We start from the raw sequence: 115,343 nt of genomic DNA, 5'->3' as shown, positions 1-115,343 counted from the left end.
TTTTTTTCGCGCTGTTGCTATGTGCGTAACTCTTAGGTTTTTTATAGGTCGGTTGGCTTGCCTTGTAAGAAGAGCTGTTGCGGCTTTTAACCTGAGCTTTATGCCTGGTGTTTGTACTTAGCTGCCGCTTAGCCTTGTTACTCTGGTAACTGGCCTTAGTTGATTTTAATGGCTTGACCTCTCTTGCCTGACCGGACTTTAACTGACGGGTGATTTTTTGTTGCCGGGTGGCCTGCTGTGACCGGCTAACAGCCACGGCTTTATTTTTTGCCGTAAGGTGATTGCTTTTATAACCCTGGCTGGCAATTAACTGGCGCTCGTGTTTACGCTCCCTGACAATATACTGCTTGCTGGGGCGGTTGCTGTGATAGCGCTCTTTGACGATATGGCTGCGATAAGCTGCCCCTCTGCGGTGCACCGGATTATGATACCAGCGCTTGCTGCCATGATGGCGGATAATATCCCTTCTGTGGTAGTAACCCCGGGTATAATGACGGCGTTTTAATACCACCAGGTGATTGTGGTGCCAGTTCACCGCGCTGAAGTAATGATGAAAGGAGATATGCACTCCCGGATGCCAGGAGAACAGCCCGTGATGGCCGCCATAATGATAATCATAGTGGCCATGGTGGTAGTGATGACGATGGCGGCTGTGCCAGCTAAAGTCCCAGTAAACCGGGGGATGGTGCGCCCAGTGCCAGTTGCCATAGACCACCCGGGTATCGTAATAGGGCACATACACGACTTCTTTTTCTATCGGTTGTATGATGATATTGTCATCTTCACGGCTTACTTCCATGTTTTCCATGTTATCCAGGTTGCCGGCCTGTTGTGCCTGCTGCCTCAGGGTTTGTATGCTGGCGAGCACTTTGGCTTCGTCTTGTAAAAAGGCATCGCCGAGTTTTTCGGTCCAGTCGAGATCATCGCTTAAACGCTCTAAAATCTGTGGAAAGGGTACCAGGGCTTTAACACTTGGATCCCAGGATTTCTCTTCTACCTGCTCCAGGCTTTTTTCTGCACTAAGATCTGAATGCTCACTGACCCAGCGCTCTGCCTGGATCACTTCTAACGGGTAAGTGGCGGCAATTAAGATATGACTTAAAATCGTATCCGGATATAAGGCGATTGGCGCCAGGATCTGCGCAAGCTCGGCTTCGGTGAAGTGTTTTACTGCTTCTACCTGGATATTGCCGGTCTCCTGGTTTTCGGTATTCTCATCCGAATAAGCCAGCGACAGGGCCGATGGCGCGCTTAAGAGCAGAGATACGCTCATCAGGGTATAGAATAATGGGCTCAGGGTTTTCATAGACTCACCTGTATTGTTATGTAAATGACCAGCCAAATAAAAACTAACTTTGCTGTTATGGCTGATCATAGAAAAAGTAAACTGAACCTAAGCTGAACAAAGGCGGAAAATGCAGAAAATGAGCAAAATATTTAGGTTATCGCTTAGGGGGCGGGGAATCAGGACGCTATTGAGGGTAATAACGTCCTTTGATAAGTGAATATCAGCTCAAAGTCGGAACAGGCGATCAGGCGAAGAAAAACACCGTCAGTGTCCATAATACCGCGGCTAAACCTGCCGCCAGCGTTGCTGGTACCAGCTGGGATTTTACATGGTCCATCAAGTCGCATCCCGTGGTCATGGCACTCAAAATGGTAGTATCAGAAATCGGCGAACACTGATCGCCATAAACACTGCCGTTAAGCACAGTGGCAAAACACACCATCATAAACAGCTCCGGATTGGCTAAACCTTGTGATTGAGCGACGGCCCAGGCCAGCGGCAATGCCAGCGGAAAGGCGATGGCATAAGTGCCCCAGCTGGTGCCGGTGGAAAAGGCTATCAGCATGGTTATGAGCTGTAACAGCACCGGCAGGCACCAAAACGGCAGGCTTTCTCCCAGTTGCGACACCAGATACAAACCGCCGCCGATTTCTTTACTCAGGCTGCCGATAGTCACCGCCAGCATCAGGATCATCGAGGCCAGCACTACACCTTTTAGGCCGTTGCCGAAACCGTCGATAAGATCTGTCAGCGACATGCCTTTACCCAGGGCGATAAAGGCGGATAACAACAAGGCCACCCCGAACGCCCAGTTCACTTTGGGGGAGCCCAGGGTAATAAAAGTGATCACCGCTATGCCTATTAAGGTGGTCAGTGGCAGTACAAATTCCAGCACATGGGGGCGGTAACCTTCGGGTACATCACTGCTTTGCAATTCCTTGGCGCTTAACGGCTGGGCATCGTCGGCGTCGAGTTGTCCCGTGGTTAATGCCCTGTGGCGGGCCTGGCGGATACGTGCGCCGGAAAATCGGGTGATATTTAAACTTAATAATAAGGTGCCGGTGACTGCGAGTATGCCGTAAAAGCTAAAAGGGATACTGGCAAAAAAGAAGGCGATACGGTCTGCTTCGGTGGCTAAAAAAGAGACCCCGGGAATAAAAATCAGCGCCTGGACATAAGCGGGCCAGGCATTAAAGGCCAGCACCGAGGCTATCGGCGAGGCGGTGGAGTCAACGATATAACTCATTTCTTCATGGCTGACCTTGGCTTTGTCTGCCAGTGGCCGCACGGTTGTGCCCACCAGTACGGTGCTCATGGTGCCCCCCTGGAAAAATAACACCCCCAAGAACCAGGACACCAGTTTGGCAGAGCGCTGGCCTTTGACAAAATGTCTGGTCATAAAAAGGGCAAAGGCCTGCGCGGCACCGGTTTTTGACCAGATCCCCAAAAGGCCCCCTAACAGCCAGAGATAGAGTACCAGCAGGGCCGCGGTACCTTCGGTGGCAATGGTCGGGATGATCACCTTATCGATCAGATCATACTGGCCTAAAATCAAAGCCCCGGTGACTATGCCGCTAAACAGGGCGGTTAACGGCTCCCGGGTGAGCAAACACAGGGCGATGGTGATCAATGCCGGCAATAACGACCAGAGGCTGTAATGAAAAGCGGGTTTTAATAATTTAATTTGGTTATTTTCATCCCGGACCCATTGCTGGCTCATCGGGGGGGCTTGATTGCTTTTGTCCAGGTTGGCCTGGTTTAATACCGAGTCCCGATAAGGCACTAGCTCGCCGATCAGGACTTCTTTGCCTTTGTACTTATAGGCCAGCTGTCCGGCATCCGTGGTATAGGTATCATAGACATAGCTCTGCTCCAGCCATACGGGTTTAACACTGTGATGGACATAAACGGCGGCGCACAGGCCGAGGATTAAAATAAACAAGGCAATGCTGTTATTATTTTTTTGCATTTTTTAAGTGGTTCCAATAACTAAGCGCTGATGAGCAGATACGTTAACACTTAATGGCCGCTATTGGCATCCGTGAATAACTTTTTGCCTGTTGGATGTGATGCGCAACTTTTATCAAGAGCTTGGCCAAGATAAAGGATAAACTGGTGTGATTGACTCACTATTAAAGGTTCACACAGGACAATGCACTACCAGCAAAGGTTACAGCAGACATTACATTATATCGGCAGTCATTTGCAGGACGAGCTGACCGTCGATAGCCTCAGCCGTCAGGCCTGCCTGTCAAAATATCATTTCCACCGTCTGTTTTCCCTGACGTTTGGTATCAACCCCGCCGATTATATCAGGCTGTTGAGGTTAAAGCGGGCCTCCTATCAGCTGGCCTATCGCAGTGAAATCCGCATTCTCGATATCGCCCTGGAAAGCGGTTACCAAAGCGCGGAAGCCTTTTCCCGGGCGTTTAAAACCAGTTTCGGCCAAAGCCCGTCAAGTTTTCGCAAGCTGCCACAATGGCAGCCCTGGTTCGACAAATACCGGCCATTAACACAATTAAGGCAGCAAATAATGAAACAGACACCGGGTGAAATAGCCGTTAACATCATCTTTTTTGCCAAAAGGCAAGTGGCGGTATTAGAGCACAGAGGGGCGCCGGAATTGCTCGGTCACTCCATTGCCAAGTTCATCAGCTGGCGCAAGACCAATAACTTATCTCCTAAGGTAAGTGAGACCTTTAATCTGGTTTATGACGACCCCCACAGCTGTGCGAAACAGGATTATCGCTTTGATCTTTGCGCTTCTGTCACTGTTGGAACAGCAAACGGCAAAATCGAAGCAAACGAGACCGGGGTAAAGCTTAAGGAGATCCCCGAAGGGCGCTGCGCGGTATTTCGCCATATCGGTCCCGATGATAGCCTGCGCGCGGGGATCGAATACCTGTACGGCCCCTGGCTGGCGCAAAGCGGCGAGCAGTTAAGGGATTTTCCATTGTTTTTCCAGCGGGTGAGTTTTTTTCCTGAGGTGCCTGAGCAGGAAATGATCACCGATGTGTTTCTGCCGCTGTGCTAACCATGAAAACCGCTTGTAATAGCGGAAAAAATCGGGGAGTATCAGCTATTCTTTTATTGGCGGATTTTAATAAAGCGGGTTAAAAATGAAACACTTACTTATTTCACTGGTCTTGATTTTATCCGGGACAAGCACTCTTGCCGCTGCTGCTCCCTTAAGCTTGAGCGCCACAGAAACTCAGATCGTCAAGCAGGTTAAACAGGATCTTCCGCAGGCCTTAACCGAGCTGGAGCAGGTGGTGAATATTAATAGCGGCACCATGAATTTTCCCGGGGTGGAAAAGGTCGGCCAGGTGTTTTTGCAGCAGCTTAGCGAGCTGGGCTTTCAAAGTCAGTGGGTTGACGGACAAGCCTTTAACCGCGCCGGTCACCTGGTGGCCAGTTACGGTCAACGCGGGCCTAAAATTCTGATGATAGGGCACTTGGATACGGTTTTTGCCAAAGAGGACGACTTTCAGCGCTTTCAAAAAATCTCCGACGGTGAAATTGCCGGTCCCGGGATCACCGATATGAAAGGGGGGGATGTCATTATCGTCTCAGCGCTGAGGGCGCTGAAAAAACTGGGCCTGCTGGAGAATGTCCGCATCCGGGTCGTGATGACGGGGGATGAAGAAAGCAGCGGCCGCCCTTTGTCACTGTCGAAAAAAGTGCTTATTGATGCCGCGAAATGGGCGGACATTGCCCTGGGGTTTGAAGACGGCGACAGTAATATTAAAACCGCCGTGACCACCCGCCGCGGCGCCGGTGGCTGGACCTTAGCTGTCAGCGGACAGGCCGCCCATTCTTCACAAATCTTTACCGAGGAAGTCGGGGACGGTGCCATTTATGAAACGGCGCGTATCCTGGAGGCGTTTCGCCGGCAACTTGGCGGACTGGAAAATTTAACCTTTAACCCCGGCCTGATTATTGGCGGTACCCGGATAGAAGACCAGGCAGAAAAATCCCAGGCCCGGGCGTTTGGTAAAAGTAACGTGGTGGCGCAAACCGTCAAAGTAAAAGGGGATATCCGGGCGGTATCATCAGAGCAGCTTGAGCAGGCCAAAAAAATCATGCAGGCCATCGTTAGCGACAATCTTCACAAAACAGATGCAAAGTTACATTTTGCAGAAGGCTATCCGCCGATGGCGGATACCCACGGCAACCGTAAGCTATTAAACATGTATAGCAAGATCAGTGAGCAGTTAGGTTATGGTCCTGTGGTGGCGGTTAATCCGAGAAAGGCGGGGGCGGCGGATATTTCCTTTGTTGCCGATCATGTCTCTATGGCGCTCGACGGTTTGGGTCTGATGGGCAGGGGCGGTCATACTAAAGATGAAGTGGCGGATATCACCAGTTTTGGCAAAAACATTGAAAAAGCCGCTTTGCTGATTTATCGCCTGGGGCAAATGGAGCATCAGCAGTAACCTCCGGCTTTGGCCAAAGGGCATAAGGGGCGAACCTGCTGATAACTGGGGATTAACCTTCCTTTGAAACGGGCTTTTTTCAATTCGCTGTTATACTTGAGTGAGAAAATCAGATGCACTATGTACCCGGATAGATGAGGATTTTATATGCCTACCTTGCCCCGATTATTGCTAACAGCAGTATTGAGTTTTTCTCTGTGCCTGCCCGGTTTCGCAGCCAAGGAGGTGGAGTTTGTCAAAGGCGAGCGTTCAGCAAGCGATTTGGAGCAGGATGTTGACCGTAAGGGCCAGCAGGTCCTTGAGCTGGTAGATTTAAAGCCCGGTATGGTGGTGGCGGATGTTCTGGGGGGCGGGGGTTATTACAGTGAGTTAATCGCGGAAAAAATTGCCCCTTACGGCCGGGTGTATTTGCACAACAACCGGGCCTATCTGCCCCATGTCGGTAAAGAAGTGGCGGCACGTTTAAAAGATAACCGGCTGGAAAATGTCATTCGCCATGACAGGGAAACCGACGATCTGGCCTTTATCGATCAGAGCCTGGATATGATTTTCTTTATCCTGGGTTATCACGATATCTATCATGTCGATAAAAACTGGAAAATCGATAGGGATGATTTTATCCGCCAGTTGAAAACCGCGTTAAAACCCGGCGGGCACTTGTTGATCATCGACCATTCGGCCCCCGACGGCAGCGGCACTAAATACAGCCAGGATCTGCACCGTATCGATAAGGCTTATGTGATTAGCGAACTCAAGCAAAAAGGCTTTAAATTGATCAAAGAAAGCGATTTATTGGTCAATGATAAAGACAGCCGAGAAATCTCTCCTTTTCATCCGGATATCCGCCGCAAAACCGATCGTTTTATTCTGCTGTTCCAAAAGTAAAAACAAGGTAACTGATTGTCAGTTAAGTTGTTATAGATAATTTTTTGATGTTGCTGCCACTATCGATGCCGTTAATGGCAGCAAATATGTCAAAGTATGTCTGACCATTGCAAAGTCTTTCCCGTCAGCCATTCACCGTATTTTAGTCTCCGTTAGTCGTACAACAAGTTTCGTAATTGCCTCTCCCTGCTATGTTTTATGGCAAATGAAATAAGAATTCCAATTGGGAGCGCCACATGAAACTCACCTCCAGCGCATTAAGGAGTCCGGCAGCCGTTGCCGTTGCGGTTGCGTTAATTTTACTGGTTGGCATACTCAGCCTGTTCAAATTGCCGGTACAGCTTTTTCCCGATATCGAGCGTCCCAGGATCAGTATCCAGACCTTTTGGCGGGCGGCGTCCCCCCAGGAAATAGAATCCCAGGTCATCGAACCCCAGGAGCAGGTTTTGCGCGGCATTCCCGGTTTAAGATCTATGAATGCCTATGCCAACCGCGGCGCTTCTTTTATCAACCTGGAGTTTGGCGTTGAAACTGATATGGACCAGACCCTGATTGAAGTGATCAGCCGCATGACCCGGGTAGAGAACCTGCCGCGGGATGCTACGCCGCCGCGCATTATGTTGGGGGGCTTTGGCGGCGGTACCCCGGCGCTGACCTTTTTCTTTTTACAGGCTTTGCCGGGTAACGAGCAATCCATTTATGAATATGTCGATTTTACCAATGATGTGATCAGGCCACGCCTGGAAGCGGTAGAAGGGGTTTCCAGCGTCCAGACCTTCACCGATCAAAACCGCGAAGAGCTGCAAATTCGTTATAACCCGGTGAAGGCGGCACAATATGGGATAGAGATCCCCGAGCTTATTGCCCTGGTGTCAGAAAGCAACGATGTTTCCGGGGGCTTTATCGATGTTGGCCGGCGCCAGTACACCTTAAGGTTTAACGGTAAATACCAGGTGGATGAGCTGGAAAACCTGTTGCTGGCATCACGCAACGGCAGCAATATCCGTCTCAGTGATATTGCCACTGTGGATGTGCGCAGAAACGATAGGCAAAACCTGGCGATACAAAACGGCAATCCGGCCTTTTCCATGCGCATCGACCGGGTAAGCGGCGCCAATGTCTTGGATACCTTAAACCGGGTTAAAACCGAAGTTGAGCTGATCAATACTGAGCTGCTGGCGGAGAAGAAACTGGTCATGGTGCAATCTTTTGATGCTTCCGTGTTTATTTACCGGGCGATTAACCTGGTGACCAGCAACCTGTTTGCCGGGGTGGTGTTATCTTTGTCGGTATTATGGTTTTTTATCCGCCGCATGCGCGCCACCCTGATCATCGCCACCGCCATTCCTGTGTGTCTGCTGACCACCTTTATTGTCCTGCATATTACCGGGCGCTCCCTGAATGTCATTTCCCTGGCCGGTCTGGCCTTTGCCGTGGGCATGGTGCTTGATGCCGCCATTGTTGTGCTGGAAAATATCTTGCGGCAAAGGGATAAAGGGGAAGATCAGCACAACAGCGCCGAAAAAGGGGCAAAACAGGTGTGGGGAGCGCTGCTGGCGTCCACCGCGACCACAGTGGCTATCTTCCTGCCGGTGTTTTTCCTCAAAGACATTGAAGGCCAGCTCTTTGGCGACCTGGCGTTAACCATTGCCATCGCCGTGTCTGTGTCGCTGATCGTTGCCGTGGTGTTATTGCCTGTGCTGACGAAATATTTTCTTAAACAGCAAAGCATGAACGATCCCAATGAAAAGCTGTGGCAGGGGATCACCGCTAAAGTGATGTGGCTGACCAATTCAGGTAAAAAACGTCTCTTGCTGTCGTTAAGCCTGTTAGCCATTCCTTTGGTGGTGACTTATCTGGCGATGCCGTCTTTAGATTACCTGCCGCCGGTAAAACGTGATGCGGTTGATGCTAATTTACGCTTTCCTCCCGGCGCGAATATCAACACCATAGAAGAGGAAGTTGTCAAACCTATTGTTGAGCGCTTACAGCCTTATATGGACGGTACCAAAGAGCCGGCACTGAAAAACTATTACCTGTTTAGCGGGCCTTTTGGCGGCAACATGGGCATACGGGCCAAAGATCAGAGCCAGGTGAATGAACTTTTGGATTTGGTGCGTAATGAAATTTTAGTGGACCTGCCGGATACCCGTGTTTTTGCCAATCAGGGCAATTTATTTGGCGGTTTTGGCGGCGGACGCCAGGTAGAGGTGAATTTACAATCTAAAGATACCCAGGGGCTGCAACAGGCGGCGCGTCAGGGACTGGATTGGGTGCGGGAAGCGATACCGGGGGCCACGGTACAAGCGAACCCGGGCACGGAAATGAATGAACCGGAGCTGAGGTTAACGCCAAATGATCGCAATATCCTGGAGCAGGACTGGAACCGCCGGGATCTGGGTCGGGTGGTGCGTACTTTAGGGGATGGTCTGTATGTCGGTGAATATTTTAACGGCAGCAAACGCCTGGATATGATCTTAAGGGCCGATGGCTGGGATGACCCCGATAACCTGGCGGATGTGCCTGTGGTCACAGGTACCGGTTCCATTATGCAGTTATCTGAACTTTTGGATATCAGCCGTACCGTAGGCCCGACCCGGTTAACCCGTATCGACGGCAACCGTACCATCACCTTAAACATCAATCCGCCGCAGGGCTGGTCGCTGGAGCAAACTATCGCTGCATTAAAACAGCAGGTTGAGCCTAAGCTCAAAGCCGTGATGCCGGATGACGGCAATATTATCTACGGCGGCAGCGCCGATCAGCTGGAAAAAGCCATCGGCATTATGGCGGAGAATTTTGCCTTTGCTTTAGTGATTTTATTCCTGCTGATGGCGGCGTTATTTAAATCAGTTAAAGACAGTGCCCTGGTGGTGATCACTATACCGCTGGCCACCGTGGGCGGGATATTGGCGCTGCAAACCTTAAACCTGTTTGTGTTCCAGCCGCTGGACTTATTGACCATGATTGGCTTTGTTATCTTGCTTGGCCTGGTGGTCAACAATGCCATTTTGCTGGTGCATCAAACCCGCCAGGCCCAGCTGTCGGGTTTGAGCCGGATTGATGCGGTAGAGCAGGCATTAACCTTACGCTTGCGTCCCATCTTTATGAGTACCGCCACCAGCTTTTTCGGTATGTTGCCATTGCTGTTAACCCCGGGAACCGGCAGTGCTATCTACCGGGGACTGGCGGCGGTAATTGTCGGCGGTCTGGCGGTCAGTACCATTTTTACCATTATTTTATTGCCTTGTTTACTGCGCTTAACAGGCAAAGATTTTGGTTTGAAATCTTTGCCTGCCAGAGCGCACAAGGACGTTTTAAGTCATTAACTTGAGTTTGCCCGGGGCAGATATCCCGGGTGTTGTACTTAAAACAAACGAACAGAAAAACAAATTAACAAACAAGTTGTCAGTAACAACTAAGGTGCATCAGATGAAAAAGTTTATCCCAGCAGTATTATCGACCTGTCTTTTTGCTGCCATGAGTACCTGGCAAGTACAGGCGGCAGAAAGCAATGCCCAGCTGGTCAGTATTGAAACGGCGAAAAATGAACAGGTCAGTCCGACCATGTGGTTGCCCGGCAATGTGGTCAGCCGCACCAATGCCCCGATTTCTGCCGAGCAAACCGGGCAGCTGTTATGGATAGCTGAAGCGGGCACCCAAGTGGAAAAAGGCCAGGTGATCGCCCGGTTGGATAAACGTCATTTAGATTTGCAACTGGCCCGGCAACAGGCCCGGGTAAGACAATATCAGGCAGATGTGACCTACCTGAGCAAGCAAAAAAAGCGCATGTCGGCATTAAACCAGAAAAACAATACCGCCTTAAGCGAATTAGAGCGCATCACCAAAGATTTGGCGGTGGCGGAAAATGAAGTGATTGCCATGGAAATCATGGTAGAACAAACCCGGCTTGATATCGAAAAAAGCACGGTAGTGGCACCTTTTAGCGGCAATATCAGTGAACGTTTTGCCCATTTGGGGGAGTTAATCGAAGTGGGCCGTCCGCTGGTGCAGCTGGTGGATACCCGGCATTTGGATATCCGGGTGGCGGCGCCGTTAAGTATCTCGTCTTATTTAGAAGCCGATGCCAAGGTGCTGGTGAAATGGCAGGATAAATTGGTAGAGCTGCCGATCAGGAGCTGGAGTAAAGCCGGTGCGCAAACATCGCGCACCTTTGATGTGCGCCTGGCGGCGGATAACCTTGACCTGCTGGCGGGCTCTGCGGTGACTGTATCCCTGCCCAAGCAGCAAGCGGGTATGGCGACCTTAGTGCCCAGGGATGCCCTGGTATTGCGGGAAAAAGAAACCTTTGTCCTGACCCTGGAAGATGACAATACCGCCAATAAAGTCAATGTGCTGGTGGGTCAGGGGGTTGGCCGCTGGATTTCGGTTTCCGGCAGTATCAGCTCCGGCGACAATGTGATAGTCCGCGGCGGTGAGACTTTACGCCAGGGACAAAAAGTACGGGTGGAAAATGCATTGATTGCCAAGAATAATTAAGCTATTGCCATCAACAGGAAGTTCATTTGAAAAAGTTATTCAGAATAATATTAGCCGGTATCGCCGTGATTTTATTTACCGGCTTTTTAAGCAGTTGCAGCAGTAATCAAGCGCAAACCCGGGGATCGTTTGCGCCTAAACCTGCCGAGTACTCAGGAGCTGTGATCCAGGTTTATGCGGCGCGTACCTGGGGTGCAAAACAGGCAGTTTCGGTGCATACCTGGATTAGCACCAAGCGCAGCGGCGAGCAGCACTATACCAGTTATGAAATTATTGGCTGGCGCTTAAGGCGCAGTAATTCTGCGTTAGTGGTGCGCGAAAGTTTGCCGGACAGGGACTGGTGGGGGCATCAGCCGCAACTGTTACTCGATTACCGGGCACCGGATGCCGATCAGTTGATTGAAAAGATAGCAGCGGCGGTTGCCGATTATCCTTATAAAAATGAATACCAGGCTTATCCCGGCCCCAACAGCAATACCTTTACCGCCAGCATTGCCCGCGCCGTGCCTGAGTTAGGCTTGGATTTGCCGTCAACGGCAATTGGGAAAGACTACTCCCCGATCACCAAGCTGGTCGGTCCTTCTCCGAGCGGCAGTGGTTATCAGTTTTCTCTGCTGGGGATGTTGGGAGTGACGGTCGGTGTCGAAGAAGGCTTGGAGGTAAACCTGCTCGGGCTTAATTTTGAGTTTGATATCTTTGACTTGGCCATTGAATTACCGGGTATAGGGCGTATCGGTGCTGATCAGGTGAGCAGTGATAGCCTTGAACAGGACAATCACAGCTTAGCGGTCCAAAAAGCAAAAGCCTCAGCAACAGGGACTGGCGAATAACTTTAAGTAAACAAATATCAAAAACGAGAGAAAACAGACTCTTGCTCTTGCTTCATCACCGCTATTTATCTTAGTATGCCGCCAGATATTCTCATGGCGGCGCTTTTATGAAAACACGTTTTGACAGTTTAACCCCCCAGTTGATCCAGCAGCGTCAGCAGGTGCATGAAATCTGCCGCCAGTTTGGCCGCAGTCCGAGTAAAGGCAACTTAAAACGCCTTAAGCAGCTGCTCAAAGCCTGCGGCGAGCAAGTGGTGATCGAGTCGGGGTTTTATTGTGACTATGGCGACCGGATCAGTCTAGGACACAGGGTGTTTATCAATATCAACTGCACCATTTTAGACGGCGGGCAAGTGACCTTAGGGGATGACTGCCTGATTGGCCCCAATGTCCAGCTGCTGGCGGTGAGCCATGACAGCGATCCGACCCTGAGGTTGGAAAAACATAATTATGCTCAGGATATCAGTATCGGCAACAATGTCTGGCTCGGATCCGGGGTGATCATTATCGGCGGCGTGAAAGTTGGCGATAATGCCGTTATTGGCGCGGGCAGTGTGGTCACGAAAGATGTCGCCCCCGGTTATCTGTATGCCGGCAATCCGGCAAGAAAAATCAAAAAACTTTAACGGTCAATAGACAGGGAAACCGGCTTGCTTTCCCTGTCTATTGCTTTTACCGCTTAACGGCAAACAAGCTATAAGCCAATATTCGGATTGGCCGGGCTTTTTAAAGAACCTAAAAACTTCAGTAAATTGCTTTGCTCGGCGGCGCTTAATCCGGTAAAATTCGCCTTGGCGTTTGCTCCTTCACCATCGTGAAATAAGATGGCATCGCGCAGCGTTAATGCCCGGCTGTCGTGCATATAAGGGGCGCTGTCTGAGACACCCCACAGCCTGGCGGTGGTAAAGCGGCTGTTGCCGTTGGCTTCTGCCAGGCCCGGTCCCATGTCATGAATTTTTAAATCCGAAAATAAATCCACCCGGACACCCGAGCCAAAGCCTGCTACGGGAAAGCCATGGTTTTGCAGATTCAAAACCCGATAGATATTTTTCAATGGGTCCGAGTCGACCTGGGGGAAGCTAAAGGGCAGGAAACGGTTACGGGTGGTGAGACTTGGAATATGGCAATCGGCACAACCAATAGCGCTAAAGGTTTCTTTACCGGCACTGGCCTCGTCGCTTAACGGGCTGACTATTTCCGGCGGTTCTATACCTTCTAAAAACAAGGACATGCCGCTGAGTTCGCCGACAAATAGTTCATTTGTAACGCCATCACCGTCAGGGTCGACAAAATAACCGACTTCTTCCACCGGCTGCATACCCATATGGAACTTGGTGGCTTCGAGATCGAAGGCGCGGGTGGTGGTGAAGGAGCCCTTGCGGCTAAAGGGTCTGACGATCAGTACTTCGGTGAGATCCTGTAAGCTTGCTCCGGGATCCGGGCTATCCAGGTTATTGGTCAGGCCTTCAATGTTTTGTCCGTTACAGCTGCCCACACCGGTGCAGGTGATAGTACCGAAGTTAATGCCGTGGGAGTTTAGCGCGATAATATTACCCGGGTTGGCTTCGGCCGTTGCCAACAGGTTCTGCAAATCCAGGGTGATTTCTTTGGCGAGCAAGGAGATTCCGCCGGCCCCGAAGATGCCGGGAGGATTGATCGCCCGGGCACTTTCGTTGAGTTCAAAGGGGGCTTCTACCACCCCGCTATCATCGGGATCTGTGCCGTCATACAGTGTCATCATAGGAAAAGGACTGGCAGATGACGCACCCGAGCCGCCCACGGCAAAGGTTGCCGGGATCACCCGGTTGGATTTAATGCTATGGCACTCTAGGCAAGCCTGGGCATCCAGGCCATGCAAGCGCAGAAACGGCGTTTGCCCGTTTTGCAGCACCGGACGGTTGCCCAGCAAAGTTCTGTCCTGGGTATCGTCGATAGGACCGTCGCCGTAACCGTCGCACAAGGTCATAGGGCTGGCAAAGAGTCTTAATCCCGCCCGGCGGATAACATTGGTACTGGAAAAGATGGCTTCAAATTGCAGCACCCTGTCCTGCAAGACACAATTATCCAGGGGTACAGGTGTGCTTGAGGGCGCCTGGCTGATATTGGCCGTTCTCGGCTGTGGCGGCGGGTTGCCTTCTAAGTCAACGCTACCCGGGTCTTGTCCTTCGAACAGGGCCTTATCCACCTCGGAATAATCATCGGGGGGGATAGGATTTTCCAGGTGCCTGAACTGGTCAAATTCGGCGGGAAATTCATTAACCGGGTCATCAATTGCCAGTTCGTTGTTGGCACTGACGCCATGGCTGTTTAAGGTCAGGAGAACGGCAAAACTGGATGAAAAGAATACGGATGATGCAACTGCTTTTTTTAATAGCGGCATATTGAAATTCCTTTTTTAAAGAGTCAATCCCTACTGCAAAGTACTCGGAAATTACAGAAGTAAAAAGTATAGAAGAACAGCGCCATTGCGCTAATGCCAGGGAGTTTAATTACCGCTTTTTATCGTGGAAAATAGGACAGTTTATTGTTTAAAAAAGTATTTTTTATCGTGAAAAAATAGTGATTATTTGCAGTGGAAAAAGGCATGCATGGACAAGGTGATAAACGGGGGTTCTCCGCGATGGTAAATGCCGGGTAGCCTTCTATAATAAAGGTGAGCCATAAAATGTGTGGAGGCTAATATGACTATTTCTACTCGGCTTGATACCTATTTGACGGAGCACAATATTTCCTATCAAACCGTTCCTCATTATCACAGTAACAGTTCAATTGGCAGTGCGGTGGCAGCGCAGATCCCACTGAACCAAATTGCAAAAGCTGTTGTATTAGTCGACCATGAGGGGCGCAAAATGATGGCGGTATTGCCGGCCAACAATAAGGTCAGTTTATCGGCCTTAAATGATGAACTGCGTGGCAGCTATCAACTGGTGAAGGAAAGCGATATCTACCAGATGTTCAGTGATTGCGACCATGGTGCGGTACCGCCAATCGGTGATGCTTATAATATGCCTGTTGTGTGCGATCAGCAGTTAGACTCCTTGGAGCAGGTCTATATTGAAGCGGGCGATCATCAGACATTGCTGCGCTTGGATCATGATGCTTTTGAGCAGATGATGAGCAAAGGCAAGCATATCCGTTTTAGCAGGGAAGTGATCCATTAAATGATTCAGGTCATGACTTAATTTTGTATCATAAATAAAAAAGCGATGGCAGTGCCGTCGCTTTTTTTTTTGGGCTGAGATGTAGATGCAGAATTAAATGCTCTTGATGGGAGCAAGGTCATTTAACCTGCACAACATCTCAAAACGCTAGACAATACGCTAATTGTAATTACAGTGAGTTGCCGTCCCTGTCGTGGGCAATGACCGGGCTATCGTCCGGGAACTCGGCTTCGTTGCTTTCATCTACAATCCACGGGGCCAGACAGGTACGATTTTCAACACAAGGATCGGTCAGGGCATTTAAGAAGGCCACTACCTGGGCAACTACCTCGGTCGATAAGTTTGGCGAGCCACGCAGCGGGCCGCTGGCTTCCACTTCATCATTTCTTGCCGCTTCTAAATGCTCAACCGCAGCGATGGAGTTAGCATAGGCATCCGGGTAAAGGTTTTCACAGGTTTGGTTGTTTTTCTGCATCAAATCGGCAATTTGCGGCAGCTGACAGAAGGGAGCTTCCCCGTCGGCAAAGGCTTCATTGCCCTGGGCGGCAAACAGGGTGTTGATAGACTCGCGTGGGTTACCGTAATGAGCGACAACTTCTTCCAGGGTCTGGAAAGCACCGGTATGGCCATAAGGACCGGTTACGGCGATGTTAAGCAGCGTCGGCGGTCTGAAATGCATTCTGTCTTCAAGGTCGCCGGTGACATTTTCACGGCCAAAATCATGAGATGTGTCTGTGGTGCTGGCATTGCCTTTACCCGGTCCGAATTGCGGGAAAGCCACCAGGCGGTGTCCGCCCCCGCCTAAGGTATCATTGCGGTGACAACCAGCGCAGCCTGCGCCGCCGTCACGTCTTGAGCGGAAAAATACCAGGGCACCGGCTTTTTGCTGGTCGGTCAGGGCATCGCTGTCGCCGTTTAAGTAGGCTTGCCACGGGTTATTAACAAACACCATAGAGCGTTCATATTCCCCTAAGGCATCGGCGATGCGGTCAAAGGTAACTTCGGTATCGCCATAGGCCTGGGCAAATAGTGCCGGCCAGTTGCTGACATAGTCGCCGTCGCTGTTGTCAAACCTTGTGGTCAGCAAGGCCCTTAACGCCTGGTTGTCGTCTTCTGCGGCAAAATCGCCGCGCATTTCTTCTACCGAGGTAACCGGGAATCGTGCCTGCGCCGCGGCTAAGGTTGCGCCCGCGGGTAAGTTAGGATCTGCCAGGCGGTTACCGTCTTCATCAAGCGGGGAATCCGGGGTCACTATGCCCTGATTGCGACGGCGTTCCACCCGGCTGTCCCAGAACATGCGGCGGTTGTTCAAGCCTAAGTTAAAAACCGTAGGGGCATTTCGGGGCACGGCGGGCAGGTTGTTGGCATCGTTGTCGTTAAATCTGCCCAGACCCAGCAGGTCGTGGCTGCTGATATCAAGTGCATTGACGGCATCAACCCCCACAGATAAGGACAGGTTGTCACCGCCTCCTAACGTGGGGTGATGGCAGGAAACACAGGCGGAGCTGTTTTCACCGCCGAGGTTTTTGGCAAAGAATAACTGTTTGCCTAACTGAGCCCTTTCGTCTGTGATCTCCGGCAAATCCAGGTCTTCAACATCTATCGGGGAGATGTCACGCTCGGCGATCAGTGCCTGCAGGTTTTCTTCAGCGTTGACTAAGTTGGCATCGGCATCGATAGCGCCTCTGCCGCCACGGCCCTGGCCATTGCCACGCCCCTGACCATCACCACGGCCTTGGCCATCATTGCCGCGCTCTCCTCTTTGGCCATCCGCGCCGGGTCCGCCACGTGGTGGGGCTTCCTGTGCCTGGGATGGGAGTATCATTAAACTACTTAGCACTAGCATGCTTATACAAACGGCTTTATTCATTGTAATTACCTCTGACATCTATCTATTGTGTTTAACAGAAAACAAACAGGCTAAATAATGAAACGGGGGCTGATGACAATGTAATGGCGTGTTATCTATGCTTCGGTCTTTTAAGGAGACTCTTGTTGTACACGCCGGGTCACTTTTCGTTATTTAGGTCTTCCTTTACCCTAGAACGCATAAGTTCCGCTCAGGTTGACACTGAATGTAAAGAAAAGTAAAGAAAAGTCAAAAAAGGTCAGGATTGTAACCGGATTGCTTGGTTTGTGGTTAACTTTAGTTGTTGATATTTATGCTGTTTTGTTCGGTGCTGATATCTGGTGTTTAATTACAGTTTTATTTTATAAAAACTTACAAAAGGGATGAAAGGTACGAAACATTGCCCTTAATCAGAGCAAAATTTCTCAGATTTTATACCGGGTATTTGAGTGTAATAACGCTTCAAATTGCTCAACCGTTAAAGGTTTTGCCAGCCAGTAGCCCTGGCCATAGTGGCAGCCCATGTCTTTTAATAACTGCAGCTGCTCTGTGCTTTCTATGCCTTCGGCAATGACCTTAATGCCGAGTTTTTTGGCCATGACCACCATGGCTTCACAGATGATCAGATCATCACTGCCCTGTGACATTTTCTGAACAAAGCTTTTATCGATTTTTAAATAGTCGATATGAAATTTCTTCAGGTAAGAAAGAGAGGAATAGCCGGTGCCGAAATCGTCGATGGAAATTTCCATACCCGAGTGGCGCAGCTGGGCTAAACGTTGATTGACCTGGTCATAGTCATTCATTAACAGGTTTTCGGTAATTTCTAAAGTGACTGCATCGGCATCAAGCCGGTAGTTTGCTAACCAGGCAAGCCAGTTGGCCGAGCTGTCGGTATTATTGCGGTATTGCAGCGGAGAAGTATTAATGCTGATCTGAAAATTCTTTGCATACTGCTGGCGCCACTTGGCTACTTGCAAGCAGGCTTGTTCAAATACCCAGTTACCAATGTCAACGATGAGTCCGCTCTCTTCCGCCAACGGGATAAAATCTGTCGGGCTGATTATGCCGCGGCTGGGGTGATGCCAGCGCAGCAAGGCCTCGGCTTTATAAACCTCTTGACTGTCGATTTCAAAAATAGGCTGATAAAGCAGGCGTAATTCCTGGTTGTCGATTGCGTTTCTTAAATCATTGATCAAGGTGATGCGGTTTTGTATCGAGGCGCGCATACCCGAGGTAAAGTAATGGAAACAGCTGCGTCCGGCAGATTTAGCGCCGTACATGGCCTGGTCGGCATTTTTTAGCAGCTCATCAAGATCTGCGGCGTCATCGGGAAAGATGGCGATGCCCAGGCTGGCGGAAACATACACCAGCTCTTGTTGCAGTTGAAACGGCTGTGACAGGGAGGAAAGAATTTTACCGGCAATGTCCTCAATAAGGGCTTCATCCTTGAGGTCGGGTATTAAGATCAAAAACTCATCGCCGCCGAGGCGGGCAACGGTATCGCTTTCCCGGGTGCAGCTAAGGAGGCGTTTACCGCATTCGATCAGTAACTCATCGCCGATATTATGGCCGAGGGAGTCATTGACCGCTTTAAAATGATCTAAATCCAGACAGATTAACGCCAGTTTCTGCTGGTTTCGCCGACTGTTTTGCAGGGAGGTTTTTAGCAACTCACGCATCAGGTTACGGTTGGTCAAGCCGGTAAGGCCGTCAAAATTTGCCTGCTGCCAGATCAGCTTGTTGGCCTGGGCTCTTTCTATGGAAATACTGGCCAATGCCGCCGATTGCTCTATCAGATGAAAGTCCCTGGTAGAGGGAGCAGACTTTTCTTGATGGTATATGGCAAAGGTGCCGAGCACTTTGCCTTCGGGGTCGGTAATGGGCTCAGACCAGCAGCTGCCCAGTTGTGCCCGGGCGGCAAGTTCGGTATAAGGGGCCCAAAGAGGGTGGCTGGCAATATCTTCTACTACCACCCTTTTCCCGGTATAGGCACTGGTGCCGCAGGAGCCTACATTTTCGCCTATGGCTATGCCATCCACCGCTTGATTATAAAAATCGGGCATGCTCGGGGCCGAGCCTAAGGTGAGTTTAGTGCCGGTGTCGTCCATTAATAAAATGCTGCACATCATCTCGGGATATTCCAGCTCTACCCCGGTTACTATCGCGGTCAATATCGTTGTTAACGGCTCGGAGCGGGCGATTAATTCCAGTACCTGGTTGCGCAGCCGGTTGAGCTGTTCATTTTGTCGTAACCGGCTGACTGCCTGATGCAGCTGTTTTCTGGACTGGATGAGTTTTGCCGTGACCTGGCTTAAATCGGCGGCATTGACTTCCGACTCCGCCACTTTTGCCAGCTCGGTTAAAATGCTGATTTGTCCCGGTGTTAATGTTCTTGGCTGGTGATCTAAAATGCTCAAAGTGCCGATATTAAAGCCCTGGCTGTCTTTGATGGCGATACCGGCATAGAAACGCAAATGAGGCTCCTCTACCACCCAAGGTTTATCTGCTGAGCGGGAGTCGAGTAAGGTATCTTCTACCACCAAGACTTCATCGGTTAAAATGGTATAACCACAAAGACTTTGTGCCCGGGAGGTTTCCGTTAAATAAAATCCGGGGGAGGATTTAAACCACAGGCGTTTGGCATCAACCAAGCTCACCATGGCAAAGGGTACATCAAATACCTGCATGGCAATACGGGTAATACGGTCAAAACGCTCTTCGGGCGGGGTATCTAAAATATTCAGCGCCTGCAATGCCAGCAGTCTTTGGGTTTCATTTTTAAATAATGTTAAGTCAGGCAAGACTACATCCTTTCACTACGGCGCCGGCATCAATAATCTTTCTTTTTCCTTCGTTAAAGAGTAAGGGATAAAGGAAGGGGTATTTGCACACAAGATACATACCTTGAAAATTAAAACTTACTATTAAAGTCATTTTGATACCAGAGAAATCTGTAAAACCTGCTGTTTTGTGTGTTTATTAAACAAAAAAATGACAAGGATTAAAGCGATACGAATCAAAAGGCTAAGCAAAGCACTATGATTTTTAGCCCGCTTTTTCGGCGGCTGCCATGGTCTCATGGCTAGTTATTGCCGCCGGGTTATCGTATAGTGGTTAAGTCTTAAACAGTTTGGAATTCGCCTATAAGTAAATAATCCGGGCCTGATTGGCAGTACAGGTTATTGATTAGGTTAGTAAAGATAAAGTTTTTAGAAGAATAAGCACTTTTAATGGAGAAAATAGCTTGTTGTTTTGAAGTTGACTCCATGGTTTATGGAAATGATTGACGTAAAGGTTTGACGAATAATCTGGCGTGAAACTTGAATAGTCAAAGTAAAGAATCAATCAAAAGTGCTGTATTATGAACTTACATCGATTACTTACTTCAATTTGTCTTATTGTGCTGCTCAGCGGCTGCGCCACCCTGGATGTGCTGATGGTGAGTGCCACAGGGATCAGTTACCTGGTCAGTGGTAAATCCATTTCCGATAATATTGTCTCTGCTGTGATTGATGAAGATTGTGCTGCCCATAGGTTATTGTTAAATAAAGATGTTTGCATACCCACCAATCAACCTGCCGATATATTAGCTAATGATGGAGAAACCCGGATAGCAGCAAACACCTTGCCTGAACAACCCCGGAAAGAAGTTATAGCCGTAGAACAACCTGAGGTTTATCAATCAGGTAGCAACACAGTCATTGCCCGGGCGCTGGATCGCAGTGAACAATTTAAGCAGTTATTGCCTGTTGAAGATACCGGGGAGAATAGGGGACAAGCCCAGTCAGCAACAGCCCGACAAGCTTTGCCGCAAGAAGTCAGCGTAGCCAGTGAAATCGCCAAAAATATGACACCTCCGCACAGCTCAGCTGAGCACAATCATTATATTGAAAACCCGCAAACCTTTGTCGTGATCGGCAGCTTTAATGAACTGGCCTTTGCCCGGGAGCGGCAAATATCCCATCTGGCGTTAAATGCCGAAGTGGTCAGCAATTTACATAATGACAAGACCAAGTTCCGTGTCGTGGTTGGTCCTTATAATGAGCTGGACTCCGAGCAGTCGCTGACGCAATTGCCCGAATTGGAAAAATTCTCTCCCTGGCGCATAAACTTGTGTGCCAGCTCTATGGCGCCGCCGCCGTGTGAAAGTTCGGTTGTCGCCCGGGTGGAGTTTTAATTGCAGCCTGTGGTAAGGGATTTAGCCGGGATGTGCCGCGGCCAATAGTGCGCCGCGGTTATTGGTGGTAATAGCAGAACCGGTTTTCTTTATTCTGCCACCAGCTGTTCAAGTTTATAGCTGGCGTTATCCTGTCCTTTTTTCAGCTGGGTTTGCAGGTAAGGCAATATTGCTGTCAGCTGTTCTTTAAGCTGCCATGGCGGATTGACGATAAACAACCCTGTCCCCGTCATGCCGTACTCTTCGGTGTCCGGGCGTTGGCAAAACTCTACCTGAAGCAGGTTTTTCACCTGGCTGTCGGTGAAGGTTTTCTCCATCTCGTCTACCAAAGCCCGCTTTACCACGGGGTACCAGAGAATATAAGTGCCGGTGGCAAATTTGTCATAGGCCTTGATAATGGTTTTTACCGCTTTCGGATAATCTTCTTTTAATTCATAAGGCGGGTCGATTAATACCACACCGCGCCTGCTTGGCGGCGGCAGTAACGATAGTACCCCCTGGTAACCGTCAGACTGTTTGACATGGGCTTTGCGCCAGCGCTGGCAAAAATCGTTAAGGTAGTCGATATCGGTTGGGTGTAATTCAAATAAGTGGGCGCTGTCCTGGCGTCTTAATATTGCTTTGGCAATGCCGGGAGAGCCGGGATAAAGGCTGATCTCATGATCACTTGAACCCTGGTTCATATCCCGGATCAGCTCCAGATAGGGCAGCAGGGCTTCGGGTGTTGCTTGTTGTGTTTCGGCGGATAACAGCCTGGCGATGCCTTCTTTATATTCGCCGGTTTTCTGGGCATAGCTGTCACTGAGCTGATACATGCCGGCGCCGGAATGGCTGTCGATATAACTAAAGCCTTTTTCCTTGCGGGTCATATAATCGAGTACCAGGGTCAATACCGAGTGTTTTAAGACATCGGCGAAGTTGCCGGCGTGAAAGGCATGGCGATAACTAAGCAAGGTTCACCTCTTTAATGTGTTTGCTTGAATGTGTTGAACTCGCTGGAGTTTGTTGAATAAAATCGGAATTTCTCTCTGCACCCGGGCTTTTAAAGCCGGGGCAGAGGGAAATAAACAGGCGGATTAATTAAGCCTGCGATGCCAGGTATTCTTCGTAAGTACCGGCAAAGTCAACATAACCGTCTTCTTTAAGCTCGATAATACGGGTGGCCAGGCTGGAAACAAATTCCCGGTCGTGGCTGACGAACACCAGGGTGCCTTCGTATTTTTCCAGCGCCATGTTCAAGGATTCGATGGACTCCATATCCATGTGGTTGGTGGGTTCATCCATTACCAGGATGTTGGGCTTTTGCATCATCAGCTTGCCGAATAACATCCGGCCCTGCTCACCACCGGATAATACTTTGACGGACTTTTTGATGTCGTCGGCAGAGAACAATAAACGCCCCAGGTAACCGCGTACCACCTGCTCGTCGTCGCCTTCCTGACGCCACTGGCTCATCCAGTCAAATAATGTCATGTCATTTTCAAATTCATGGGCATGATCCTGGGCGTAATAACCGATATTATGGTTTTCGGACCAGTTGAATTCACCGGTATCTGTCTGGTAACCGGCTTCGCCCATCAGCAAACGCAAGAAGGTGGTTTTACCGATACCGTTTTCCCCGATCACCGCGATACGCTCACCGACTTCTGCCATCAGCGAGATATCTTTAAGCACATGATTATCGTCAAAGCTCTTGTTGATGTTTTCCATTACCAGGGCATTACGGAATAACTTTTTCTCTTGCTCAAAACGGATAAATGGATTGACCCGGCTGGACGCTTTTACTTCATCAAGCTGAATTTTATCGATTTGCTTGGCGCGTGAGGTTGCCTGTTTCGCTTTAGATGCATTGGCAGAGAAACGGGCAACGAACTCTTTTAATTCGCTGATTTGTGCTTTTTTCTTGGCGTTATCTGCCAGCAGCTGGGCACGGGCCTGGGTGGCTGCCAGCATATATTCGTCATAGTTGCCCGGATAAACCCGCAGCTCGCCGTAATCAAGATCAGCCATATGGGTACAAACACTGTTGAGGAAGTGTCTGTCATGGGAAATAATGATCATGGTGGAGTCACGTTCGTTTAAGGTTTCTTCCAGCCATTGGATAGTGTGGATATCCAGGTTGTTGGTTGGTTCGTCGAGCAATAAGATATCCGGATCGGCAAACAAGGCCTGGGCCAGTAATACCCGAAGCTTCCAGCCGGGAGCGACTTCACTCATTTTGCCATAGTGCTGTTCAACCGGAATACCGACACCCATCAACAGTTCACCGGCGCGGCTTTCGGCGCTGTAACCGTCCATTTCGGCATATTCAGATTCTAAATCGCCCACGCGCATGCCGTCTTCTTCGCTCATTTCCGGCAGGGCATAGATGCGGTCACGCTCTTCTTTTACTGCCCACAGTTCGGTATGGCCCATGATCACGGTATCGACCACAGAATATTCTTCGAAGCCGAACTGATCCTGGCGTAGCTTACCTAAACGCTCGTTCGGGTCCAGGCTGACATTACCGGACGTTTGCTCAAGGTCGCCCCCCAAGATTTTCATCAGGGTGGATTTACCACAACCGTTGGCGCCGATCAGGCCGTAACGGTTACCGCCGCCAAATTTCTGGGAAATGTTTTCAAACAGCGGCTTGGCGCCAAACTGCTGGGTAATATTATTTGCTTGTAACAAAGGTTTATCCTTTTGTATTTGATTCACCTTGAACAGGCCGATATAAAGTCGTGCCGAACAAGGTGTGAGTTAATTAAAAATTTGTTTGTGTTAATCCGTTACGCGGGTTTTTGTCCCTTTTTTCGGCCCGGTTTTGAACCCGGACCTTTACGGTCATTAAACTGGTTGCTGCTAAAGCGGGTCAGCCCCGGATTGGCTTTGCCTTTGCCATTTGTCCGGTTCGTGCGCCCAGGTGTTTTTTGTCCCGGCCTGTTTTGGCCCGGAGAGGTTTTATTGCCCTTGGCGTTATTTTTCCCTTTGGTATATTGCATGGTTTTTTCTGCACGGCTCTCTGCCGGTACCAAACAACCTTCTTTTGAGCCGATAAGCTTACGCGCCAGCCCCATTTTGGTGATGGCTTCACGGATGATCGGCCAGTTGGCGGGATCATGGTAGCGTAAAATCGCCTTGTGCAAGCGGCGCTGCCGTCCGCCTTTGGGCACGGTGACGGCGTCGCTGTGCTTTTTCACGTTTTTCAGCGAGTCCAGCTCGGTATGGTACAAGGTAGTGGCATTGGCCAGCGGCGACGGATAAAAGTTCTGCACCTGGTCCAGCTTGAAGTTATTTTCCTTTAACCACAGCGCCATATTGATCATATCCATATCTGTGGTGCCGGGGTGGGCGGAGATAAAGTAGGGGATCAGGTACTGTTTTTTACCGGCTTCTTTGGAATAGAAGTCGAACATTTCCTTGAACTTGTAATAGCTGCCCATACCAGGTTTCATCATCTTACTTAACGGGCCCTGTTCGGTGTGCTCGGGGGCAATTTTTAAATAACCGCCGACATGATGACGGGCCAGCTCTTTAACATAGTTGGGGTCTTCCACCGCGAGATCGTAGCGCACCCCCGAGGCGATCAGGATTTTTTTAATGCCTTTCACCTTACGGGCCTTGCGGTACAGCTCTATGGTCGGGGTATGGTCGGTATCCAAATGGCCGCAAATGGTGGGCCAGACACAGGAAGGCTTACGGCAGGTGGCCTCGGCCTTGGGGCTTTTACAGTTTAACTTGTACATGTTGGCGGTCGGGCCGCCGAGATCGGAAATTACGCCGGTAAAGCCGGGCACTTTTTCCTTGATGTCTTCAATTTCCTCTATGATAGATTCCTGCGAGCGGCTCTGGATAATACGGCCTTCGTGCTCGGTGATGGAGCAGAAGGTACAGCCGCCGAAACAGCCGCGCATGATATTGATAGAGGTTTTGATCATATCATAGGCGGGGATTTTGGCCGAGCCGTAGGCCGGGTGCGGTACCCTCTGGTAGGGCAGGCCGAAGACATCGTCCATTTCCTGGGTGCTTAGCGGGTAGGCCGGCGGATTTAACCAGATAATGCGGTCGCCGTGGCTTTGCACTAAAGGTTTGGCTGAGCCGGGGTTCACTTCCTGATGGAAAATACGCGAAGCATGGGCGTAAAGCACTTTGTTACTCTTTACCTGATCATAGGTAGGTAAATTAATATAGGTGGTTAGCCAGGGTTTGGCTTTGTTATCCCAGTTTTTATTCTGGTATTTGGCACTGATATGCTCGGATATTTCCACCACCTGAGGAGTTTTGGAAACATCTTTGGCGATATCGTCTGCGCTGCTTTGTTCTTTATTGCTGTCGCAGCTTGCTGCACTCATGTCCTGATAAGGACTGGGAATAGGGTCTATCTTGCCGGGCTTGTCGATATTGCGCGAGTCTATGCCTTTCCAGCCGGGCAGGGGCTGTTTGGCCAGAAATGCGCTGCCGCGGACATCGGTAATGGTTTTAACATCTTCGCCTTTGGCGATGCGGTGGGCAATTTCCACCAACGGGCGTTCAGCGTTGCCATAAATAAGCAGGTCGGCCTTGGCATCGAATAAAATCGAGCGGCGTACTTTATCGGACCAGTAATCGTAATGGGCGATGCGGCGCAAGCTCGCTTCTATGCCGCCAATGACCACAGGCACATCTTTGTAGGCTTCTTTACAGCGCTGACTGTACACCAGTACCGCGCGGTCGGGGCGTTTGCCGCCTTCGTTATTTGGGGTATAGGCATCGTCATGACGCAGGCGGCGTTCGGCGGTATAGCGGTTGATCATCGAGTCCATGTTGCCCGCGGTAACGCCATAAAATAAGTTGGGTTTGCCAAGCTCCATAAAGGCGTCTTTGGAATGCCAGTCGGGCTGGGCAATAATGCCGACCCGAAAGCCCTGGGCTTCGAGCATACGGCCGATAATCGCCATACCAAAGCTAGGGTGGTCGACATAGGCATCACCGGTAACCAGGATAATGTCGCAGCTGTCCCACCCCAATTGGTCCATTTCCTGGCGTGACATAGGTAAAAATGGCGCAGAGCCATAACATTCCGCCCAGTATTTGGGATATTCGAATAACTTTACTTGCGGTAATGGGATCATATTTTTTGCTCTGGCCTTGCCTGTGTTTCAGTTCATCTAGCGGCTTTTATGATTTCGCTCATAAAACACCTATAAATACTTACCGTTTTTGCACCTGCCGCTGACTTGATGGAAACGTAAGCGCGAAACGGGCGCGCGATTATAGCAAAATTCGCCGCCGTTAGCATGTTAATTTTAAACGTACAGTTATGCTTACAGGTACGGGGTTTTCTCTACCTTGGTTTGCGACAAGCGGGGGAAATACGGCGGTAATTGCCGTATACATTGACGGCGAATACTTTTATTATTGAGCGCATTGAATTTTTCCCAAACACCGGACGTTATTTTAATAACAATAAGCATCTACATCTTATGAAATTACAATTACTCGCCGCCGCAATCAGCTTTTCTCTGGTTGCTTGTGCCGCTAATCAAAATACCCCGTCATCTGTCAGCCAACCGGAAAAAGCTGACGCAGTGGTTAAAGCCGCGCCTGCAGCCGGTATGGAGAGCAGTGATACTATTACCCTGAAACAGATAATGGCAGATCCCGACTGGTTAGGGCGTGCGCCCGAGTCCTGGTACTGGGGAGATGACAATCAGACGGTATTTTTCAAACAAAAACGTGAAGGCTCTCCGATCAGGGACTTGTACCGCAAAACGACCGGTAGTGAAGGCAATGGCGAGCAGGTGTCATTAGCCAACATGCACGCCGCCTCTGATATGTACGCGGTAACCAATGATAACGGCACCCTGGAAGCTTATGAGTTTGAAGGTAATGTTTTTGTTAAAGACCTTGCCAGCAAGAAAGTTCGCCAGTTAACCTTTACTTCGGCTTATGAATATTCTGTGATGTTCCTTGCCGATGGCAATATCGCCTACCGGGCGGGCAATACCTTTTATCGCCATGACCTTAAAACCAACCAGGTAACCGAGCTGGCCAACTTACTGATTGCCGACGAGCCGGAAGGCATCAAGGAGCCGGATACCTATATCGGCAAAGAGCAGCACAAGTTAATCGACTATGTTGCCCTGCAACACAGGAATGCCAAGTTAGCCAAGCAGCAAAAAGACGCGCTGAAAAAAGGCAACAAGGCCATCACCAAAACAGACTTTTATCTGGGCGAAGGCAATAAAATTGTTCACGCCAGCTTATCGCCTGCCGGGGATAAATTATTTGTCAGCATCGCCGATGACGTGGCGGATCGTTATCCGAACGATATTATGCCCAACTACATTGCCGGTGATGCCCAGATAAAGTCACAGCAGGTGCGCTCGCGGGTATCTGATAACCGCAAATACAGTGAAACCCTGCTGATGTTGGATTTAAACAGCATGGAAAAAGCTGAGCTGAGCTATGAGAGCTTACCCGGTTTTGACCAGGATGTGCTGGCCAAAGTGCGTGAAGAAAACCATCAGCGTGAGGGCAAAGAATATACCTCGGAAAAACAGCCGCGTGATATTCATGTGATTCGCGCCAACTTCCCGATCCAATGGCATAAAAACGGCCAGCAATTGGCGGTAATGCTTGAAGCCTGGGATAACAAAGACCGCTGGATTGCCACGGTAGACTTTAAAGACAACAGCCTGGTTTCTCAGCACAGGTTGCACGACGATGCCTGGATCAACTGGTCGTTTAACGAATTTGGCTGGCTAAATAACAGCGATAAGCTTTATTACCTGTCAGAAGAAAGCGGCTACTCTCATGTTTACGTGAAAGCCTTAGGTGAAAAAGCCAGCCAGCTGACGAGCGGTAAGTATGAAGTACGTGATTTGACCTTATCAAGAGACGAGCAAACCCTGTACTTTAAAGGTAATAAAAAGCACCCGGGCATTTATGAAATCTATTCCTTAGATATTGCCAAAGGTGAAGTTACCGCGCTGACTGACCTGGGCGGAAAAAACGATTACCAGCTGAGCAATGATGAATCTAAGCTGTTAATAGAACACTCTGAAATTACCATGCCGCCGGAGTTATATGTGCAAGATGCCGTTGCCGGGGCAACAGCGGTGCGTTTAACTCATACCGTTTCTGAGAAATTCCTGAGCCTGCCGTGGACGGCACCTTCCGTGGTAGCCATTCCTTCAAGCCATCAGGAACAGCCGATATATACCAAAGTGTATCTGCCGAAGAACTTCGATAAAAGTGCAGAAAAACGCCGCGCGGTGATGTTCACCCATGGCGCCGGTTATCTGCAAAATGCCCATTTGGGCTGGTCGGTTTATTTCCGTGAATTTATGTTTAACAGCATGCTGGCCCAGCAAGGCTACGTGGTGATGGATCCTGATTATCGGGCATCGGAAGGTTATGGCCGTGACTGGCGTACCGCCATTTACCGCCACATGGGTAAACCGGAAGTGCAGGATATGCGTGATGCGGTGAACTGGGTGGTAGAGAATGCCAATGTTGATAAAGACAGGGTAGGGACGTACGGTGGTTCTTATGGCGGTTTCCTGACCTTGATGTCGCTCTTTACCGACCCTGACTTATTCCAGACCGGTGCGGCGATTCGCTTAGTGTCTGACTGGGCACATTATAACCACGGCTATACTTCCAATATTTTGAATACCCCGGAAGACGATGCCATTGCCTATGAGCGCAGTTCGCCGATTTATTTCGCCGAAGGTCTGACCAAGCCATTGCTGATCAATGCCCCTATGGTAGATGACAATGTATTCTTTCAGGATACCGTGCGTTTGGTGCAAAGATTAATTGAGTTGGAAAAACAAGACTTTGAAACAGCAATTTATCCGGTGGAACCGCATGGCTTTGTTCAGCCAAGTTCCTGGTTGGATGAATATCGCCGTATATACAAGTTGTTTGAAACTAAGCTGTAAATAGTTAAGTTTTTTGTGTAAGGCCGGCATTAGATAAATGCCGGCCTTTTTGTTTATAAATCACTTAAAGGGCTGCGCACCCCATTGGCCCCGGCCTGGATGACATGGGCATAAATTTGAGTGGTACGCACATCGATATGACCCAACTGTTCTTGCACAGTACGAATGTCACAGCCACGTTGTAATACTTTTTGCAGCTGCTTATTTGGTGCTTTAGCGCTTCAACCAGCTCTTTGGCTAAGGTGACCCTGCGGTGCTTATTGCCTTTACCAGGCCATATCAACAGGCATAGATAATCAAAATCTATATCTTGAATTCGCATTCTTACTGTTTCCATTAACCACTGCCATATATGAGTTGAGCCTGTAAAGAATATTGTGCTGCTACCGCATTCAATAAGGCTGTTATTTCTTCCTGTGTAAGTACCCTAGGTAGCTTTGCTTGTTGTGATGATTTATTGAAATCCAGATTCAGGGCTATTGCTTGAGTGCCTGGAGCAACATTGTTTTGTGCTGACAGGTAAGTTAAAAAATGCCCAACATCATGCTCACCTAAAGCTGAAGGATGCTTTTTGTTATGAAAAAGGATATATTTCTTCACCCAGTAAAGGTACGTTTCTATGGTTCTTTTGGCATATCTGCGGGTGATCATAAATTCATTGATATAGGCTAAGAATGGAGATTGGGACATTGATACTGTCCTTTTGGGGGGCTGTGTTTTTATACCGTATAGGTGTTCTTTAATTGATGGCTTTATTAGACGGAAAAAAAGGTATTTTCCTTATTTCTTTAATTTTCGAAATAACACCAATGGCTTGATATCATATAGGTAAATGTATATTTTACAATTTGTTAAATTATTTATAGACGGGAAAAAACAGTGTTTAAATACGGTTTTTGCCGACTGTTAAGCTGTTAAGTACCAAGAAAATGAGTTTATATTTTGACCTCACAAAATGAAGAAAATTTAAAGTTAGTTCATGTCCCCGCTTTGGTCGCGGTTTTACTAAATGCTGAAGAAAAAAAGGGGTCTCCTTTAACAGAGCAAGAAGCTATAGGTATAAGGGACTCCTCGCAATGTATGGCTATGCCATTTGATGTTGCTGAGAAAGTAGCCCAAGAAAGAGGGTATGCTGATATAGATCCTGAAAATTGTTGGGCCGAGTGGCAAAGTGTTAGATTGGAACTGGTTTAAGGTACTTAACAAGGGCTTCAAACATCGCGCACTTTGTGCGCTGGACTAGCAACAAGTTGCTCGCCGTTTAGGCCTGTGTTATGTGTCATGAGGGATTGAATTGCAAATTGCCGGAATTGTTATAGTTTTGGTGGGCTTCTTGATAGGGGCACTAAACTGGGTATTGTTTATCAGGCGTAATATTCGAAAGGGAGGCCCATCGGCAGTACCTATTGTTACTTTAGTATTTGTGTTATCGGGCAGTTTTACTATCGGTGAATCTGAAATTAAGCAGTATCTTTGGTTAATACTTTTCATTGATTTCACGGCATTACCTATGTTGTTACTTTTAGCATATAAGTCGTTAAGAGAAAAAAGTGGCCAATCAAGTAACACATAACAAGCAAATTACTCGAAGCTATTTTCCGTTGCTTCGCAACTACAAATCGCCCGGTGTTTAGGGCGTTAGACATTCCTGATGAAACTCTATGTCTAAAAAATCAAAAACATATTTTGAGAGTGAGCTGGATCGTATATATAGCGATAATTCATTACGACCAGAGCAGTATGTACAAGTAAGGCAATCAAAGGCTTTCATGGAGAAATTCTATTCTGAAAGGGTAGAGCTAAATGATCTGGCTAAAGCGGCATTTATGTCTCGATTTCATTACGTCAGAGTGTTTCAGCGCGTGTACGGTTTAACACCCAGAGCCTATTTAAGAGATTTACGTATCTCAAAGGCCAAGACCCTGATAAGAAAAGGTTTATCTGTCACTCAGGTTTGCTTTGATATTGGTTATGAAAGTGTGCCAACCTTCTCATCAGTCTTTAAAAAGTGTACGGGTTATACTCCAAGAGAGTATCGGCGCCTCCATAACAGCAATCTAGAATAAGTATTCCGATCTGATCCTGACTATTCTTAAAGCGTTCTGAGTTTAGTAGAGAGTTTTGAAGATATGATCAAAATATACGTCACGAGTGTTCCTGTTGAGGATCAAGAAAAAGCGTTAGATTTTTACACGCAAGTATTAGGCTTTATCAAGAAAAAAGATGTCCCCCTGGGAGAGTACAAGTGGTTAACGGTAGTATCCCCCGAAGAGCAATCTGGAGTAGAGCTTTTACTAGAGCCTATGGCTTTTGAACCTGCAAGGTTGTACCAACAGTCCCTGAAAGAGGCCGGTATTCCATGGACCTCCTTTGCTGTTGATGACATCGAAAAAGAGTATGAGAGACTCTCCAATCTGGGGGTAGAGTTTTCGATACCCCCCAGGGAAGCAGGAAACGTCATGATTGCCGTGCTTGACGATACGTGCGGAAATTATATTCAGCTGATGCAAGAACTATAGAAGCAACGCGAATTCAGCAGTTAACACAAAACAACTAGATTCATGGGAAGCTTACGGCTCCCATGATTTAGGCGTTGGTATGACTCACTAAGTCGCTCTCGGCTATAAGAGCCACTCCCTTCCCAAATAGTGTCCTTTTATGCCGTGGGCGATTTACGCAGGCCTAGATTTCCCCTCGCATATATTCCAGAAACAGTGTACCCAATATCTTCGCGAGCGTGGCTTGGGTTTCTTCTTTGCCTACAATAGCCGAGACACTTCTTTCATAAACCTCAAGGGCAATTTTCATCGCTTTGTCGTTTGCTATTTCCGCTTTGTTTTTTCCGCGCATGTAATCAACCATTATGGATATTTCAGAGCCGAAATCACGTCTCATAATTTCTGTTAGTTTTTCAATTTTGCTTTCAACAGGATCATCGCCAGGAATAGAAAAATCAGACTCCGCCCTCGTCATCATGAATTCTGTGCAAGCGAGAAATAAAGACTCCTTGTTGGGAAAGTAGTGGTACAGCGCACTTTTTGACACACCTAGATGATCTCCAATTTTCCTCATGCTGGTAGCGGTATAGCCATATTCAGCAAAATAGCTTGCCGCCCGACTGACTAAGTCTTCTCGATATGCTTCGTGATTAACAATTTTAGGCATGGTAACTATCTTTTTTCTTTTATTTAGACCGAGTGTACGAAAAAGATTGACACATCTTAATCGGGATGTCTAGAATATTTATATCGACCAGTTGGTCGAAATAAGATTCAGCAACTATTCACGACAAGGCGGACCAGATGGCTAACTTCTTATCAGCATTTTCAAGAGAGTTTTTAGGCGAAACACCGACACAAAAAGATAAATTGACAATATTTAGTGTAACTACGGTATTGCTCGCGCTAATCGGCTATTACAACTCAGCTGAGTTAACCGATATCGCTCTTTGGCAGTCAATTTTATTTATGCTTATGGCTTTCGATATCATTGCAGGAGCCATAGGAAACTTTACAAAATCCAGTCAGCAGTGGTACAAAAATAAACCGAAGAAAAGAGTGATGTTTTTGTTTGAGCATTTCATTCATATTGGTTTATTGGTTTTAGCCGTAGGGCATGCATGGTATTGCTTCGGCCTGTTAGCATTCACAATTGTTGCCGGGCTATTCGTAAATTATACCGAGACATTGAAGCAACAAGAAATTAATGCTGCATCGGTCATTTTGATTGGCTTAGTCATTTTCTATGTGGTTTTTCCTGCTCCGCCATTATTGGCATGGTTGCCATCGATTTTTCTATTGAAGCTGGTTATGGGGTTCTCTGTCAGAAGGGAGAGATAATCCATTTTAATCAACAAAGTCGGACATTAATCAGACTAAAAGCTACTGGCAATTTGGGCACTAATCACTCATAACAAGGCAAAGTACGGATTATAAAAGGGTAGGCGAAGCCCGAGTTTTTAAAGTCCGTATATTACGGTACTATGCTTCTATGAGATATCTAGCGCTAGTCATTAGCTTTTTAGCCATTTCCGTTATGGGAATATATCAAACAAATATAACTATTAATAAAATTTGGGGTAACCATGAAACCTTTGGATATTGCAATCCGCTACTTTAAATTATCAAATGAAAGCGATTTTGATGAGATAACAAAAATGTTTTGTGAGCACTCGACATTCTATTCCGCGAAACATGAATTGTTTCTTGGAGTCAACGATATTATGGCCATGCAACGAGTGCATCATGGCTCTTATAAACAACTCCAATGGAAAGTTAAAAGTGTCGAGGAAGTAAAACCTGGCATTATCCATTTCGATTTTGACTTTGAAGGTGAAACTCAAGCTGGTGAGCGTATAGAGTATTCAGGCTTGGAGGATGTTGTAATTCATGCTGGAAAAATTCAACATATCCATGTTCGGCTTAAAGATGCATCTCGCAGCTAAATACTCATACAACAAGAGTGTCATGCAGGGATTTTCATAAATACTGCTGCGCGTCGAAACTTTTATTGATACCTTCATACACAGGCCTTGGTACAAGGTGTATTCAAATTGAGATTAACATGCATTTATTTATTGGCGGCCATTATCTTGTCTGCTATCTCTTTTTTGGGAGGTTCTTATTGTAGAGGTTGGCATTATTGTACCAATCTATATGCCATGGATTTAGAGTCTTTTTTCTTTGCGCTATTGGCAATAACTTTTCTACTATTAAGCTTCAAAAGGCTATTCACGAAAACTGACTTTACAGAAGATGAAGCAGTTATAATTGAAAGGTCTTTTTATTTAAAAGATGTAGTTGAGTAGATTTATACATAACAAAACCTGTCCGAGGAATGGTCAAGCCGCTATGCGATAGAGTAAGAATATACATTTAATCGCTATAAATAGCTTTTTGGCTGTCCGCCGTTTTTACAGCCTTTCTCAGCACTTGATATGGTGGTTCGAGGTACAAAAGCTGCCAAAGAACCTTTAAGGGGACTTTGGCAGAAACCAAATATTGCCGAGCAATTAATTACGGCCGCCAGTACCGCGACACTCTTCTTCTCTCAGGTCATCAGCAATTCTTTTGCAAAAGCTCTCAGGTGTGCCGCCTTCGATACAGCTAGCATACCAGCCATCTACCCAACAACTATAATTAGCCTGAGACGCCGTGCTAAAAACAAAAGCTGAAGTCATAGTAGAAACAAGCGCGAAAAGCTTTAATTTAGATTTCATTATTACATTTCCTTATACTTTATATTGTATGCAATTTGTGTTGCGAAAGCATGTTAACATGGTTTTTACCTTTATTTAAATGAAATTTTAATTGTTTGGTTGTTATGATTATCAGGAGTTATTGCGATTCATTTAGCACTTTTATGCGCTTACTATGTCCATTTCAGCAGAAAACTAAAAAACAAAGGTGACTTCCTTATTGCATGTGTTGCATATGGTTTGTCAGCAGCATATAAATTTTTAGGTGTCCAAAACTGTTAGTAAATCTTGAGGTTCTATGGTTATGAAAATAAACAGTTTCGTGCCCGGCAAAATTGTCGGACTAGCGCTGCAGATATAGACAATAAATATGATAAAAATAGCCGATGAGTGTTGCGTTAGTTTTTAAGAAAAATGTAATGAACATTTTAATAGCAACGATATAGTTGTTAGCCAGATTTTTTTTCTTATGCTTATGATAAACAAGTAAATTTATGTTTCGTACGTTAGCTTGTTCAAGCAATGATATCTCATGAGAAATCCATCTCAAATTAATTATAAATAAAGACCCTTTTACTGTTGATTTAGCCAGTTTAATGGTCTTTATTTAGAGTGCTACCCATTCAACAAAGGAGAGCATTTACCTCAATATTTTCGATTAAAACACCGCTGTTATCCTGCAAGTAAAGCCGTAACAGCAACAATCAAAGTCGCAACCCCTGAGTGCGCCAACACTCAGAGGTCGCTAACCACAACGAACTAATCAGGAGTACGTCATGGCTGAATGTCATCATACGTCAGAGCCAGGCTCGGCAAAAGTAAAATATCCTATTTATCGACAACTTACCGTGTTGGAGACCACCTGCGAGTCAGCAGGGAAAACCCGCGGTATCGGCATTAACTATGTTCCGGTTCATCTGGAACCTTGCATTGTGCTCAGGGGCAAGTGGCTGCGACAAGCCGGTTTTCCTGTTGGCCATAAAGTCAGTGTTGTGATAAATCAGGAAGAAATTATCATCACACTTAAGAATGTCACACTTGAATAGGCTTATGTAGAGCCGGATACCTGAAAGCGTGGTGTTTTTTTATTGATAAGCAATAAGCCGGGCGGCTGCAGTTAACCGCTGCCACCAGCCTGGCTTAGTCATCAATACAATTTGGGCTGTCCAAGTTTTAATTACTTCTTGGTTATTTGCTTAGTTATTTGCATAGTAATGTCCTAACTATGGCGTAACCCTTCACTAGGTTCCTGCTTGGGATAGTTGCACGGTAGCGATTAACAAGCTGTCTTTATTGGCCTGGTATGAGGGTCGGCTTTGGTTAAACAGCAAGAATAAAATCAGGGTTAATGTGATTAACAGGCTGATTATCAGCAGTATTTTTTTACTTAATTTATTTTTTTATTCGGCCTACCTATATCCATAATCTATTCGATGTATTAATGTTCATGCTTGTTATAAAGAGGTGCTGATAGGGCTACTATAGAAAGGTGCTTAACGTTAAAACGGGCAGGAAAAGTAAAAATTAGACGGGGGGAGATTTTACAAAAGTTTACACGCGATTTTGCCCAAACCCTGTATCTTGAACACTTAGGATATAATCACCCTGGATGCTTCTCCCGGCAGTATCAATAACAACAATAAGGTAATAATTTGAGCATCAAACCTAAACTTCTTATCGTAGAAGACGAACCCCATATCTTAAGAGGCCTGACCGATTTATTTATCTTTCACGGATATGAGGTTGAAAGCGAGAGCGATGGCCAAAAAGGCTTAACCCGGGCATTGGCCGACCAGTATGCCTGCATTATCCTGGATGTGATGCTGCCGTCTATCAATGGTTTTGAAATTTGTAATAAGCTGAGGCAGCACTCCCGCACCCAGCCCATTATGATGTTGACGGCAAAAAATTCTGAAGAAGATATTATTAACGGTTTGACGCTTGGCGCTGACGACTATGTTGCCAAGCCGTTTTCCACTTCTGAACTGGTGTTGCGTGTCAATGCTCTGATCAGGCGTTCGGGCTGGACCGGCACTGATAATAAGTTGGTACTCAGTGATGGTGTGTTTATTTGTACGCAAACCCTTACCGGCAGTTCTTATCAGCAGAAAATAAAATACACCCGCCGCGAAGTGGAGATCTTAGATTATCTGCAGCGTCAGCATAAGCCTGTTTCCCGCGATGAGTTGCTCAGGCAGGTATGGGGCTATAAAACCACCAGCGATATCGATACGCGCACGGTTGATATCCATATCGCCAAAATCCGCAAGAAAATAGAGACAGATCCCAAATCTCCCCGGCATTTAGTGACCCACCGCGGTGAAGGCTATCAGCTGTATGTTGTTTAACGGGATGTTATTGAAAAGGGTAGATAGTTAAAGTGCGGTTTTTTCCAAATAATCGATTACTTAATTATGCTCAGCGCTTGCGCCGGTTACGTTATTTAGCCATAGGTTTTTTGCTGTTTTTATTAATTCCCCTGGGGATCTTGCTGTATTTCGGTTTTTTGCAAATCGAGAAAAATTTACTCGAACAGTATCAGCGTGAAGCAAGCAGCCTGGTTCAGGTAACAGAAAGAACCTTGGCGAAAAGAAGAATGCTCACCAACGCCTTGTCGGCGGACGCATTTGAGTATTATCAGCAGGTGTATAATCCGGTTACCCGGCAATCGCAGCAGGTGTTGTCGCCTCTGGCGCAATTAGACTTTGCCCAGCCAAAAATTTCGCAACAACTCAACGGACTAGTCGGTTTTTTTCAATATAACAGCCAGGGAGCTTTTAACAGTCCGGTCTGGCCCTATGTTTTATCCGACAGCAGCCTGTCTGGAGATGATGCGGATAAGGTCGGGCAACAGCTATCAGAGCAGAAGTTAAACCCGGCGTTGGGCCCTGAATTGCTGGTACGCAAAGAAACGGCAGTTAACATCTATCAGATCCTGTCTCAATCCAAAACAATACAGCAACTGCTCCACCGTGGCTTAGGTGAAAAGCAGTATTTATTTACTATGGCTTTTGATATTCCCGGTTACTTTATTTTCTACCGGGTGGTGCCTGTGGCCGAGCAAACGCGATTGCAGGGTTACCTGGTGGAGCGCAAACCTTACCTGTCCCAACTATTCGCCGATGAGCTGGCACACAGAAGCTTTGATAGCCCGGTATTAGTTACACTGGAGGATGTAAACTACTCCACAGGGGCTGAGTACTTTTTCTCCCAAAACTTGGCTGACGGCCAGGTAAAAGTGAGTCAGGGGTTACAAGCAGATCCGCGTTTTCAGCAACAAGTCATATACAGTAATATGCTGCGCTGGCCTTATGATGGTTATTCCCTGTCCCTGTCGACCAACTCGCTCCCTATGACACCGGCTATGGTCTATAGCAGCGTTTTTATTATTGTGCTGATTGTGGCGATTTTGTCTGCCTGTTATGGCTTTTATCGTCTGAGTGTCAAGCAGCTGGCATTAGGTGAGCAGAGGCTTAACTTTGTCTCTTCGGTCAGCCATGAGCTAAAAACCCCGCTTACCTCCATTCAAATGTATTCGCAAATGCTTAAAGAGGGCACGGTCATATCCGAAGAATATCAGAAAGAGTATTACGAGTTTATCTATGCTGAAAGCGAGCGCCTGACGCGTTTGATCAATAATATTCTGCAGCTTTCTAAACTTAGCCATCAGCAACAGGCTGTACAGCCGGAGCATACGCCGCTGACGGTTTTACTGGATATTATTCGCTCTAAAACATCGTCGATAATTGACAAGCATGGCTTTCGGCAAAATATGATGGTTGAAATAGCTGACGCCGAGCAGATGCTGGTTTTTGTTGATAAAGACGCCTTTTCCCAGGTGATCATTAATATTACTGACAATGCCGTTAAGTTTTTTGACCAGGAGCAGGTCAATGATGCCGGCCGGCAAAAAATTGATTTTATCTTTCGCCGGCATCCCAAGTCTAAGCAGCTGATCCAAATGGAAATACGGGACTATGGTCAAGGAATAACCCTGGAGCAGGAAAGTAAGATTTTTGAACTTTTCTATCGTGGCGGCGATGAATTAACCCGGACCACCCAGGGAACGGGGATAGGCCTGGCCTTAGTGAATGAACTGGTATCGGCGCAGCAGGGAGAAATTAAGGTGGAAAGAAGAGATCCCGGGCTGGCGATGCTGCTTTCATTTCATGTTAAATGCTGATTAACAGGCCCAGGTGAAAACTCACTTAAGCTGGCAGTATGCTATGTAGATCATCAACTTGCTGCCTTTGTTGTGCCGGTAGAGTACACTAGTGCCAGCAAAGGAAGCTGTGGCTTTGTTAATTGAGCTATGCGTTGGGCCAGGTTAAATTTGAGCCAATTGCCGAGTTAAGACGAGTCAGAAAAGAGCTGTCGAGGTTTTATTATCCGTATCCGCTTTTGTTTAAGCACCAGGGGGAATAATGAAGGAGGCTGCGTAATATCGTCTGGCTGTTATCTCTTTAAATCGCTATTATTTTCAAATCATTAAAGTGTTATTCACCAGGAAGGAATAATTAAATGCCGCAGTCTGTAGCCATTACCATTGCAAATGAATTCTCAAGTATTAAGCCATTAAAGAACAGAACACCGGAAACAACAGATGAAGCGGCAAAAGATGCTTTTGCTTTATTATCCGAATATCGGGATGGAGGAGTGTATATTGCCGATTACTCTGGTTTTAGCGAATGGGAAAGGCATCCTCAAGGGGACGAATTTGTTCAAGTGATAGCCGGTAATACCCGGCTTATTCTTTTGGAAAATAACCGGGAAAAGGCTCATAGTTTATCTGCCGGACAGATACTGGTGATCCCGCAAGGTGTTTGGCACAGGTTTGAATCACCTGACGGCGTTAAGGTGATGACGATAACACCTCAGCCAACAGAGCACAGCATTGAATTTCCAGGAACAACTTAAGCCACAAGTAGCGGTATTTACCGGCCAATAACCCACCTGATGCGTGCCTGTGGGTTAAAATTTACCCTTTTTTATTGTTATCACCTGTCTTTAACGCGCTAATTCATACGACTAACCCCCTGTGTGCGCTGGAATATTAATTGCTTTGCTTATCTCCCGTACTTTCAACCAATGACTTGTCTGTGCCATGGATACGACTAGGGCAAAACTTGTTTCCCGGCCTTTGCCGAAATCGCTGCAAACCAGCAGCGCCAGCACCGTAATAAATGTATCGGAAAAAGGTGCTCACGCCCATAAACCTTCAACCTTTAATGAAGATCCCACTTTGCAGCAGGGGCATATGCTGGGAAAACATACGGATTTTAGCGGCGAAGCTCGGGTTGCCCAGGTACTGCGCTGGACCAGTACCTCGGCCCTGATAGCCAATGATATTTTTAAAAGCAGTTCGGAAACCGACAAAAGCCGCAAGAGAAAAGCCAATACGCCGGAGGCCCAGTCTACTGTTATCGGCGGACGTTTGATCATAGGTACCAATGCCGAAGACGACAGTCATATTCCTGCCCAGTTACAAAAGTTGCTGTCAGATAAAAGTTTGGTCAAAAGCACGGTTGAAGACTTGGAAGGGCAGTCAGAAGGTTATGTCAGCCAGGCGTTATTTGCCGAAAGTGATGAGGAGCGGGATAAACTGTTGGAGCAATCCCGCGTCGGATATCAGCAGGCCCGTCACCTGAGCCAGCTGCATCAATTTGTGAGCGATGACAGTGTTTTCAGTAACTTTGCCGGTCAGGCGCGCCAGGAAATTGCCGACCATTACGAGCAGCAAAATGCCGACAGTACCGGCAGCGCCGAAAGTTATATGTATGGCCTTAAAAACCGGCAAAAAAGTACCAGCTCCATGTTCCGCAACCTGCGCTCAAGCCTTAAGGGCGGCGGTACTATCGACATGGCTACCAATACCAAAGGTAAACATGCCGAGCAGCGCATTGTCGAAGATGTGTTAAAACATCACGATGTGGAAGTTGAACGTACCAAGGCGGCCAGAGGTTTTACCGTGTTCTCAGATACGCCACCGCCGGATCACCTGAATATGGTGGTGGCAGGCACCAAACCGCCTTGTGCTATGTGCGAAGTTACCGAGCAGGCAAGGCAGCAGGTGGCGCAATCTCCCACCAGGGAAAGCAGTCCGCTGGTGATGCGACGTTTTAAAGACGAGCATTACCAGACGGGGAATTTATTTCCCGGTAAATACACTAACACCGAAGATACCCATGTGCATGGCCGCATGAAAGCGCAATTTAGCTCGCCGGATACCTTCCCTAAAACACGGGTGACTGCCCGCAAACGTGCCGACAGTGTCGCCAATTTTAAAGCTTTTAAAGATTTATAAGCATTAAGGTTAACCGGCTTAAGGTGGGTTTATATCTTTTATGAAATCAGCTACTTATTTATTACGCTTTTAACTGTCTGCCTAACTAGAGTATGCTTTGCGAATTGGTAAAGCTATTTAATAACAACTATTAAAACAAACGGAGTATTCGTTGAAGTTTTCATCTTTTATTTTATTGACCACATTCGTTTTTTCATTTTTCTCGCGGGCGGAAAATATTGTCCTTGTTGATAAGTCGCGAAACCGGCAAGTACCTACCGAGCTTTATTATCCAAAGAATAAGCAGCTATGTACCCGGGCAAGTACCTGCCCGGTAGTGCTGTTGAGTGCCGGTTACGGCGTTGCCCACGGCGAATATACTTTTTTGGCCGAAACCTTTACCCAATCAGGGTATCTGGTGGTGGCTATCGGTCATGAATTACCTGGCGATCCGGCCTTGTCTGTCAGCGGGAACTTATTTGAAACCCGCAGCGAGAACTGGCAGCGGGGCGCAGTGACGTTAGCCTTTATACAACAAACCTTAAAGCAGAAGTTACCCGGTTATAATTTTGATGCCCTCACCCTGGCGGGGCATTCCAACGGCGGCGATATCTCTGCCTGGCTGGCCAATGGCTGGTTAAACGAAAAGCATAAGGCTTATATTAACAGCATTATTACCCTAGATCACCGCAGGGTAGCACTGCCAAAAACCAAGGATATCTCGGTGCTTTCTGTGCGTGCCAGTGACTTTGCTGCCGATAAAGGGGTGTTGCCAACCCCTGGCGAACAAAAGTTGTTTGGCAGTTGTGTGGTGAGAATAGCCGATGCCAGACATAATGATATGTCGGATGCCGGACCGGATTGGTTAAAACAAAAAATTCAATATATAGTGTCACAATACCTAAATAAAACAGCAAGCTGTGATAAGTTGCAGCAGGTTTAGCCTAAATTGGCCATTTGCCTGTTTTCACTGGGGATCACGATAAGGAAAGCCGTATTATGAGAAATATCGGAGAAGATATCTGGGTTCATGAAGATGTGATGAGCATGGCGGGGGCGCCGTTGAGACTGCGCATGACCATTGTCAGGTTAAGCGACGGCCGGTTATGGCTGCATTCTCCGACGGCGCTTTCCCCTGAGTTAAAGCAGGAGGTTGAAGCCCAGGGGCAGGTTGCTTTTATTGTTGGTGCCAGCAACGGCCATAATTCCTGGCTGCAGCAATGGCAGGACGCTTTTCCCGAGGCCGGGCTTTATGTCAGTGGCGGCATTCCGAAGAAGTTAGGCCTGAGTCAATATCACTTGCTTGATGAGGCTTTTGATAATATCTGGCGTGATGATCTTGAGCGCGAATATATGCCCGGGGTGTCATTTTTTAATGAATCGGTATTTTTTCATAAAAAAACCAAATCACTGATCGTCACCGACTTTATCCAGAACCACAGTGATGAAACTCCGCCCGGCCTGGCAGGTGTGATCACTAAATGTATCTTCCGTCCCCTGGGTTTTAAAGGCAAGTGTGTGGCACCGCCGCTGAAAATGGGTTTTACCATTAAAAATAAAACCGATTTTGCCTCCTTTGTTACCCGGGTCAAAAACTGGAATTTTGACCGGATTGTGGTGACCCATGGCGATATTATCGAAGCTGATGCCGGTCAGGTTTTTGCCGGTTTATGTGAGCGGTTTTATAAATAAAGGTTGCCAGGGAGAGTCGGCACCAGAGCAAATAAAACATGAGCATACAGGTAATGGCAAATAAACAGCTATTATTATCAGGTCATTAGCGAAATAAAGGAGAAAGGAATGCCTCAGTTTTTGATCACTTACCTTGGCGGCGAGCAGCCGTCCACCCCGGAAGAAGGCAAGCAGCACTTCGCCAAATACCAGGCCTGGCTGTCATCGCTGGCAGATGCGGCCATCAGCCCCGCCAACCCGATAAAAAACACCCATACCGTTCATCCCGACGGCAAGGTGACTGCCGTCAGTACCACGGCCATGTCGGGTTATACCATCATTGAAGCGGACTCTATCGAAGCGGCGCTGGCAATCGCCGGGGATTGTCCTTTTCTTGAGGTAAAAGGTTCGCTTGAGGTGTCTGAGCTCATCAAGATGCCGGGTTAAGCAAATAAAACTCAGTTGTAGGGCATGTTTAAAATAACAACACCGGCGCCACAGGGAGAAAAATGGCGCGGTGTTGTTAAAACTGCAAACTTTTCACGTTAGTCGGCTAAATCAAGCCAGACGGTTTTCACTTCACTGTATTGATCATGGGCCTGGAGCGAGTTGTCCCGGCCGCCAAATCCCGACTGCTTAAAACCGCCAAAAGGTGTGCTGATATCCCCTTCGGAGAAACAGTTTACCGATACCGTACCTGCCTGGAGTTTACGGGCATAGCGATGGGCCTTTTTAACATTGGCGGTATATAAAGAGGCCTGCAGGCCGTAACAGCTTTGGTTGGCAAGCTCGAGCGCATGGTCGTCAGACTCGGCTTCCATCAGGCAAAATACCGGGCCGAAGATTTCCTCAACCGCTATCGTCATCTCCGGGGTTACCTGATCAAATAAGGTCGGCGCGATAAATAAGCCGTCATTAAGTTTAATCGGTGCGCCGCCCATGAGCAGGGTAGCGCCTTCAGTAATGCCGGTTTCAATATAAGTCAGTATTTTATCGTACTGGCCGCGGTTGATAATGGCCCCTAGCATAAACTGGGGATCGAGAGGGTCGCCGGTTTGCCAGTCGGCCATTTTTTCGATGATTTTCCCGGTGAGCTCGGCCTTTAAGGCTTTGTGGATAATGATGCGGGAATTGGCAGTACAGTTTTGTCCCATGTTCCACAAGGCGGCAGCGGCGATGTTTTCCGCCACAGAATCCAGGTTTTCGGCATCACTTAGCACCACACTCGGGCTTTTGCCGCCACATTCGAGTACGATGCGTTTTAAGTTGCTTTTTGCCGAATATTCCAGGAAACGTTTGCCGGTATTGGTGGAACCGGTAAAGGCGACAATCTGCACATCCGGATGCAAGCCTAACGGTTCGCCGACATCCGGCCCCAGGCCGGGTAAAACATTAAAGACTCCGGCAGGGATGCCCGCTTCCAGGGCGAGTTCCGCCAGACGCAAAGTGGTCATGCTGGTGCTTTCTGCCGGTTTAATGATCACCGAGTTGCCGCATGCCAGTGCCGGTCCTAGTTTCCATGCCGCCATCATTAGCGGGAAGTTCCAGGGTAAGACACAACCCACCACACCTAAAGGCTCGCGCACTATCATACCGAGCTTATCGTCGCCGGAAGGGGATAACTGCTGGTATAACTTATCGGTGGCTTCGCCATGCCATTGCAGGCAATGCACGGTTTCCGGCAAATCGGTTTTTACACATTCGTGGATGGGTTTTCCCGCTTCCAGGGCTTCCATCACAGCCAGCTCGGTGGCATTTTCTTCAATCAGCTGAGCAAACCTTAAGATCGCTTTTTTACGGTCGCTGGGGTGTAAGTTCGCCCAGTCGCCGCGCTCAAAAACCGCTTTGGCATTGGCCACGGCGATATCGACATCTTTGCGGTTACAGGCGGCGATTTCAGCCAGCACCTGACCGGTTGCCGGGTTGATGCTGGGCATAGTGTTGCCGTCAACGGCATCAACAAATTCGCCGTTAATAAAGGCCTTTACAGGCAAGGTTAACTCGTCTGCGAGTGCCTGATACTGCTGCTTTGTGAGTAGGTCTGTCATGGAAGTCCCTCTTATTGTTTATCGGGCTAAAAATAAGTTAAAACTAGGCAAGAAATCAGCTTGCCATTATTTGCTCTAATTGTTGTGCCGCGGTTTTGATCACTTCGCTTACCTGGGCCGCCATTTCATCATCAAGGGCAAGCATTGGCAGGCGTACCGGACCCGGTGTTAAACCTTGTAGCTGTGCGCCGAGTTTTACGCATTGCACAAATTTGCCGCTTTGCTCTAAATATTCCATTACCGGCATTAATGCCGCCATAAACTCTTGCCCTTTAACAAAGTCTTTTTCCACCACGCAGGCCTGATAGAAAGCAACACAGGCACTTGGGAAAATATTGGCACAGGCACAAACCCAGCTTTGCGCGCCCCAGACAAAAAATTCCAGCACCTGATCTTCGGCGCCGGCGCTGACTTGCAGTTGCGGATAGTCCAGGGTCAACTGGTGGATACGGTTCACATCGCCGCTGGACTCTTTAATGGCGACGATATTGGGACGGTCGGCAATCAGGTCCAGGCACTGGCTGTCCATTTCCACCCCGGTACGGCCGGGATAGTTATAAAGAATGATCGGGATACCGGCGGCTTCATCAATACGGATGATATGCTGTGCCAGCTCCTGCGCATCGGGCAGGGAGTAAGGAGGCGCGGCCACTAACATGGCATCGGCGCCGGCTGCTTTTGCTGCCGCCGCATATTGATAGGCTTCTGTGGCCAGCATGTCGTTGACACCGGCAATCCAGGGGACACGGCCGGCAATATATTCATTGGCAAATGCAAACTGCTCCAGGCGTTCGGCTTTACTCATGCCGTAAAATTCACCGGTGGAGCCGCCGATGATCAAACCGTGAACACCGCTCTCGATTTGCTTGTCTAATACTTGCTGCCAGGCGGTATAGTCGATATTGCCGTCGCTGTCGAAAGTGGTGATCACCGGGGTATATATGCCTTGAAATTTCATTAATGTTCCTCTGTGGTTTTTCAAATGAGAAAAAAACCAAGTTATCTTGATTGAATATTGGAAAAAGCATAACAGGCTTTAAGTATATTGTATACAATTTTTAATAAGGAGAAAAATGAAGGTTTTATTTCTTTGAGATGAGTAAGATAGGTAATAAGCAGAAGTGAGCAGCGGATCATCGGTGAAATATTAGCTAGGGCTGACAGTTTTTTCATGAATATCTATTGACGGATCTTTTGTATACAATATATCATTCGTTTGTGTTTAATTATTTTGAGTATCGGCATGCGCTGGAAAAAAACATTACATATGGTTGAAGCTCACGCAGAAGGTGAAGTGGGCAGGGTAGTGACCGGGGGAATCATTGATATTCCCGGGAAAACGATGCTGGAGAAAATGACCTATATCAACGAGGTTGACGACAGCATCAGGCGTTTTTGTGTGTTTGAACCCCGGGGATATGCCCAGATGAGTACTAACATCTTGCTGCCGCCTACCCGGGAAGAGGCCGATGCCGGTTTTATTATTTTACAGGGAGATCAGGCACATGCGATGTCGGGCTCCAACTGTATCTGCACCACCACGGTTTTGCTTGAAACCGGTATTGTCGAGATGCAGGAGCCGCAGACCCAAGTGGTTTTTGATATGCCTGCCGGCCTGGTAACCGCTACCGCCGATTGTAAAGACGGCAAATGCCAGCGGGTCGAACTGACCATGACGCCAAGTTTCGTCCATGCGCTGGATGTAAAAGTCGACACTGAATCTTTCGGTACTTTACAGGTGGATATTGCCTTTGGCGGTATCTTTTATGCCCTGATTGACTGCCGGCAATTAGGTATCAGCATCACGCCGGACAATGCCAGGAAACTGGTGGCAATCGGCAGCGAAGTGCAGCGCCAGTTAAACCGGCAACAGGAGATAGTACATCCGGAAAATGATCAGCTTAAAGGGATTTCCTATGCCATGCTGGTGGATAAAACCGAAAGCGGCGAGCCTGTTGGCGCGACGGTATTGCCTCCCGGCAGGTTGGATCGCTCTCCCTGCGGCACAGGCAACAGCGCCCGTATGGCGGTGATGTATGCCCGCGGAGAAATTGCCGTCGGGGACAAGTACAGTGCCTATTCCGTTATCGGCAGCCGTTTTGATATCAGTTTTACCGGTATTAGCGAAGTTGCAGGGAAAACCGCGGTTTTGCCTAAGGTTTCCGGCCGTGGCTGGATTCATGGTTTCCACCAGATTGGCGTGGATCCGAGCGATCCTTACCCGCAAGGTTTCAGCCTGTCCGATTGCTGGGGCGAAGCCGATGATTTGCTGCGCTAAGCCACAGGGCTGATACAGGAAAAAAGCTAACGCATGATAAAGTCAGAACATATGTTAAAAGGCAAAAATATTGCCATCGTCGGCGCCGGTATTGTTGGCGCCTGTTGCGCCGCCCACCTGAGTGCTTGTGGCGCTAAAGTGACGGTGTTTGACCGGGCGATGCCGGGGCAGGCGGGACCTTCGAGGGGCAATGCCGCGCATATCGCCGCCTCGGCTATCTTTCCGCTGGCTGCCCCCGGAATTTTGCTTGATGCCTTGCCTATGTTGCTCGATCCTAAGGCGCCGTTAAAAATGCCCCTTGGCCAGTGGCCGAAATTGATGCCCTGGTTGGTTAGTTTTATGCTCAATGCCAATAAAAAAACCTACCAGGCAAACATTAATCAACTCGGGGAATTTAACCAGAGTGTCTACAAGGATACCGAGCAACTCTATCAATCGGCGGGGTTAAGTGAACACTTGCATCGCGACGGCGCGCTTTATTTATATGAAAGCGGCGCCAGCCTGGATAAAAGCCAGCAAGAGTTTGCCGCCCGGCAGAGATTTGGTTTTGACTGTCACCGGCTGGATGCAGAGCAAATCTATGAACTTGAGCCAGATCTTGCGAAAATTTTCAGCGGCGGTTATTTAATTCCCGGGTGGATGACGGTAAGCGATCCTAAAAAAATTGTCAGCGGGCTAATGGATTATTGCTATAAGCTGGGCGGGAAATTTATCTGTGAAGATATCACCGCCTTAACCAGTACCGGCCATGGCGTAAAGGTAAGTTTTAAAAACGGCAACAGCGCCGGTTTTGATCAGGTGATAGTTGCTGCCGGCGTCAACTCTGGCCCGCTGGTAAAAAAACTCGGTCAGAAAAAACTGCTCACCGCAGAAAGGGGCTATAACTTAACTTATACCCGGCCCGGGATAACCATCAACCGGGCCCTTATGTTTGCCGATCGTGGTGTGGTGGCCACCCGGGTTGATGATGGCCTGCGTATCGGCGGCTGGGCTGAGTTGGTCAGTGATGATATTCCGGTAAATCAGGATTATTTTAGCCGTATTAATGGGATTGCCCGTGAGCTGTTTCCGGCATTAGACAGTGCAGAGTCTTATCCCTGGATGGGGGCAAGACCGTCAACGCCGGACTCTTTGCCTGTGATAGAACGCAGCGAAACCGATGCCAATATCGTATATGCGTTCGGCCATGGCCATTTGGGGTTGACCCAGGGGCCGACAACAGCAAAAAGAGTGGCGCAGTTACTGGTCCCCGGTTGACTTTTTTTACCTGGCCCCGGTAATAAATGGCCGTTGCATTGAGTTTAACTGCGGCCTGACTGATCCGGTGAGTAAGGAGCATTATGACGCAGCTATATCATTATCTGGCGGATGCCGTTTTACTGTTTCATTTCTTGTTTGTGGGCTTTGTTGTCGGGGCTTTGCTGCTCACCCTGTTTGGCGGATACCGGGGCTGGTTATGGGTGCGCAACTACCGTTTCCGCCTGGTCCATCTGTTTTGTATTTTTGTTGTGATGCTCCAGTCCTGGCTCGGGGTGATATGTCCGGTAACCACCCTGGAAATGTGGCTCAGGGGCCAGGCAGGGGATAAGCAATACAGCGGCAGCTTTATCGGCCATTGGCTGGAATATCTGCTTTATTACCGGGCTCCGGAGTGGGTCTTTATCCTTGCCTATTCACTCTTTGCCCTGCTGGTTGCGCTTACCTGGGTTTACCTGCCGCCTAAAAAGAAATTATCATAAATTTATCAAGAATCCCTTGCAGTTAGTCCAGTTACTTGTATAGATAATAAGGTATGGAAAGTATTAATAGACAGCAGAGGCTAAGAAAATATTATGGCGAATAATGCCCAGGAAAGCGAAAACAAGACACGGCAGTCAGCCAGTGGTGCACAGCAAGCAAGCGGCCAATCCCCATCAAGCAAAGGATTCTCACTGCCGACACTGAGAAATAACATTCCCCCGGAGTCTTCGCAAAACCCCCTGACCAGTTTAAGGGAAATCGCTAAAGATAAAGATATCGACCCCGAAATTCGTCAATGGTTATTCGACTATGCTGTAACCCGTTTTACCAACCGGCGAAAAATGGCCTATCTTGCCTTGCTGACCATTATCGGTATCGTGATTTTTCTCGGTTTTGGTGCTATATACGACGGCATGAGCGAATGTGTGATGGCAAAAACCTGCAACGGTATTTTAGCCAGCGTGAAAGCAGTGGACAGTATTTTGATTTGGGTGGTGGGGTTTTTGGCCTCGATAGTGGCGGCTTATTACGGGGTTTCGAGTTTCAGGCCTTCGAGTTAGCCCTAAGTGGTTCTGAGCTGTCGATAATATGATAAAGGAGAAAGCGGTGAGTGATTTTAATACCCGGCATAACCGGGCGGTGTGGTTTGATATTCCTGTGGCAGATCTGATCCGGGCATCAAGCTTTTACAGTAAAGTTTTGGCGGTTAAGGTAGACATTATGGAAGAAGAAGGCATGACCTTTGCGGTGCTGGAGCATAGCGAAGGCAACGGCGGCTGCCTGGTACCCAATGAGGATGAGATCAGCGCCAAGGCGGGCATTATGCTTTATCTTAATGTTGACGGCCGGTTGCGTGATGCCGTGAGCCAGGTGAGCGTTCATGGCGGCAAAGTGATCACCGATATCCATGGCATAGGCCCTTATGGCTTTCGCGCCATTATTCTCGACAGCGAAGGCAACCGCCTGGTGCTGCACTCGGAGTCGGATACCTGATAACCTCAGTGGCGGGCTGGCATTATTGCTCGTCGCTGCTGACAAAGTTCATGGAGATGGAATTAACACAGTGCCTGACGTTTTTTTCTGTCAGGCGTTCGCCGGTAAACACATGGCCGAGATGGCCGTCGCAGTTGGCGCATAAGATTTCTGTGCGCCTGCCGTCGCTGTCTGTTTCCCGCTTGATTGCCCCGGGAATTTCATCGTCGAAACTGGGCCAGCCGCAGTGGGAGGCAAATTTGCTGTCAGAGCGGTACAGGGGGGCATCGCACTGTTTGCAGGTATAATATCCGGCTTCAAAAAAATCGTCATACTTGCCGCTAAAAGGTCGCTCGGTACCTTTATTGATGATCACCCGGGTTTCTTCGGCCGTTAACGGGTTTAACTTTTTGCTCATGAGACTAACTCGCTTTACTGATTTTTGGCTGACATGCCAGGCTGTCGGCGCTGAACTTTATTAGATTATTGGTTTTATTTTGGCTTTTTCCAACTGGTTTATCTGCTGATCCAGCGCCTGGGCCAGTTGCTCGGTGGCAGTGAGCACGGTTTTCCAGTAATGAATCCTTTTATCCGGCGCCATAGAAGTAAAATCGGTGCGGTCGGGGATTTTGCCATGGGGCAGGGAGGCGACAAATTTATCGGAAGGCACCAACATCACGGTATTGTCATAATTGTCCGCGGAGATGCTGCGTTTCAGGTTTTTATCGAACCAGCCTGCCTTAGGGTTAGCATTAAAATGCGGGTAGAGGATCAAGCCTTGTTGGTCTTTACCCGGGAGGACACTTTTACTTTTTATTTTAATATCAAAATGATAATCGACTATACCGCCGTCCCGGTACATGCCTTTGGGGGCATCGGGAATATCTTTGATGCCTTCCATGACCAGGGGAATCGAGCCGGATGCCAGCAAAGACTCTTTGAGGTTCTCCCGGGTTAAATCGATATAACGGGTATCAAAGCCGCAATAATCTTCTATCGCCAGCCGGCTTGACGGCGCTTTAAAAACGAAGCGCTGGTACTGGCGGCGTAACAACTTGCGGTCGATTTTATTGAGCATAAAGCTTTTCGCCAGCCCCAGGGTCAGGGCCAGCTTATTTTCGCTGGCGGCAAGGCCCTGGCTTTTGTTTACCAGAAAATGGGCTTTAAACACCGGGTTTTGCAGGATCTCGTCAATGCCGTTTTCGCCGAGCATATAGTCGAGCAGGCCGATGGCTTTTTCGGTAATTTCTCCGCGGGTGGCTTTTGATGAATACACGGTTTCGGCATAAGAGGTGGCCATGCGGGTGATGGCGGCCACGGGATCTTTTTGGGCAAAGCAGGCGGCTCGAAAAGCCCCGGCAGAGGAGCCTACCAGGTTAAGCTCAGTGTTTCTGTCTTTGAAAAACTCGCCAAAGAGGTATTTGTCCAGACCAAATAAGGTAAACCATTTCGGGCCGCCGCTGGCGCCGAGAAAGGTGTTGAACAAATCCGGCTTAAAGCCCTCGTCCCTGATCACTTGGAGTGCTGTTTTACCGGCATAGATATCTAACATCATGCTGTTTACTGTGCTTTAAGTCCTGTTGTTTTCGGGGATTATACTCAGATGAAAATGAATCGCCAGAGCCGTAAGCCAATTCTGGCTGAAAGTTTATTTCAAGTTTGGCATATTGGTCTGGTTAAATTGGCTTGAAAATATCTATTTGGCTTAAAATTGTCTTGATGAAAGGGTAGGCAGGAAAATAAAAGACATCGTTACCATAACTATTTTGAATATGATATTCTTTTTGGTTGTATCTGTGTTATCTTTTTGTTATCCATTAAGATATTTTATATAGCATAGTTTTTTTACCTTTTTATGAAGCTAGGGTTTGCTGTTTTTTTAAACACTTGTTTTATTGTTGTCCGGCGGGCATTTCCCCTGAGCTGACGATGAAAAAACTGAATTTCTTTTGTGTTTTGGCTTCGTTTGCCCGTTTGGGGTGGGGTGATTGAAAAGTAGAAAAACTGTGGTAGGTTTTATTTTACCTTTAAATCGAGGTCAAAATAACAACAAGATAAGCATGATTATCAAAATAAAAACACGGAGAGGTTATATGGATATACAAAAAATTAAACACAAATCGGCCGCGTTAGGGCTGATTTCCCTGGCAATAGCAGGGCTGCCGGCGCAGGCCGCCGAGGTCGACTGCAGCGCACTTAGTCCCTGGCAGGCTGGACAAGCCTATCTGGCAGGTAACCAGGTTCAGGCAAGTGAACAAGCGTTTGAAGCCAAGTGGTGGGCCCAGTCAAATCCCGTTGATAATTCCGGCCCCTGGGATGAGTGGAAAAAACTCGGTGATTGTTCAACCGGCACTCCGGATAACATTCCCCCTACGGTGACTTGGATTTCCCCGGCAAACAATGCTTCTTTTACTAAAAATGACAGCGTTGTCATTGGGGTCGATGCCAAAGATGCCGACGGGCAGGTGGCCAGCGTTGATTTTTATCTGGGGGAAAGCTTGCTGGCCACGGACACAGTTTCACCCTACCAGGTAAACTGGACGGCCCTGGCCGGGCAGCATGTGTTAACGGCAGTAGTGGTCGATGATAAAGGGGCCAAGGCCGATGCCAGCCCGGTGAATATCACGGTGACCGATGGCGGCCCGGATAACCAGCCGCCGACGGCGTCGATAGTGATTTTATCTGCGCCATCGCCAGTGAAGGTTGGCGATTCTGTGGTGTTTGCCTTATCGGGGGCGGATAGCGACGGGCAGTTAACGGCGTTGGAGCTGTTTGAAAACGGCGTTTCCGTGTTTAGCAACACCGGCGCGGATGCCAGTTATACCTGGCAGGCAAGTCGGGCAGGTTCGGTTGAGTTTGTACTTGAGGCCAGGGACGATAAAAATGCCCGCGGCCAGAGTGAGGTGATCACCCTTAACGTACAAGAGGGCGGGGATCCCGGTAATGGCCGTGATGACTGTAAACCGGCAGGCTTGTACCAGACGCCGGGGGTGAATACCCCCTATTGCAGTATTTACGACGTTGACGGCCGGGAAGAAATGGGCGCGGATCATCCAAGACGGGTCATCGGTTACTTCACCAGCTGGCGTAACGGCGCCAATGATCAGCCCGCCTACCTGGTTAACGACATTCCCTGGGATAAAATTACCCATATTAACTACGCCTTCGCCCATGTTGATGTCAATGATAAGATTTCTGTCGGTGATGTCAGTGCCGCCAGTAACCCCGCCACCGGCATGCAATGGCCGGGTGTGGTCGGCGCAGAAATGGATCCCAGTTTTGCCTATAAGGGGCATTTCAACCTGCTCAATAAATACAAAAAACAGTATCCGGGCGTGAAAACGTTAATCTCAGTCGGCGGCTGGGCGGAAACCGGCGGTTATATCGGTGAAAATGGCCGGGTGGCCAGCGGCGGTTTTTATACCATGACCACCAATGCCGATGGCAGTGTTAACCAGACAGGCATAGATACTTTTACTGCCAGTGTCGTCGACTTTATCCAGCAATATGGCTTTGACGGGGTTGATATCGATTATGAATATCCCACCTCTATGGATGATGCCGGTCATCCGGGAGACTTTGCCATCTCCAATGCCCGGCGGGCGGGATTAAACCAATCTTACCAGGTGTTGATGAAAAGCCTGCGCGAGGCGTTGGATATTGCCGGACAGGCATCAGGCAAGCATTATATGCTCACCATCGCCTCGCCGTCATCCGGTTACCTGCTGCGCGGCATGGAAACCTTCCAGACGGTGAAGTACCTCGATTATGTCAATATCATGTCGTATGACTTACACGGCGCCTGGAACTCCCATGTCGGCCACAACGCCGCCTTGTTTGATACCGGGGAAGACTCAGAGCTTAAGGCCTGGGATGTTTATACCACCAAGGAATTTGAAGGCATAGGTTATCTCAATACCGACTGGGCGGTGCGTTATTTCCGCGGCGGCTTGAGCGCGGGGCGCATCAATATCGGTGTGCCGTATTACAGCCGGGGCTTTAAGGACGTTATCGGTGGCAGCCAGGGCCTGTGGGGCCAGGCGAAATTCCCGGATCAAGCCAATTGCCCGGACGGTACCGGCAAAGGGGATAAAAACTTCTGCGGCAACGGCGCTATCGGTATCGACAACCTCTGGCACGATATTGAAAACGACCGTGAAGTACCCGCCGGCAGTAACCCGCTGTGGCACCTGAAAAACCTGGAAAACGGCATTACCCCGAGTTATTTAACCGCTTATGGTTTGACGCCGGATACCGATCCCGACGACAGGTTTAGCGGCAGTTATGTCCGCCATTATGATGCGGTTGCCGTGGCCCCCTGGTTATGGAATGCAGAAAAAAGCGTATTTTTATCCAGTGAAGATGAAGCGTCGATGGCGACCAAGCTCGACTATATCATCAACAACGAACTGGGCGGCATCATGTTTTGGGAGCTGGCGGGAGATTTTGCTTTCGATAGCGCCAAGGGCGAATACTTTATGGGCTCAACCATGACCAGTCTGGCTTTTGATAAGTTCAAGCTCAGCGGCACGGCATACGGCACACAAATGGGCAACCCTGACTTTGCCGTACCGGCAGAGATGGTGGATATCAGTTTTGGTGTCAAAGACTTCCCGCTCGGTGATGACAACTATCCCATCAGCCCGACCTTTAGCTTTACCAATAACTCGCAAATCGATTTTACCGGGGCCACTATCTCGTTTGATGTGCCGGTGTCGACCTCGGCGATTTTTAAATCCAACTGGAATGCCACCAAGAAGTTAAAGCTGGAGGTGGTTAGCAACGGCTCTAATGCGGCGGGTAATAATATTGGCGGTTTTGACAATGAATTCCACCGTTTCGCCATCACCTTAACCAATGAGTGGGGTGGGGTAGATGAAGCCTTTGCTCCCGGTCAGACGGTAGATGCCCAGGTGATGTATTACATGCCCGTAAGCGGTCCGGTGAACTTCACCATAGCTAAAAACGGTAAAAGCTACGCCTTCAAGTCTGAATATCCCAACTTGCCGGAAGCCACCGACGGCTCAGGCGGCAATACCTGTGGCGACCTGAACACGGATGTTATCCCTGTGTATCCCAACTGGCCTCAGGGGGATCATGCCGCAGGCGGTGACATGGTCGTGCATGACAATGCTGTTTATCAGGCTAAGTGGTGGACCAATAGTGTGCCCGGCGGTGCCGATTGGGACTTAGTGTGTAGTCTATAACCGGCATACGGCAGAGATAACGCAAAAGCTTTTATTCGGAAAAAGTTGATAAAGCAGCGTTATTTCTGCCCAAAACTCCCGGCCTTTTTACTCCTGAAATAATGACCTTCTTACGGTAAAAGCCGGGAAGGTCTGGGTTCGGCCGGGCTAAATTCAAGGAAAGCAAAATGAACAATAACACCTTAACGCAAAAAGCACTGAGCAAAGGGGTTGTTTTAGGCTTGGGCCTGCTGGTCTTGCAAACCCCTTTATTTGTATATGGTCACGGCTATGTTGACAGCCCGAAAGCGCGCCAGGCAATTTGTCAGGCGCAGGGCGGTTACTGGTGGCCGGAAACGGGAGAAAACATTCCCAACCTGGCATGTCGCGCCGCTTACCTGGCCACAGGGTACGTACAGTTCGTCCAGGAGCATGAGTTTGCCGTCAATATTACCGATTATCAAAACCAGGCCGAAGTGGAGGCCCATGTACCCGACGGGCTCTTGTGCTCCGCCGGCAGCGAAGAAAAAGGCGGCATGAACCTGCCATCGAGCCACTGGCAAGTCACAGAGGTGGTGCCGGATGAGCAGAATAATATCCCATTCAGGTTTCGGGCGACTACCCCGCATAACCCGAGTTTCTGGCAATTTTACCTGACCCGGCAAGATTTTCCGGTTGAGAGCCAGGAGATCACCTGGGCCGATTTAGAAAAGGTGCAGGAATACGACGATATCGAAGTAATCAAGGACAGCGACGGCAGCAGCTATTACGAGATGGCGATAAATATTCCTGCCGAGCGCTCGGGACGCGCCGTGCTTTACACCCGCTGGCAGCGTTATGACGTGGCTGGAGAAGGTTTTTATAACTGCTCGGATATCGACATCAAACGTGATTCCACTCCGGTGAGCTGGCAGCCGATAGGTTATTTTGTCCGTCAGGGGCAGGAAGGGACTGTGGGTGAATCTGCCCGGGCCCGGTTGTTTGATGCCACTGGCCAGGAGCTGATTAACCGCACCTTCGCTGTCACCCAGGCCAATGTTAACCAATGGCAGCAAACCTTTGCCGCCGAGCTGGCGACAGGCTTTCCCCAAGTATTGCAAATTGGGGTAAAAGACAGTACGGGCAATATTACCTTTGATGCCAATAACCCGTTATCGAACCAGGTGTGGGTCACTGATAGCAACTACAGCTTTACCCTGAGCCTGGCAGCGACACCGGTAAATACCCCGCCGGTTATCGAAAACCTGCCGGATAGACAAGCCGATGAAAACACTTCGCTACAGGTAACGGCTATTGCCACAGATGCACAGCAAAGCCAGCTCAGTTATAGCTGGCAAGTGCCTGCGCCGCTGAGCTTCGTAGCTGATGGTGCCAGCATCACTATTACCTTACCCGAAGTGGAACAAACCACAGATTTCAGCCTTGCTGTGACGGTTTCTGACGGTGAACTTAGCGCCAGTGAAAGTTTTAACCTTAAGGTCAATAACACCCTTGAACCGGATATTCCCCAGTGGAGCGCCGAGCAGGTATATGTCGGCGACGATTTAGTTCGTTATCAGGGACAAGTTTACCGGGCGAAATGGTGGACCCTCAATGAAATCCCCGGGCAGGCAGATGTTTGGGAAAAACGTTAAATCATCATTATCAATAAACATAAACAATAAATAACCATAAGGCGGGCATAGTGTCGGTCAGGATAAAAAAAGAGGAAGCTATGAAAGAAGGACGAGTGATTAAAAACAAGCTGAGCACAGCAGTAGGTATGGCCTTTACTCAGGTAAAAAGCGGGGTAAAAATAGGGGCAGTAATTTCTGTCATTAGCGGCGCACAGGCAGTAGCTGCGCCATCAACCCCCAGCCTTGACTGGCAGCCGCAAAACTACTCTTTTGTTGAAGTGGTACTTGACGGCACCGGCTCTTATAAGCAGCTGGTAACAGCGAAAGAGCAGGTGGATATTAAAATTAAATGGAATGCCTGGAGCGGCTCCGGCGGAGACGGTTACAAGGTTTATTTTGATGATGTTTTGGTAAACGAAGGCAGTTTGCCTGCCGGCACTAAAAGCGGCACCATTGAATTTCCCTATAAGGACTCGGGCCGCCATACCCTGACCATGGCTTTATGTGAGGGCAGCGACTGTGCCCGCAGCGCTGGTAAAGATATTGTGATTGCCGATACCGACGGTGGCCATTTAGCGCCCCTGGTGATGGATATTGACCCCAATAATAAAACTTATCCGAAACAAGCCAATACCGTTATCGGTGCCTACTTTGTCGAATGGGGCATTTATGGTCGCGACTTTGACGTCACCAATATTCCGGTGGATAACCTCACCCACTTGTTATACGGCTTTATCCCGATTTGCGGGCCGAACGAGTCGTTAAAAGAAGTGGAAAACGGCAACAGCTGGCGGGCACTGCAAACCGCTTGTGGCGACTCACAGGATTATGAAGTAGTGATCCACGACCCCTGGGCGGCGGTGCAAAAAGCATTGCCGGGCATAGACAATAACGATCCCATCCGAGGCACCTATGCCCAGCTGATGGCGTTAAAACAGCGCAATCCCGACTTAAAAATATTGCCTTCGGTAGGCGGCTGGACCTTGTCGGATCCCTTTTACGGTTTTACCGAAAAAGCCAACCGCGACACCTTTGTTGCCTCGATGAAGCAATTCTTAAAAACCTGGAAGTTTTATGACGGTGTGGATATCGACTGGGAATTCCCCGGCGGTGACGGCGCGAATCCCAACCTGGGCAACCCGGCTACAGACGGTGCGGCTTATGTGGCGTTAATGCAGGAACTCAGAGCCATGCTTGATGAACTTGAACTGGAAAGCGGACGCAGCTATGAGCTGACCTCGGCTATCGGTTCGGGTTATGACAAGATTGAAGATGTCGATTATGCCGCGGCGTCCCAGTATATGGACTACATCTTCGCCATGACCTATGACTTTTACGGCGGCTGGAATAATGTTACCGGCCATCAAACCGGCGTTTATTGCGGCTCGCATTTAAGCACCGATGAATGTGACGGCACCGGATTGGACGATAACGGCGAGCCGAGAAAAGGTCCGGCTTATACCATGGATCATGCCGCCCAGTTATTGCTGGCGCAAAATGTCTCGCCAAGTAAAATTGTGCTCGGCACCGCCATGTACGGTCGCGGTTGGGAAGGGGTACTTCCGGCAAATGCCACCGATATGGATAATCCTATGACCGCCCCGGGCAATGGTAAGTTAACCGGCTCTAATGCCGAGGGTGTATGGGAAGCGGGTGTTATTGACTATAAAGGCGTTAAGGCCAATATGATAGGTGCCAGCGGCACCGGCATCAACGGTTTTGAAGTGGGTTATGATGAGAAGGCAGAAGCAGCCTATGTTTGGAACCGCACCTCAGGCAAACTTATCACCTATGACAATCCGCGCTCGGTAAAAGTAAAAGGCCAATATGTCAGGCAGCATAACTTTGCTGGTTTATTCGGCTGGGAAATCGATGCCGATAATGGCGATATTCTTAATGCTATGCACGAAGGACTGGCGGGAGGCGGTACCGATCCGATAAACAATAAACCGGTAGTGAATCTGCCGACTAATTTTACCGTTAACGCAGGTGAAACCTTAACCATTGGGGTAACAGCGACCGACGCAGACAATGACCCGTTAACCTATCAATGGCAGGTAGACCCAGTGTTTAATGCCACGGGACAAAATACCGATACCCTGACTTTAACCGCGCCAACCCCAGCGCAAACCACGGATTATGTGATCAGTGCTGTGGTTTCAGACGGAACAGCCGCCGTTAGTCGTGATACCGTGGTGACTGTAGTGGTTGATACCGGCGGAAATACCGCGCCTGAAGTTAGTCCGATTGCCGATGTCAGCATAGATGAAAACAGCTCAGTAGATATTAGCGTGACAGCTACAGATGCCCAGGGAGATACTTTGAGCTATCAATGGAATCTGCCAGTTGGCATAAGCATTACCGGCAGTGGGGCGAATGTCAGCTTGTCTGTGGGGGAGGTGGATGTCGATACCGAATTTTCGGTGAGTGTTGATGTCTCTGACGGTCAACTGACCAGCAGCCGTAGCTTTATCCTTAGCGTGAAAAACAAAAACAGTGGCAACACTACCTGGTTAGCCTCCGAAACTTATGTTGCCGGTAATACGGTAATGTATGAAGGTATAGAGTATCGGGCCAAATGGTGGACTCAGGGAGACAGACCAGACCTTGGTGGTCCATGGGAAGAGGTAGTGCCTGATGACGGCCAGATCAGTCCGTGGCGTTCCGATCTTACCTACAACGGTGGTGATAAGGTTTCCCATAACAATGCCAATTACCAGGCAGGTTGGTGGACCCAAGGTGAAGAGCCAGGCATTGCTAATGTTTGGGTAAAACTATAACGCTTGATATAGGTGTTTTAAAATGAAGTTCTGGCCTAAGTGGTTAAACGCTTAGGTCAGCTAATGCCACAAAACGGACATGAAATTTTTTCACATTTTGCGTATTCGGATTAGTCTTTGTATTGATACGTTTGTTAAGCACCCGTAGATCTATCCACCTGATTGTGTATTTATTTACTCTCTGGCTATATTTCCTAGCTTATTATATAAGATAGACAAATAGCTATTAACTTTGTTTGCAAGCTTTGTCGTATTCTCTGTCTGTTCTTCTATGCTAAGTGCAGCGGTGTTGATATCATCAGAAACTATAGACTGCTGTTCAGCAGCACTTGCAATTTGGGAGTTAATTTCTGAAATCGTAGTTATAGCACTGGCAATTTTTTCAAGTGATTCGGATGCGCTTATTATTTGTTTTTCTGTATTCTTAGTATTACTAGTAGTTTCTTTCAGCGCTAACGAGGCCTCTTCGGTTTCTACTTGTAACAAAGCAACAAAAGACTCTATTTCTTTGGTTGAATCCTGGGTTCGTTGCGCTAACACTCTTATTTCATCAGCAACAACGGCAAAGCCAGCGCCATTCTCACCAGCGCGAGCAGCCTCTATAGCTGCGTTCAATGCAAGTAAATTAGTTTGCTCACTTATAGTTCGGATTACTGTCAACACATTTCCAATATTGGTAGAAGTATTATCTAGCGAAGTAATTGCTTTTAAAGGCTGTTCGGAAATAGAGTCCTTGGTCTCATCAACTACTTTATGAGTTTTTTTTGTATCAGGAATATTTTCTGGGCTTATCTCAGGATTTTCTTTAGCTATGAAACTTTCTGTTTGAGACATTGCCTCATCCAAGAACTTAGTATTAACAAAGTTAGAGTTGCGTTCTAGGCGATATGCCCTATATCTGACATACGCTACGCCCACTATGGTTGAAAATGCTGCGATGGTACAGCCAATTACTACTATATAATCAAGAAAATACATTTCTCTGTTCACCTGACAGGCGGATACAAGCACCACTACTAACTAACGCACAACAATAAATAAACAAGGATATGTTACGAATATGATTTGCCTCAAAAGAGATGAGCTGAGTATTCCTCCCATCTATTACTAGAACAAAATATTCTCCCATCGATATTGCCGTGAAATAAATAGCAGAAAATATTAGTATGAGTATGCATAATCCTGAAAACACTAATTTCTCTATTATATTTTGATTTCCAGATGCAACAAGTTCTCCTATAGCGGTTGCACACAAAGCTACAGTAATTAAAGATAGTTCACCTTTTTGCAATATACTTGTGATAGTTGGGCTAAAATCAAACGTCAACTGTATTGCGTAGTTTGATATAAGAGGAATAAGTGCCAGCAGCACACTGAATATAATCCATTTAGTAAATTTTGAATTCATAGCTACTCTCTACCCATAACTCAATGTGTCCATCACTTCTCGAATACACATAACCGCTATTTCAAAGGATTAATTCTCAGTATAAATTTGGGGCAATCATTGGTTTCATTTTAATATAGGCATAGAACAGCTAAATTCCAGTCAATTATCTACTTTCAAAGAGGGTAATTGTCAGTATTTGTACAAATCCAATCGGGAACTAATCCTTTTTTCACTCCTAAAAAGTTTAGATGCGTATTAAGTCGCTATCACCATGAACGATGGAACATTCGTAAATGTATTACTACTCATCAAACAGATAATGACCGGTTTGCGCACTAACCAGCCATGCTATTACAACCATGTGCTGAGTCTTAGCAATAAAGGACAGTTTAAAGCCAAGTATCAACCTGATCTCACTTTACCTGTATATAATTATTCATGGTTAACTTGTTGTTTATAAGGCTGATTTTTAAATAAGGATGTCGTCAGTTATTTCCCCAATACTCCCGCCCAAAACACCTCAAACACTGTGGATTTATATAGTGTTTTGTACTATACCTTAAAGGGTTAAATTATGATTTCTCAACAACCAGAGGAGGTGTTTTTCATTACCCGTGAAGGGTTAATAAAGAGCAATTGTTAACCGGCAAGCGTCGGAGTAACAATTAAGCGCTACCCCTGAGTGTCTCACCACTCAGCGGCAGCTAACCACAACAGATACTAGAGGTATCCATCATGGCTAACCCTAATGATATGCCAGAGTTTCACTCGGTTAAAGTTTCTTTAACAGAAAATATACCAACCCCTCAATATCCGCCAACAACTCATGCCGCTAATGTCACCAATACCAGTAACGGTGACAATATTTGTGTGCAGTTAACACTGAAGAGGGGCCGGTATCATGTCTGAATCACACTCTACCTCACCTTCCACCTCAACAGATGCTTCACAGGATGCTCCCCTTGAGCAGGAAGTCACCATGGAGCAGTGGTCGCGTGATCTGCTTGATCTTTGTGATGACTTTGGTCAATTCAGTCAGGAATGCGCCTTTCTCTTTGATGCGTTCGCTGCGGTTGCACAAGAGCCTGAGTGCATCACACCAGATACCAGTGAAGGTATCAGGCATGTCAATTTTTGGCTTAAATACCAGGCCATAGGTTATCGGGAGAAAATAAACCGGCTGCATGATGGCTGGAAAGTTCTCAAGCGTAAACAGTAAGGTGAAATAAGGTTTGCACAAAATAGGGCGGGTGAGTTTGTCGTGAGTATGGCCTGAGCCAGGTTAAAAACTCACCCGCTTTTAAATGAAAAATAAGATAAAAAACAATACGTAGAATTAATGCGAGACAGCCAAAACTGAATGATACCGATGACGACCATTTTTAGTACCAAGGTTCGGGTGTCCACGCTTGGTTTTTTTATTCATTACAATGGTTGTTAATATATGAACAACATAATAAAAAGCCGTATGTGGAAGGAATACATACGGAGTGTGCCAGTCATTAACACAAAAAGTTGATCAGCCAGGTTAACAGGAAACGCTGTTATGTCTCACCTAAAACCTGCCGGCATTTGCGGGCATATTCCATATTGAGTGGCTAAGCTCAAATCGCTGAAAGATATCTTTAGCTTCATCGACACTCCATTTAACCCAGTTTGGGTTCAAATGGTTTCCGTACCAAACTTTAGAAAACTCCCAGATTTTATCTATTGGCTGGATATCACCTTTTGGTATTGCATGACGTTTACACCAATCATCAATATCATTTGATGTTTCAAACATTAGCATGGTACTACAGGTGAAAGTCACATTGTCCCAAGCATTAATCATAGGTATAGGGAAGTGAATAAATAGGTTTTTGTTCCTGATTTGTCCGTCTTTAATTTCAATCGTAATTTGTCTGGACTCTCCCCCCAAAGTTGTCGTTATTGTTAAATTCTGCTTCAGCAGGGCGGCAGCACCAAGTGAACACCAGGCACAGTTTCCCCACCAACTTCCAGTGTTAGATTCAATCCAAAAATTTGTCGGGGCTGTGGAAAAAGGATGCATCACCCAAATTTCTGAAGAGTTCGGGTGTAAAACTACACCGTGATAATCTTGTAGTGCCTTTAGCGCTTTAATGACTTCAGTTTTTGAGGTATCGAAATACTGTGATATATCATGAATTTTTGGCGCATAGCCAAGGTTAACTATATGTTTCATGATGTAATAATGAAGACTTGAATTGTTCAATTTCATCTTATTTCCCCTGCCGAGGTTGCACATCGCTTAAATGCAGTTCCATTTGCACGTTACACCGTTCATATGGCGATATTGCACCTTTAATGTGCTTAAAGCCTAATTTAGTATATAGATTGATTGCTGGGGCTAAGACGCTATTACTTTCCAAATAAAGGCGTTTAGCGCCTAATAAACCGGCTCTTTCAATAATTTTTTGCCCTAAAAGTAAACCAATGCCTTTTCCTTGAGCTTTTGGTGATACTGCCATTTTGGCAAGTTCATAATTGTGATTATCCATTTTTATTAACGCGCAACAGCCGACAGGAGTGCTATTATCCAGTGCGATGAGAATGGCTCCTGACTGATTTAATATATAATCTTCGGGATTGTCTAATGCATCGAAGTCAGGCTTTTCCAACTGCCAGAATTGGCTTATCCACTCGACATTTAATGCTTTAAAAGCATTTTGATAGATAGGTGCATAATCAACAATTCGGATATTATTATCACCACTTTCATCGTCAACTCTCGAACTTATCGGGTGGTACTTCAAATGCCTGTGAGTTACGGTTAATGCTTCCCATAAGTTAACGCCTGTCTCTTGTGTTAGTCGTTTCATTGCTAAATCAACAGCGTCACACTGCTGCTGCATTGCAGGGATCATATCTTGTGCCCGCTTATTTAGCTTGACCAGAGTGACGCGAGAGTCTTCAGAAGATTTATAACTTTCAATTAAATCCGAAGCTTTCATTTCCTTAACAATTTTACTTACGGATACGTGCGAGTGTTTAATTTCTCTTGCGATATTCACAACTGACTCGGCACCTTTAGACGCCAAAACATAAAAAACAGGGAACCATTTAGGGTCAATTTCAAAATTGAACTTTTCATAAGTTTTTTCTGCATCTTTAGATACTTCTGCTGCTAAATGTCTCAATGCAGTACCTAATGCTACATGACCTAATTCGCTATATGATTTCATTTTCAAAACTCCGTAACCAGTTACGGATATATTAGGTGTGAACTTATAATCTTGTCAAAACTATTTTTTTATTTCTTATTTTTGTCCCAGAAAACACCTCAAAATTAACTGAAATAAATGATAGGTGGCGCACTTCTCTGTTGAACATGGGTTCTATGCAAAACCGCTTAAAACCCTAATCTCTCCCAAAGATAACAGACCCCGGCAATATTGTTTTATTCAGGATTTATTTCACTTTTTCTAGAATATGTAACCGGTTGCTTTTTGTGTGGTAACCGGTTACATTTTAATCGTTACGAAAGTAACTGCTAAGACTTGCTGTTAAAGAGCGTTTATTTTTCTGTTTAATGGCTGGTCGAGGTAAAGGAAGGAATAACAACTATAAAAGTACCGTTTATAAAGGCCTTACAGCTTATTGAGCTTATCGCCGGATTAAACAAAACCTCCCTTTAGTCTGCCCTGTTCAGGAGCAGGCTAAAAAATAATAAGGTTAACCAATGAAATATAACGATTATAACAAGTGCAAAATTAACCCTACCACAATAACAGGCCTAAAAAAGAAACCAGGTGTGGCTAGTTCAGGCAGATGTGTCGCGCTAAGCGCACTGCTTGCCGGTCTTTTACATACCAGCCCGATACATGCGAAAACGGTCAATTTTAGCGACAGCTTAGACAATCTAACTAAGCTGTCGCAGTCATCCGGTAATCTGTCTATTGATAGCAGCAATGCCGGTTATTTTGGCAATGATACTGGCCGGATAAAACGCAATACCAATAGTGCAGTATATGTTGTTTATGCGCTGTCGGGGGATATTTCCCAGGTGGCAATTACCGCTCACTTTTGGCGCACCGAAGCCAATACCGGGGACTTTATTTTACAAGGTTCGTCCGACGGGGTTTCCTACAATAACCTTACCGTTAGCAAAGCATTGCAGGGGGTTGGCGCCGGCAACTGGGAACAGGTTGATTTGTCGGCCAGCATTGCTCAGAGCGGCATTAAGTATGTAAAGGTGGTTTTTCCCGTACTTGCCGGTGGCAATGCCTGGAACCCGCAGATCAGTAATGTCAGCATCGACTATGACGACGGCACAGTAGACCCTTGTGCTTCTGCCCCCGGTGCTACCTTAACCCTCACCGATGGCATGGAAACCTACAACAAGATGTACCATGGCTCAGGTGGTTTGCTGCGGGATGTCACCAATACCGGCAATTTTGGTGGTGATGACGCCAGGTTATGGCGCTTTTTGAAAAATCAGGAATATATGATTTATAAGGTTGACGGGGATATCAGCGAATTCACCCTCACCAGCCATTTTTGGCGCAGCGACAATACCGTGCTTGATATTGAGTTTTACCTGTCAAAAGACGGTGTGAATTACCAGCCGCTAAATGTTAATAACACTAAATATGGTGTTGGTAGCGGTAGCTGGGAAAAAGTAGATTATTCTTTGGCGAATATAACACCGGGCTACGATTTTATTAAAGTGGTTTATCCGCTAACCTCGGATGATGCCAGTTCCTGGCATCCGCAAATTGGTAACCTGGTTTTGAAATATGTCAGTAATCCGGGCAATAGCTGCGACAACATAGCAAAAGGGGGGCCGGTATCAGGAGGCTCGGCGCCAAAAGCAGTGCCGGCCCAATATAGTGCTAAAACCAGCTTTGATTATTACATTACCCGTGACGGCAATAACATTTATGACGGCGCTGATTTATTTAAGTTTGTTTCTTTTAATGTGCCTGAATTACATGTGCAGGAATCGCCCTACTGGGGGGTAATAGACCCGTTTGAACAAGAAGATGCCATAAAAACCATAGCCGCCATGGGGGCCAAAGTTACCCGCACCTATGTATTGTCTATATTCAATGATCAGCGGCCAGAGCGTACTAAGGTACATATTAATATTGATGGTAACGGCGAGCTGGTGTTTGACGAAGACTTGTTTGTATCTATGGATCGCATGCTCAATTATGCCAACCAGCATGGTGTGCGTATTATCTTGCCTTTTATTGATAACTGGTCTCATTGGGGCGGCTATCAGGATCTGGCAAAAATGCGCGGCATCAGCGCAGCTGACTGGTGGAACAGTGCCCAGGCGAAGCAGGATTATAAAACTATTGTCTCTTATGTGCTGAACCGGGTAAATACCATTTCAGGTATTCCTTATAAGGATGATCCGGCCATTTTTGCCTGGGAAACCGGCAACGAGTTAAGAGACACCACCGATGCCTGGACCACAGAAATGGCCGCCTATATTAAAAGCATCGACAGCAATCATCTGGTATTAGATGGTAAAGATGTCAATATTTCCGAAGCCGCCATTGTTGATCCCAATGTTGATCTTATTTCTAATCATTATTACGGCGGCGAATTTACCGAGCGTTTCTATCGCGACTTTAACTGGGTAGCTGGACGTAAGCCATTTTTTATCGGTGAATTTGGCCTTGAAAGTACGGATCAGGTACGGGACACCCTGGATAAAGTTATCGCTGAAAATGCATTGGGGGCTATGGTTTGGAGCCTGAGACAGCATGATGCCTATGGCGGCTTCCTCGATCATGATGAATGGAAAGGCATACGCGCCTATCACTGGCCGGGTTTCAGTGAAAATAACGCTTATGACGAAATTAATATGGTCAATCTGGTGTGGCAAAAGTCTTATGAAATTCAGGGGCTGGCACAGCCCGCTATTTCAGCCCCGGCCTATGCGCCAACTTTATTACCTGTCACCAATGTTGGCGATATTCGCTGGCAGGGGGTGGTGAATGCCAGCCATTATGATATTGAACGCACCCGGACACCGGAGAACAGTGCCAGCTGGCAAGTGGTTGGTAGCAATATTGTCGACGGCAGTACCGCCGCCGCTGATATGATGGTGCAAAATGTTGTCGACTGGACCGGTGTCAGCCATAACAATGTTACGGTTCCTAAGTTGTTTTCAGACAACAGTACCTCCGCCAATACCAACTATTATTATCGCGTTAAGGCGAAAAATAGCTCGGGTGCCAGCGGCTACTCTAATGTGGAAATGTATGACGGTGGTGAAGTGCTTACCACTTTGACGGATCCGTTAGCTAATTTTAATTTAATCAATAATCATTCGGCTAACCTGGCACTGGATGCCAGCAACCCGCACTATTTTGATAATGATGTAAGCCGGATCAAACGCAGCTCAAACACCAGTGAATACCTGGTGTATGACACGCAGGCCAGTATCACAGGTTTTACTTTGACCAGCCATTTCTGGCGCACCGAAAATGCCGGTGATTTCACCATAGCGTTATCAAGTGATGGTATTAATTACAGCACTTATAATGCCACGGTAAATAACGCAAGCGTGAATGCTGGTAATTGGGAAACTGTCACTTATAGCGCCAGCGGTATCGCGCAAAATGCCCGTTACCTGAAAATTACTTTTCCACTGAATACTTCAGGCGGTAGTTTTTGGCATCCACAATTAGGCAAGGTTGAAATTACTCACAGTAATTCAGTGCAGTAAAACAACAGAGTAAATTTGATCATGAACTAAAACCCAAAAGGGCAGAATACAAGGTATTTTGCCCTTTTGCAGCGCCGGTTAAAACTACTACCAAAGTGATACCAGCTCCGACAAAATGGGTTGTTCAGATGGCTTGCGTGGAAGCACAGGTGATCTTTGATAAAGTTCGCGATAAAAGAATAGCTGCGGTCATAACCTTCATGAGGGGACAACTCCAACAGGTAACCACTTACTTCGCTGCAGTCACCAAAACTTCAGGTCTTTAATTGCGTTGAATCTGGGACCGTTTTGCTATGAACTCTTTAACTCTTCCAATAAGTTATGAATCTCCGCTTTTAATTCTTTATCAATAATTTTATTGCAACTGATTTTAGCTTTTTCTAAATGCGCAATCGCTCCGGTTTTATCCCCCAGTTCGACTTTCAAAGAGGCGATGGAAAAGCCAATGGATGAACAAAAATCTTTAGAGTTAATCGCTTCAGCCTTAACTAAAGCTTGTTCATAAATGGTGATCGCTAATGCTAAGTCATCGGTAAAATCAGCTAACGTTTCCCACTGTACCGGATGGTCTTTATCTGTATTTTCATTTTCTTCACACAGTTTTTTTAACTCTGAATAATAACCATCAAATCTTTTTTGATTTTGTTCTTGGGCAGCCGTCATTAAGTCACCTGTGAGTGACAGTACTCTTTTGTATATTTTGGTATTCATGTTCTGGCCTTATCAATGATGGTTTACGGAGCATTAAGCGGCAATTATAAAGGTTTTACAACAACTAAGCAGTAACTTAGTGACATAGATGACAATAAGCGGATAGGGCAAAGAGCGCGAGATTATCAGTAAAAAAATTATGTGGAATCGTAACAGCACTACCGTCTTTTGGTTTTAGTCCAATAATCCCAGAGCATTTAATAGCAGTAATAATGCTGCCGAAAGTCCTGAGATGGTCAATAGCCAGTAAAAAACAGCGGCAAGCACTTGATCAAACTTAGTTGTATTTTCAAATAATAAATCTGAATTTGCATAAAGGTATGAAAGCGGGCTTTTTTCTAATTTTCGGCTCCAACTCCGGGGCATAGCCAGTGCCTGTGCGACATTAATAATATCCCAGCCACTGGCATACTCTATACCTAAGGCATCTTTAGTCTTGGGGTTTTTTCTTAGCTTTCTTACCGTTATTTGTCTGAAGAGAACATATAAGATACAAGCCAAAAACATAAAAATGGCGTCAAAAGCTAGTAACTTTGAAAAGGTGCTCATTATCGGTTCCTGATGTATGAAAGTTGTTTCATTAAGCTGAGTTATTTCAGTAGACCTGTTGTCACTAAACAAACCCAAGTTAAGATGAGTATGCCTGTTATCGTAAACGTCCAATAAAACACTTTAGCTAAAATGCGATCGAATTTGCTGGTATGTTTAATGAGCAAATCAGCATCGGAGTAAAAGAAAGACATTTGTGTTTTTTTAAACTTTCTAATCAGTGTGATAGGTAAAGCAAGAGATTGGGCAACATTGATAATGTCCCAGCCACTGACAAGCTCCATGCCTAATTCATGTTTTGCCTCTGGATTTTTTCTTAACTTTTTAACTGTTAGCTGTCCAAAAAGAATGAAAAGTATCCATGATATTATCGTACAGCCAAGTATTATTCCTAAAGATAAAGTCGCATTATTCATTTGGGTCACTAACTTCATTAGCAATCAATGTGGTAATGTTAAAGCCCATCATCTTTTGTGCTTTAATCAAATAAACCAAAGGTATTCATAAGTATTAATATGGCACCAGAAAATCCGGTAAACATCCATAACCAATAAAAAATAGCGGCAAGTATCCGGTCAAACTTATTAGTATTTTCAAATAGTAAAGCTGAATCAGCGTTGCTAGAGGAAAGTGGGCTTTTCTCTAATTTCTTACTCCAACGCTTCGGCATAGTTAAGGCTTGCGCTGCGTTCAGGATATCCCAGCCACTCATAAACTCTAGTCCGAGGACATCCTTTGTTTTAGGGTTTTTCCTAAGTTTTCTTACCGTTATCTGGCCAAATAGTACGAAGAAGATTCCGGTAATTACGCTTAGTAAGATAATAAAAGCGACCAGTATTTGTCTTTCTGTCATGATGAAGTAATCCAATTCATAAGTGAATCGTAGATGCCACCGGCATCATTTGTAATTATATGGCTGGTGGTCATTGAAGCACCAGCAGCGGCACCGACAACAAGAGCTCCCCCTAAAACTAAACCGACCCAGCCTATGGGAGTAGACACTATTAATAACCCAAGTCCATAACCACCAGCTTTTAAAAAGCCTGTTCCAATAGCAGCACTAGCAGCAAACCCACTAGACTCAATAAATAACTGCCTGTGCCAGTTACCGCCAGCCCTGTGAGTATTTTGGATATTACCTACCCGACTGGTAAAGTCGATAACGGCCAGGCCATTACCTAACAATTTAGTGTATTTGGTAAATTGAACCAGCTCACTGGCTTGTGCCTGGTTGGTGACATCCAGCTTAGTGACATTACGGCTGCTTCTGACGATATTCTTGCCCCTGTCCAGGTTACTGAGGGCTGTACCGCGCCGGGATTTCACCTGGGCTGTTACTGATTCCATTTCATGGTGAAATTTTGTCTGTAATTCCTTATAGGCATGATTGACTTTTTGCTCTGCCGCCAGCTTATGCGGAGATTTGGCTTCGATAGCTTCCCGGTATTGCATTAAGGTATCTTGATATTTTTGCACAGCTTTAAGAAAGCCACTTGCTCGTTCGCCGTGAAAGCTGGTGGAAGCCCCGATAGAACCGACACCAAACTCGTATAGTTTCTTTCTTAGTTCAGCAAGGGCCAATACATTTTCACTGCCAAGAGACAATGAAAGATTGGCAAGGTCCCGGGAAATATACATAGGCGCAAGCTGGTTCAGGGCACTTAATCCGGCAACATTCGGATTGTTATGGCCAGGGGAAGGTGGCTCTAACAGGTAAGGAGTATTACCTATCGCAAACTCCGGTGTACGACCATGAATATCTTTAAGCTGGTCAAGCTCTATCCCGCATTGTTCTTTAAAGGCCTGGCGGCTTAACAGCTGGTTAGTGAGAATAATTTCACTCATGTTAAAATCCTTTTCAAACTGAGTTATCGTTAGCTTGTTTTTCAGTATAGCCGGGAGCGGGTTATTGACCTTGGCTTTATTGTCATCCCTTTATATTTTTTCTTTGTGCTGTCTGTTTTGTTGCTGGTGTTATTACAACATAATTGTTCGATAAATAAACGGCTTTTATCCGGGAAATACTGCCTGGAGCCTCCCTTTTCGGTTACTGCTTATGCTGCTTTATTGTAAAGCTCCTGTGCCTTTTTAAACTTGGTTAATATGACTGCAGCATTGACGCATACCAGATAGCCTTCTACGCTTTTTGACAGCATATGCCTTCCTCTCACTGCAACAGAGGAGTGATATCATGAGTGGCTATTTTAAAGATAATGATCCCATGAATTTTAGCAGTCAAATTTCGGTGTTATTCCCTAAAACCGGTATTTCACTAACGGGTCTGCCTCATAATATCTATGCCATTCTTTCAAGGTCCGAATATAACAAGCTCAGCAGTGATAAAAAATTAGCGGTAGACACTAAAGTACTGACTAAAAACCAGGCGAATAGTTATGCTAATTTATTTCGCCGGGCAGCGGCGCGCAATACCATTCCCTGGATTTTAGGGCCGGCAGGCCTGCTGCCCGGAGTAGGCACCGTCATTAGTATTACCACCTCGACTCTCGATGGTTTATACCGGCTTGCCGGAGCTTCTGCTATTTCCGCCGGTTGTATGGCGGTATTAATGGCCGAAGGGGGGCGCTTTACCAAGTACTACTCCCTGGCGATAGATCCCAGTTATGGTGAGTTGCTGGTGATTATGGTGTTTTACCAGGTCAGCATAGGCAAAGAAAATCGCATGTACGGTGTGTATTCGGCAAAATATGCTTTGAAAGTAGAAGGGAGTTAATCATTAGTATTTATTTCACCTGTTGCCCTAAAAACTCGTATGCTTAATATAGCGAGCCTTGGGTTTTGACGATGAAAATACCGATTTTTCCTTTACCTGTTTATTTGCTGCCCGGCGGCATCACCCAGCTGCGGATATTTGAGCAGCGCTACCTGAATATGGTGAAAAATGCCAATGAGACCCACGGCTTTGTCATTGCTTATGTGTTGGATAATGCCAGGATGAGCAAGTGGGGCAGTTGGGTGGATATTATCGACTTTGACAGCGATGAAGAGGGCCTGCTTAATATTACGGTTAAATGTCAGCGCTTGGTGTCGATATCGGCTACCACTAAACAAGCCGATAAGCTGTTATTTGGCACGGTTACCCCCATGGAGCATTGGCAGGAATCAGCCGACCGGCGAGACTGCCACTTTTTGCAGCAGCAGTTAAAGTGGCTGTTTAATGAATATGACGCCCTGCAGCAGCTGTATCCGACTTGTTATTTCGAACGTGCCGACTGGGTATGTGCCCGTTGGTTAGAGCTGTTACCCGTTAAGTTTGAAGATAAAAGTTTTTTTGCCCGCCGGGACAGTTTTCATATGGCGGTTGCTTTTCTCAATGCGCTTTTGGGGAGCGAAAGCCAAGTCTCCAGGTAGCGGTATGCTTTTGCATGCTCTCGCCCTAATAAAGAATATCCTTGTTTGTTAACTTGCTTATCAGATATTAATCGCAATCCACGGCTTCAGCCTGTAAGAATTTATCCAGGTATTGCTTGGCCTCATCGCTGAAAAGTAAACTTTCTTTGGCCTGCTCCATGGCGGTCTGCTCTAGGTCATCGTATTCAAAGCGGATGATTAATTCGCTGATGATGTTGGCTTCATAGATAAAACAGGCAATAGGCTTCTTTGTTAGCAGCGACTGGAGCATGGCCGATTGGGTTAACTTTTCCTGCCAAACCAGGGTATCTAAAATGCTCTTTGGCATATGCCAGTGCCTGGCAATATGGGTGGTCAGTTTTTTCGAGTTTTCATATAACAGATTTTTAAAGGCAAAGGTGTTTGGCTGGCAGTCAGGGTGAGTATAAGAGAAGGCTTCCATCAAAAGTTGAAAAATAATCATATTGCCCAGGTTGCAAATTAAACCGATCAGATAACCTTCTGCCGCTCCCTGCTTATAGGGAGACTGGCTGATGATTTCTTTGGCTATCTGTCCGGTAGACAGGCTGTGCTGCCATATTTTGTGGCCGTATTGCTGGAAATAAATGGTTGGCTGCGGCGTGAGCTGATTGATAAAACCGTTGAGTACCCCTTGCATCAAGCCGTTTTGGCCAAGCAGCATAAACGCTGATTTGAGATCAGTAACTTCTTTATCACTGCGGTTATAAAAAGACGAATTTGCCAGCTCTATGACTTTAGCGGCAATAACCGGCTCTTGCTGGATCAGTGTTATCAGGGCATTGGTATCAAAGTCGTTATCATTATTGAGCTGATCAATGACCTTAGAGAGGGAGGCTGGCAGCAGGGGGACAACTTTTAAAATCAGCTTCGGCATTTCCAGTAATTTTTGTACTTTTTTGGTGATGAACAAAGAAAGTTCATCGTGTTGCTCGCTGTGTTCGCTTTGCCCGAATAAAACATCGTAAAAGGCTTTTTGATGTGCTTCTTCGGCTGAAATCAAGTGGATGGCGTTTGCTCTTGTTTCAGGGGACTCTTCTTGTTCAACCGGCCGGCTATCTTCAAAATAATAGTAATTAGGCTGGTCGCCGTCGGATGGAAACAGGCGTTTAATGAGGGCATGAAACATAGACAGGCGATCCTTAGTGAGTAAATGATTGTGCAGGCCGTTGACAAGGCATATACAGCATTTATTGTCCGCTTTCTCTTTAGAGTGTAGTCAGCTTTTATCGCCCTGTTGCATTAATTGACGGCAGTAAGCCGTTGTTGTTTGTTGCTGGGCTATGCTCACCGCCAGTGACATAGGTTTGGTCGAGCAATTTGCCTTAAAGTGGCTGCAGGCATTTAGTTTGGCCTGGCCGGCGGCAGCACTGATCTCCTTTATTATTGCGCCGGGAGTGCAAAAACTAACATTGAGAATCGTGTCTTTAAGTCAGGACCAATTAGCCAGTCAAGGTGAATAGCAGCAGGTTGGTGGTGCAAAGGCCGATCGTGCTTTTTTGGCTGTTGCTGCGCTTTTGGCAAGGGCTGCCAGGGTTATCTTTGGAAAAATAATGCCGGGCAAGGCCGGCATTATTGTGATTAACAGAAGTTCAGGTTTCTGGTAAAGAGAGCAGCTGATAGCACTAAGCCACTGTTTTACCTGATGCGCTTAAATGATTACAGGCATCGCTCAATTTGGGTACAGCCAACCAGAGGTGAAGATGGTCTCTGGCACCAGTAATCATTGGTATTTTGGCAGAAGGCTTCTGACTCAGGTCCGCGGCCACCGCCTACTTGAGGGGTCATAGCTGCCGGTAAGGCCTTATTGTCTTTAGAAAGGTTTTTCAGTTGTTTTTTATTTAGTTTTAATTTCATGACACTTCCTTTTTTTGTTTATTATTTGCACTAACAATATACGGCAGGGGTCAAGAAATGCACAGCCTATATGTGTAACAAGATATTAACATAAATAATCGGTATTTTTACATCCTGCTTTACCGCAGAACAACCCTGATGAAAAACAGCAACATACGGTGATGGTCTTAATCATGTCAAATCATTGAAATAAAATGGTTAGCTGTTATATTTCGCCTTTTAAAATACCTGCTCCAGAGATCTTATTTGTGGCCTTAGATATTAAAGTTATCGACAAAAACACCTGTGCTTTATCATATAGAGATGCCTTACTGGCCCTGACCGCCAGCGTAGAAGCCAGTAATGCCGCGCCTGATTTATTTCCGCCGACACCTACTTTTCTTGAAGGCATACTCGGTAAGGAGATGACCAAGTTTTTTGTCTTTGACGGTGACCGGATTATCGCTTATGCCGTACTTAAACATTTACGGGAGTTGCCGAACTATCTTGGCCATTTAGATTATCCCGGCGAGCACAGTGCCATGATTTATTTCACCTTAGTGCACCCGGATTACAGGGGCAGGGGGATCAATAGCCAAATTACCGCGCTGCGTGTTGCCGAGGCGCAAAAAATCGGCGTTAAATACCTGTTTTCTACCGTGCATCCGAATAATATTGCCTCGCTGAAAACCTTGCAAAAGGTCGGGCTCAAGGCCATTGATAAACGCATTATGTTTGAGGAGCAGTTATTGCGTTTGATTATGTTCAGGGCATTATAAAACCCGTTTGCTAGCAGGCTTTTGTACAAAAGATATAAAAGCCCTCAGGGTTATTGCTGCCTTTTTTCACTCATCATTTCAAGTACTGCTTAGCCGGTTAAAGTCGCTATCTGCGAGAGTGTTCAATTGCACAACTTGTTTGACGCTAACTTCATTACTGAATCCGTCGGCACTTTCATTTAGGTGATAAAGCGAAATTCTCAGGCTCAAATGTATAAATTATTTTCTTCCAGGGGAAAAGAATAAGGCGGCAAACGCCGCCCGGTAATTCATTTCAGTATTTTTGGGGATTAAATCACCGTTAATTCCACATCGACATTACCCCGGGTCGCATTTGAATATGGGCAAATTTCGTGGGCCTGACCAACCAGATCATGTGCCTGGCTCTTGTCCATGTCGCCTAAAGAAACCGCCAGCTTCACCGCAATACCAAAACCTTGTGCAATAGGGCCTATGGCCACTTCGGCATTAATAAAAGTGTCTTTGGGCAGGGCTATTTTGGCATTGCCGGCAACGACCTTAAGGGCGCCGATAAAACAGGCGGCATAACCTGCAGCAAATAATTGCTCCGGATTGGTGCCCGCACCATCGTCACCGCCCAGGCCTTTCGGGGTCGATAAAGCCAGGTTTAAGCGGCCATCGTCTGATTTGGCGCTGCCTTCACGGCCGCCGGTTGCTGTTGCTTTCGCTGTATATAACACCTGATTTAATAAGTTCATACGAGTTCCTCTGTGTGATATTGAACAATTTAGTTTGCATGCAAAATAATATCTGAGTGCTTTTATGATTGCAAATACTTTGTGTGCAAAATAAAATAACAGTACTTGCAGGAGCTTTTATGACTTACGACCAACTTAAACTGGATAATCAGCTGTGCCACCGCCTATACATGGCGTCAAACGGCTTGATCCGCGCTTACCGGCCTTTGCTTGAGGCTTTAAATCTGACCTATCCCCAGTATGTAGTGATGATGGCCTTGTGGGAGCAAGACGGCATCACCATACAGAGCTTATTGGAAAAAACCGTTATCGATGGCGGCGCTATGAGCCTGATTTTAAAAAAGATGCAGGAAAAAAAGCTGCTGTCCATCACCAAGAGTGAAGAGGATAAACGCAAGAAATTGCTTCACTTGCTACCGGCAGGCAAGGCGTTACAGGTAAAGGCGGCCGAGGTGCCGGCTAAGATACGGTGTGCCTTTCCCAATATCGCGCCGGATGAGGTACAGCTATTAAACCGCTTGTTGGATAAAGTGTGTGCGGATTTACATGCCGATGAGCAAGAGGATAACCCATAAAAAAATGCCAGCGGGAGAGGGCTGGCATTTTAGCTTCTGCGATAAGTTACCTTAAATCTAAGTTAACTTATCAAGCAAAACTGAAGGACTGGCTGGCTGACTTGAATTTGAAACCGGATAATTTCTTTCTGGCAAATATCAAGGCTAAGCCTAAGACAAATAATAATAAACCTGTCGGCTCGGGAACCGGCGTGGTGCCCGGGGGAACCGGCTGGAACGGGTTGTAGTTTATCTGCATATTCCCCTGCCATGAATTGCCTATCACTTGGCCGTAGATGGTGGACTCGTTGGCTTTAATATCTGCCGTCGGTGCCAGGACACTGCCGTATAAATCGCTGTTAAGGTTAAGCTGCTCGACATCGTCAAAGTTATATAACAGTTGCAGCGGCGGTTCGTTGTTGGTTGCGCCTTTGTTAAAGTAGCCGCTTAACGGATCTGAGCTGTCAAAAGGATTGGCGCTGTCGGTTAAAAAGACATTGGCCTGGGAAAAATCCACGGTTGAGCTGTTGTCATTGGCGATATTAAATACCACAGTTGCATCTTCGCCCATGCCGTCGGTATTTACGTACCAGTCGGTGGCAAACATGTCCTGGGTGATATTAAAGACATAAACTTCATCTTCGAAAACCAGGTTGGGATCCAGGGCAAATTCCAGCGCCCAGCCGTGATCGATAACCGCCATGGCGGTTTCTTGCGCCAGCTGGTGGGACAGGGCTTCAAGTTCGGCAAAAGCGCCGCTAAAGTCTACCGGTAAATTGCTGCTGTTTTCGGTCACTGAACCTATGCTGCTTGGGCCGCCGCTAAAAGTGCCGCCTAATATCACATCACCCAATACCGGGTTGGGCAGGGTCGCCGACTGGTAAACATTTAAACTGCCGGTACCGGTTTTGTTGATATCGCCGCCAACGACTAAGCTCGGGCCGTCACCCATATCGTAGTCGATGATTTGTGTGCCGATATCATAGCCGCCGTTTACGGTTAAATTACCGCCAACAGCCACTCTGCCTTCGACATCCGAAGAGGTAACTGAATAATCTTCCTTGATAAATGCATTGTATTGACTTGCCTGGCCGAAATCTATCGGTCCAGCCAAAGTTTGGCCGCTGATGAGTAAGCCGGCCAACAGGGTGAGATGACGCATTGTTGCTCCTTTAGTAGTGGGGGTTAGAACGGCGGTTATAATAGCAGTTAAAAAGCATATTTGACAGCGCTGTCGTGATTAAGTTTTTATGAAGGGTTAACCCAAAAAGAACAAATGTCACACCTGATTTACACCTGCATTTACACTGAGGTTTTACGTCGTTGATCCTTATGCTTTATTTCTTCGACAGCGGGGAATGCTGGTTTTCAGGGGGGGGTCTTGAGGAGGAAAGAGCAGGAGTTGCGGCTGCTTTTAACGGCGGTAAAGTGATGATTTTAACAGCGCAGGGATTATTTTTCCCTGAGATTTTCTTCAGTAGCTCTTTTAGCAGCCCGCTTTTTTTAATGTTTATCATCGACAGGGTCAGCTGGCTTAACAAATGTTTATGTTTGTGATGTATCCAGTGGTAACTGAACTGGCTCAGGGAGGGAACATGGCGGTAATAAATGTGTTGAATGCCTGATTGGCATAATGCATTTATGGCTACCTGGTATTCTGAAAGATAGATACCCTTGCCCCTTTTATTCATGATGTTAAAAGCTATGTTGTCATGTTTTACCACCTGACACGACAAATGATGGTTACGGCAGAAGTTCCCTATGGTGATTGAACGTTTGGTCCTGATATAGAGGTTATCCGATTCCAGGTTGCAGTGAGCCGGTAACAGACAAAACAAACCGGCATTGACCGCCAGCAGAGGTTCGGTAATTTTCACCAGGTTAGGGTAAGCCTTGGCTATGGGTTCGTAGCGGGAAAATTCAGCATCTACCTGGCCCTGATTGGCCATGTTTAAGCCCCGCAAATTAGGCAGAAAGACGATGGAAGGTTTTATGCCCAGCGGGGCATATAATTGCCGGATAAAATGCTTAACATGCTCTGTGCCTAAGGTTTCGCCGATTTCTTCGTTGGCATTTACGATAAATGGGGCGGCATTGAGGGGAAAGATGAATAAAAGCAATAACAAAACAGGAAGAGGAAAAGGCATGTCTATCCAGCTTTTATTCAAACACATACCTTTAAGCCTAGCGCAAAATAGCAGACTTCACTTATTTCCCCCGACGCTGTTTTATTTTTGTCTCAGGTGCCGGTACCCGCCGGGCTTGAGGTGGAGTCCCTTACCAAGAGCTGCGGCGTATATTGTCCTACCGGGTTGGCTTCCCCCTGGTTCCGGGTTTGGGCAATCAGCAAATTGGCGGCATTTTCGGCGATCTGCTCATTGGGCTGGTGCGCCGTGGTAAGCTTAGGCCAGGTTTGCCGCGAGAACGGGCTGTTTTCGAAACCGGCAATGGAAAGTTCTCTGGGAATGTCCAGCCCCATCAGCCGGGCGGAAAAAAGTGCTCCGGCAGCGATTTCATCGTTACAGGAGAATATTGCCGTGGGTTTAACTTCTCCCTGCATCAGCGTTTTCGCCCCTTCGACTCCGGATTCAAAAGAATATTCGCCATGGATAATCAAGTCTTCGTTGATGGCCATCTGATGGTCGCTCAGGGCTTTTTTATAACCGTTAAGGCGCTCAACCGTGGATTTATGGCCGGCGTCACCGGCAATAAAGGCAATTTCTTTGTGGCCTAACTCTATCAGGTGTTCGGTAATACTCACGGCGGCATCGTGGTCATTGACCATAATGCAGGGGCTGAGTTGGTCCGGCGCCAGATCGCCGGACATAATACGCACCAGTTTGACATCCAGTTCGCTGATGCGCTCAACAAATTCCGGCATTTCGGAAAACGGCGGTGTCAGCACCAACCCCGCCACCCGGGATTGTTTCACCATAGCGATCACTTCTTCGGTGATGTTCTCTTTTTTCGCATCACAGGGGTGGATCAGCAATTCAAAGCCTTGCCTGCGGCAGGCGGATAAAATACCGTTTTGCATGTCAATGACATAATAGGCATTGGGATTATCGTAAACATAGGCGATGGAGTAGGACTTAGTGCCCGCCAGATTACGGGCGGCCAGATTCGGCTGGTAATTAAGCTCGGCAACGGTTGCCTGAACCTTTTCCCTGGTGGACTGGCGCACCGAAGGTTCGTTATTCATCACCCGGGAAACGGTTTTGATCGATACTCCCGCATGTTTGGCAACATCATTTATGGTAGCTTTCATCTAGGACTTAACACCTTAACTTATTCTTCTTACGTTTCTAGCCCTTAGGGTATTGCTTCTGGCGGTGTGCGGCAATCACTAATTGGTAAACGGGCATAATTTAGCGGGTTATTTTTGATTTTACTCTGCCAAAAGCCGGGATCAGTAATTATCATAAACAGTGTTGACAGCGCTGTCATTTTTGCTTAAGGTAAATTTATCATTAACTTTTATCCGTATCTGAGAGCATTATGCAGGCAAGACCATCACTGCCGAGCTGGCAAAAACTGACCCGTTTGGCTGGGGAAAAGAAACACCAGCATATGAATGATTTATTTGCCGGTGACAGTGAACGTTTTAACAAGTTTTCACTGGAGCTGCCGGGTTTGTTACTGGATTATTCGAAGAACCTTATCGACGATGAAACCATGTCGGTGCTCTTTGCCCTGGCCCGGGAAACCGATGTCGCTGCCTGGCGTGAAAAAATGCTGCGCGGCGATAAAATCAACCAGACGGAAAACCGCGCTGTGCTGCATACCGCCTTAAGGCGCCGCAGTGAGCAGCCACTCATGGTAGACGGTGAAAATGTCACCGCCCAGGTGCAGACCCAGCTGGTGAAAATGGAAGCTTTTGTTAATCAGGTACGCCAGGGACATTGGCTCGGTTATAGCGGTAAGCGCATCACGGATATTGTTAATATCGGGGTAGGCGGCTCTAACCTTGGTCCGCAAATGGTCACCGAAGCGCTTAAACATTACAGTGATAACAGCGTGAATATGCATTATGTCTCTAACGTTGACGGCGCGCAGATAGTGGAGATTTTAAGGCCGCTGGATCCGCAAAAGGTATTGTTCATTGTTTCCTCGAAAACCTTTACTACCACGGAAACCTTGCTTAATGCCCATACTGCGCTCAACTGGCTGATCTCTGCCTCCTTTGATGAAAGCGCGGTGGCGAAACACTTTGTTGCCGTGACTGCCAACAAAGAAAATGCCGTGAAATTTGGTATCGCCCGGGAAAATATTTTCGATATCTGGGACTGGGTCGGCGGACGCTTTTCTCTCTGGTCCGCGATAGGGCTGCCCGTTGCCCTGGACTTAGGCTTCGATAAATTTAAAGCACTGCTTGATGGTGCAGATAATATGGACCGGCATTTTGTCCAGGCGCCGCTGGAGCAAAATATGCCGGTGATCATGGCGTTGCTCAGCGTGTGGAATACCACCTTTTTAGGGGCCAAGTCCCAGGCGATTTTACCTTATGATCAAACCCTGCATATGCTCAGTACCTATTTGCAGCAGGCGGAAATGGAAAGTAACGGCAAGTCGGTGTCCTGGCACGGCGATGAGCTTGATTATGCCACTGTGCCTTCCATCTGGGGGCAGCTGGGCATCAATGGTCAGCACGCTTTTTATCAGTATTTGCATCAAAGTAATAATGTCGTGCCCGCCGACTTTATCGGCTCGGTCACCAGTGTCACGCCGGTGAAAGGTCACCATGAAACCCTGATGGCCAATTTCTTCGCCCAGACCCAGGCCTTGATGACCGGGGTTAACGAAGAAGAAATTCGCGCCGACCTTAAAGCCAAGGGCAGGGAGGCGCCGTATATCGATGCGGTGGCGCCCCATAAGGTGCACAAGGGTAACCGTCCTACCAATACTATTTTGCTTAAGCGCATAGATCCGGCGACCTTGGGCATGTTGATAGCGGCCTATGAGCATAAGATTTTTGTGCAGGGGATTATTTTACAGATCTGCTCTTTTGATCAATGGGGGGTGGAGTTAGGCAAAGGGCTGGCGGCTAAAATTCAGCAGGAATTACAGGCGGGGGAAAGTCGGGTAGAGCATGATTGTTCCACCGAAAACCTGCTCCATTATTATCAAAAAGTTTCCGGGGCCGGCGCCGCTTAAAGCGCCGGACCGACAGATTTGGCGGGCCTGACTCTCCCGCCATCATAAAATGTTTACATCGGGTAAACAGATATATTTACAGCTGCGCTATCTTTGATTTGCTGTTAATGCCGCCTTTTATCTGGTCAAAAGATAAATTTGTGTGTAAGGTAATAGTATGATTTATGACAGCGCTGTCAGTAAGCGGGTCCAAAAGGGAGTCATAAGTGCTTTAGTTGGGCGGTAAGGGCTAAGGAATGGAGCCAAGCAGCAAAGCTGAAAAGTGAAGTGCTTACGGTAAAACTTTTATCGTAAGACAGAAATACAACAAAAACTTATAACATTAATATAACGTGCGTAAGGGAAAGTCTATGTCATCAAAAACATTTAATAAGAAGGTGCTTGCCACCAGTATCACCATGATCCTCTCGGGTATGGCGGCGCCGGGTGCGCTGGCCGCCGACAAGGTCACGGCACCGGCTGCAAAGAGCGACAATACCGAAATCATTGAAGTACGCGGTATTCGTGGCAGCATCAAGCAGGATATCAATAATAAGCGTTTCTCCAATTCCATTGTTGATTCCATTTCCGCCGAAGACATAGGCAAATTCCCGGACAAAAACGTCGCCGAATCCTTGTCCCGCGTCACCGGTATCGGGGTATCACGTGAATTTGGCGAAGGTGAAAAAATCACCGTGCGTGCTTCTGATCCCACGAAAAACCGGACCCTGTTAAACGGCCAATATGTCGGCACCGCCGATTGGTTTATCCTGGATAATCCAAGCCGGAGTTTTAACTTTACCTTATTGCCGTCTTCCCTGGTCAGCAACCTGGAAGTGTATAAATCGCCGGAAGCGAGCCTGGACGAAGGCTCTATCGGCGGTACCGTGGTATTAAAAACCCGTAAGCCGCTGGATTTAGCCGCCCATACGGTGAATTTCAATGTTCAGCAGCAATATTCCGAAGTGTCGGAAAAGACCGATCCGATTTTTGAAGGGTTATATTCCTGGAAAGATGACAGCGAGCGTTTCGGGATTTTGATCTCAGGTTCAAAAAGCGAACGTTTTGTTCAGCGTGAAGGTCTGGAAGTCTTAGGCTGGAATCAGCAGGAAAACGGCGACTGGAACCCCAGGGTTGTCGCTGCACCTATTTTTAAGCAGGAGCGTGAGCGCGATACCATCTTTGCCAGCCTGCAATTTGCCCCCAGTGATGAGTTCGATGTCACCTTAAATGTGCTTGACTCGAAAATGAATTCCAATAATAACAACTCCAACTATTTGTTAATGTTTAACAATGAATCGGCCGATGAAATCAGCGATGTTACCCGTGACGGCGACAGCATCATGTCGGCCTCTGTCACCGGCGGTGAAGGGGATGTACGCTGGAACCATATCAACCGGGTATCGAAAACCGATATCAACTCTATTCATTTAGATATGAATTTCTACGCCGATGAATACAGTATCAATGCCCAGCTAGGTACCACGGAAGCAGAAGGCGGCACCTATAACGAAACGTCGTGGGAATATACCGCTGCTTCCAACTATGATTTTGACTTAAACGGCAGACCTGAGATCAATACCCAGGTTGACCCCACCGACGGCTCGCAATTTAACGGTGGCTGGATCTGGGGCGGTAATAAACCCACCACAGATGAAGAGTCTTATGCCCAGGTGGATCTGGAATTACCGGTTGAATTCGGCGCCTTTACCGCGGTTAAAGTCGGGGTGAAATACCGGGATCATAAACGAACCCAGGACCGCGAAGCCTATAGCTGGCACTGGGGGCAGGCGACAGACGGCGAAAGCGCCAATTATATGAGTCAGATTTTAAATAGCCAGTGTCCGACTTTGGCCGATTGCGGCTTAAGCAACGGCACCCAAAGTGTTGCGGAGGATGTGATGTCTGGCAATGTGACCGAGCAATTAAAACACAGCTCGGCCATGATGCGGGAATTAGGTTTAGGTCCGGATGCCAGTTATGCGGTACATGATGTGCTGGGTGAGATCTGGGAAGTTGAAGAAGCGAAAACCGCTTTTTATGTTCAGGGGGATTTCTCCGGTGACGGTTACCGCGGTAATGTCGGTGTTCGCGTGGCAAGAACCAAACAAAAAGCAGCGGCTTATGCCTTCTCTTCCGACAGTGGTGGTTTGATGACCACGGTAAATCCCGGTATCAACGATGACCTGATGCCGTCTAGTCTTGATTGGCAGAATCAAAGCCGTACCTATACCGAGATTTTACCCAGCTTTAACTTCGCCTATGATCTGGCCGGTGATCAAATCGTGCGTTTATCAGCTGCCCGGGTAATGGCACGTCCTAACTTCTCGGACATTGCCCCTATCTCGGCACCGGGTGATTTAACCGTAGCCAACCCGACAGCCTCTGCCGGTAACCCGAACTTAGATCCGCAGTTGGCAAACCAGTTTGATGTTGCCTGGGAATATTATTTTGACGATGCCTCTTTAGTGTCGGCGACGGTTTTCTATAAAGACATTGAAAGCTATCAAACCTCAGGTACTTCAACCGAAAGTTTCTACCGTCAGCAGGATGATACCTGGGTAGAAGCCACAGTCACCCGTCCTGAAAACGGTCCGGGCGGTACCACAACAGGGATTGAAATCACTTACCAGCAAGACTTCGGTAACGGCTTTGGTGTTGCCACCAACTATACCTATACCGATGCCACCAATGACGGTAAGCGTGATGATAACTTATTGGGCTCAGGTTTAGTCTTAGGTGCTTCCGAGCATATGGCCAATATCACTACTTATTATGAGAATGAAGCCTTCTCGGCGCGTTTGATGTACAACTACCGCACCGAATGGTACAAGGGCTTAAGCTCCGGCTCTGAAATTTATAACGATGACTTTGGTCAGCTGGACTTCAGCACCTCTTATACCGTTAATGAAAACCTGACCCTGGTATTGGAAGGGGTCAATATTCTTGATGAAGAAGTGGTTGAATATAACGTCGATAAAAGCCGTGTGATGTCCCGTTACCAAAATGGTCCGCGGGTGATTTTAGGAGCGAATATCAGCTTCTAATGATCTCAGCCGGGTATAACATCAAGGTTATGTTCGGCTGAACCATACCGGGTAAATTAGAGATGTTTGCTAAGATGCTTTGTCAGGAAAAAGGCCTTTTATAGCTGTTATAAAAGGCCTTTTTACCTTAGCCAGCAATAAGGACACAGCAATAAAAGCAAGCAAGACCAGAATAATGAGAACAAAATAACAATGAACAAGCTCCTGTTAATCTTTTTAATGCTAGTGCTCAGTGCCTGTGGTCAAAGCAAGCAAGGTATGGCGGATAGTACGCCTGCTGTTTCAAGTAAAGCCAACTCTTCTTTGCAGCAACCGACCCAGGCGGATCTTGATCGGATAGCCGAACATTTAGATGTTAAATACCGTTTAGTTACCAATATCCCCAGCAAGCACTGTGACAAGAAGCAGTCCGATGGTAATTGTTTTGAAGTGGAGCTGAGTTTCACCGCGAAAGAGGCGATTAGCGTCAATAACTGGTTTATTTATTTCAGCCAGATAGCACCGGTGCAATCTTTTGAAAGTGAAGAATTTGCCGTAAAACACCTTAACGGCGACCTGCACCGGATATCGCTAAAAGACAGTTTTAGCGGCTTTAAAGCAGGGGAGCGCAAAACTTTGCTGTTTCGCGCCAACTTCTGGATGGTGTCTGAATCTGATGCGCTGCCCAACTATATGGTTTATAGCGAACAGCTTCAGGCGCGCATTATTGCCAGTACCCGGCCTGCAACAGATCCCGAAACCGGTTTGGAGCTATTGCCTTTTGTAGAGCCTATTAACGATCTGGATAAGCAGTTTAAGAAAAACAAGCAGGATGCCACCAAGTGGCTGAGTAGCAGCGACTTATACCAGCGCAACCTCGCCCTGGGTGAAACACTCCGCGATGTTAGCAAGGTCATTATTCCCACCCCGAAAAGCATCAGTTATGCAAAAGACAAGGCCACAGGTAAGCAGCGTCTGCTTGATATCCGCCGGGGAGTAAAAGCGGACTTTGGCCCGCTGGATAAAAAATCGCTTAATGCGGCAATCAACCGTTTGGAGAATTTAGGCATAAGTTTTAACAACAGCGGTGTACCCCTTAATCTCAAGGTTAAGGCGGATGAAACAAAAATCATCGGCAGCTATTCACTGAACATTACCTCAGATGCCATTAATATCTCAGGCGTTGATGCCAACGGCGTATTTAATGGCCTGCAATCTTTAGCTTCTTTGCTGACCTTAGGAGCAAATGAACTGCCGCAACTTACCATAGAGGATGAACCCCATTATGGCTTTCGCGGCCTGATGGTGGATGTTGCCCGCAACTTTCACAGTAAAGCCTTTATTCTGGATCTGTTAGATCAAATGGCGGCTTATAAGCTCAATAAATTGCATTTGCATCTGGGCGATGATGAAGGCTGGCGTCTGGAAATCCCGGGCCTGCCGGAATTAACGGATATCGGCGGTAAACGCTGTTTTGACCCTCAAGAGCAGGATTGCCTGATCCCGCAGCTGGGGGCCGGGCCGGATCCGAAAAGCGGGGTCAACGGCTATTATTCGGTGGCGGATTATCAGGAAATCTTAAGTGCTGCGAGCGAGCGTTTTATCCAGGTGATCCCGTCATTGGATATGCCGGGACATTCGCGGGCGGCCATTAAGGCGATGACCGCAAGGTATAACAAATACCAGGCGCTGGAAGAATTTGATAAAGCCAGTCAGTTCCAGCTCCATGAAGTTGAAGATACCAGTAAGTATTCATCGGTGCAGTTTTATCATGACAATACCATCAATGTTTGCCTGGAGTCTTCCTATGCCTTTGTCAAAGAAGTGATGACCCAGGTACAGGCCATGCATAAGCAGGCGGGGCAGCCGATCCGGCGTTATCATATCGGCGCCGATGAAACCGCCGGTGCCTGGACTGAATCTCCCGCCTGTAAAGCTTTTATCGCCAACAATAATTCAGGCATCACCAAAACCGATGAACTCGGTGCTTACTTTATCGAGCGGGTGGCAGGCATTTTAGCGGATTTAGATATTGAAACCGCTGCCTGGAGCGACGGCTTAAGTCATACCCGCAAGGAGAATATGCCAAGTGTTGTGCAGGCTAATGCCTGGGGACTCTTACCCTGGGAAGGACATAAGCAGGCCCATGAACTGGCCAACCGCAACTGGCAGGTGGTGATTTCCACACCGGATGTGATGTATTTTGATTTCCCCTATGAAGCCGACCCGAAAGAGCACGGTTATTACTGGGCATCACGGCACACCAATACCGAGAAAATCTTCCAGTTTATGCCGGATAATCTGCCGGTGCATGCCGAGTTCTGGTTTGACCGGGAAGAAAATCCCTTTGTCAGCGATGATACTTATATCAAAGACGGGCAGGGCAAGTTAGTCTCAATGCCGCTGGAAAAAGGACGTAAGTTTTTAGGGCTGCAGGGACAACTGTGGAGTGAAAATACCCGTAGTGACGATATGGCAGAGCACAAAATTTTCCCGCGTTTGCTGGCGCTGGCCGAGCGTGCCTGGCATCTGCCGGACTGGGCGGTGCCTTATAATTACCAGGGCTTTAAATACAGCCGGGAAACACAGGTGTTTGATGCACAAAGCCGCAAACACCGGGACAGTGACTGGGCGCTTTTTGCCAATACCTTAGGGCAAAAAGAGTTTGCCAAACTTGAACACTCGGATATCAGCTACCGCTTGCCGACGGTAGGGGCGAAAATTGAAAGCGGGCACTTATGGGCCAATATCGCTTTCCCCGGGCTGGACATAGAATATAAGCTTGCCGGAAAAAACTGGCAGTTATATACCGGGCCGGTTCCCCTTGGCTATGTAGAAGATGATGCACAAGGCAATGCAGAAACGGCTGAGGTACAAGTGCGCAGTGTCAGTAAAAACGGCAAGCGGCGCGGGCGAACCACAACCGTCCGCTAATTGCTGCTTTACCGGGTATTAGGCTCCGACATTGGCGGGCTGAAACATTGCTTTGCCAGCTTTTAACCCCGGGTCGTGTGACCGGGGTTTTCTTAAAGTTACTGAACTTATTTAATTTTTCGAAGATTTTCCTAAGGCGCTTACAGGACAAGGCAGCAAAGGAAATAAAAAGCAAAAACATAATGACAGCGCTGTCATAAGTGGTTAAGATGTTAGTCATTAAATCAATCATCCCTGTTCACATGGCCACGGGCCCAGGTGAAAAACTAAGAGGTCAACATGCTTTACAGTAAGGACAAGCAAGAGAAGCTTTTTTTAGGCATAGATGGCGGCGGCAGTAAATGTAAAGCCATTATCATGACAGCGGATAATCAAATTTTAGGCAGCGGTATTTCCGGACCGGGTAATCCACTGCACGGTTTTGAACAGGCAAAAGATTCCATTGTAAAGGCGGCCTATCTGGCATTGATAGATGCCGGTTTGGCAGAAACGCCGTTAACTGAGCTTATTGCCGGTGTCGGGCTTGCAGGGGTAAACCTGCCGCAGCAGTTTGAGCAAATGTCTGCCTGGCAGCATCCCTTTAAAACCATGTTTCTTGCCACAGACTTATTGATAGCTTGCCTGGGTGCCCATCAGGGGCAGGACGGGGCGGTGATGATCACAGGAACAGGCTCATGCGGTTTTTCTTACGTGCGCGGACAGGAATTTATTATCGGCGCCCATGGTTTCCCCCATGGCGACAAAGGCAGCGGCGGCTGGTTCGGCTTGCAGGCGGTTGAGCAGGTTTTATTGTCCCTGGACGGTTTTAAGCCGGTCTCGATATTGAGCAAATCCCTGATGGACAAACTTGATTGTCACACCAGCACAGATATTGTTGAAGCGGTGGCCGGAAAACCCGCGGCCTTTTATGCCGGTTTAGCTAATCTTGTTTTTGATGCCGCAGAAGTTGGCGATGCCCTGGCGCTTGCCATAGTGCATGAAGGGGGGGCGTATATCAGCAAAGTTGCCCGGGCCTTATGGCAGAAAAATCCGCCGGCGATGTCGATTATCGGCGGTTTATCCTCCCGGTTAATGCCCTGGTTGGATCAGGAGGTTCGTGAGCGGCTGATTACCCCGAAAAGCCCGCCGGAGGTCGGTTCGGTGCTTTTTGCCCGCCAGCAGCTGGCGCTGTTGTCGCAGCGTAGCCAGCAGTCAATTTCTGTTAATCAATAAATTTTTGTAGCTTATTTAAGGTAGGATCATGTCTCAAACGCAAATGGAACTCGAAGCGCGTCAGGCGCCCCAGGTAATTAAACGTCAGCTTATTGCCAACCAGAGCAAGATGACTTGTATCGGCGATAAACTTCGGGCATTAGCTCCCAAGTCGGTGATGATCATCGGCCGCGGCTCCTCCGATCATGCCGGTGTTTTTGGTAAATATCTGATTGAAATTGAAGCCGGTATTCCTACCAGCTCGGCCGCTCCTTCGGTGAGCAGTGTTTACGGCCGGCAGCTCAAACTTGACCGGACCCTGGTGATAGTGATCTCCCAGTCGGGCCGCAGCCCGGATATTCTTGCCCAGGCAAAAATGGCCAAAGCGGCGGGGGCGTATTGCCTGGCGCTGGTCAATGATGTTACCTCTCCTATCCGTGAAATCGTCGATGAAGTCATTCCTTTGCAGGCGGATGCCGAACTCAGTGTTGCCGCCACGAAAAGTTATTTATGCACCTTGTCGGCGCTGCTGCAACTGACCGCCTACTGGACCCGCAACCAGGAGCTGGTAAAGGCGTTAGCCGATTTGCCTCAGGCGCTGGAAAATATTATTGCCTCGGCGCCGCAATTTAACGCCGAGATGCTCAACGGAGTCAATAACATGGTGGTGCTTGGCCGCGGTTTTGGTTATGCGGTGGCAAAAGAAATGGCATTAAAACTTAAAGAAGTGAGCAGTATACATGCCGAAGCCTTTAGCAGTGCAGAGTTTTTACATGGTCCGGTGACTCTGGTAGAGCAGGGGTTGGCGATATTAAATTGCCTGGTTACTGACGAAAGCGCGCCTTCTCACCAGGAACAAATCGATGAAATTGCTTCCCGCGGCGCCGATATTGTTAATTTAAGCCAGCTTGATAAAGCCATACATCCAAGAATTGCCCCCCTGGTGGTATTGCAGCGCTTTTATCTGGATGTCGCCACCCTTGCCGTGAGCCGGGGATTTAACCCCGATGAACCCAAGGGACTTAAAAAAGTCACCAGGACGGTATAATGAGCGAGTTGCGCCTGCAGGTAAAAAAACTTTTCGACGGTAAAGCCTTTGTTGAAGATAAGGTGCTGACGCTAAACGCCGGCAAGCTGGTGGCCATCGACAGTGATACCGCCCGGGCGGATATTCGCCTGGATGGCCTGCTGGTGCCCGGCTTTGTTGATCTCCAGGTTAACGGCGGCGGCGGTGTACTCTTTAATGCTGAGCCGACGTTTGAGGGGGTGAAAACCATGCTCGCGGCCCATGCAAAGTTTGGCACGACCGCCATGTTGCCCACGGTGATCACAGATAAAGTGGAAGTGATGGCGCAGGCGGCAGAGGCGGTTGCGGGCTTGTTAAAAGCGGGGCAGCCGGGTCTTGTCGGTATCCACTTTGAAGGCCCTCATCTAAGCGCTGCCAAAAAAGGCGCCCATAGCCAGGGTTTTATCCGGGAAATGAGCCCGGCGGAATGGCAGATTTACCAGAGAAAAGATCTCGGCCAGATTATCGTAACCCTGGCGCCGGAAACGGTGGCGGTTGAGGATATCCGCACATTAGTGTCTTTAGGAGTAAAGGTCTGTCTCGGCCACAGTAATGCCGATTATCAATGCGTTAAGCAGGCATTGCTTGCCGGTGCCGACGGTTTTACCCATTTGTATAATGCCATGTCGCCGCTGCAGGGGCGTGAGCCGGGTATGGTGGGGGCGGCTTTGTTTCATGATGAGGCCAGCTGCGGTATCATAGCGGATGGTTTTCACCTCGATGATGTCTGCGGCCAACTTGCCCTTAAGGTCAAACCCCGCGATAAGGTTTTTCTGGTGACCGATGCCATGCAGCATGTCGGCTGTGAGCAAAAAGAATTTAACTTTTTTGACCGGAAAATTACCTTAACAAACGGTAAGTTAACGTCAACTACCGGGGAGCTGGCGGGCTCGGCGCTGGATATGGCGACGGCGGTAAAAAATGCCCACCTGAAAATGCAGCTGCCGCTAGAGCGGGCGCTGCAGATGGCGAGCCTGAATCCGGCCGGTTATATCAATCAGGGACAGCTGGGCCGTATCAGAGTAGGGGCTGCGGCGGATTTTGTTGAATTAACTGAAGATTTTAAGGTGCTGTCTACCTGGATAGCAGGTCACAGGGTTTTTACTGCTTAGGCTTTACACCTTAAGCTTTATACCTTAAGAAAAGGGAAAGATCTTAAGGTTTTCATACAAATATAATTTATAACTAGACGGCAACTTGATGACAAGGGGATGAGGAAACTATGGAAATAACGTTAACCAATGAAAGAACAACAGGAAATTTTGTTCCGCTAGCGATCATAGCGGTCTTGTTTTTCGTGTTTGGCTTTGTCACCTGGCAAAACGGCGCCCTGATCCCTTACCTGCAAATGGTATGTCAGTTAACAGAAACCGAGGCGTTGTTTGTCGCCTTTGCCTTTTATTTTGCCTATACCGCCATGGCGCTGCCGTCGGCCTCGGTCTTGGAGCGTACCGGTTATAAAAATGGTATGGCCCTGGGCCTGCTGCTCTTGGTGGTCGGCTTTTTATTTTATATTCCCGCCGCAAGCAACCAGGCCTTTTCGCTGTTTTTACTGGCGCAGTTTATTATCGGCAGCGGTATGACCTTGCTGCAAACCGCCGCCAACCCTTATGTGGTTAAAGTCGGCCCGGTAGACAGCGCCGCGGTGCGCATCATGTTCATGGGTTTGATGAATAAAGGCGCCGGTGTTATTGCCCCGCTGGCGTTTACCGCCCTGGTATTGGGGGATTTTTCCGGTATTTCCGCCCTGAGCCTGGAGCAAATGGCTGCCGCTGAAAAAGCCGAGACCATTGAACGTTTGTCCTCCGGTTTGATTTATCCCTATTTAGGCATGGCGGCCATTTTTGTTGTGCTGGCGGCATTATTGAAAAAATCGCCTTTACCGGAATTATCCTTTGACGAAGATCAGGCCTTATCTGAGACGCAGGGTGAGCAGGAAACTAAAACTTCGGTACTGCAGTATCCGGCGCTGGTATTGGGAGCACTAACCTTATTTGTTTATGTCGGCGCAGAAGTGATTGCCGGGGATACCATAGGCTTATTCGCCTCTAACTTAGGGGTTGCCAATGCCACCTCGTTAACCTCTTATACCATGGCCTTTATGCTGATAGGGTATGCCCTGGGCATTGCCATCATTCCTCGTTTTATTCAGCAGGAAACCGCGCTAATGGCTTCTGCAATAAGCGGCCTAGTATTTTCTTTGTTCGTGGTGCTTTCTGACCCGGGCAGCAGCGGCGTTTCCCAAGTATTATGGGGCTGGACCGGCATCGCCACTTTGCCCGATACCATCACCTTTATCGCCCTGTTAGGTTTTGCCAATGCCCTGGTATGGCCGGCGGTATGGCCGCTGGCGTTAAAAGGTTTAGGGCAGTTAACCGCCAAAGGTTCGGCGCTGCTGATTATGGGGATTTCCGGCGGCGCGATCTTGCCTTTGGTTTACGGCGTCTTGTCTGAAGGTTTAGGCGGGCAAAGTGCCTATTGGATGATGCTGCCTATCTATTGCTTTATCCTGTTCTATGCCGTGAAAGGGCATAAGATGACCCGCTGGTCATAAAGACTTGCTTCCTGCTTAACGGCTAGTGGCAGCTTTTGAGAGACAAGCTGTTACTAGCCGTTTTTTTCTTTAGCTGGAGAGAAAATACTCAGCCGGGTTATCTCTGGTAGATGAGCTCGCCGTCCAACCAGGTCATCTCCACTTGGGTGTTTTTAATTTGTGCGGCTGAGACATTAAATAAATCCCGGTCAAGCACAATCAAATCTCCCCGTTTGCCCACTTCAATCGAGCCGGTAATATCGTCCTGGCGCATGGCGTAAGCGCCGTTTAAAGTATAGGCCTGGATGGCATCCGCCAGTGAAATGGCCTGCGGCGTGCGGGTGATCGCATTGGCCATGCCGACAAAAGGATTAAAGGTGCTGACATTCCAGTCGCTGCTCAGGGTCAACCTGGCGTTATTATCGAGCAAAGAGCCGATGGGGATGATGTCGTCGGCGCGCTCGGCCCCGATATAGTCAATGTTTTCCTGCCAGTGCTGCGGCTTGGTAAATTCACCCGCCACCTGGGCGTCGGCAATGACATTTAACGCGGCAAAGCGCGGGTAGTCCTTGGGGTCCATGAGTTCCAAATGGGTCAGGCGGTGGCGAGCCTTGCCGTTTGAGGTATTTTCGATGGCATCGAGTGCTTCGGTAATGCCCCTGTCGCCGATGGCGTGGATATTAAAATCAAAGCCTGCCGGCTCCAGTGCCTTAAGGTATTTTTCCAGCCGCTGCGGAGTAAAATAATTCAAGCCTTTATTGCCGTGCAGGCCCAGGAGATCGATTTCATACGGTTCATGCAGGGCGGCGGTGGTATTGTTTAAGATACCGTCCATATAAAATTTTACCTGGTTTACCTTTAATAAGCTGGCAGGGTTTGCCTGGTACATATCAAGCAGCCGGGTAATTTGCGTGGCGTCGTTGGCCTCGGGGTAGGCCCAAAGCCCCAGGCTGACGCGCAGGCTCAGCTCATTGTTTTTCGCCAGCTCCTGCCAGGTAGTTAAATGATTGCGCTGCCAGTAGGTACGGGCGTCGCTGATGGCGGTGATGCCGTGTTTATTAAGCTCGGGCTGGGTATAGTTGATAAAGCCCTGGTAGTCTTTTGCACCGGCATCGGTTTGTGCATTGATGGCGATTTCCATCACAATATCACCGGCATTATCGTATAGGATGCCGTCCGGGCGGTTGAAGCTGTCCCGGCTGATCACGCCGCCGATGGGATCCTGGCTGTTGGCAGTAATATTGGCCAGTTCCAGTGCTTTGGAGTTGACCCACATGGAATGGGAAGTCTGCTCCATAATGATCACCGGGCGGTCCGCTACGGCATCATCGAGGATTTCCCTTGGGTTACGTTCGGCATTGAGCAGTGCTTCTATAGTATGACCGTAGCCCACCAGCCAGCTGGCCTGCGGATTTCTGGCGGCGGCGTCTATGATATCATCGATAAAATATTCTACATCCGTTTCTGTTTCGTTTAAGCTAAAATGCGTGGTGTCCGAGCCGGACTCTAACGGGTGCATGTGGACATCGTGGATCCCCGGCATCATCATTTTTCCCTGTAAATTGATGACCCGGGTATTGTCGCCGATAAAATTCTGTACCTGGCTGTCGTCGCCGACAAAGATGATTTCCCCGTCTTTTAATGCCAGCGCCTGGGCGCTTGGCTGCTCGGGGTTGACGGTATAGATGTTGCCGTTGGTAAAGACTGTATTGGCCAGCTGCTCCTTAATGGCAGTTGACGGTGTTACTGTTTCCTGGGAAGTGGCGCCGTTTTCGCCGCTACAGCCAGTTAAAGACATGGCTATCAGACAAGTTGCTAAGTTCATAAAACGCTCTTTCATTGCTTGCTCCTAAAGTGAAAAGCCAATTTAGCAAACCCCGGGTAACGAAAAGGTAACCGCTTGCACCGACATCTTGTTATAGTGACGCCATTGAAGACAATATTTCGCGAATGTTAATCCCGATATGATAGTGCTTTTTGTTGAAGATGATAGCAAGTTAGCCCAGCAGACCATTCATTTTTTGGAAAATGAAGGCATAGAAGTTGATTATGCCGCCGGCATCAGACAGGCGTTGGCCATCAGTGAAGATGCCGCTTCGGCTCCTGAGGGGGTTTATGATGCCATCATCCTGGATATGAATTTACCCGACGGCAATGGCGTGATGCTGGCAAAAACACTCAGACAGACCTTGCCGCAAATTCCGATCTTATTTTTAACGGGACAATCCGCTTTGGAAGATAAAGTTGCCGCTTTTGAAGCCGGCGCCCTGGATTACCTGACCAAGCCGTTTGCCATGGCGGAGCTGGCGATACGGTTAAAGCTGTTGGCGCGAAAACAGCCGGAGCATGCCGATACTTTTACCCTGGCAGATCTGCAAGTGAATTTCTCAGAAAAAATCATTCAAAGGGCAGGGCGGGGGATCACCCTGTCTCCCCAGCAATGGCAGCTGCTGGCGCTGTTATGCCGCTCCAGCCCGGCTTATGTTCCCAAAGCAACCATCTTATCGACGATCTGGGTGGACACCGATGCCAGCAACGATATGTATAAGTCGCTGATCTCGCGCCTGCGTAATAATATCAGCCGCAAACATGAGGCAGCTTTGCTGAGCATAGCCCCGAAACAGGGAGTGGCATTACGTGAAGCTGACTGAGGTCAATAAGGAGAATACGCCTGCTTTAGCCAAGGCAGATAAGCGCCGCTCACTGGTGCATTATATTGCCTGGCGTTTACTCGGCAGTATTGCTGTGATTGTGCTGTTATGGTTTTTTATTTCCCGCGCCGGTTACTTTTTTGCCCTCGACGGTACCGCAGAGTTTTATTTGTTTGAAGATGCCGAAAATGCCCTTTTTCTTGAGCAGGAAGGCATAGCGCCGGACATCCTCAATAGCGGTTTTCGGGAGTTTTACCGTGATTATCAGCAGATCCCTGCCTTTATCCGCGAGCAGGTTGAAGCTCACTGGCGCCCGGGGCAAGTGAACAGGGCGGTGTTTATTGAAACCCAGGAGCAGGATATTTATTTTCTTGCCTATCAGCAGCAGGCATCTCAGGAGGTGTTTTACCTGCTGCACCGCTTTGATAAAAGTGAGACGGTGAACCTGGCGCCGTTATTTTTGCTGGTTGGCCTGCTGGCCTTTGCCGCGGTTTTAGTGGTGATCCTGCTGGTGATCTACCGGCTGAAATCCCAGCTGAAGCTATTGTCTTTACATCTTAAAGATCCGCTGGCAGAGCAAGAAACCGCCTTGGGGCAAAAGCTGCCCCCTTTGATGATCCGTGATTTTGACCAGGCGCTGCAGTCGGTGAAACACCATTACCGGGAAAAACAGCAGGTGATCAAACGGGAGCGGGAGTTTGCCAATTTTCTCAGCCATGAAATCCGCCAGCCGCTGTCGAAACTCAATACCAACTTGGCGCTGCTCGATCAGCTCGATGATTTGCCCTATGCTTCGGTTGAAATCATTGAGGATGTTAAACAGCTTAGCGAAGATCTTAACCAGATCAGTGCCGCCGTGCTGCAGCTATGGCTTGATGCCGGGCAGCAGGAGCAAACCATAGAACTGGCGGGGTTAATCCGGCAGCTTAGCCATACCTTGCTGGGCGAAGGGCTGAAACAGGAATTTACCTTTGCCTGTGAATCCCTGGTGTTGACGAGCCATGATGCCTTAGTGAAATTATTGTTGTGTCAGTTAATCAAAAATGCCGCCCAGTATGCCGATACCTTTATCCATTTTCATTTACAACCCCAAGAACTGGTAATCGAAAATGATGTCGGACTGATGGAAAACAGCGATCCCCGGGATTACGGTTATGGCTTAGGCCTGGTGATGGCGAAGAAAATCTGCCAGCGCCTGGACTGGACCTTGGCCGTCAGGCAGGAAAAGGCGCATTTTTCTGTGGTGCTGGCATTTGGTAACAGCCGGGGCTAAGGTGGTTTGTGAATATTTAGCCCCGGTTATGGAGTTGTTGTTATGCCCTTGGCACAAACAGTGTCTGGTAGAGGCGGGTGGCATAATCGTCGGTCATACCGGCGACATAATCGGCAATGATCCTGTGGGGATTATCATAGTTATGACTGGCTTCGAGCCAGCGCCTGGCGGTATTGGCGGGTAACAAACGCTGCGGATCTGACGCCAGGGCTTCAAATAACTCCATCACGATTTGCTGGCCGCGGTATTCCAGCCTCTGTATCGAGGTTTGCCGTATGACATATTGAAAAACAAAGTCTTTAAAGATTTGCAATACCTGGGCTGTGATGCTGGGCAATACCGCGTTAAACCTGAGCAGGGTTTCCTGAAACTGAACTTCGCCGTTATCATTGATGTCGTGCAGTTCTATGGCGGTGATCAGGTAATTGACCAGGCCGCCGATGGCATCTTTTTGCAGATACTGTTTGTCGCTGAACAGTTTGTCTGTCAGCCCCTGACTGAACTCCTGTATCCAGGCATCGTCCACCCGGGCCAGTTTTTCGATAACATGCTGCTCAAAATCATTACGGCTGACGATGCCGGTCACTATGGCGTCTTCAAGATCATGGATACCGTAGGCAATATCATCCGCCAGTTCCATCACCGAGCAGTCAAAAGACTTAAACCGGGTTTTATGGTGCTGGCCGTTTTTCTCCTTAAATTGTTGAAACAGGGTTTTATCTTTGGCGGACAGCGGCAATAACACCCAGTCGAGAATATCGTCATCATCCTGGTAAATGCCTTTGGGGGGATGCCAGTCACGGGCATTTAACTGGCGGAAGTTATCCGGAAAAGCCGGTGTTTCTTCCCGTTTGAGATTGTCTATGGTTTGCGGATATTTCAGCAGACCGAGTAAGGTGCGCCGGGTCAGATTCATGCCGAAACGTTCGCTAAAGGGCTCAAGCCGGGCGACAATACGAAAGGTCTGGCCGTTGCCTTCAAAGCCGCCGTGGCCCTTCATCATATAATGCAGGGCCACTTCACCGCCGTGACCAAACGGCGGATGGCCGATATCATGGGCCAGGCAGATGGACTCTATCAGGGTATCATCGCTGGGCAGTAACAGCGCCGTCTGCTCCGGATATTTGGAGCGCAGTTGGGCGGTGATGCCCGAACCTATCTGGGCGGCTTCGAGCGAGTGGGTGAGCCGGGTGCGATAAAAGTCACTCTGGCCGCTGCTCATCACCTGGGTTTTCGATTGCAGGCGGCGAAAGGCGGCGGAGTGCAGGATCCTGGCCCTGTCCCGCTGGAAAGGACTGCGGTGATCATGCTGGCGTTTACTGAGACTGGGCTGGCGTCTTTCTGTCCATATTTGATTCATAGTGCTCCTGATTTGACTAACTCACGCTGATCATCTTTACTGCATAATATACCCGGGCAAGGGAGCTGGCGGGCCTTACTAGGTACTGAAGCCGGCAGCCATAAGTTGTTGGGGTATAGATAATTGCTGCAAATGTTGTTGTTAACTACATTACTTAATTTTCATCGTTTTGTGCAACTATCCAATGAATAAATACACGTTTGGGGTATTTTTTTTGAATAAATGGCTGTTATTTTTCATCTGTCTTGGTGTTGTTGCCATCATGTTCTTTTGTCCAAGCAGTGACGGTGAGGACAAATCCCCCGGTGTCGGCACAATACCCGCTAAGCAGTTGCAGTTGCAGCAGCCGATAGCGGACGAGCCAAAAAGCATTATGGTGGAGCTGATCACTGGCTTATCTAAACCGCCGTTTATTATTCAGGAGCAAAATTCCGGCTTACAGCTCGATATCATTAAAGCGGCTTTTTTAACCCAGCGTATTACTCCCCAGTTTATTCATATGCCGCTAGGGCGTAATATCAGTGGTTTCCAGCGCTGGAATGTTGATGGCATTATTACCGTTCCCCATAATTTTAAGTCTGAGGGGGCATACATTTCCCAGCCGTATATTACTTACCAAAATGTCGCCGTCAGCCTGGCAAGCCTGGGGCTGTCCCTGAAAGTCATTGAAGATTTAACCGGAAAAAATATCGTTGCTTTTCAGAATGCGAAAAAATACCTTGGCAACAGGTATGGGGATGCTATCGCCTATTCCCTGAACTACCGGGAGGTGGCACTGCAGCTGGAGCAGATTGAAATGATGTATACGGGGAAAACCGAGGTTATTATCCTTGATATTAATATTTTTAAATATTTTCTCCATAACCACCGCAGCGGCAAGTATTTACAGCCGGTGGATGTGCATTATATTTTCAAGGAAAGGTTTTATTCTGCCGGTTTTAAATCTCAGGAAATTCGTGACAAGTTTGATCTGGGGATAACAGAAATCAAGGAAAATGGTACTTACCAACGTATCCTGGATAATTATTTGGAATAACCCTGGAGTATAGCTAAAGCGAATGGCTTTACTCTTCTTCAGCCAGTAGTTCGTGGTGGCGGTAAAACAGCTGCTCCAGCAATAAAGTACCCGGTCCGGCGCTGTCCCTGTCCGGCAGCACCAAATGCATAGGGACTTCCCTGTGGTGATGGGCGGTTATGGTGATTTGTCTCAGCTCGCCGCTTGCCAGCAAAGGAGTCGCCATGGCTGTCGGTAACCAGCAAAACCCTATCCCGGTTTTTAAAATGGCGACCGCCTCATGAAAATTGGAAACCGTCCAGCGCTGCTCTGCCTTTAGCCAGCCTAATTCATTTTTGGTCACCCCGGTTTCGCTGATCACTATCTGTAAATTACTGGCTAATTCTTCCTGCTTCACCGGCGTCTGCGCGATTGCCTGGTTGTGGCTGGCGCATACGGCTATCATGCCGACATTACACAGGGTGTTGGGCAAATAGCCCTGCGGGACTATGTTGGTGATCACTATATCGGCGGACTTGGTTTTTACCGCTTCGACACTGCCGGAGATCACTTCTTCACGAATCTTTAACCGGCTGCCGCGGCTTTGCGGCAAGAAATCATTCAGTATCTGATATAAATGGTGCTTGGGGTAGAGGATTTCTACCGCAAGGATAATTTCCGGCTCCCAGCCCTTATCCAGGGTTTGTGCCAGCGATTCCAGTGCCTGGACATCCTGCATGATCTGCCGGGAGCGGCGCAACATGGTTTCCCCGGCACTGGTTAAATAGGCTTTTCTGCCTTTAACTTCCAACAAAGTGATGCCCAGCTGGTTTTGTAGCTTGGCTACGGCATGGTTCAGGGACGACTGACTTTTGTTGAGCTTTTCCGCCGCCTTGGCATAACCGCCGTAATCCACCACGGATTGCAGGATACGCCATTGTTCCAGGGTGGATTTTGCGCGGAAAATTTTATCTATCATAGTGTCCCGTTATCTGTTTTCTCTGGCATTGACTGTTTAGCCGGGGGAATACCCGGCGAATATCATGTATTGCTGGCTGCCGTGCTTAGACATTGGCGATAAAGATGCCGCGTTTAGGCGCCGGATAACCTTCAATGGTTTTGCCTGGATCGTTTGGATCAAGAAAGTCCTGCAACGACTCGGTATCTATCCACTCGGTTTTGCGCTGTTCATCCAAGGCGGTGACATCGGTATTGACCATGCGGACATTTTTAAAGCCGCAACGTTCCATCCAGGCACACATGGCCTCGCTGCTGGGCAAAAACCAGACATTGCGCATTTTTGCGTAACGCTCGCCGGGCACCAGCACGGTATTGACATCGCCGTCGACGATCAGGGTTTCCAGCACCAGCTCGCCGCCTTTGGCCAGCTGGGATTTTAACTGGTAGAGAAAATCTATCGGCGAGCGGCGGTGATATAAGACCCCCATGGCGAAAACGGTATCAAAAGCCTTGAGCTCGGGCAACTGCTCGACGCCAAGCGGCAGCAGGTTGACCTTGTCATCGCCGATAAAATGCTGAATCGCCTTAAATTGCATTAAAAACAGCTGGGTGGGATCGATACCAACAACAAATTTTGCCCCTTCACCGCGCATGCGCCATAAATGATAGCCGCTGCCGCAACCTATATCCAAAACATAGCGGTCTTTTAAATCGCTGATATAAGGTTTGAGGCGATCCCATTTAAAGTCGGAGCGCCACTCGGTATCTATATGCAAATCATGGATATGATAAGGTCCCTTGCGCCAGGGTTTGAGTTTTTTCAGCAGGTTTTCGATGCGTTTGAATTCGCCTTCATTGATATCATCCCGGCTGCCGGCGGCAACACGATCACTGAGATCTATACTTGATGGCTGAGTACTCGGCAGGGCATCCAGGGTTTTCTGCCAGTGCTTGTATTCGCCGTGTAAGTGCTGGCTTTGCCATTGATGTAACTGTGCCGGTAACGTCTGCAGCCAGTGGCTTAAGCGGTTAGTGGCGATTTGTTGGTAAAAAGAATTAAAAGCGGTCATTTAATAGCTACTAATGAAAAAAAGTTAAAACACTGGAACCAGGGCGTAATATGGTTAAACCCGGCCTGGGTTAAACGTTGATGATGGGTTTCCAGGGTATCGGTGCGCATGACATTTTCCAGCGCGGTGCGCTTTTGCGCCACTTCAAGTTCGCTGTAGCCATTGGCTTTTTTAAACTCATGATGCAAATCGGTTAGCAGCTCGCGACTGACACTATCGTCCTGGGTGATTTTTTCAGACAATACCAGGATACCGCCGGGGTTTAATCCCCGGGCAATTTTGCTGATCAGCGCCTGGCGCTCTGATTTATCAATAAATTGCAGGGTAAAATTAAGCACCACCATAGAGGCATTTTCAATGTCTATCTCCTGGATATTAGCCTGGCGGATGTCCACCGGGGTTTGTCCCTTAAACGCCTGGATATGAATTTTACAGCGCTCAACCATGGCGGGTGAATTATCGACCCCGATGATCTGGCAACCCTCGGCGGTGATCGCCCGGCGCATTGCCAGGGTGGCGGCCCCTAAAGAGCAGCCGAGATCATAAACGTTAGACTTGTCAGTCACATACCTTTGGCTCAATCGGCCTATGGTATCTATGATGGTATTATAGCCGGGCACGGATCGGCTGATCATATCCGGAAAAACTTCCGCTACCTGGGCATCAAAAGTGAAGTCTTTAACCTGGGAATGGGGGTTGGAATAAATTAAATCGGTTGCTGATTTTTGCATGCTTGCAAATCTTATCTTGCGCTGGTGTAGAATGAATGCCGGTATTTTATCTGATTTTCACCGGCCAAACCACTTGAAAATACCCTGCGCGGGATGGCGGCGATGCTATCTGTGTTGTCGGTATTCTCTTGTTTTAGCCTTGTGTTGGCTGGTTTTTTTGCATAAATTAAAGCTATTCTTTTACCCGGTTGCTAAGATAGTTGTCTAAGGTGGTAGTGCGCTTGTTGTATATAATTTTGTTGGTGCTGACGGTTTTATCCGGTCTTGGATCCGGTATGGTTTTAGCGAAAGCGCCTGTGGCAATGCAAGCGTCCGGCGTTGAAACTATGAGCCTGGAAACACTCAATGCTTCTGCTCCTGTTTTATCCTCTTTGTCCCCGGATAATCTTGGCCCGGTGACGGTGGCCATTAACAAAACCTCTTATCCTTATCATTTTATCAATGAACAGGGCCAGCCTGATGGTTTGGCGGTCGACCTCTGGCGTTTATGGGGCACTAAACTCGACATAGATGTTGAGTTTTTAGCTTTCGGCTGGCAGGAAACCCTGGAAAAAGTGAGCAGCGGCGAAGTGACCCTGCATGCAGGCATGGCCCAGCTTAGCGACAGGGAAAAATCTTTTACTTATTTTTCACCTAATTATCTGATAGCCAATCATTTATATCTGCACCGCGATTTAACCGATGTCAGCACGATTGAGCAAATAACCCCTTTTGCGGTCGGAGTGGTGAAGGGCTCGCTTCATGTCGAGAGTTTGCAGAATCAACATCCCCGCCTGGTGTTAAAACCTTATGCCAGCAGGCACCAGCTTTATGATGCGGCACTCAAAGGTGAGGTCAGGGTTTTTGCCGGGATCGAAAATTTATCGAAAAATTACCCCTATCACGACAAACTTGCTGCCATGTTCCCGCCCTATAAACGCCTCAGTTACGATCATAAACGTTACGGCTCGGTGATGGCGAAAAATAACCCGGTACTTTTTAGCTTAATTCAGCAGGGCCTTAACCAAATCACGCCGCAGGAGCTGATGAAAATTGAGCGTAAATGGCTGGGCATGAATAAGCAAAAGGGCGTGCTTTCTCTGGCCTTTTCCGCACTCTTGCCTCCCTATATGGCGGTATCGCCTTCGGGCAAACCTCAGGGGTTATTTATTGATATCTGGCGCTTGTGGTCACAGTACAGCGGCCACAAGGTTGAATTTATTGCCGATGAAATGCAAGGGGCGATAGAGAAGGTCAAACAGCACCAGGCGGATGTACATATTGCCTATCCCGTTAATGGCCGGGCCTTAGATGGTTTACTTCCTGCCTGGCCCCTGTATAAGGTGCAATCCAGGGTGTATGTCAGTAACCGCTTACCAGGCATGAAAAATCTGCAAGGTTTAGCCGGCAAGCGGGTGGGGATTTTTAAAACAGCACCTTATCATCAGGACGTGGCTAAGCTCTACCCGGAACTCAAACTCATTTATTACACCAGCCATAGCGATATGATCAATGACGGCGAAGCCGGGCTGCTCGATGCCATGGTAAGCGAAGTGGAAAACATGCGGGTTAAGCTGGTGCAGGCAAATCTGCAGTCTTCCTTTTATCTGCTTGATGAGCCGGTGTTTCACTCGCAAATTTCTTCCCTGGTGAGCAGCGATAATGAAAAACTGGTGGAAATTATCCGCGATGGTTTTGCCCATATTCCGTTAAGCGAATTAATTGCTTTGGAAAAAAAATGGCTCAGCCAGCAGAGATATCCCTATTTCGAACAGCTTAAATACCAGGTAAAACTCAATGACACAGAGCAGGCATGGCTGAGGCAACATTCTGCGGTTAAGGTCGGCATGGTGAAAAAATGGCCGCCGATGGAGTTTGTTGATAAACAGGGTAAGTTTAGCGGCATTAACCGCGATGTCCTGAATTTGATCAGTGAGCGGGCCGGGGTGCACTTTGATTATGTTGCTTTTGATAACTGGCAGCAGTTATATCAGGCGCTGTTAGATAAGCAGGTGGATATGGTGGCCAGTGCTAAATCCAGCGAGCAAAGAAAAGCCCAGTTGCTTTTTTCAGAGTCTTACTGGCAAATGCCCTGGGTAATTTTACATCCGCGCCATATCGGCAAACAGTCCAGCATACGTTACTTTATCGGTAAAGAGCTGGCAATCGTCAAGGGCTACCAGCTTATTGGCCGGCTCAAAAAGGACTATCCCCATATTAACCTGCGTTTGGTGGATACGGTGGAAGAGGGCCTGATGGCGGTGCAGCAGGGACTGGCGGACGGCTTTATTGAAACCATCGCCGCGACCTCAGAGCTGCTTAAACGCGAAAGCATGGTCACCCTGATGATTTCCGTGGTCGAAGAGCATGATCTCGAACATAGCCATCTTGCTATCCGCAAAGACTGGCCCGAGCTGCAAGACATAGTGAATAAGGGCATCGCCAGTATTTCCGAGGATAAGGTCCAGGACATTTATGAGCGCTGGTTCGGCATCGAAATCGACACCGGCTTTGATAAAAATGTTGTGATGCGGGTCGCCGCCCAGGCGGGTTTTATTATTTTCATTATTATCCTGGTGATCATGTTGTGGAACCGGCGCCTGCAGGTGGAAATCAGCCGCTCCAAGGCATTGAAAGTGCAGATGAATCATATGGCTACCCATGATGAATTAACCGGGCTCGCTAACCGGGTGTTGTTAAAAGAGCAGATTAACAGCGCCATTGCTTTTCATCAGCGCCAGCAGTTGGAAATGGCGGTGCTGTTTATCGACCTTGATGGTTTTAAAGGGGTCAATGACAGTTATGGTCACGATGTCGGCGATGAACTTTTAGTGCAGCTGGCGCAAAGGTTATTATTGTGTGTGCGTAAATCCGATACCGTGGCCCGCTTTGGCGGCGATGAATTTGTTTTGGTGCTCACCGGTTTGCACCATAAAAGCGAAGCGGCTTTTATTGCCGATAAGGTGATCCACCAGGCGCAAATGCCTTTCACCTTGTCTGCCGCCACGGTAAACATAGGTTGTAGTATCGGCATTGCCGTTTACCCGGAAGATGGCGCTAGCGAGCCTGAGCTGATCAAGGTCGCCGACACCCTGATGTACAAAGTTAAAGGCAAAGGTAAAAATCACTACAGCTTTGCCTGAAGCGATTCGCCGGTTTAAATTCCCCTTGCCGGTACCTTGCCAGTAATCCAGGGCGCAGCTTTTTACAGCAAATGGCTGCCAACACTTAAGATACTCGTTCTGCAAACTCGCATTTCCATGTCATTTGGGTATAATGGCGGCAATTTTTAAGGCAGGGTTTGCCGTGCCTGAAACCATGACTACTTATTTGCAGGATAAAATAAATGCGCACTCTTTATTGTGGTGAGGTTAATGAATCTCATATTGGTCAGGAAGTAACACTTTGTGGTTGGGTTAACCGCCGCCGGGATCTCGGCGCTGTTATCTTCCTGGATTTACGTGACCGTGAAGGCCTGGTGCAGGTTGTTTACGATCCGGACCTGCCTGAAGTATTGGAAAAAGCCAATACCTTACGTAATGAATTTTGCGTACAGGTAAAAGGTAAAGTACGTGCGCGTCCTGAAGGGCAAGTTAATAAAGATATGGCCACCGGTGCCATCGAAGTTTTAGGCTTAGAGCTGACTATCCTGAACAAGGCTGCGCCTTTGCCTCTGACTTTGGATGATCATCAAAATAACTCCGAAGAGCAAAGATTAAAATACCGTTACCTGGACCTGCGTCGCCCTGAAATGACCGAGCGTTTACGTTTTCGCGCCAAGGTGACCTCAGCGGTACGTCAGTCGTTGGAATCCCAGGGCTTTTTAGATATTGAAACCCCGATTTTGACGGCGGCCACGCCGGAAGGCGCCCGTGATTACCTGGTACCTAGCCGTACCCATAAAGGTAACTTCTTTGCACTACCGCAATCGCCTCAGTTATTTAAGCAATTGCTGATGATGTCGGGCATGGAGCGTTATTATCAAATCGTAAAATGTTTCCGTGATGAAGATTTACGTGCCGATCGCCAGCCTGAATTTACCCAGATAGATATCGAGACTTCCTTTATGAGCGCCGATCAGGTGATGGAAGTGACCGAATCTATGATCCGTGACTTATTCCAGCGTTTGCTTGATGTTGACTTGGGCGATTTCCCGCGTATGTCTTATGCCGATGCCATGCGTCGCTTTGGCTCAGATAAGCCGGATTTACGTAACCCGTTGGAATTAGTGGATGTTGCCGATATCTTAAAAGATGTTGAATTTAAAGTATTCTCTGGCCCTGCCAATGATGAAAAAGGCCGGGTTGCGGTCATTTGTGTTCCGGGCGGCGCCACTAAGTTCTCCCGTAAGAACATCGACGAATACGGTAAGTTTGTCGGCATCTACGGTGCTAAAGGCCTGGCGTGGTTAAAAGTGAACGATATTGACGCCGGTATGGAAGGTTTGCAATCGCCTATCCTGAAATTCTTGCCGGAAGATGCGGTAAAAGCCTTATTAGACCGTACTCAGGCGAAGACAGGTGACATTATCTTCTTCGGCTCGGATAACTACAATGTCGTGACCGAAGCCCTGGGCGCATTACGTTTAAAACTGGGTGAAGACTTAGATATCGTCAGCGATACCTGGGCGCCGTTATGGGTTGTTGACTTCCCGATGTTTGAAGAAGTTGATGGCCAGTACCACGCGCTGCATCATCCGTTTACCGCGCCTACCGGCATCACCGCCGAGCAGCTCGAAGCGGATCCGGCAGCGGCGCTGTCAGATGCTTATGACATGGTACTTAACGGTTGTGAATTGGGCGGCGGCTCTGTGCGTATCTTTGATCAGCAGATGCAGGCGGCGGTATTCCGTATCCTGGGGATCAGCGATGAAGAAGCGCAGGAAAAATTCGGCTTCTTACTTGAAGCCCTGCAATACGGTGCGCCACCACATGCCGGTTTAGCCTTTGGTTTAGATCGTTTGGTGATGCTGATGACAGGTGCTACTTCAATCCGTGACGTGATGGCTTTCCCGAAAACCACTACGGCGGCGTGTCCGTTAACCAATGCCCCGGGTCAGGCAAATCCTGCCCAGCTGGCTGAACTTGGCGTACAAACCATAGCGAAAGAAAGTAAAGAAGATGAGCAAGCCGAATAAGCTCCTGCTTTAAGGCATAAGCCTAAGGGTAACGGCTTAGTTGATCTCAACTAACATGAGAGCAGCTAAAGTTAACCCGGGTTCCGATCACAAATGCAGCTAAAGAAATTCTTTAGCTGCATTTTTGTTTTTAACCCTGTTAAATTAACATTGTTTAATGAAGACAAGGTAAAACAAAAGCGAGAGGGACTTTATTTATGGCAGGTCACAGTAAATGGGCGAATATCAGGCATAGAAAAGCGGCCCAGGATGCAAAACGGGGTAAAATATTTACTAAGCTCATTCGCGAGCTGACGGTTGCCGCCCGGGAAGGGGGCTCAGATCCCGACTCAAACCCCAGGTTACGGCTGGCAATTGACAAGGCCCTGGGGGCCAATATGACCCGGGATACCATAGAGCGCAATGTTAAACGCGGCGCCGGTGAACTTGAAGGGCAAGTCGTAGAAGATGTTACTTATGAAGGTTATGGGCCGGGAGGCACGGCGATCCTGGTTGAATGCATGACAGACAATATTAAACGCACGGTGCAGGGAGTTCGCCATGCGTTTAATAAAAGTGGCGGTAACCTAGGCACAGACGGCAGTGTCGCCTACCTCTTTGATAAAAAAGGTCTGATCATCTACGGCGAAGAACATGATGAAGATGAGATCATGGATGCCGCTTTGGAAGCGGGCGCCGAAGATGTATTAACCCGGGAAGATGGTCATATTCATGTCCTGACCGAGCCGGGGGATTTTTTTGCCATCAACCAGGCGCTGGAAGCGGCGGGCTTAACTTCACAGGAAGCGGAAGTGACGTTAATACCACAAACCAGGGCCGAGCTTGATGCCGATACCGCAGAGAAATTTATGCGCCTGGTAGATGCCCTGGAAGAACTCGATGATGTCCAGGAAGTGCATTCCAATGCCGAGATCAGTGAAGAGATTGCGACAAACCTGGCACATTAACAAATTAGATAAACCGTATAACAAAAGTAAAATAAGGCGTATTACTTGAGTATTATTTTAGGAATAGACCCCGGCTCGCGTTTGACCGGTTATGGCGTGATCAAACAACAGGGGCGTCATTTCACCTACCTTGGCAGCGGCTGCATCCGGGCAATCTCCGCCGGAGATGATTTAGGCGCCCGGCTGCAGGTGATTTTTGCCGGTGTCTCCGAGTTGGTTTTGCAGTTTAAGCCGGATCTGTTTGCCATAGAGCAGGTGTTTATGGCAAAAAACCCCGACTCGGCGTTAAAGCTGGGGCAGGCGCGCGGTGCGGCGATTGTCGCCGCCACCAATGCCGGGCTGGATATCGCCGAATATTCCGCCAGGCAAATCAAGCAATCTGTGGTCGGCAGCGGCGGTGCAGATAAAACCCAGGTACAGCATATGGTTAAGACGATATTAAAACTGCCGGGTACGCCGCAGGCAGATGCCGCCGATGCGCTGGCGGTAGCCTTATGTCACGGCCACAGTCATGAAGCCTTAGGTAAAATGGCAGGAAAAGTAACCAAAACCGTGCGCCGCAGGCTAAGATAAAGGGCTTTGCGCGAAATAACCGCTTTACTGTATAAATACCTAGTGGTAAGGTGGCCCCAGATTTATTATTACTAAAGTTAACATAATAAGGGTTAAATTGTGATCGGTCGCCTGCGTGGTACTTTGCTGGAAAAAACAGCGCCTGAAATCCTGATTGAATGTGGCGGTATCGGTTATGAGGTGACTATGCCCATGACCAGTATCTATGCCTTGCCTAAGCTCGAAGATGAAGCCGTTATCTATACCCATTTTGTGGTACGTGAAGATGCCCAGCTATTATATGGTTTTGCCAACAAGGTTGAACGTAAGTTATTTCGTTTACTGATCAAGGTCAACGGCGTCGGCCCTAAGCTGGCGCTGGCCATTTTATCCGGCATGTCGGCGGATCAGTTTGTCAGTTGTGTCGCCCATGACGATGTCAGTACCATAGTAAAAATCCCCGGGGTCGGCAAAAAAACCGCCGAGCGTTTACTGATTGAAATGCGCGATCGCCTTAAAGACTGGCAGTCAGATCTGTTGACGCCGGCCACCGATGCCATGCCGCTGATGTCAGGGGAGAGTAATACCTTTGTCAGCGATGCCAAGGGAGATGCCATCAATGCCCTGGTGTCTTTAGGTTATAGCCAGGCCCAGGCGGATAAAGCGGTAAAAGCGGTTTTTGCCAGCGACAAAAGCAGTGAAGCCCTTATTCGCGATGCCCTTAAGGCGATGTTATAAAAAGTTAGCCATGCTACGAGTTTTGAACAGGATAAATTAATCTTATGATAGAAGCCGATCGCTTAATTCAGGCGGATGCCACCCTGGAAGATGAAGGGGTAGATCGCGCCATCCGTCCTAAAATGCTGGCCGACTATACCGGGCAACAACATGTTAAAGAGCAGATGGAGATTTTTATTGCTGCGGCGAAAAAAAGAAGCGAACCCCTGGATCATCTGCTCATTTTTGGTCCGCCGGGTTTAGGTAAAACCACCCTGGCCAATATCGTCGCCAATGAAATGGGGGTTAATATCCGCACCACCTCGGGACCGGTACTGGAAAAAGCCGGTGACTTGGCGGCGCTGCTCACCAACCTGGAAGAGCATGATGTGTTGTTTATTGATGAGATCCACAGGTTAAGCCCGGTAGTGGAAGAAATTTTATATCCGGCAATGGAAGATTATCAGCTTGATATCATGATAGGTGAGGGACCGGCAGCCAGGTCGATAAAGCTGGATTTGCCGCCTTTTACCCTGATTGGCGCCACGACCCGCGCCGGGGCGTTAACCTCGCCGCTGCGTGACAGGTTCGGTATCGTACAGCGGCTGGAGTTTTATAATACCCGCGACTTAACTGAGATTATTAAACGCTCTGCCCATTTTCTTGCCCTGGAAATTGACGAGCAGGGGGCCTTTGAAGTAGCGCGCCGTTCCCGTGGTACCCCGCGTATCGCCAACCGTTTATTGCGCCGGGTACGTGATTATGCCGATATCAAAACCAATGGTCATGTCGACCAGCAAACCGCCGCCGCCGCATTAGATATGTTGGAAGTTGATAATGAAGGTTTTGATCTGATGGACCGTAAATTATTACTGGCAATCATCGATAAATTTATGGGGGGCCCGGTTGGGTTGGACAATGTTGCCGCCGCCATCGGAGAAGAGCGTGAAACCATCGAAGATGTGCTTGAACCTTTCCTGATCCAGCAAGGCTACCTGCAAAGAACTCCCAGGGGTCGGATAGCCACAGATCTCGCCTACCAGCATTTTAGTAAAGTACGTCCCGAGTAACCGCCACAGCTTACCTTATTCAGGGAAAATAGCGGCTAAACCGTTATTTTCCTCTGCTGCACTGTCTCGTTTATGTAATTAACCGCGCTTCTTCTGCCTGCTTTGACAACAAAAGCCTGAAAAAAAGGCAAAAAAAAGCCCGTATCAGAGATACGGGCCAACTCAAACAAAGTTGATAGAAGGAAGTTAACAGTTCCATAAAACATGTCAGAGAGAAAAGATGGTTGAGAATCTAATCAATTTGGTATCTGACCAGGGGGGAAAATCACCGCGCTAGCTCAGAAGACATGTGTATATTAGAGTTTTTACTTAATAGGTACAAACTAAAAAAAATACTACCTATGCATTAGAAAAACTAATGCGAAATTCGGCCTGTAAACCCCGCCTGCATGAAAATGCAAAAAAAGCCGGTGAATTGCGAATATTATGAAAGTTTAGTGCATAAAAAGCTGTCTTTAAAAAATGGGCGAAAACCCGCTGATGAACGCTTTTGGCCGATATTTTCGTGAAAAAAACTTAAAGACAATAATTTTTACGAATTTATTTCATTGAAATGAGATCTGCGCTTGTGGCTAAACGCCATTATCTATTACTATAGTGCGGCAAAATATGCATGGCATAGCGATTTTTTAATCGGTTATGTTGCTGACAGCATCTAAACACAGCGCTCGCCAAGGCGATAAGTCGTGTCTGGCAGCTGTCAGTTAAGTTGTTTAAATAATAAGTCGTACTTTTATATAGCGTTTTTGATGTCAAATAATACTAATAATTTTCAGTTGCGGGTGTTTTACGAAGATACCGATGCTGGCGGCATTGTTTATCATGCCAATTATTTAAAATTTTTTGAACGTGCCCGAACGGAATGGTTACGTGAGCTGGGTTTTCAACAAACAGATTTTTTAGAACAAAAACTGGGCCTTGTGGTCAGAAGGGTTGAAATGGACAATATTGCTTCTGCAAAGTTGGATGATTTACTGACCATCACCTCCTCGATCAGCCAGTTAAAACGCGCCAGTCTGGTGTTTAAACAAGAGATCATTAATGAGCAGCAACAAGTATTGTGCCGTGCCGAGGTGCAAGTTGCTTGCGTAAATTTAACTATTTCCAGGCCCTGTGCTATTCCCCAAGCTATGTTAGGAGCGTTTGAACGTGTCAGCTGAGATTTCGATATTAGATTTATTTTTACAAGCGAGTTTACTGGTTAAATTTGTGATGTTGGTGTTACTGGGTTTTTCCGTGGCCTGTTGGGCGATGATTTTTCAGCGCCGCAATGCCCTCAACAATGCCCAACAGCAGTTAAAGGCGTTTGAAGATAAATTTTGGGGCGGCACCGATTTAAGTAAACTTTACAGTGAAGTTTCCGCCCGCCAGCATATTACCGGTATTGAAAGCTTATTTGTTGCCGGCTTTAAAGAATTTGCCCGTTTGCGTAAAAGCAGTTTAAGTACGCCGCAAGCGGTTGTCGACGGCACCCATCGCGCCATGCGCGTGGCCCTGTCCCGTGAAGTGGATAGCCTGGAAACCAACTTGCCCTTTATGGCCACTGTCGGTTCTATCAGTCCTTATATCGGTTTGTTCGGTACCGTGTGGGGGATCATGAATTCCTTTATTGCCCTGGGGGCGGTAAAGCAGGCAACCTTAGCAATGGTGGCCCCGGGGATTGCCGAGGCTTTGGTGGCAACGGCAATGGGCTTATTTGCTGCTATTCCCGCGGTCATGGCGTTTAACCGTTTCAGTTACCATGTTGAGCGCCTGGAAAACAGCTATGGCAACTTTATGGAAGAATTTTCCAGTATTTTACAACGTCAGTCAGCCGCTGAGCAGAAAGCTTAGGGGACCGGCCTATGTATAGAAGGGTAAGGCGCAGGAAAGTCGCCGAAATAAACGTGGTGCCCTATATCGACGTAATGTTGGTATTGCTGATCATTTTTATGGTCACCGCACCTTTGATCACTCAGGGGGTAAAAGTTGACTTGCCCCAGGCCGATGCCGAGCCGTTAGATAAAGACAGCAAACCGCCGCTGGTGGCTTCTGTCGATAGAGAAGGCAATTACTACCTGGCGGTAGGGACCAGCAAAAATGAGCCGATGTCGGCGGAAGAAGTGGCGACTTTAGTGGCGGCGCATCTTCAGCTGGAGCCGGATACGCCGGTCGTGGTCAATGGCGATGGCGCGGTTTCTTATGATGCGGTGATCCAGCTGATGGTATTGCTGCAGCAGCAGGCGGGTGTGCCTTCGGTGGGCTTGATGACAGATTCGACGGAGAAGTAATACGTGAACCCGAAGTATGGTGTTGCCTGGTCGTTAAGTATTGCCCTGCATGCGGGGCTGGCGTTGATTTTGTTGTTTGGCGATTTTACCTCGACCCCTAAGCCGACACCAACACCGGCGCCCGTGGTTGATCCTATCAAGGCGGTAGCCGTTGATAAAAGCAAACTGCAGCAGCAGGTCAACAAGCTGAAAAAACAAAAAGCCGATGCCAAGGCGGCAGAGGCGAAACGCCTGCGTGAGCTTGAAGAGCGGGCGGCAGAGGCGAGAAAGAAACGCTCACGTGAAGAAGCGCGCATCAAGAAACTTGAAGATCAGCGCAAGCGTAAAGAAGTAGAGAAGCAAAAGGCCGATAAAGCCGCTGCTGCAGCCAAAGCCAAGGCGGATGCCGCAGACAAGGCCCGTAAACGTAAGGAAGCGGAAAAGAAAAAAGCGGAAAAAGCAGCTGCCGATGCTAAAGCCAAACGCTTAAGAGAAGAAGCCGCGGCGAAAAAGGCCAAAGAACTCAGACAAAAGCAGGAAGCCGAGCGCAAACGTAAGGAAGCTGAACGTTTACGCAAAGAAAAAGAGGCGCGCGAGCGGGCCGAACAGGAGCGTTTATTAGAGCAGCAACTGGCTGAAGAAATGGCGGCGCGCCAGCAGGCGAGAATGCAGCAACAGATGTCGGAAATTAACCGCTTTAAGGCGCTGATCAAGCAAACAATACAGCGCAATCTGATCACAGATCGCAGTACAATGGAAGGTAAGACTTGTAAATTGACCATAAGTCTTGCACCATCCGGGTTTGTGACTAACGTGGTGCCGGGGCAGGGGGACAGGATCCTTTGTGAAGCGGCGAAAACCGCGATATACAAAGCGGCGACCTTGCCGGTATCGAAAGATCCCGAGGTCTTTAAGCAGATGAGTTCTATCAGTTTAACGGTTGAACCTGAATTTTAATGTTTGAAAAAACACTTTATGAGTCCATTAACTTAGAAGCGAATGATGAAATTTAAATTACTATTAGCTCTTATTTTCTCGTTGTTTTCAATGCAGTCGCTGGCAACGCTGGAAATTGTGATCACAGAAGGTACCGATACCGCCCGTCCCATCGCCATAGTACCGTTTCAGTGGACCGGCAGCGGCCCTTTACCGGAAAATATTTCTAAGGTGGTCAGCGATGATTTACTGCGCAGCGGTAAGTTCAGCCCGATCAGTGAAATGAAGTTCCCGCAAACCCCTTATGATGATAAACAAATCGATTATGCTGCCTGGGCCAGCGAAGGTATCGAAGCCCTGGTGGTGGGTAAGATCCGGGAAACCTCCATCGGCCGCTACCAGATCTCTTATCAGCTGGTGGATGTGATCCGCGGTCAGGTAACCGGTGGCCAGGCGCAAATGCTCAGCAACGGCTCTTTGATCAAAACTACAGATCATATTCTCGATGACAGAAGCGTGGAAATCGGCGCTGATCAGTTTCGCCGTTATGGCCACAGGATCAGCGATGTTATTTATGAAAAACTGACCGGCACCCGTGGTGCATTTTTAACCAAAATTGCCTATGTTATTGTCCGTGATCAAGCCGAATACCCTTATCAGCTGGCAATTGCCGATTATGATGGTTATAACGAACATGTGTTGTTAAGCTCGAAAGAGCCTCTGATGTCGCCTGCCTGGCACCCTAACGGCGATAAATTGGCCTATGTGACTTTCGAAAATCGTCAGGCGCAAATTTATACCATAGACATTTATACCGCCCAACGCAGCCTGATCAGCTCGTTTAAAGGCATCAACAGTGCGCCGCGCTGGTCGCCGGACGGTAAAAAGCTGGCGCTGGTATTGTCAAAAGACGGCAATCCCGAGCTTTATACAATGACAGTGGCGACCAAACAATTGCGCCGGATCACCCGTCACCGGGCGATAGATACCGAGCCAAGTTGGTCACCAGACGGTAATTCATTGATTTTTAGTTCAGAACGGGGTGGTAAACCTCAGCTATATCGCGTAAATTTAGTCGATGGTAAAGTGAGAAGACTGACTTTTGATGGCGAAATGAACTTAGGGGGCTCTTTAACGCCCGACGGCCATCAACTGGTTATGGTAAACAGAACCCGTGGCCTGTATCATCTTGCGAAACAAGAATTGGATTCTGGAATATTCCAGATACTGACAAAAACCCGGTTGGATGAATCACCGAGTATTTCGCCAAATGGCGGTATGATCATCTACAGCACCTTGCACCATAAGCGCCAGGTGTTAAGTTTAGTATCGGTAGACGGTCGATTTAAAGCGCGTTTACCTGCGTTAGACGGGGAAGTGAAATCGCCTTCCTGGTCGCCTTTTTTGTAACAGATATTAGTTAAATTACTTTTTAAGAATAAGGAAAAAATAAAATGCGCTTGAATAAAACTGTTAAAAGCCTAGCTGTTGCTTTGCCTATGTTCGCATTAGCTGCATGTAGCTCGAGTTCAGACACAGACAGCAGCAGCCAGGTTGACACCAACACCGGCAGCAGCTCTTCGGTATCTACACCGTCAGAGAGCAATGTACAGGTAACAGCCGCACAGCGCGCCGCAGAAATTGCAGAGCAGCGCAAGCGCGAGCAGCTTGAACAACTGCGTTCAGAGCACATTATTTACTTTGATTTTGACGTTTCTAACATCAAAAGCGATTTTGCCCAGCTGCTTGACGCCCACGCAAAATTCTTAAATGAAAACCCTAACGTGAATGTATTAATCGAAGGTCACGCCGATGAGCGCGGTACGCCTGAGTACAACATTGCCCTGGGTGAGCGTCGTGCCAAGTCAGTAGTAACTTATTTAGAAAACATGGGTGTTGCTTCTTCTCAGCTGACTACAGTGAGCTACGGTGAAGAAAAGCCTATGGTTAAAGACCGCACTGAAGCTGCTTTTGCTAAAAACCGTCGTGCTGTTTTAGTCTACTAATATGGGATGTTAATGAAACTAAATAATGTTTTATTAGGCATGATGTTGACTGCGGGTACATATACTGTATTCGCAGCCGACCCCGCTCCGGTGTTTGATGTTAATGCCGGGCAATCGGGGGCAACTAGCCAGTCAAGCAGCCTGCCACCTGGCAGCGTATCGGAGAAAATGGCACACCTGGAGCGTAAACTTGAAGCCAGGAACCGTGCCCAGGTCAGAATTCAGCAACAACTCGACGAGCTGCAAACAGAAGTTAATGAAATTCGCGGCGCCACTGAATTACATACCCACCAGCTGACCCAGGTTTTAGAACGTCAGCGGGAACTGTATCAGGAACTCGACCGCCGGGTCAGCGAAGCGCTTAAACCCGCCAACCAGGTACCTGCATCTATTGTTGCCACCGACAGCGGTAATCAAGGTCAGGTGAACTACAGCAGTGATCTTACCGAGAATGAAGCTTACGACCATGCGGTGAACCTGGTATTAAAAGATAAAAAATATCAGCAGGCTATCACCGAGTTTGGCAACTTCAATAAGAAATACCCCAATTCAAGCTATGCCGCCAATGCCCATTACTGGTTAGGACAGTTACTTTTTAATAAAGGTGATCTGGATAAGGCCAAGCAAGAATTTGATATTGTGGTCAATCAACACAAAGGGTCAAACAAGCGAGCCGATGCTATGCTTAAGCTGGCCATGGTGGCGCAAAAGCAAAATAACAAGAGTAGGGCCGTTGTTTTGTATCGTCAGTTGATAGAAGAATACCCAACGAGTACAGCAGCACAGCTGGCTCAACCGCGTCTGGATAGTCTTGCCCAGTAATACTTGACTATAACTTGCTCTATTTGTTTTGTTTTTATGCAAACAAACAACAAGCGTAAAAAAACTTGAATTTGTTGTTGCACTAAAAAAAATTATGAGTATTATATGCGGCGCGTTCACGGAGCATGTGGACGCAAAGTCGGGTCGTTAGCTCAGTTGGTAGAGCAGTTGGCTTTTAACCAATTTGTCGAAGGTTCAAATCCTTCACGACCCACCACTTTTATTTGATGCTGAAAAAGCATATTTAAAAACAGTTTATGTGGGTCGTTAGCTCAGTTGGTAGAGCAGTTGGCTTTTAACCAATTTGTCGAAGGTTCAAATCCTTCACGACCCACCACTTTTATTTCATGCTGTAAAAGCATATTAAAACCAGTTTATGTGGGTCGTTAGCTCAGTTGGTAGAGCAGTTGGCTTTTAACCAATTTGTCGAAGGTTCAAATCCTTCACGACCCACCACTTTTATTTGATGCTGAAAAGCATAGTAAAATCAGTTTATGTGGGTCGTTAGCTCAGTTGGTAGAGCAGTTGGCTTTTAACCAATTTGTCGAAGGTTCAAATCCTTCACGAC

General features: G+C 47.7%; 94 protein-coding genes, 3 tRNA genes and 4 pseudogenes (1 of these 101 running past the window's edge). 65 read left to right on the top strand and 36 right to left on the bottom strand.

Annotated features, from left to right (window positions below; translation table 11 throughout):
* Positions 1–1,306, bottom strand: partial view of a DUF3300 domain-containing protein gene (locus QL234_RS13365; RefSeq protein WP_281558331.1) — the 5' portion only. 140 nt of this gene lie to the left of the window's left edge; 1,306 of the gene's 1,446 nt are visible here — the first part of the coding sequence; the start codon lies at positions 1,304–1,306; its stop codon lies off the left edge, out of view.
* A 226-nt stretch (positions 1,307–1,532) separates the two neighbouring features.
* Positions 1,533–3,257: a Na+/H+ antiporter NhaC family protein gene (locus QL234_RS13360; RefSeq protein WP_281558330.1), complete on the bottom strand. Its 1,725-nt coding sequence runs from the start codon at positions 3,255–3,257 to the stop codon at positions 1,533–1,535.
* A 183-nt stretch (positions 3,258–3,440) separates the two neighbouring features.
* Here QL234_RS13360 and QL234_RS13355 point away from each other — a divergent pair, with 183 nt between their 5' ends.
* From QL234_RS13355 to QL234_RS13325, 7 genes are all read left to right on the top strand, one after another.
* Complete coding sequence (locus QL234_RS13355) at positions 3,441–4,322, top strand: AraC family transcriptional regulator (protein ID WP_281558329.1); 882 nt, start codon at positions 3,441–3,443, stop codon at positions 4,320–4,322.
* An 85-nt stretch (positions 4,323–4,407) separates the two neighbouring features.
* Positions 4,408–5,724 (top strand): M20/M25/M40 family metallo-hydrolase, encoded by a 1,317-nt coding sequence (locus QL234_RS13350; RefSeq protein ID WP_281558328.1) that lies wholly within the window; start codon positions 4,408–4,410, stop codon positions 5,722–5,724.
* 147 nt (positions 5,725–5,871) lie between these two features.
* Positions 5,872–6,609, top strand: coding sequence for a class I SAM-dependent methyltransferase (locus QL234_RS13345; RefSeq protein WP_281558327.1), 738 nt, complete (start codon positions 5,872–5,874; stop codon positions 6,607–6,609).
* 236 nt (positions 6,610–6,845) lie between these two features.
* Positions 6,846–9,938, top strand: coding sequence for an efflux RND transporter permease subunit (locus tag QL234_RS13340; protein ID WP_281558326.1), 3,093 nt, complete (start codon positions 6,846–6,848; stop codon positions 9,936–9,938).
* A gap of 103 nt (positions 9,939–10,041) precedes the next feature.
* Complete coding sequence (locus QL234_RS13335) at positions 10,042–11,109, top strand: efflux RND transporter periplasmic adaptor subunit (RefSeq protein WP_281558325.1); 1,068 nt, start codon at positions 10,042–10,044, stop codon at positions 11,107–11,109.
* A 26-nt stretch (positions 11,110–11,135) separates the two neighbouring features.
* Positions 11,136–11,939 carry a DUF3750 domain-containing protein gene (locus QL234_RS13330; protein WP_281558324.1) on the top strand — a complete coding sequence of 268 codons (804 nt, stop codon included), beginning with the start codon at positions 11,136–11,138 and terminating at the stop codon, positions 11,937–11,939.
* A gap of 107 nt (positions 11,940–12,046) precedes the next feature.
* Positions 12,047–12,565 (top strand): sugar O-acetyltransferase, encoded by a 519-nt coding sequence (locus QL234_RS13325; protein WP_281558323.1) that lies wholly within the window; start codon positions 12,047–12,049, stop codon positions 12,563–12,565.
* Between the two features lie 68 nt (positions 12,566–12,633).
* Here QL234_RS13325 and QL234_RS13320 read toward each other — a convergent pair whose 3' ends face one another.
* The gene (locus QL234_RS13320; protein ID WP_281558322.1) at positions 12,634–14,319 is read right to left on the bottom strand and encodes a di-heme oxidoredictase family protein; all 1,686 of its coding nucleotides are present in this window, start codon (positions 14,317–14,319) and stop codon (positions 12,634–12,636) included.
* Positions 14,320–14,620: 301 nt separating this feature from the next.
* Between QL234_RS13320 and QL234_RS13315 the strand changes: the two genes are divergently transcribed.
* Complete coding sequence (locus tag QL234_RS13315) at positions 14,621–15,100, top strand: YbaK/EbsC family protein (protein ID WP_281558321.1); 480 nt, start codon at positions 14,621–14,623, stop codon at positions 15,098–15,100.
* 169 nt (positions 15,101–15,269) lie between these two features.
* Here QL234_RS13315 and QL234_RS13310 read toward each other — a convergent pair whose 3' ends face one another.
* Entirely contained in the window at positions 15,270–16,925 is a 1,656-nt protein-coding gene (locus tag QL234_RS13310; RefSeq protein ID WP_281558320.1) for a cytochrome c peroxidase, read from the bottom strand.
* A 449-nt stretch (positions 16,926–17,374) separates the two neighbouring features.
* A complete protein-coding gene (locus QL234_RS13305) occupies positions 17,375–19,753 on the bottom strand; it encodes an EAL domain-containing protein (protein WP_281558319.1) in 2,379 nt (792 codons plus the stop codon).
* 560 nt (positions 19,754–20,313) lie between these two features.
* Here QL234_RS13305 and QL234_RS13300 point away from each other — a divergent pair.
* Positions 20,314–21,129: a hypothetical protein gene (locus QL234_RS13300; RefSeq protein ID WP_281558318.1), complete on the top strand. Its 816-nt coding sequence runs from the start codon at positions 20,314–20,316 to the stop codon at positions 21,127–21,129.
* 89 nt (positions 21,130–21,218) lie between these two features.
* On the opposite strand, the gene rlmJ is transcribed toward QL234_RS13300, so the two are convergent.
* From rlmJ to QL234_RS13285, 3 genes are all read right to left on the bottom strand, one after another.
* Positions 21,219–22,082 (bottom strand): 23S rRNA (adenine(2030)-N(6))-methyltransferase RlmJ, encoded by an 864-nt coding sequence (rlmJ, locus tag QL234_RS13295; protein WP_281558317.1) that lies wholly within the window; start codon positions 22,080–22,082, stop codon positions 21,219–21,221.
* Positions 22,083–22,209: 127 nt separating this feature from the next.
* A complete protein-coding gene (locus QL234_RS13290; RefSeq protein WP_281558316.1) occupies positions 22,210–23,802 on the bottom strand; it encodes an ABC-F family ATPase in 1,593 nt (530 codons plus the stop codon).
* 98 nt (positions 23,803–23,900) lie between these two features.
* Positions 23,901–26,222, bottom strand: coding sequence for a YgiQ family radical SAM protein (locus tag QL234_RS13285; RefSeq protein ID WP_281558315.1), 2,322 nt, complete (start codon positions 26,220–26,222; stop codon positions 23,901–23,903).
* Between the two features lie 351 nt (positions 26,223–26,573).
* Here QL234_RS13285 and QL234_RS13280 point away from each other — a divergent pair, with 351 nt between their 5' ends.
* On the top strand, positions 26,574–29,039 hold the full coding sequence (locus QL234_RS13280; RefSeq protein WP_281558314.1) for a prolyl oligopeptidase family serine peptidase: 2,466 nt from the start codon (positions 26,574–26,576) through the stop codon (positions 29,037–29,039).
* A 53-nt stretch (positions 29,040–29,092) separates the two neighbouring features.
* Here the strand turns inward: QL234_RS13280 and QL234_RS13275 are convergent.
* A pseudogene (locus QL234_RS13275) lies at positions 29,093–29,729 on the bottom strand (phage integrase N-terminal SAM-like domain-containing protein).
* Positions 29,730–29,981: 252 nt separating this feature from the next.
* On the opposite strand from QL234_RS13275, the gene QL234_RS13270 reads away from it, so the two are divergent.
* From QL234_RS13270 to QL234_RS13260, 3 genes are all read left to right on the top strand, one after another.
* Positions 29,982–30,233 (top strand): hypothetical protein, encoded by a 252-nt coding sequence (locus QL234_RS13270; protein ID WP_281558313.1) that lies wholly within the window; start codon positions 29,982–29,984, stop codon positions 30,231–30,233.
* 467 nt (positions 30,234–30,700) lie between these two features.
* Entirely contained in the window at positions 30,701–31,105 is a 405-nt protein-coding gene (locus tag QL234_RS13265; protein ID WP_281558312.1) for a helix-turn-helix transcriptional regulator, read from the top strand.
* Between the two features lie 63 nt (positions 31,106–31,168).
* On the top strand, positions 31,169–31,558 hold the full coding sequence (locus QL234_RS13260) for a VOC family protein (protein ID WP_281558311.1): 390 nt from the start codon (positions 31,169–31,171) through the stop codon (positions 31,556–31,558).
* A 163-nt stretch (positions 31,559–31,721) separates the two neighbouring features.
* Here the strand turns inward: QL234_RS13260 and QL234_RS13255 are convergent, their stop codons facing one another.
* On the bottom strand, positions 31,722–32,204 hold the full coding sequence (locus tag QL234_RS13255; protein ID WP_281558310.1) for a TetR/AcrR family transcriptional regulator: 483 nt from the start codon (positions 32,202–32,204) through the stop codon (positions 31,722–31,724).
* Positions 32,205–32,341: 137 nt separating this feature from the next.
* Between QL234_RS13255 and QL234_RS13250 the strand changes: the two genes are divergently transcribed.
* Both QL234_RS13250 and QL234_RS13245 read left to right on the top strand, forming a co-directional pair.
* Positions 32,342–32,878, top strand: coding sequence for a hypothetical protein (locus QL234_RS13250; protein WP_281558309.1), 537 nt, complete (start codon positions 32,342–32,344; stop codon positions 32,876–32,878).
* 245 nt (positions 32,879–33,123) lie between these two features.
* Positions 33,124–33,483 (top strand): hypothetical protein, encoded by a 360-nt coding sequence (locus tag QL234_RS13245; protein ID WP_281558308.1) that lies wholly within the window; start codon positions 33,124–33,126, stop codon positions 33,481–33,483.
* Positions 33,484–34,050: 567 nt separating this feature from the next.
* On the opposite strand, the gene QL234_RS13240 is transcribed toward QL234_RS13245, so the two are convergent.
* Positions 34,051–34,257 carry a hypothetical protein gene (locus QL234_RS13240; RefSeq protein WP_281558307.1) on the bottom strand — a complete coding sequence of 69 codons (207 nt, stop codon included), beginning with the start codon at positions 34,255–34,257 and terminating at the stop codon, positions 34,051–34,053.
* A 755-nt stretch (positions 34,258–35,012) separates the two neighbouring features.
* On the opposite strand from QL234_RS13240, the gene QL234_RS13235 reads away from it, so the two are divergent.
* The 8 genes from QL234_RS13235 to QL234_RS13200 all read left to right on the top strand — a co-directional run bounded on the left by QL234_RS13235 (position 35,013) and on the right by QL234_RS13200 (position 42,637).
* Positions 35,013–35,282 (top strand): SymE family type I addiction module toxin, encoded by a 270-nt coding sequence (locus QL234_RS13235; RefSeq protein WP_281558306.1) that lies wholly within the window; start codon positions 35,013–35,015, stop codon positions 35,280–35,282.
* A 606-nt stretch (positions 35,283–35,888) separates the two neighbouring features.
* A complete protein-coding gene (locus QL234_RS13230) occupies positions 35,889–36,584 on the top strand; it encodes a response regulator transcription factor (RefSeq protein ID WP_281558305.1) in 696 nt (231 codons plus the stop codon).
* Positions 36,585–36,616: 32 nt separating this feature from the next.
* Positions 36,617–38,419 carry a histidine kinase dimerization/phospho-acceptor domain-containing protein gene (locus QL234_RS13225; RefSeq protein ID WP_281558304.1) on the top strand — a complete coding sequence of 601 codons (1,803 nt, stop codon included), beginning with the start codon at positions 36,617–36,619 and terminating at the stop codon, positions 38,417–38,419.
* Between the two features lie 338 nt (positions 38,420–38,757).
* Positions 38,758–39,153: a cupin domain-containing protein gene (locus tag QL234_RS13220; protein WP_281558303.1), complete on the top strand. Its 396-nt coding sequence runs from the start codon at positions 38,758–38,760 to the stop codon at positions 39,151–39,153.
* Between the two features lie 187 nt (positions 39,154–39,340).
* A complete protein-coding gene (locus QL234_RS13215) occupies positions 39,341–40,540 on the top strand; it encodes a hypothetical protein (RefSeq protein ID WP_281558302.1) in 1,200 nt (399 codons plus the stop codon).
* Positions 40,541–40,691: 151 nt separating this feature from the next.
* Positions 40,692–41,462: an alpha/beta hydrolase gene (locus QL234_RS13210; protein WP_281558301.1), complete on the top strand. Its 771-nt coding sequence runs from the start codon at positions 40,692–40,694 to the stop codon at positions 41,460–41,462.
* 56 nt (positions 41,463–41,518) lie between these two features.
* Positions 41,519–42,211, top strand: coding sequence for a DUF4336 domain-containing protein (locus QL234_RS13205; protein ID WP_281558300.1), 693 nt, complete (start codon positions 41,519–41,521; stop codon positions 42,209–42,211).
* 108 nt (positions 42,212–42,319) lie between these two features.
* Positions 42,320–42,637 carry a hypothetical protein gene (locus tag QL234_RS13200; RefSeq protein ID WP_281558299.1) on the top strand — a complete coding sequence of 106 codons (318 nt, stop codon included), beginning with the start codon at positions 42,320–42,322 and terminating at the stop codon, positions 42,635–42,637.
* 98 nt (positions 42,638–42,735) lie between these two features.
* Here QL234_RS13200 and QL234_RS13195 read toward each other — a convergent pair whose 3' ends face one another.
* Together QL234_RS13195 and QL234_RS13190 are read right to left on the bottom strand one after the other, a co-directional pair.
* Positions 42,736–44,238 carry an aldehyde dehydrogenase gene (locus tag QL234_RS13195; protein ID WP_281558298.1) on the bottom strand — a complete coding sequence of 501 codons (1,503 nt, stop codon included), beginning with the start codon at positions 44,236–44,238 and terminating at the stop codon, positions 42,736–42,738.
* 55 nt (positions 44,239–44,293) lie between these two features.
* Positions 44,294–45,196 (bottom strand): dihydrodipicolinate synthase family protein, encoded by a 903-nt coding sequence (locus QL234_RS13190; RefSeq protein WP_281558297.1) that lies wholly within the window; start codon positions 45,194–45,196, stop codon positions 44,294–44,296.
* Positions 45,197–45,481: 285 nt separating this feature from the next.
* Between QL234_RS13190 and QL234_RS13185 the strand changes: the two genes are divergently transcribed.
* The 5 genes from QL234_RS13185 (at position 45,482) to QL234_RS13165 (ending at position 49,249) form a co-directional block, all read left to right on the top strand.
* Positions 45,482–46,516, top strand: a complete 1,035-nt coding sequence (locus tag QL234_RS13185) for a proline racemase family protein (RefSeq protein ID WP_281558296.1) — start codon at positions 45,482–45,484, stop codon at positions 46,514–46,516.
* A 33-nt stretch (positions 46,517–46,549) separates the two neighbouring features.
* Positions 46,550–47,773: an FAD-binding oxidoreductase gene (locus QL234_RS13180; RefSeq protein WP_281558295.1), complete on the top strand. Its 1,224-nt coding sequence runs from the start codon at positions 46,550–46,552 to the stop codon at positions 47,771–47,773.
* A gap of 83 nt (positions 47,774–47,856) precedes the next feature.
* Positions 47,857–48,255 (top strand): DUF2784 domain-containing protein, encoded by a 399-nt coding sequence (locus QL234_RS13175; RefSeq protein WP_281558294.1) that lies wholly within the window; start codon positions 47,857–47,859, stop codon positions 48,253–48,255.
* Between the two features lie 93 nt (positions 48,256–48,348).
* Positions 48,349–48,816 (top strand): hypothetical protein, encoded by a 468-nt coding sequence (locus tag QL234_RS13170; RefSeq protein WP_281558293.1) that lies wholly within the window; start codon positions 48,349–48,351, stop codon positions 48,814–48,816.
* 46 nt (positions 48,817–48,862) lie between these two features.
* Positions 48,863–49,249 (top strand): VOC family protein, encoded by a 387-nt coding sequence (locus QL234_RS13165; RefSeq protein WP_281558292.1) that lies wholly within the window; start codon positions 48,863–48,865, stop codon positions 49,247–49,249.
* A 28-nt stretch (positions 49,250–49,277) separates the two neighbouring features.
* On the opposite strand, the pseudogene QL234_RS13160 reads toward QL234_RS13165, so the two are convergent.
* Both QL234_RS13160 and QL234_RS13155 read right to left on the bottom strand, forming a co-directional pair.
* A pseudogene (locus tag QL234_RS13160) lies at positions 49,278–49,646 on the bottom strand (methionine-R-sulfoxide reductase); the annotation flags it as partial.
* A gap of 60 nt (positions 49,647–49,706) precedes the next feature.
* Positions 49,707–50,780, bottom strand: coding sequence for a patatin-like phospholipase family protein (locus QL234_RS13155; RefSeq protein ID WP_281558625.1), 1,074 nt, complete (start codon positions 50,778–50,780; stop codon positions 49,707–49,709).
* A gap of 541 nt (positions 50,781–51,321) precedes the next feature.
* Here QL234_RS13155 and QL234_RS13150 point away from each other — a divergent pair.
* From QL234_RS13150 to QL234_RS13140, 3 genes are all read left to right on the top strand, one after another.
* Positions 51,322–54,435, top strand: coding sequence for a glycosyl hydrolase family 18 protein (locus QL234_RS13150; protein WP_281558291.1), 3,114 nt, complete (start codon positions 51,322–51,324; stop codon positions 54,433–54,435).
* Positions 54,436–54,602: 167 nt separating this feature from the next.
* Entirely contained in the window at positions 54,603–56,048 is a 1,446-nt protein-coding gene (locus QL234_RS13145) for a lytic polysaccharide monooxygenase (protein WP_281558290.1), read from the top strand.
* A gap of 128 nt (positions 56,049–56,176) precedes the next feature.
* Positions 56,177–58,810: a glycosyl hydrolase family 18 protein gene (locus QL234_RS13140; protein WP_281558624.1), complete on the top strand. Its 2,634-nt coding sequence runs from the start codon at positions 56,177–56,179 to the stop codon at positions 58,808–58,810.
* Between the two features lie 174 nt (positions 58,811–58,984).
* On the opposite strand, the gene QL234_RS13135 is transcribed toward QL234_RS13140, so the two are convergent.
* Together QL234_RS13135 and QL234_RS13130 are read right to left on the bottom strand one after the other, a co-directional pair.
* On the bottom strand, positions 58,985–59,644 hold the full coding sequence (locus tag QL234_RS13135) for a methyl-accepting chemotaxis protein (protein ID WP_281558289.1): 660 nt from the start codon (positions 59,642–59,644) through the stop codon (positions 58,985–58,987).
* A gap of 130 nt (positions 59,645–59,774) precedes the next feature.
* A complete protein-coding gene (locus tag QL234_RS13130; protein ID WP_281558288.1) occupies positions 59,775–60,218 on the bottom strand; it encodes a hypothetical protein in 444 nt (147 codons plus the stop codon).
* Between the two features lie 717 nt (positions 60,219–60,935).
* Here QL234_RS13130 and QL234_RS13125 point away from each other — a divergent pair.
* Positions 60,936–61,109: a hypothetical protein gene (locus tag QL234_RS13125; RefSeq protein ID WP_281558287.1), complete on the top strand. Its 174-nt coding sequence runs from the start codon at positions 60,936–60,938 to the stop codon at positions 61,107–61,109.
* Positions 61,102–61,419: a hypothetical protein gene (locus QL234_RS13120; RefSeq protein ID WP_281558286.1), complete on the top strand. Its 318-nt coding sequence runs from the start codon at positions 61,102–61,104 to the stop codon at positions 61,417–61,419. Before QL234_RS13125 ends, QL234_RS13120 begins: the two co-directional genes overlap by 8 nt.
* Before the next feature lie 336 nt (positions 61,420–61,755).
* Here QL234_RS13120 and QL234_RS13115 read toward each other — a convergent pair whose 3' ends face one another.
* Positions 61,756–62,439 carry an alkylmercury lyase family protein gene (locus tag QL234_RS13115; RefSeq protein WP_281558285.1) on the bottom strand — a complete coding sequence of 228 codons (684 nt, stop codon included), beginning with the start codon at positions 62,437–62,439 and terminating at the stop codon, positions 61,756–61,758.
* 1 nt (position 62,440) lies between these two features.
* Positions 62,441–63,403, bottom strand: coding sequence for a bifunctional helix-turn-helix transcriptional regulator/GNAT family N-acetyltransferase (locus tag QL234_RS13110; RefSeq protein ID WP_281558284.1), 963 nt, complete (start codon positions 63,401–63,403; stop codon positions 62,441–62,443).
* A gap of 569 nt (positions 63,404–63,972) precedes the next feature.
* Between QL234_RS13110 and QL234_RS13105 the strand changes: the two genes are divergently transcribed.
* Positions 63,973–66,903 carry a hypothetical protein gene (locus QL234_RS13105; protein ID WP_281558283.1) on the top strand — a complete coding sequence of 977 codons (2,931 nt, stop codon included), beginning with the start codon at positions 63,973–63,975 and terminating at the stop codon, positions 66,901–66,903.
* A gap of 122 nt (positions 66,904–67,025) precedes the next feature.
* Here the strand turns inward: QL234_RS13105 and QL234_RS13100 are convergent.
* The 6 genes and pseudogenes from QL234_RS13100 to QL234_RS13075 all read right to left on the bottom strand — a co-directional run.
* Positions 67,026–67,142 (bottom strand): annotated as a pseudogene (locus QL234_RS13100) (S-formylglutathione hydrolase); the annotation flags it as partial.
* A 52-nt stretch (positions 67,143–67,194) separates the two neighbouring features.
* Entirely contained in the window at positions 67,195–67,614 is a 420-nt protein-coding gene (locus QL234_RS13095; protein ID WP_281558282.1) for a tetratricopeptide repeat protein, read from the bottom strand.
* Positions 67,615–67,788: 174 nt separating this feature from the next.
* On the bottom strand, positions 67,789–68,163 hold the full coding sequence (locus QL234_RS13090) for a hypothetical protein (protein ID WP_281558281.1): 375 nt from the start codon (positions 68,161–68,163) through the stop codon (positions 67,789–67,791).
* Positions 68,164–68,204: 41 nt separating this feature from the next.
* Complete coding sequence (locus tag QL234_RS13085) at positions 68,205–68,597, bottom strand: hypothetical protein (protein ID WP_281558280.1); 393 nt, start codon at positions 68,595–68,597, stop codon at positions 68,205–68,207.
* Between the two features lie 44 nt (positions 68,598–68,641).
* Entirely contained in the window at positions 68,642–69,016 is a 375-nt protein-coding gene (locus tag QL234_RS13080) for a hypothetical protein (RefSeq protein WP_281558279.1), read from the bottom strand.
* Entirely contained in the window at positions 69,013–70,008 is a 996-nt protein-coding gene (locus tag QL234_RS13075) for a hypothetical protein (RefSeq protein WP_281558278.1), read from the bottom strand. Before QL234_RS13075 ends, QL234_RS13080 begins: the two co-directional genes overlap by 4 nt.
* Before the next feature lie 346 nt (positions 70,009–70,354).
* On the opposite strand from QL234_RS13075, the gene QL234_RS13070 reads away from it, so the two are divergent.
* Both QL234_RS13070 and QL234_RS13065 read left to right on the top strand, forming a co-directional pair.
* The gene (locus tag QL234_RS13070) at positions 70,355–70,894 is read left to right on the top strand and encodes a hypothetical protein (protein WP_281558277.1); all 540 of its coding nucleotides are present in this window, start codon (positions 70,355–70,357) and stop codon (positions 70,892–70,894) included.
* Between the two features lie 71 nt (positions 70,895–70,965).
* Complete coding sequence (locus QL234_RS13065; protein WP_281558276.1) at positions 70,966–71,532, top strand: LON peptidase substrate-binding domain-containing protein; 567 nt, start codon at positions 70,966–70,968, stop codon at positions 71,530–71,532.
* Between the two features lie 67 nt (positions 71,533–71,599).
* On the opposite strand, the gene QL234_RS13060 is transcribed toward QL234_RS13065, so the two are convergent.
* Positions 71,600–72,679: an HDOD domain-containing protein gene (locus QL234_RS13060; protein ID WP_281558275.1), complete on the bottom strand. Its 1,080-nt coding sequence runs from the start codon at positions 72,677–72,679 to the stop codon at positions 71,600–71,602.
* 148 nt (positions 72,680–72,827) lie between these two features.
* Here QL234_RS13060 and QL234_RS13055 point away from each other — a divergent pair.
* Positions 72,828–73,013 (top strand): annotated as a pseudogene (locus QL234_RS13055) (DUF2798 domain-containing protein); the annotation flags it as partial.
* A 196-nt stretch (positions 73,014–73,209) separates the two neighbouring features.
* Here QL234_RS13055 and QL234_RS13050 read toward each other — a convergent pair.
* Entirely contained in the window at positions 73,210–73,407 is a 198-nt protein-coding gene (locus QL234_RS13050) for a hypothetical protein (protein ID WP_044833987.1), read from the bottom strand.
* Between the two features lie 248 nt (positions 73,408–73,655).
* Between QL234_RS13050 and QL234_RS13045 the strand changes: the two genes are divergently transcribed.
* Positions 73,656–74,165: a GNAT family N-acetyltransferase gene (locus QL234_RS13045; protein ID WP_281558273.1), complete on the top strand. Its 510-nt coding sequence runs from the start codon at positions 73,656–73,658 to the stop codon at positions 74,163–74,165.
* Between the two features lie 290 nt (positions 74,166–74,455).
* Here the strand turns inward: QL234_RS13045 and QL234_RS13040 are convergent, their stop codons facing one another.
* On the bottom strand, positions 74,456–74,884 hold the full coding sequence (locus QL234_RS13040) for an organic hydroperoxide resistance protein (RefSeq protein ID WP_281558272.1): 429 nt from the start codon (positions 74,882–74,884) through the stop codon (positions 74,456–74,458).
* A 119-nt stretch (positions 74,885–75,003) separates the two neighbouring features.
* Here QL234_RS13040 and QL234_RS13035 point away from each other — a divergent pair, with 119 nt between their 5' ends.
* Positions 75,004–75,459 (top strand): MarR family transcriptional regulator, encoded by a 456-nt coding sequence (locus QL234_RS13035; protein ID WP_281558271.1) that lies wholly within the window; start codon positions 75,004–75,006, stop codon positions 75,457–75,459.
* 70 nt (positions 75,460–75,529) lie between these two features.
* On the opposite strand, the gene QL234_RS13030 is transcribed toward QL234_RS13035, so the two are convergent.
* The 3 genes from QL234_RS13030 to QL234_RS13020 form a co-directional block, all read right to left on the bottom strand.
* Positions 75,530–76,600, bottom strand: a complete 1,071-nt coding sequence (locus QL234_RS13030; protein WP_281558270.1) for a choice-of-anchor A family protein — start codon at positions 76,598–76,600, stop codon at positions 75,530–75,532.
* Positions 76,601–76,775: 175 nt separating this feature from the next.
* Positions 76,776–77,606 (bottom strand): hypothetical protein, encoded by an 831-nt coding sequence (locus QL234_RS13025; protein ID WP_281558269.1) that lies wholly within the window; start codon positions 77,604–77,606, stop codon positions 76,776–76,778.
* Positions 77,607–77,677: 71 nt separating this feature from the next.
* Positions 77,678–78,706: a LacI family DNA-binding transcriptional regulator gene (locus tag QL234_RS13020; RefSeq protein ID WP_281558268.1), complete on the bottom strand. Its 1,029-nt coding sequence runs from the start codon at positions 78,704–78,706 to the stop codon at positions 77,678–77,680.
* Positions 78,707–78,936: 230 nt separating this feature from the next.
* Between QL234_RS13020 and pgi the strand changes: the two genes are divergently transcribed.
* The 7 genes from pgi to gluP all read left to right on the top strand — a co-directional run bounded on the left by pgi (position 78,937) and on the right by gluP (position 91,342).
* On the top strand, positions 78,937–80,592 hold the full coding sequence (pgi, locus tag QL234_RS13015) for a glucose-6-phosphate isomerase (protein ID WP_281558267.1): 1,656 nt from the start codon (positions 78,937–78,939) through the stop codon (positions 80,590–80,592).
* 350 nt (positions 80,593–80,942) lie between these two features.
* Complete coding sequence (locus QL234_RS13010) at positions 80,943–83,618, top strand: TonB-dependent receptor (protein ID WP_281558266.1); 2,676 nt, start codon at positions 80,943–80,945, stop codon at positions 83,616–83,618.
* A gap of 192 nt (positions 83,619–83,810) precedes the next feature.
* Positions 83,811–86,531, top strand: a complete 2,721-nt coding sequence (locus QL234_RS13005; RefSeq protein WP_281558265.1) for a family 20 glycosylhydrolase — start codon at positions 83,811–83,813, stop codon at positions 86,529–86,531.
* Positions 86,532–86,810: 279 nt separating this feature from the next.
* Positions 86,811–87,743, top strand: a complete 933-nt coding sequence (locus QL234_RS13000; protein WP_281558264.1) for a BadF/BadG/BcrA/BcrD ATPase family protein — start codon at positions 86,811–86,813, stop codon at positions 87,741–87,743.
* A gap of 28 nt (positions 87,744–87,771) precedes the next feature.
* Positions 87,772–88,770, top strand: coding sequence for an SIS domain-containing protein (locus tag QL234_RS12995; RefSeq protein ID WP_281558263.1), 999 nt, complete (start codon positions 87,772–87,774; stop codon positions 88,768–88,770).
* Positions 88,770–89,900, top strand: coding sequence for an N-acetylglucosamine-6-phosphate deacetylase (nagA, locus tag QL234_RS12990; protein ID WP_281558262.1), 1,131 nt, complete (start codon positions 88,770–88,772; stop codon positions 89,898–89,900). Before QL234_RS12995 ends, nagA begins: the two co-directional genes overlap by 1 nt.
* Positions 89,901–90,010: 110 nt before the next feature.
* Positions 90,011–91,342, top strand: coding sequence for a glucose/galactose MFS transporter (gene gluP, locus QL234_RS12985; protein ID WP_281558261.1), 1,332 nt, complete (start codon positions 90,011–90,013; stop codon positions 91,340–91,342).
* 97 nt (positions 91,343–91,439) lie between these two features.
* Here the strand turns inward: gluP and QL234_RS12980 are convergent, their stop codons facing one another.
* Positions 91,440–93,161: an amidohydrolase gene (locus QL234_RS12980; protein WP_281558260.1), complete on the bottom strand. Its 1,722-nt coding sequence runs from the start codon at positions 93,159–93,161 to the stop codon at positions 91,440–91,442.
* 124 nt (positions 93,162–93,285) lie between these two features.
* Here QL234_RS12980 and QL234_RS12975 point away from each other — a divergent pair, with 124 nt between their 5' ends.
* Both QL234_RS12975 and QL234_RS12970 read left to right on the top strand, forming a co-directional pair.
* Entirely contained in the window at positions 93,286–93,972 is a 687-nt protein-coding gene (locus tag QL234_RS12975) for a response regulator transcription factor (RefSeq protein WP_281558259.1), read from the top strand.
* Positions 93,959–95,245 carry a hypothetical protein gene (locus tag QL234_RS12970; RefSeq protein WP_281558258.1) on the top strand — a complete coding sequence of 429 codons (1,287 nt, stop codon included), beginning with the start codon at positions 93,959–93,961 and terminating at the stop codon, positions 95,243–95,245. The genes QL234_RS12975 and QL234_RS12970 overlap by 14 nt, the downstream gene beginning before the upstream one ends.
* A 40-nt stretch (positions 95,246–95,285) precedes the next feature.
* Here the strand turns inward: QL234_RS12970 and QL234_RS12965 are convergent, their stop codons facing one another.
* The gene (locus QL234_RS12965; protein ID WP_281558257.1) at positions 95,286–96,605 is read right to left on the bottom strand and encodes an anti-phage deoxyguanosine triphosphatase; all 1,320 of its coding nucleotides are present in this window, start codon (positions 96,603–96,605) and stop codon (positions 95,286–95,288) included.
* Between the two features lie 214 nt (positions 96,606–96,819).
* On the opposite strand from QL234_RS12965, the gene QL234_RS12960 reads away from it, so the two are divergent.
* Complete coding sequence (locus QL234_RS12960) at positions 96,820–97,641, top strand: transporter substrate-binding domain-containing protein (protein ID WP_281558256.1); 822 nt, start codon at positions 96,820–96,822, stop codon at positions 97,639–97,641.
* Between the two features lie 28 nt (positions 97,642–97,669).
* On the opposite strand, the gene QL234_RS12955 is transcribed toward QL234_RS12960, so the two are convergent.
* The 3 genes from QL234_RS12955 to cmoA all read right to left on the bottom strand — a co-directional run bounded on the left by QL234_RS12955 (position 97,670) and on the right by cmoA (position 100,360).
* On the bottom strand, positions 97,670–98,578 hold the full coding sequence (locus QL234_RS12955; protein ID WP_281558255.1) for a LysR family transcriptional regulator: 909 nt from the start codon (positions 98,576–98,578) through the stop codon (positions 97,670–97,672).
* A gap of 85 nt (positions 98,579–98,663) precedes the next feature.
* Positions 98,664–99,629: a tRNA 5-methoxyuridine(34)/uridine 5-oxyacetic acid(34) synthase CmoB gene (gene cmoB / locus QL234_RS12950; RefSeq protein WP_281558254.1), complete on the bottom strand. Its 966-nt coding sequence runs from the start codon at positions 99,627–99,629 to the stop codon at positions 98,664–98,666.
* On the bottom strand, positions 99,626–100,360 hold the full coding sequence (gene cmoA, locus QL234_RS12945; RefSeq protein ID WP_281558253.1) for a carboxy-S-adenosyl-L-methionine synthase CmoA: 735 nt from the start codon (positions 100,358–100,360) through the stop codon (positions 99,626–99,628). The genes cmoB and cmoA overlap by 4 nt, the downstream gene beginning before the upstream one ends.
* Before the next feature lie 275 nt (positions 100,361–100,635).
* On the opposite strand from cmoA, the gene QL234_RS12940 reads away from it, so the two are divergent.
* The 16 genes from QL234_RS12940 to QL234_RS12865 all read left to right on the top strand — a co-directional run bounded on the left by QL234_RS12940 (position 100,636) and on the right by QL234_RS12865 (position 115,231).
* Complete coding sequence (locus QL234_RS12940) at positions 100,636–103,482, top strand: transporter substrate-binding domain-containing protein (protein ID WP_281558252.1); 2,847 nt, start codon at positions 100,636–100,638, stop codon at positions 103,480–103,482.
* 203 nt (positions 103,483–103,685) lie between these two features.
* On the top strand, positions 103,686–105,476 hold the full coding sequence (gene aspS / locus QL234_RS12935) for an aspartate--tRNA ligase (protein ID WP_281558251.1): 1,791 nt from the start codon (positions 103,686–103,688) through the stop codon (positions 105,474–105,476).
* 197 nt (positions 105,477–105,673) lie between these two features.
* The gene (locus QL234_RS12930) at positions 105,674–106,423 is read left to right on the top strand and encodes a YebC/PmpR family DNA-binding transcriptional regulator (RefSeq protein ID WP_281558250.1); all 750 of its coding nucleotides are present in this window, start codon (positions 105,674–105,676) and stop codon (positions 106,421–106,423) included.
* Between the two features lie 45 nt (positions 106,424–106,468).
* Positions 106,469–106,996 (top strand): crossover junction endodeoxyribonuclease RuvC, encoded by a 528-nt coding sequence (gene ruvC, locus QL234_RS12925; RefSeq protein WP_044833595.1) that lies wholly within the window; start codon positions 106,469–106,471, stop codon positions 106,994–106,996.
* 99 nt (positions 106,997–107,095) lie between these two features.
* The gene (gene ruvA, locus QL234_RS12920; RefSeq protein ID WP_281558249.1) at positions 107,096–107,713 is read left to right on the top strand and encodes a Holliday junction branch migration protein RuvA; all 618 of its coding nucleotides are present in this window, start codon (positions 107,096–107,098) and stop codon (positions 107,711–107,713) included.
* Positions 107,714–107,757: 44 nt separating this feature from the next.
* Complete coding sequence (ruvB, locus tag QL234_RS12915) at positions 107,758–108,762, top strand: Holliday junction branch migration DNA helicase RuvB (RefSeq protein WP_281558248.1); 1,005 nt, start codon at positions 107,758–107,760, stop codon at positions 108,760–108,762.
* Positions 108,763–109,511: 749 nt separating this feature from the next.
* Complete coding sequence (gene ybgC / locus QL234_RS12910) at positions 109,512–109,922, top strand: tol-pal system-associated acyl-CoA thioesterase (RefSeq protein ID WP_281558247.1); 411 nt, start codon at positions 109,512–109,514, stop codon at positions 109,920–109,922.
* On the top strand, positions 109,912–110,595 hold the full coding sequence (gene tolQ, locus QL234_RS12905) for a protein TolQ (protein ID WP_281558246.1): 684 nt from the start codon (positions 109,912–109,914) through the stop codon (positions 110,593–110,595). Before ybgC ends, tolQ begins: the two co-directional genes overlap by 11 nt.
* Before the next feature lie 11 nt (positions 110,596–110,606).
* The gene (tolR, locus tag QL234_RS12900) at positions 110,607–111,032 is read left to right on the top strand and encodes a protein TolR (protein WP_044833600.1); all 426 of its coding nucleotides are present in this window, start codon (positions 110,607–110,609) and stop codon (positions 111,030–111,032) included.
* 3 nt (positions 111,033–111,035) lie between these two features.
* Positions 111,036–111,968, top strand: a complete 933-nt coding sequence (gene tolA / locus QL234_RS12895; protein ID WP_044833601.1) for a cell envelope integrity protein TolA — start codon at positions 111,036–111,038, stop codon at positions 111,966–111,968.
* Positions 111,969–112,013: 45 nt separating this feature from the next.
* A complete protein-coding gene (gene tolB / locus QL234_RS12890) occupies positions 112,014–113,357 on the top strand; it encodes a Tol-Pal system beta propeller repeat protein TolB (protein ID WP_281558623.1) in 1,344 nt (447 codons plus the stop codon).
* Positions 113,358–113,401: 44 nt separating this feature from the next.
* Positions 113,402–113,953 carry a peptidoglycan-associated lipoprotein Pal gene (gene pal / locus QL234_RS12885; RefSeq protein WP_281558245.1) on the top strand — a complete coding sequence of 184 codons (552 nt, stop codon included), beginning with the start codon at positions 113,402–113,404 and terminating at the stop codon, positions 113,951–113,953.
* A gap of 12 nt (positions 113,954–113,965) precedes the next feature.
* Entirely contained in the window at positions 113,966–114,775 is an 810-nt protein-coding gene (ybgF, locus tag QL234_RS12880) for a tol-pal system protein YbgF (protein WP_281558244.1), read from the top strand.
* 141 nt (positions 114,776–114,916) lie between these two features.
* A tRNA-Lys gene (locus tag QL234_RS12875) sits at positions 114,917–114,992 on the top strand.
* Positions 114,993–115,036: 44 nt separating this feature from the next.
* A tRNA-Lys gene (locus QL234_RS12870) sits at positions 115,037–115,112 on the top strand.
* A 43-nt stretch (positions 115,113–115,155) separates the two neighbouring features.
* Positions 115,156–115,231 (top strand) — tRNA-Lys (locus QL234_RS12865).
* Positions 115,232–115,343 lie beyond the last annotated feature (112 nt).

It is taken from the genome of Thalassomonas sp. RHCl1 (assembly GCF_947387555.1).
Classification (GTDB): Bacteria; Pseudomonadota; Gammaproteobacteria; order Enterobacterales; family Alteromonadaceae; genus Thalassomonas.
Note: the sequence above shows the minus strand (reverse complement) of the source record. Positions and strands in the feature narration are given on the sequence as shown.

What these genes read in the sequence shown, in the direction of transcription:
- QL234_RS13360 (WP_281558330.1), bottom strand. Translation starts at nt 3,257, where the DNA reads ATGCAAAAAAATAATAACAGCATTGCCTTGTTTATTTTAATCCTCGGC.
- QL234_RS13355 (WP_281558329.1), top strand. Translation starts at nt 3,441, where the DNA reads ATGCACTACCAGCAAAGGTTACAGCAGACATTACATTATATCGGCAGT.
- QL234_RS13350 (WP_281558328.1), top strand. Translation starts at nt 4,408, where the DNA reads ATGAAACACTTACTTATTTCACTGGTCTTGATTTTATCCGGGACAAGC.
- QL234_RS13345 (WP_281558327.1), top strand. Translation starts at nt 5,872, where the DNA reads ATGCCTACCTTGCCCCGATTATTGCTAACAGCAGTATTGAGTTTTTCT.
- QL234_RS13340 (WP_281558326.1), top strand. Translation starts at nt 6,846, where the DNA reads ATGAAACTCACCTCCAGCGCATTAAGGAGTCCGGCAGCCGTTGCCGTT.
- QL234_RS13335 (WP_281558325.1), top strand. Translation starts at nt 10,042, where the DNA reads ATGAAAAAGTTTATCCCAGCAGTATTATCGACCTGTCTTTTTGCTGCC.
- QL234_RS13325 (WP_281558323.1), top strand. Translation starts at nt 12,047, where the DNA reads ATGAAAACACGTTTTGACAGTTTAACCCCCCAGTTGATCCAGCAGCGT.
- QL234_RS13320 (WP_281558322.1), bottom strand. Translation starts at nt 14,319, where the DNA reads ATGCCGCTATTAAAAAAAGCAGTTGCATCATCCGTATTCTTTTCATCC.
- QL234_RS13315 (WP_281558321.1), top strand. Translation starts at nt 14,621, where the DNA reads ATGACTATTTCTACTCGGCTTGATACCTATTTGACGGAGCACAATATT.
- QL234_RS13310 (WP_281558320.1), bottom strand. Translation starts at nt 16,925, where the DNA reads ATGATACTCCCATCCCAGGCACAGGAAGCCCCACCACGTGGCGGACCC.
- QL234_RS13300 (WP_281558318.1), top strand. Translation starts at nt 20,314, where the DNA reads ATGAACTTACATCGATTACTTACTTCAATTTGTCTTATTGTGCTGCTC.
- QL234_RS13285 (WP_281558315.1), bottom strand. Translation starts at nt 26,222, where the DNA reads ATGATCCCATTACCGCAAGTAAAGTTATTCGAATATCCCAAATACTGG.
- QL234_RS13280 (WP_281558314.1), top strand. Translation starts at nt 26,574, where the DNA reads ATGAAATTACAATTACTCGCCGCCGCAATCAGCTTTTCTCTGGTTGCT.
- QL234_RS13265 (WP_281558312.1), top strand. Translation starts at nt 30,701, where the DNA reads ATGTCTAAAAAATCAAAAACATATTTTGAGAGTGAGCTGGATCGTATA.
- QL234_RS13260 (WP_281558311.1), top strand. Translation starts at nt 31,169, where the DNA reads ATGATCAAAATATACGTCACGAGTGTTCCTGTTGAGGATCAAGAAAAA.
- QL234_RS13255 (WP_281558310.1), bottom strand. Translation starts at nt 32,204, where the DNA reads ATGCCTAAAATTGTTAATCACGAAGCATATCGAGAAGACTTAGTCAGT.
- QL234_RS13250 (WP_281558309.1), top strand. Translation starts at nt 32,342, where the DNA reads ATGGCTAACTTCTTATCAGCATTTTCAAGAGAGTTTTTAGGCGAAACA.
- QL234_RS13245 (WP_281558308.1), top strand. Translation starts at nt 33,124, where the DNA reads ATGAAACCTTTGGATATTGCAATCCGCTACTTTAAATTATCAAATGAA.
- QL234_RS13240 (WP_281558307.1), bottom strand. Translation starts at nt 34,257, where the DNA reads ATGAAATCTAAATTAAAGCTTTTCGCGCTTGTTTCTACTATGACTTCA.
- QL234_RS13235 (WP_281558306.1), top strand. Translation starts at nt 35,013, where the DNA reads ATGGCTGAATGTCATCATACGTCAGAGCCAGGCTCGGCAAAAGTAAAA.
- QL234_RS13220 (WP_281558303.1), top strand. Translation starts at nt 38,758, where the DNA reads ATGCCGCAGTCTGTAGCCATTACCATTGCAAATGAATTCTCAAGTATT.
- QL234_RS13215 (WP_281558302.1), top strand. Translation starts at nt 39,341, where the DNA reads ATGGATACGACTAGGGCAAAACTTGTTTCCCGGCCTTTGCCGAAATCG.
- QL234_RS13205 (WP_281558300.1), top strand. Translation starts at nt 41,519, where the DNA reads ATGAGAAATATCGGAGAAGATATCTGGGTTCATGAAGATGTGATGAGC.
- QL234_RS13200 (WP_281558299.1), top strand. Translation starts at nt 42,320, where the DNA reads ATGCCTCAGTTTTTGATCACTTACCTTGGCGGCGAGCAGCCGTCCACC.
- QL234_RS13195 (WP_281558298.1), bottom strand. Translation starts at nt 44,238, where the DNA reads ATGACAGACCTACTCACAAAGCAGCAGTATCAGGCACTCGCAGACGAG.
- QL234_RS13190 (WP_281558297.1), bottom strand. Translation starts at nt 45,196, where the DNA reads ATGAAATTTCAAGGCATATATACCCCGGTGATCACCACTTTCGACAGC.
- QL234_RS13185 (WP_281558296.1), top strand. Translation starts at nt 45,482, where the DNA reads ATGCGCTGGAAAAAAACATTACATATGGTTGAAGCTCACGCAGAAGGT.
- QL234_RS13180 (WP_281558295.1), top strand. Translation starts at nt 46,550, where the DNA reads ATGATAAAGTCAGAACATATGTTAAAAGGCAAAAATATTGCCATCGTC.
- QL234_RS13175 (WP_281558294.1), top strand. Translation starts at nt 47,857, where the DNA reads ATGACGCAGCTATATCATTATCTGGCGGATGCCGTTTTACTGTTTCAT.
- QL234_RS13170 (WP_281558293.1), top strand. Translation starts at nt 48,349, where the DNA reads ATGGCGAATAATGCCCAGGAAAGCGAAAACAAGACACGGCAGTCAGCC.
- QL234_RS13155 (WP_281558625.1), bottom strand. Translation starts at nt 50,780, where the DNA reads ATGTTAGATATCTATGCCGGTAAAACAGCACTCCAAGTGATCAGGGAC.
- QL234_RS13150 (WP_281558291.1), top strand. Translation starts at nt 51,322, where the DNA reads ATGGATATACAAAAAATTAAACACAAATCGGCCGCGTTAGGGCTGATT.
- QL234_RS13145 (WP_281558290.1), top strand. Translation starts at nt 54,603, where the DNA reads ATGAACAATAACACCTTAACGCAAAAAGCACTGAGCAAAGGGGTTGTT.
- QL234_RS13140 (WP_281558624.1), top strand. Translation starts at nt 56,177, where the DNA reads ATGGCCTTTACTCAGGTAAAAAGCGGGGTAAAAATAGGGGCAGTAATT.
- QL234_RS13135 (WP_281558289.1), bottom strand. Translation starts at nt 59,644, where the DNA reads ATGTCTCAAACAGAAAGTTTCATAGCTAAAGAAAATCCTGAGATAAGC.
- QL234_RS13130 (WP_281558288.1), bottom strand. Translation starts at nt 60,218, where the DNA reads ATGAATTCAAAATTTACTAAATGGATTATATTCAGTGTGCTGCTGGCA.
- QL234_RS13125 (WP_281558287.1), top strand. Translation starts at nt 60,936, where the DNA reads ATGGCTAACCCTAATGATATGCCAGAGTTTCACTCGGTTAAAGTTTCT.
- QL234_RS13120 (WP_281558286.1), top strand. Translation starts at nt 61,102, where the DNA reads ATGTCTGAATCACACTCTACCTCACCTTCCACCTCAACAGATGCTTCA.
- QL234_RS13115 (WP_281558285.1), bottom strand. Translation starts at nt 62,439, where the DNA reads ATGAAATTGAACAATTCAAGTCTTCATTATTACATCATGAAACATATA.
- QL234_RS13110 (WP_281558284.1), bottom strand. Translation starts at nt 63,403, where the DNA reads ATGAAATCATATAGCGAATTAGGTCATGTAGCATTAGGTACTGCATTG.
- QL234_RS13095 (WP_281558282.1), bottom strand. Translation starts at nt 67,614, where the DNA reads ATGAATACCAAAATATACAAAAGAGTACTGTCACTCACAGGTGACTTA.
- QL234_RS13090 (WP_281558281.1), bottom strand. Translation starts at nt 68,163, where the DNA reads ATGAGCACCTTTTCAAAGTTACTAGCTTTTGACGCCATTTTTATGTTT.
- QL234_RS13085 (WP_281558280.1), bottom strand. Translation starts at nt 68,597, where the DNA reads ATGAAGTTAGTGACCCAAATGAATAATGCGACTTTATCTTTAGGAATA.
- QL234_RS13080 (WP_281558279.1), bottom strand. Translation starts at nt 69,016, where the DNA reads ATGACAGAAAGACAAATACTGGTCGCTTTTATTATCTTACTAAGCGTA.
- QL234_RS13075 (WP_281558278.1), bottom strand. Translation starts at nt 70,008, where the DNA reads ATGAGTGAAATTATTCTCACTAACCAGCTGTTAAGCCGCCAGGCCTTT.
- QL234_RS13070 (WP_281558277.1), top strand. Translation starts at nt 70,355, where the DNA reads ATGAGTGGCTATTTTAAAGATAATGATCCCATGAATTTTAGCAGTCAA.
- QL234_RS13065 (WP_281558276.1), top strand. Translation starts at nt 70,966, where the DNA reads ATGAAAATACCGATTTTTCCTTTACCTGTTTATTTGCTGCCCGGCGGC.
- QL234_RS13060 (WP_281558275.1), bottom strand. Translation starts at nt 72,679, where the DNA reads ATGTTTCATGCCCTCATTAAACGCCTGTTTCCATCCGACGGCGACCAG.
- QL234_RS13050 (WP_044833987.1), bottom strand. Translation starts at nt 73,407, where the DNA reads ATGAAATTAAAACTAAATAAAAAACAACTGAAAAACCTTTCTAAAGAC.
- QL234_RS13040 (WP_281558272.1), bottom strand. Translation starts at nt 74,884, where the DNA reads ATGAACTTATTAAATCAGGTGTTATATACAGCGAAAGCAACAGCAACC.
- QL234_RS13035 (WP_281558271.1), top strand. Translation starts at nt 75,004, where the DNA reads ATGACTTACGACCAACTTAAACTGGATAATCAGCTGTGCCACCGCCTA.
- QL234_RS13030 (WP_281558270.1), bottom strand. Translation starts at nt 76,600, where the DNA reads ATGCGTCATCTCACCCTGTTGGCCGGCTTACTCATCAGCGGCCAAACT.
- QL234_RS13020 (WP_281558268.1), bottom strand. Translation starts at nt 78,706, where the DNA reads ATGAAAGCTACCATAAATGATGTTGCCAAACATGCGGGAGTATCGATC.
- pgi (WP_281558267.1), top strand. Translation starts at nt 78,937, where the DNA reads ATGCAGGCAAGACCATCACTGCCGAGCTGGCAAAAACTGACCCGTTTG.
- QL234_RS13010 (WP_281558266.1), top strand. Translation starts at nt 80,943, where the DNA reads ATGTCATCAAAAACATTTAATAAGAAGGTGCTTGCCACCAGTATCACC.
- QL234_RS13005 (WP_281558265.1), top strand. Translation starts at nt 83,811, where the DNA reads ATGAACAAGCTCCTGTTAATCTTTTTAATGCTAGTGCTCAGTGCCTGT.
- QL234_RS13000 (WP_281558264.1), top strand. Translation starts at nt 86,811, where the DNA reads ATGCTTTACAGTAAGGACAAGCAAGAGAAGCTTTTTTTAGGCATAGAT.
- QL234_RS12995 (WP_281558263.1), top strand. Translation starts at nt 87,772, where the DNA reads ATGTCTCAAACGCAAATGGAACTCGAAGCGCGTCAGGCGCCCCAGGTA.
- nagA (WP_281558262.1), top strand. Translation starts at nt 88,770, where the DNA reads ATGAGCGAGTTGCGCCTGCAGGTAAAAAAACTTTTCGACGGTAAAGCC.
- gluP (WP_281558261.1), top strand. Translation starts at nt 90,011, where the DNA reads ATGGAAATAACGTTAACCAATGAAAGAACAACAGGAAATTTTGTTCCG.
- QL234_RS12980 (WP_281558260.1), bottom strand. Translation starts at nt 93,161, where the DNA reads ATGAAAGAGCGTTTTATGAACTTAGCAACTTGTCTGATAGCCATGTCT.
- QL234_RS12975 (WP_281558259.1), top strand. Translation starts at nt 93,286, where the DNA reads ATGATAGTGCTTTTTGTTGAAGATGATAGCAAGTTAGCCCAGCAGACC.
- QL234_RS12965 (WP_281558257.1), bottom strand. Translation starts at nt 96,605, where the DNA reads ATGAATCAAATATGGACAGAAAGACGCCAGCCCAGTCTCAGTAAACGC.
- QL234_RS12955 (WP_281558255.1), bottom strand. Translation starts at nt 98,578, where the DNA reads ATGATAGATAAAATTTTCCGCGCAAAATCCACCCTGGAACAATGGCGT.
- cmoB (WP_281558254.1), bottom strand. Translation starts at nt 99,629, where the DNA reads ATGACCGCTTTTAATTCTTTTTACCAACAAATCGCCACTAACCGCTTA.
- cmoA (WP_281558253.1), bottom strand. Translation starts at nt 100,360, where the DNA reads ATGCAAAAATCAGCAACCGATTTAATTTATTCCAACCCCCATTCCCAG.
- QL234_RS12940 (WP_281558252.1), top strand. Translation starts at nt 100,636, where the DNA reads ATGGTTTTAGCGAAAGCGCCTGTGGCAATGCAAGCGTCCGGCGTTGAA.
- aspS (WP_281558251.1), top strand. Translation starts at nt 103,686, where the DNA reads ATGCGCACTCTTTATTGTGGTGAGGTTAATGAATCTCATATTGGTCAG.
- QL234_RS12930 (WP_281558250.1), top strand. Translation starts at nt 105,674, where the DNA reads ATGGCAGGTCACAGTAAATGGGCGAATATCAGGCATAGAAAAGCGGCC.
- ruvB (WP_281558248.1), top strand. Translation starts at nt 107,758, where the DNA reads ATGATAGAAGCCGATCGCTTAATTCAGGCGGATGCCACCCTGGAAGAT.
- ybgC (WP_281558247.1), top strand. Translation starts at nt 109,512, where the DNA reads ATGTCAAATAATACTAATAATTTTCAGTTGCGGGTGTTTTACGAAGAT.
- tolR (WP_044833600.1), top strand. Translation starts at nt 110,607, where the DNA reads ATGTATAGAAGGGTAAGGCGCAGGAAAGTCGCCGAAATAAACGTGGTG.
- tolB (WP_281558623.1), top strand. Translation starts at nt 112,014, where the DNA reads ATGAAATTTAAATTACTATTAGCTCTTATTTTCTCGTTGTTTTCAATG.
- pal (WP_281558245.1), top strand. Translation starts at nt 113,402, where the DNA reads ATGCGCTTGAATAAAACTGTTAAAAGCCTAGCTGTTGCTTTGCCTATG.
- ybgF (WP_281558244.1), top strand. Translation starts at nt 113,966, where the DNA reads ATGAAACTAAATAATGTTTTATTAGGCATGATGTTGACTGCGGGTACA.